Below are 113,031 nucleotides of genomic sequence, written 5' to 3'. Positions count from 1 at the left end.
ACGCCGCACGCGACCGAGCTGATCACGCGCAGGCAGCCCTTGGGATCGCCGCAGTCGCTGGTCTGCATCGCCAGCGCGCCGCGCAGCAGCCGCTCGGCGACGGCGCGCGCTGTCGGCGCCTGGATCGCCTCGCGCATATAGGCGAGCTTCTCGCTCTCGTAGAGGTCCAGCGCCTTGCGGAACAGCGCCTCCTTGTTGCCGAAGGCGGCATAGAGGCTGGGGCGGGTAATGCCCATCGCATCGGTGAGGTCGCTCAGCGACGCGCCCTCATAGCCCTTGGTCCAGAAGACGCGCAGCGCAGCCGCCAACGCCTCGTCGACGTCGAACTCGCGCGGGCGGCCCTTGGCGGCCGGGCAGCAGATGTTTTTCATAATGATCGGTACATAAGCTTAAACCGCAGAAAATCCAATTGCATTGTGCCGTTCGGACCTAGGTACTTCCCCTAGCGCCTCCCGGCCATGGTGCAATCACGGAACGCACATAGGCCGCGCTTCGTTGACGCCCGGTTGCGGAGAGGCCCGCCACCTGTTAGTTCGTTCGAACGAACAGGAGGTTCATGGTTTCGCAGACTCTCCTCGAGACAGCGGTCGACCAGTTCGGGCGGCTTGGGTTCGAAGGCGCGAGCACGCGCGAGATCGCGCGCGCCTCGGGCACCGCCATGTCGTCGATCACTTATCATTTCGGCGGGAAGCAGGGCCTGTATCTGGCCGCTGCGGAGCATATCGCGGAATCGATCCGGTCGCTGCAGGGCGATTCGGTCGCGCGGGCGCTCGAGGCCGGCCGCGCGTCCCCCGAAGCTGCGGCCGCCTCGCTCGCCGCGATCCTCGACGGCCTCGCCCAGATGATGCTGCGCCCGGAGACCGAAAGCTGGTCGCGCTTCATCATCCGCGAGCAGCAGACGCCCACCGAGGCTTTCGATCGCCTGTTCGAGATCGCGATGCAGCCGATCCTCGATGCCTTCCTCGAGCTGATCCCGCTCGTGCGCCCCGGCACCGATCGCCGCGAGGCGACCGCGATGGGCGTGCTGCTCTTCGGCCAGGCGATGGTGCTGCGCGCCGGCCGCGCCGCGGTCTGCCGGGCGCTGCAGATCGACCGGATCGACGACGACACCGCCACGCTGCTGCGCGCCCGCCTGCGCGCCAATGTGCTCTGCATCCTTTCGGAGAAGCCGAGATGAACCGACGCCGCCTCGTTGTGCTTGCCATCATCGCCGTGCTGCTCATCGCGGCGATCGCGACCGGCGGCTTCGGCCTGCTCCGCTCGGCGCGCAGTACCGAGCTCGCGCTCTACGGCAATGTCGACATCCGCGAAGTCGACCTCGGCTTCCGCGTCAACGGCCGCATCGCCGCGATCGGCGTCGACGAGGGCGACAAGGTGACGCAGGGCCAGCTCCTCGCCACGCTCGAGACCCGCACTATCGACAGCCGCATCGCCGAGGCCGACGCCCGCGTCGCCCAGGCGCAGGCGCAGCTCGCCAAGCTGCGCAACGGGAATCGCCCGCAGGACGTCGGCCAGGCGCGCGCGCGAGTCGACGCGGCGCAAGCGGCGCTGCGCGAGGCCGAGCGCGACTATACCCGCCGCCAGCCCTTGGTCGCTCCCGGCGCGATCAGCCGCGCCGTCTGGGAGCAGACCGTCGCGCAGCGCGACCGCGCCCAGGCGCAGGTCCGCGAGGCGCAGCAGGCGCTCTCGCTGCTCGTCGCCGGCAGCCGCTCGGAGGACATCGCGGGCGCCGAGGCCGAACTGCGCTCCGCCCAGGCCGCACGCCAGGGGGCGGGCACCGACCTCTCCGACACGCGACTGGTCGCGTCCGCCGCGGGCACCGTGGTGACGCGCGCCCGCGAGCCCGGCGCGATCGTTCAGCCCGGTGAGACCGTGCTCACCCTCGCGATCGACCGCCCGATGCGCGTGCGCGCCTATGTCGCCGAAACCGACCTCAGCCGGATCAGTCCGGGGATGAAGGTTCAGGTCACCGCCGACGGCAATCCCAAGACCTACACCGGCACGATCGGCTATATCTCGCCCCGCGCCGAGTTCACGCCCAAGACCGTGGAGACGGCGAACCTGCGCACTGACCTGGTCTACCAGCTCCGCATCATCGTTACCGACCCGGACGACGCACTCCGGCAAGGCCAGCCGGTAACGGTCCGCATCCCCGCCGCCCGCCCCGCGCGGAAGGATTGAGCGGCGATGGCCGGGCCGCTCGCCCGCACCGAGGGGCTGGTCAAGCGCTTCGACGGGGCCGACGCCCCCGCGCTCGACGGCGTCTCGATGGGTGTCGAGCCCGGCAGGATCACCGGGCTCGTCGGCCCTGATGGCGCCGGCAAGACCACGCTGATCCGCATTCTCGCCGGCTTGATGGCGCCCAGCAAAGGCAAGGTCGATCTGCTCGGCGGTTCGCCCGGCGAACGGCTCGACGACCTCGGCTACATGCCCCAGCGCTTCGGCCTGTACGAGGATCTCTCGGTCATCGAGAATCTGCGCCTCTATGCCGACGTCCGCGGCCTTCCCGCCGAAGAGCGCGCCGATAGCTTCGGCCGGCTGCTCGAATTCACCGATCTCGCGCGCTTCCAGGATCGGCTCGCGGGCAAGCTGTCGGGCGGCATGAAGCAGAAGCTCGGGCTCGCCTGCGCGCTGGTGAAGACGCCCAAGGTGCTGCTGCTCGACGAGCCCGGCGTCGGCGTCGATCCGATCTCGCGGCGCGAGCTCTGGGCGATGGTCGGCGAATTGACCGACCAGGGGATCGCCGTGCTCTGGTCCACTGCCTATCTCGACGAGGCGGAGAAGTGCGACACCGTCTATCTCCTCAACGAAGGCAAGCTGTTGTTCGACGGCCCGCCCGCCGATCTCACCGGAGCCGTGGCCGATCGCGTGATCCGCGTGACCGGCTTCGCGGACCGGCGCCGCCGCTTCCTCACCCATGCGCTCGACCGCAAGGACGTGATCGACGGCACGATCCAGGGCCGCTCGGTTCGGCTGCTGCTCGCCGAAGGGGCGCCGGCGCCCGATGCCGCGGCGCTGGAAGGCGGGCCCGACACGCAGGTGGCTCCCGCCCAGCCGCGCTTCGAGGACGGGTTCATCGAGCGGCTCGGCGGCGGTCCTCCCGGCACCAGTGCGCTTGCCGAGCGCTACCGCACGATTCCGCCCAGCGACGCCTGCGCAATCGAGGCCAAGGGGCTCACCAAGGTCTTCGGCGATTTCACTGCCGCCAAGGACATGAACTTCGCCATTCCGCGCGGCGAGATCTTCGGACTGCTCGGTCCGAACGGCGCGGGCAAATCGACCACCTTCAAGATGCTCTGCGGGCTGCTGACGCCGACCAGCGGCACGGGCTCGGTCGCGGGCAAGTCGCTGCGTCATTCGCGCGCCGACGCGCGCTCGCAGCTTGGTTACATGGCGCAGAAATTCTCGCTCTACGGCGATCTCAGCGTCCGCCAGAACCTCGATTTCTTCGCCGGCGCCTATGACCTCCCGCGCGACCGCGCTGCCCAGGCGATCGCGGCGATGGTCGACATCTTCGAGCTCAAGGCCAAGCTCGACGTCAATGCGGGCACGCTGCCGCTCGGCTTCAAGCAGCGGCTCGCGCTCGCCTGCGCGGTGATGCACGAGCCGCCGGTGCTCTTCCTCGACGAGCCCACATCGGGCGTCGATCCGGTCACCCGTCGCGAATTCTGGACCCACATCAACGGCTTGGTCGAGAAGGGGGTGACCGTGCTCGTCACCACGCACTTCATGGACGAAGCCGAATATTGCGACCGCGCGACGCTGATCTACCGCGCCGAGCAGATCGCAACGGGCACCCCCGACGAGCTCAAGAAGCGCGCCGCCGACCTCACCGGCACTGACGACCCGACAATGGAGGACGCCTTCATCGCGCTGATCGAGGCGTTCGACCGCGAGCGTGGGCAGCAGAAGGAGGCGGCGTGATGCGCTTCTCCTTCCGCCGCCTCGCTGCGCTGGTGCGCAAGGAGGGCGCGCAGATCCTGCGCGATCCTTCCACCTTCCTGATCGCCTTCGTGCTGCCGATGATCCTGCTGTTCCTGTTCGGCTATGCGGTATCGCTCGACACCAGCCGCACGCGCATCGCCGTGGTGCTCCAGGATTCGAGCGCGCCCGCTCTGCGTCTCGCCCAGGCCTATCAGCGCTCGACCTATTTCGACGTGACGATGGCGCGCAGCGTCGCGGCGGTGCGTGACGGCATGGTCGACGGCAGGCTGCGCGCGATCATCGTGATCCCGCAGGATTTCGGAGACGGAGTGAAGCGCGGCCGCACGCCCCCGGTCCAGATCATTACCGACGGTTCGCAGCCCAACACCGCCAATTTCGCCGCGGCCTATGGCGAGGGCGTCCGCGCACAATGGGCCGCCGCCGAGGGGCTGGAGAGCGGCGCGGATGCCGAGCCGCCGGTCTCGGTGTCGGCACGCTACTGGTACAACCCCGAGCTGATGAGCCGCTATTTCCTCGTCCCCGGCTCGATCGCCAACGTGATGACGATGATCGGCACACTGCTCACCGCGCTCGTCGTCGCGCGCGAGTGGGAGCGGGGGACGATGGAGGCGATGATGGCCACGCCGATCAGCATGGCCGAGTTCATCGCCAGCAAGGTCATCCCCTATTTCTTCCTAGCCCAGGCATCGATGGCGTTGTGCGCGGCTATCGGCGTGTGGATCTTCGGCGTGCCGTTCCGTGGATCGGTGTTCACGCTGTTCGCGATCTCCTCGGCCTTTCTGATGCCCGCGCTGGGCCTCGGCCTGTTCATCTCGGCGGCGACCAAGAACCAGTTCGTCGCCAGCCAGATCGCCTTGCTCTCGGCCTTCCTGCCCACCTTCCTGCTCTCGGGCTTCATCTACGAGATCGGATCGATGCCCTGGCCGATCCAGGCGCTCACCTACATCGTGCCCGCGCGCTACCTGATCCCCGCGCTCGAATCGGTCTTCCTCGCCGGCGACCAATGGGGGCTGATCCTCCCCAACATCGGCATCATGCTCGGCTTCGGCGCGCTCTTCTTCCTGCTCTCCTTCCGCGTAACGCGCCGGAGCCTGGACTGATGCGGGCGCTCTTCGAACGCTCCGGTCTGCGCCGGCTCTGGGCGATGATCGTCAAGGAGCTATGGGCGGTGCTGCGCGATCCCAAGTCGCGGATCGTGCTGTTCGTGCCGCCGCTGATGCAGCTCTTCATCTTCACCTTCGCGACCACGCTCGACGTCAAGAATGTCGACGTCGGCCTGCTCGATCGCAGCAGCGGCGCGCATTCGACCGAGCTGGTCCAGCGCATCTCGGGGAGCCCGAATTTCCGCCAAGTCGTGCGCCTGCGCAGCTTCGACGAGTTGCAGGAGGCGATCGACAACCAGCGCGTGATCGCCGCGATCGTGATCGACCAGGATTTCGACCGCGATCTCGCCCGCCACCAGCCCACCACGATCGGGGTGGTTCTCGACGGCCGCCGCTCCAACGCCGCGCAGATCGTCGCAGGCTATCTCACGCGCATCGCCGGGCAGATGGGCGCCGATACGCTCCCGCGCGCCGCGGCGGACGGGCAGGGGGGCAGCGAGGTCATCAACTGGTACAACCCCGCGCTCGACTATATCTGGTTCACGCTGCCTTCGCTGGTGGCGATCATCACCTCGGTCGCGGGGCTCGCGATCACCTCGCAGAGCGTCGCGCGCGAACGCGAACTGGGCACGTTCGACCAGCTCATGGTCTCGCCGCTGCGCATCCACGAAATACTCATCGGCAAGATGGTCCCGCCCTTCATCATCGGGATGATCAACGGCAGCGTCTATCTGGTGGTGGCGCCGCTGATCTTCGGCGTGCCCTTCACCGGCTCGCTGCTGCTCTTCTTCCTCAGCCTCGCCACCTATCTGCTCGCGCTGATCGGGCTAGGCATGCTCGTCTCGGCGGCGTCGCAGACGCAGCAGCAGGCCTTCCTCGGCGTCTTCCTCGTCACCACGCCGCTGATCCTGCTCTCGGGCTATGCCGCGCCGATCGACAACATGCCCGGCTGGCTGCAGGTGGTGACCTTCCTCGATCCCGCCCGCTACTTCCTCGTCATCGTCCAGGGCCTGTTCCTCAAGGCGATGCCGGCGGGTGCCGTCTTCCACCAGCTATGGCCGCTCGTGCTGATCGCGATAGCGACGCTCTCGGCGTCGGCCTGGCTCTTCCGTGCGCGCATGGAGTGATTGCGATGCCCCGTATCCTGCCTCTGCTGGCGCTGGCCGCGCTCGCCGGCTGCACCGTCGGCCCGAACTACCACGCGCCGGAGACTCGCGCCGGGTCCGATTGGATCGAGCCAGGCACGCCCGGCCCGGTCGACGCCGTCTGGTGGGAACGGTTTGGCGATCCCCAGCTCACCGCCTTGGTCCAGCGCGCTCTCGCGAGCAGCCCCGATCTCCGCGAAGCCGAGGCGCGCATCGCCGAAGCGCGCGCCAATCGTGACGCCGCCGCAGGCGGGCGCTTCCCGACGATCGAAGCCAAGGGCTCCGCCACCCAGAATGTACTGAGCGAAAACGGCCAGCTACCGGTCGCCAACATCCCGGGCTTCGACCGCAGCTTCCCGCTCTACGACCTCGGCTTCGATGCCAGCTGGGAGATCGACCTCTGGGGCCGGCAGCGCCGCCAGGTCGAGGCCGCGGGCGCGCGGCTGCAGGCCGCCACCTACGCCAGGGGCGACGTGATGCTCACGTTGATCGGCGAGCTGGTCCGCAACTATGTCGACCTGCGCGCCGCCCAGTCCGATGTCGTGAACGCCGAGGCGCTCGCCGCCTCCGACGCCGAGCTCGCGCGGCTGACTCGGCTGCGCTTCACTGCCGGCGAATCCTCCAGGCTGGAGCTTGAGCAGGCCGAAGCCGCGGCCCGCACGCGCGCGGCGGCCGTGCCCGACGCCCGTGCGCGCGCATCGGCCGCCGCCTATCGCATCGCCGCGCTGGTCGGGGTCCCGCCCGAGCAGCTCGTGCCCGAGCTGCAGGCGCCCAGGCCCTTGCCCGCGGCGCCCGACACGATCCTGGTGGGCGTCCGCTCGGAGCTGCTCCAGCGCCGCCCCGACGTGCGCCGCGCCGAGCGCGAGCTTGCCGCCGCCACCGCCGACATCGGCGTCGCCACCGCCGATCTCTTCCCGCGCTTCTCGCTGTTCGGCAGCCTGGGGCAGCAGGCGCGCGATCCCGCCGACCTGTTCTCGGGCGACAGCACGCGGTTGCAGATCGGACCCAGCTTCTCCTGGCCGATCTTCTCCTTCGGCCGCATCCGCGCGCAGATCCGCGCGAGCGACGCGCGGGCGGAGGGTGCCGCGGCCCGCTACGAGAAGGCCGTGGTCGGCGCGCTGTCCGACAGCGAGGCGGCGATCAACCGCTTCCTCAATGCCCGCACCGCGCTGGTCGATGCCGAGGCCGCCCTGGCGCGCGAGCAGGCCGGCTTCGCGCTCGCCGAACGCCGCGCCAACCGCGGCGAGGACGACCGCCTCACGCTCGAACGCGTCCGTCAGTCGCTGCTCGCAGCCCAGCGTGGGCGCGACCAGGCGCGCGCCGCCAAGGCGCAGGCGGCCGCAGCGCTCTACAAGTCGCTCGGCGGCGGCTGGAGCTAGGGTTTCAGATCGTCAGCCGGTGTGAGCGCTCGAGCAGCGCCACCACTTCGTCGTCCTCGGTCTGGCTGAAGTCGGCGTAGTGCGCGCCGACGGCATAGAAGGCTTCGGGCATCCGAAGGCACACCAGCTCGTCGCACTCCTTGCGCAATTCCGCGATCAAGTCCCCGGGTGCGACCGGAACCGCCAGCACCAGATGCGTCGGCCCGGCCTTGCGCACGCCGCGTAGCGCCGCCTTCACCGTGCCGCCGGTGGCGATCCCATCGTCGACCACGACCACGGTACGCCCGGGGATCGGAATTGGGTCGCGCTCGCCCATATAGGCCTGCCGCCGGCGGTCGATCTCGCCCAGCTGGCGACGCAGTTCCTGCTTCACATAGTCGGGGCCGGCGCCCGACTGGCGCGCGATGTCCTCGTTGAGCACCAGCTGCGGATCCGCGCCGTCGACTACCGCGCCGATGCCCAGCTCCTCATGGCCGGGCGCCCCCAGCTTGCGGACGAAGAGCAGGTCGAGCTCGGCGTCGAGCGCGCGGGCGACTTCATAGGCGACGGGCACACCCCCGCGCGGCAGCGCCAGCACCAGCGGATGCCGGGCGTGCAGATGCCCCAGCGCATCGGCGAGGCGGCGTCCCGCATCGGCGCGGTCGCGGAAGGAAGGGCCGTCGAACATCGCTTCGACTGAACGATCGAGCGGCGCGAACGATGCGCCGGGCTCAGTCCGGCCGGTTCTTTCGAACGATCGCCACCAGGATGAGCACGAAGGCGGCGAGCCGCACCAGATAGACCCAGCTGCGATACTCGCTGGGGATGCCGCCCAGCGCCAGGATGGTCTGCGCGGTGCCGAGCAGCAGGAAGGCGATGCTGAACGACAGGAACAGCTCGTCGCGCGTCTCGCGCCAGAAGCGCAGGAAGAAGAGCGCCGCCGCTGCGAAGCCCAGCGTGATCGCGCCGGAGAGGAAGGCGATAATCGTCAAGCGCGTTCCTCCATGTCCCAGATGAAGCCGAACAGCAGCACGCCGACCGCGGCGAGCGACAGCCCCAGCCGCACCAGCGCGAAGTCGATCGAATCGATCAGCAGCAGGTCGATGATCACGAACAGATTATTCAGCGCCAACAACGCAAAACACACCGTGCTCCAGAGCAGCAGCCGCACGCGGTTGCGGCGATAGCTGCGGCCCAGCAGCAGCGCGCAGGCCGTGCTGGTCGCGAAGCAGAGCAGATAGACTGCGGCAGGAAAATAATCGGCCATGCTCAATCCTTCCGCAGCTTGAACGCATCGGCGAAACCGACCACGCCGGGAGTCGGGGTCGGGACCACGATGATCCGCCGGACCGCATCGGGCCGTCGCGCGTAGAGCTCCTCCGCAGCGCCGGCGAGCGCGTCCACCTGTTCGGAAACCGGCTGGTAGCGCACCGCGCCATTCCCTTCGACCACGATCAACCCGGCCGCGACGAGCGATTCGACGCTGTGGCTCACCACCAGGCTGCTCCCCCGAAGCGCGCGTACGAGATCATCCTGCGTCCAGAGCTGGTCACGATTCCTGCGTAGGAAACAGAGCAATTCGAGCGACCAAACCGAACGGAAGGTCGACTGTATGAAGCTGGAAAGCTCTTGCTTGGCCGGCATCCCTGTAGCCGTCTCCCATCCGCGATCTTCCCCCGAGTCCCCGGGGTCTTCCTAACGGCTGGTGCACATGGCGCAACCGTCCCGCAGGGGTAACCTAGATCACAATTTTTTCGGTGTTTTTTCGGCAACTTCTTGGGTATGCACGAGGAATAGACCGGGGGGTCGTGCAGCTTGTCTCAACTGGGGAGGGGAGACGCCAGGAGTTTCCAGGTGAACGCGGAATCCGTCCACGACGTCCTTGATCGTCGCCAGCTCGTTGCTGCCCTTCGCAGTTTCCGTCGCGGCGACTTCTCCGTCCGCCTGCCCGAGGACCTGCCGGGCCTCGATGGCGAGATCGCATCGCTCTTCAACGAGGTCGTCGGCCTCGAAGAGGAGATGAGCAACGAATTCGTCCGCTTGTCGCGCGTGGTCGGCAAAGAGGGCAAGATCACCCAGCGCGGCCACGTCCGCGGCGCCACCGGCGGCTGGGAAATCAAGCTACGCGCGCTCAACGAGCTGATCGAGGACATGGTGCAGCCGACCGCCGAGGTCGCGCGCGTCATCGGCGCAGTGGCGAAGGGCGACCTGTCGCAGACCATGACGGTCGAGATCGACGGCCGCCCGCTGCGCGGCGAGTTCCTGCGCATCGGCAAGGTGGTGAACACCATGGTCGAGCAGCTCGCCTCGTTCGCTTCGGAAGTGACGCGCGTGGCGCGCGAAGTGGGTACCGAAGGCAAGCTCGGCGGCCAGGCGACCGTGAAGGGCGTCGCCGGCACGTGGAAGGACCTCACCGACAACGTCAACGCGATGGCGACCAACCTGACGGGGCAGGTGCGCAACATCGCCGAAGTGACGACCGCGGTGGCGCTGGGCGACTTGTCCAAGAAGATCACCGTCGACGTGAAGGGCGAGATTCTGGAGCTGAAGAACACCATCAACACGATGGTGGACCAGCTCAACTCGTTCGCTTCGGAAGTGACGCGCGTGGCGCGCGAAGTGGGTACCGAGGGCAAGCTGGGCGGCCAGGCGCGCGTGGAAGGCGTCGCGGGTACGTGGAAGGATCTCACGGACAACGTGAACCTGATGGCCGACAACCTCACCGGCCAGGTCCGCAACATCGCCGAAGTGACGACCGCGGTGGCCTCGGGCGACTTGTCCAAGAAGATCACCGTCGACGTGAAGGGCGAGATCCTCGAGCTGAAGAACACCATCAACACGATGGTGGACCAGCTCAACGGCTTCGCGTCGGAAGTGACGCGCGTGGCGCGCGAAGTGGGTACCGAGGGCAAGCTTGGTGGCCAGGCGCAGGTGCCAGGCGTCGCGGGTACCTGGAAGGACCTCACCGACAACGTGAACCTGATGGCCGACAATCTGACCGGCCAGGTCCGCAATATCGCCGACGTGACGACCGCGGTGGCCTCGGGCGATCTTTCCAAGAAGATTACCGTGGACGTGAAGGGCGAGATCCTCGAGCTCAAGAACACCATCAACACGATGGTGGACCAGCTCAACGGCTTCGCGTCGGAAGTGACGCGCGTGGCGCGCGAAGTGGGTACCGAAGGGCGCCTCGGCGGCCAGGCGCAGGTGCCGGGTGTCGGCGGGACGTGGAAGGACCTCACGGACAACGTGAACCTGATGGCCGACAACCTCACCGGCCAGGTGCGCAACATCGCCGAAGTGACCACCGCGGTGGCCAAGGGCGACTTGTCGAAGAAGATCACCGTCGACGTGCGCGGCGAGATTCTCGAGCTCAAGAACACCATCAACACGATGGTGGACCAGCTCAACGGCTTCGCCTCGGAAGTGACGCGCGTGGCGCGTGAAGTGGGTTCGGAAGGCAAGCTGGGCGGTCAGGCGCAGGTGGAAGGCGTCGCGGGTACCTGGAAGGACCTCACCGACAATGTGAACCTGATGGCCGCGAACCTCACCGGCCAGGTGCGCAACATCGCCGACGTGACGACCGCCGTCGCCAAGGGCGACCTGTCGAAGAAGATTACGGTGGACGTGAAGGGCGAGATTCTCGAGCTCAAGAACACCATCAACACGATGGTGGACCAGCTTAACGGCTTCGCCTCGGAAGTGACGCGCGTGGCGCGCGAAGTGGGTTCGGAAGGCAAGCTGGGCGGTCAGGCGCAGGTGGAAGGCGTCGCCGGCACCTGGAAGGACCTTACCGACAACGTGAACCTGATGGCCGGCAACCTGACCGGCCAGGTTCGCAACATCGCCGAAGTGACGACCGCGGTGGCGCTCGGCGACTTGTCGAAGAAGATCACTGTCGACGTGAAGGGGGAAATCCTCGAGCTCAAGAACACCATCAACACGATGGTGGACCAGCTCAACTCCTTCGCTTCCGAGGTTACGCGCGTGGCGCGCGAAGTGGGTACCGAGGGCAAGCTGGGCGGCCAGGCGCAGGTGCGCGGCGTCGCCGGCACCTGGGCCGACCTTACCGACAATGTGAACCTGATGGCCGCGAACCTGACCGGCCAGGTCCGCAACATCGCCGACGTGACCACCGCCGTGGCGCGCGGCGACTTGTCGAAGAAGATCACCGTGGAGGTGAAGGGCGAGATCCTCGAGCTGAAGAACACCATCAACGTCATGGTGGACCAGCTCAACGGCTTCGCCTCGGAAGTGACGCGCGTGGCGCGCGAAGTGGGTACCGAGGGCAAGCTGGGTGGTCAGGCCCAGGTGCCGGGTGTGGGCGGTACCTGGAAGGACCTCACCGACAACGTCAACCTGATGGCCACCAACCTGACCAACCAGGTGCGCGGTATCGCGGACGTGGTGACCGCGGTGGCGCAGGGCAATCTGAAGCGCAAGCTGACCGTGGACGCCAAGGGCGAGATCGCCGCGCTGGCCGAGACGATCAACTTCATGATCGACACGCTCTCGACCTTCGGCGACCAGGTGACCAACATGGCCCGCGAAGTGGGCATCGAGGGGCGTCTGGGCGGCCAGGCGCGCGTGCCGGGCGCCGCGGGCCTGTGGCGCGACCTTACCGACAACGTGAACCAGCTCGCCGCCAACCTGACCAACCAGGTGCGCTCGATCGCCGACGTGGCGACCGCAGTGACCAAGGGCGACCTTACCCGCTCGATCGCCGTGGAAGCGTCGGGCGAGATGGCCGCGCTCAAGGACAACATCAACGAGATGATCCGCAACCTCAAGGACCAGACCTTGAAGAATGCGGAGCAGGACTGGCTCAAGACCAACCTCGCGCGCTTCAGCCGCATGCTGCAGGGCGAGCGCGATCTCACCACTGTCTCGAACCTGATCATGTCCGAGCTCGCACCGCTGGTGAACGCGCAATACGGCGTGTTCTACGTCACTTCGCGCGAGGGCGACGACACCGTGCTCGAGCTCGCCGCCAGCTATGGAGCGGAGAACCGCGAGGCGCTCAAGAACAAGTTCGAGCTGCGCGAGGGGCTGGTCGGCCAGGCCGCAGCGGACAAAAGGCCGATCGTGCTCGAGAACGTCCCCGGCGACTTCCTGCGCATCGGATCGGGGCTCGGCCATTCGACTCCGGCCAATGTCGCGATCCTCCCCGCGCTGTTCGAGGACGACGTCAAGGCAGTCATCGAGCTCGCCTCGTTCGGCGAGTTCAACGAGACCCACCAGAGCTTCCTCGACCAGCTGATGGAATCGGTCGGCATCGTGCTCAACACGATCGCTGCGACGATGCGTACCGAGGGCCTGCTCAAGCAGTCGCAGCTGCTGACGCAGGAGCTCCAGGCCCGCCAGACCGAGCTGACCACCAAGCAGGAAGAGCTGCACAACACCAACGAGGAGCTGCAGGAGAAGGCGCAGCTGCTCGAGAACGAGAAGCGCCAGGTCGAGGCCAAGAACCTCGAGATCGAAATGGCCCGCCGCGCGCTCGAGGAAAAGGCCGAGCAGCTCGCGCTCACCTCGAAGTACAAGTCCGAGTTCCTGGCGAACATGTCGCACGAGCTGCGCACGCCGCTCAACTCGCTGCTGATCCTGTCGAAGCTGCTGTCGGACAACCCGCAGGGCAACCTCAACGACAAGCAGGTCGAGTTCGCCCGTACGATCAACTCGGCCGGCTCGGACCTGCTCAACCTGATCAACGACATCCTCGACCTTTCGAAGATCGAATCGGGCACCGTGTCGATCGAGGTCGGCGAGATGCCGATGGCCAGCCTCAAGCAGCACATGGAGCGGACCTTCCGCCAGCTCGCGGCCGACAAGAACCTCGACTTCAACGTCGAGTTCGATCCCGCGCTGCCGGCCACGATCCGCACCGACGAGAAGCGCCTCCAGCAGATCGTGCTCAACCTGCTGTCCAACGCCTTCAAGTTCACGGCCGACGGCTCGGTCACGCTCGCGGTGCGCACCGCGCATCGCGGCTGGAGCCCCAGCCACCCCGTACTGCGCAACCTCGACACCGCGGTCGAGATCGCGGTTACCGACACCGGCATCGGCATTCCCGAGGACAAGCAGAAGCTCATCTTCGAGGCGTTCCAGCAGGCCGACGGCACCACCAGCCGCAAATATGGCGGCACCGGCCTGGGCCTGTCGATCAGCCGCGAGATCGCGCGCCTGCTCGGCGGCGAGCTGCAGGTGCGCTCGAAGCCGGGCGAGGGCTCGACCTTCACGCTGTTCGTGCCGCCCAATGCCGTGGCGCCGATCCAGAGCCTGCCTGGCACCACTGCGCGCTACGACAATTCGGGCGCGACGGTGCCCAATGCGTTGCCCAACAACTACGACATCGGTGACGATCGCGACGAGCTGAACGGCGATGCCTTCGTGCTGATCGTCGAGGACGATCCCGCCTTCGCCAAGATCCTTCTCGATCTGGCGCATGAGGCCGGACTGAAGGGCGTGGTCTCGGCCGCCGGTGCGGGCACGCTGGCGATGGTGCGCAAGCTCCAGCCCCAGGCGATCACGCTCGATCTCGGCCTGTCGGATATCGATGGCTTCGTGCTGCTCGACCTGCTCAAGCACGATCCGCAGACGCGCCATGTGCCGATCCATGTCATCTCCGGCGCGGACTCGGTGAAGAAGGCGCTCGACCTCGGCGCCTTCGGCGTCACCGAGAAGCCGGCCAGCCACGACGAGCTGCTGGGGGTGTTTGGCGAGCTCGCCCGGCACGTCGAGGGCAAGCAGCCGCTCGTCGCGCTCGAGCCCGCCGACCTCGTCCATGCCTCGCGCGTGGCCGCCGAGCTCGAAGGCGCAAAAATTCTCATCGTCGATGACGACATCCGAAACATCTACTCGCTCACGAGCGTTCTGGAGAATTACGGCGTTGAAGTGGTGCACGCCGAAAGGGGCAAGGACGGCATTTTGATCCTCGAGCAGACTCCCGGCATCGATATCGCGCTGATCGATATCATGATGCCGGAGATGGACGGGTACGAGACGATGCAGCAGATCCGGCAGCGTCCTGCGCTGGCGGAGCTGCCGCTGATCGCGGTTACTGCAAAGGCAATGAAGGGCGACAGGCAGAAGTGCCTCGATGCGGGCGCCTCGGACTATATCGCCAAGCCCGTCGACATCGACCTGCTGCTCGCGCTGCTGCGCGTCTGGATCGCCCGTTCTCGTGACGCGACGCTTCCGGGCTTGCTGCTGACCGAGCGGAACTGAGGGGGATGAGTTCGAAGATGCCCTCGCGCCGATCTGCCGCGATCGCCGAAGCGCAACTGGTGCGCGCGGCGGACGACCCGCCGCCCGAGCGGGCGCGCGTGCTGGTGGTGGACGACGACGAGCACAACCTCATCGCCATCACCAGCGTGCTCGAGGAAGTGGCGGAAGTGGTCGTCGCCAATTCGGGCGAGGAGGCGCTGCGCCAGCTCCTCAAGACCGACTTCGCGGTGATCCTGCTCGACGTCTTCATGCCCGGCATGGACGGCTACGAGACCGCGCAGATCATCCGCTCGCGCGAGCAGACCAAGCGCGTTCCGATCGTCTTCCTCTCGGCGGTGAACAAGGAAAGCCAGCACCTGCTGCGCGGCTATTCGATGGGCGCGGTCGACTATGTGTTCAAGCCGGTCGAGCCGACCGTGCTGCGCTCGAAGGTCGCGGTGTTCGTCGATCTCTACACGATGCGGCGCGAGATCCAGCGCAAGGCCCTCCAGGAACAGGCGCTGCTCGACGCCAACCTGCGCGCCAATGCCGAGCGGCTGCGTGCCGAGCAGGAGCTGCGCCTGGCCGAGCAGCGCCAGGCCGCGATCATCGAATCGCTGCCGATCATCCTCTATCTCGAGGAGATCAACGCAAACCCGCGCGTGCCCAAGTTCGTGAGCGGCAATTTCACTGCGCTAACCGGCTTCGCGTTCGAGGACCTCCAGCGCGCGCCCACGCTGTGGATCGAGCGGCTGCACCCGGAGGACCGCGCGCGCGTGGCCGAGGCGATGGCCGGGCGCCCCTCGGGTCGCTCGCTGTCGGTCGAGTATCGCTGGCAGTGCGCGGACGGCGAGTACAAGCATTTCCTCGATCAGGCGGTGCTGCTCCGCGACGCGGCCGGCAATCCGGTCGAATATGCCGGCACGCTGCTTGACGTGACCGAGCGCAAGGAGCTGGAGAGCCAGCTCACCCAGGCGCGCAAGATGGACGCGATCGGCCAGCTCACCGGCGGCATCGCGCACGACTTCAACAACCTGCTCGCCGCGGTGCTCGGCGGGCTCGGCATGATCGAGCGGCGCGTTCCCCTCGACGACGAGCAGCGCAAGATCGTCGGCATGACCCGGCACGCCGCCGAGCAGGGCGCGGAGCTGGTCAAGCATCTGCTCGCCTTCGCGCGGCGCCAGAAGCTCGAGCCCGCGGCGATCGAGATTTCGCGCCTCGCCGCGTCGGTCACCGACCTGCTCGCGCACACGCTGGGCGGGCTGGTCGAGCTCAAATGGGAATTGGGCGAGGCGCTCGCGCCGGTCTATGCCGATTCCGCGCAGCTCGAGCTCGCGCTCATGAACCTGATCATCAACGCGCGCGACGCGATGCCGGAGGGCGGCGTCGTCACCGTCACCGCCAGCAACCGCGAAGTGGCCGAAGGGTCGGGGAGCAAGGATCTCGCGCCCGGCCAATATGTCGTGCTGGCGGTGGGCGACACCGGCTGCGGCATCGCGCCCGAGCTGCTCGAGCAGGTGCTCGAGCCCTTCTTCACCACCAAGTCGGTGGGCAAGGGCACCGGGCTCGGCCTCTCGATGGTCTATGGTTTCGCCAAACAATCGGGCGGCGTGGTGCGCGTCGACAGCTCGGTCGGCGTCGGCACGTGCGTCGAGATATGGCTGCCGCGTGCGCGCGTCGCGCCCGCGTCGAGCGAGGCCGAACTGGTGATCTCCAGCCCGCTCGCCGCCAGCGCCACCTTCCGCATCCTGCTGGTCGACGACCATGCCGGCGTACGCGCCACCACTGCGGCGCTGCTCGAGGATCTGGGCCATGGCGTCGTCCATGCCATGGACGGCTCGCAGGCGCTCGAGCTGTTCCAGAAGGACCCCGGCGCGTTCGACGTGCTGATCACCGACTATGCGATGCCGCGCATCTCGGGTGCCGAGCTGGTCCGCCAGCTGCGTTCCGAGCGGCCAGACATGCCCGCGCTGATCATCACCGGCTATGCCGAGCCCCATGCCGCCGCGCCCGATGCCGGCGACGTGCTGGTGCTCTCCAAGCCGTTCACCCCCGAGCAGCTCCATGCGGCGCTGCACGGCGCGGTCGAGCGCGGGACCGACGCCAAGCGCAAGCGCCGGCGGGCCTAGGCTCTTGCCGCTTCCCGTCCGGCTTCCCCTCCCTTGCAGGGAGGGGATTTGCCTTCACCGCCCCTTGTGTTGCTCCGCGATGCGCAGCAGCCGCAGCACGTTGCCGCTCCACATCTTCTCGATGTCGGCGGGCGAATAGCCGGCGGCGCGCAGCCGCTCCGTGACCTTGGGCAGCGCGTCGATGTCCTCGAAGCCGCGCACGCCGCCGCCGCCGTCCCAGTCGGCGCCGAAGCATACATGATCGACGCCGGCGACCTGGATCAGGTGGAGCACCGCGCGCATATAGGTCTCGAAATCGGCGTCGTTGGCGGGCTCGGCCTGCTCGGCGGCGCGAAGGCGGCGCGTCAGGTCGGCCTGCTCGGCCGGCGACATCTCGGCCATATGCTCGGTCTGGTCCGAAAGCGCGCTGCGCGTCGCCGAGGGCCTGGTCTTGGCGAGATAGGCGCTGTTGACGCAGATCGCCCCGCCCGAGGCGGCGAGCTTGCGCACGCGCGCGTCGTCCAGGTTGCGCGGATGGTCGTAGATCGCCTTGGTCCCGGAGTGCGAGAGGAGCACCGGCGTCTTGGACAATTCGATCATCTGGTCGAGCACGGCGTCGGACGCATGGCTGGCGTCGAGCACCATCCCCAGCCGGTTCATCTCGGCCACCCATTGCCGGCCGAGCGGGCTCAGGCCGTTCCACTTGGGCTTGTCGGTTGCCGAATCCGCGAACTGGTTGACGCGGAAGTGAACGGGCGAGGCGAGGCGCACGCCCTGCCGGTAGAATTCGCCGAGCAGCGACAGGTCCTCGCCCAGCGGATAGCTGTTCTCGATGCTGATATAGGCGAAGCGCTTGCCCGCGCGGTCGATCCGGGCGGCATCATCGGCGCGCGTCGCCAGCGCGATCCGGTCGGGAAATTTGGCGAGCATCGCGTGGATCTCGCCCAGGCGTTTGAAGGCGAAGGCCTTGGCCGCGGCGAAGCCTTCGGGCGTCACCGGGCCTTGCTCGGTGTAGATCGCGAAGAAGCCGCCATCGAGGTCGCCCGAATCCATCCGGCCGAGGTCGACCTGGGCGATGTCGGTCGCGAGCGAGTGACGCTCGCCGAAGTTCCAGCCGGGCCGCGCGAAATGGACTGGCGTGTCGAGATGGGTGTCGAGCGTCAGCGTGCGCTGGTGCAGCGTCGTGTCGCCCTGCGGCGTGCTCGCATGGGTGGCGGCGCAGGCGGTAGTGGCGAGCAGGATCGGCAGGACGGCATGTTTCATCGGGCACCTCGGACTTGGGGCGGCTGGAAGCCACGGCTCGATAGAGGTGTAACGAGCGCCGGGCGATCGGGCGAGAGCAGGATCGCGGCTGGCCCATGCGGCGAGGCTATGGGCTGCGGCCGGATGCGAATGAATAGCAATAGCGTAGTTGTTGCAACGGCTTAGCATTGCGGGGCTCAGCCCGCCGCGACCTGCCGTCCGCGTTCGGAAAGGCTGCGGAATGTGATCGACCAGCGGGGTTCTTCCATCGGCGCGATGCTGTGCTCCCAGTCATGCCGCGCCTCGCCGGAGAGGTGATAGGCCGAGCGCGGCGCGAGCGGCGCCGAGAAGCGGTCGAACCCGCCCTCCGCTCGCCGTCGGCGGAAGCGCATCGTAGTGGGATTGCCGAGCGATATGCCGATGACGTGCTCGAACACCGGCCGGTCGCGATGCCAGCCGATGCCCGCGCCGGGATCGTAGCGCGTCAGCAGCACATGGACGAGCGCCTCCGGTGTCAGCCCAGCCAGCGATGCCGCCTTTTCACGCGCCGGGTGCAGCCATTCGGGGATCGGCTCGGTCTCGCGGAAGCTCGCATCGTCGAAGTCGTAGCGCCAGCCGAAGCTGGCGGTCAGCCGCTTGCCCAACCAGCCCTGGAAGCGGAACGGTGCCAGTCCCGACGCGTCGATGCCGGCGATCAGCCCGGCTTCTTCCTCGGGCGTGACCAGCGCGGCAGAATAGGTGAAGCCCGATAGCGGGGATTCCCCGAACAGATCGACCATGGATGACGTCATGACGGAGCCTTGGTTGCTGCGCGCGTTGCAGTCTGTTGCTGGTGTGTTTCCGGCGCTCGAAATCTTCATGTTCTCTAAGCTATTCGCCTGATTTATTACCCGTTTTCCAGTTGATACCGGTTGCAACTATCAACGTCTGGGCATAGCGGTTTGCCCCGTGAAGGAAGAAATGATTGCCACGGTCGACCGCGCTTCGGCTTTCCTGAAAGCGCTCTCGGGCCGAAGCCGCTTGCTGCTGTTGTGCCATCTCCTCGATGGCGAGAAGTCGGTGGGCGAGCTCGCCCGGCTGACGGGTGCGCGCGACACCGCCGTGTCGCAGCAGCTCGCGCTGCTCCGCCGCGAGAAGATGGTCGCCTCGCGCCGCGCCGGGCAGATGATCTTCTATTCGCTCGCCAGCGAAGAGGCGCTCCACATGCTCAAGGCGCTTCACGGCCTGTTCTGCGCCGCACCCGAGGCCGAGCCTGCGCCCGCGCGTCAGCCTGTCGAAGCCGTCGCGTAGAGCCGCTCGACGTCTTCCCGGCGGACCAGTTCGGCCGGGGGCGTCATCAGCGCCGCCGCACCTGCCGCCACACCGAAGCGCAGCGCGTCGGCCAGCGCATAGCCGCGCGCCGTGGCGAGGGTGAGCGCCGCCACCATCGCGTCGCCGGCACCGACCGTGCCTCCGCCGGGCGGGACTGGCAAGGCAGCCATGCGGATCGTCTCGTCCGCGCTGGCGAGCAGCGCCCCGCGGCCGCCGAGCGAGACCACCACCACTTCGGCGAAATCGCGCGCCACCAGCTCCTGCGCGGCCGCGGCTTCGTCGGCCTCTCCCCCGAGCTTGCGGCCGATCAGCTCCTCCAGCTCGCGCAGGCTCGGCTTGATCAGATAGGCCCGCGCGCCTTCGCAGCCGGCGAGCGCCGGCCCCGAGGTGTCGATCACCAGCTTCTCGTTGGCGCCACGGCAGAATTCGGCCAGCCGCGCCAGCACCGAGGGGTCGCAGCCCGGGGGCAGGCTGCCGCTCAGCACCAGGCAAGTAGGCGGCGCGGGCAAGTCGCGAAGCGCCTGGAAGAGATGCTCCAGATCGTCGGGGAACAGCGCCGGCCCCGGCAGCACGAAGCGGAATTGCGCTCCCGTGCTGGTCTCCTCCACCGCGATGCTCTCGCGCGTGGTGCCAGCGATCGGCACAGGCACGATCGGCACGCCGACGTCGCGCAGCAGCTTCTCGATCGTCGCGCCCGGCGCCCCGCCGCTCGGGAAGATCGCGGTCACTTCGGCGCCCAGCGCATGGAGCACGCGCGCCACGTTGATCCCGCCGCCGCCGGGTTCGAGCTCGGGCGCGGTGCAGCGCAGCTTGTTCGTCGGGCGCACCTTCTCGGTGGTGGTGTTCACGTCCAGCGCAGGGTTGAGCGTGACGGTCGCGATCCTCTCCATGTCAGCGTCGCTCCAAAGCGCCGCGGGCCGCGGCGACGATCGTTTCCAGCGGGCGATTGACGCGCATACGGTGCCAGCCGAACAGATCGCCCACGGACCGTTTCGACTGTTCTCGCACTACTCTTTCATCCGCATCCGACGCGTCGTGCAAGCGCTCGCGCACCCGCGCCACGCGTTCCTGCTCGGGCGCTTCGAGCCATATGCCCGTGAACGGCACGCGCGCCCGCGCCGCCAGCGCCTGCGCCACTTCGCGCTCGCTGCGGCTCATGAACACCGCGTCGAGGATCACCGGCGTGCCGCATTCCAGATGATCCTGGGCCGATTCGAACATGGCCTCATAGGTCTCCATGTCGGTCTGCCGGGTATAATGCCTGGGGGGCAGCCGCTTCTCCGGCGGCAGCCCCTGGAGCCGCTTGCAGAACACGTCCCAGCGCAGCACGCGGGCGCCGGGCGCGCGGCCCAACCGGTGGCCGAGCAGGCGCGACAGCGTCGACTTGCCCGTCCCCGAAAGCCCGCCGATCGCGACCAGCCGGGGCGGGCAGGGCTTGAGCACGGCCTCGGCCAGCGCCGGGTCGCCTGCGGCAGAGGCGCGCAGCGAAAGGAACAGCGGCAGCAGCGACCAGCCGGTGGCGCCCTGCGGAGTCACGTCGAGATAGCGGTTGGCAAGGATGTTGGCGTCGGCGGGCTGGTCGTGGCGGACCAGCTCCATCAGCGGCCGCGCGAGATCGAACAGCAGGTCCGACGGGCCCTCCGGCAGCGCCCGCACGCGGCCGATCTGCGCGCGCCGCACCACAACGGCCTGGCGCCGCTCCAGCTCGGCGCGCTGTTCGGGGCTGGTCGCGAGCGCGGCGAGCCGACGGCGGAAGGCGGTGCCGTCTGCGGGCGCAGCGGCGATGTGCGCGGCGCCGATCCGGTCGGCCAGCCGATGCACGGCCGACGGGTCGAGCCCGCCGCGGCCGAGCAGGGCCTCGAATGTCGCCATCTCCGTCGCGGCGCTCGCCGCCATCGCATTCCCCCTCGTTATCGCCTGGTCACAGGCGCACGAGACTAGCAGTGCCTACCTGAACGGCAGCTATAGCCCCGGCACGCCCGCTGAGGCCAATCTTGTATCCGCAGCCGGCCGCTTCAACCGTTGCCGCGCGCCGGCGCCGCGGCGAAGCTCCGCGCGATCGCGGCATGCAGCGGCTTGGGGCGGAACCCCGCGTCATAGGGGCTCGGCCGCAGCGGCGCGCCGTCCGCGCGTTTGCTGAAGCCCTGCAGCCAATTGTACTTGTCGCTCATTCCCCAGACCAGCACGTCGCGGAGCTGCGGATAGGCGAACATGATGTCGAGATAGGCCCCGGCATAGTCCGCCACCGCCCGGTCGCGCGTGGACAGGTCGCCGGTCAGCGCCTTGTCGTTCACGTCCAGCTCGGTGATCACGAGCTTGTAGCCCATGCCGGTCACCGCATCGAGAAAGGCGCGCCACGGCTTCTCCTGCCGCGCCACGGTCTGGGCCACGCTGCCGTCGCCGTACAGCCCGATGTGCGACTGCACGCCCAGCGCATCCACCGGCACGCCGCGCTTGCGAAAGCCCTCGAGCAGCCGGAGCACGCCTGCGCGGTGGGTCTCGTTGCCCGGCTCCCAGCTCATGTAATCGTTGTAGACCAGCTGGGCCTTGGGCGCCCCGGCGCGCGCCGCGTGAAAGGCGTGATCGACCATCGCATCGGCGCTGCCGAACGCCCGCGAAAGCGCGCTCTCGCGCTGCGCGCCGGTCTTCTCGTCGATCGTCTCGTTGACCACGTCCAAGCTGGCGATCCGGTCGCCGTAGAGCCGGCAGAGCGTGGCGATATGGTCGCCCAGCAGCTTCTCCGCGCTCGCCCGCGGGCTCGACCCGAAGTCATGGCTATTCAGCCACTTCGGGAAATATTGCGTCTTGTGCCACAACAAGGTGTGGCCGCGCATCGCCATGCCCTTGGCTTCGGCATAGTCGAGCAGGTCGGCGAAGCGCGCGACATCGAAGTGTTTGGCGTCGGGCCGCAGCGCCTGCCACTTGAACTCGTTCTCGGGCACCAGAATGCCGCAGTCGCGCTCCAGCAGCGCGGCGTAGGCGGGATTGGCGAAGGACCCGCGGTCGGCGCCCGCCGGGCTCCACGCCACGCACGAGCCGAACCGCATTCCCTTGGCCCGGGCGAGGGCATTGATCGACGGCGGCGCCCCTTGGGCGAACGCCGCGGGTGCGGCCGCCAGCGCCGCAGCGGAGGCCAGCATCTCGCGGCGTGTCAGTCCCGCCATCGCCCGTTTCCTTCACCAGTTGAACAGCGTCCCGTCTTCCAGCCGCGCGACCGGCAGATAGGCACGCTTATATTCGTGCTTCGCCGCGAGCACTTCGTCGATCTCGACGCCCAGGCCCGGTTTGTCGCCCGGGTGCATCATGCCATCGGCATAGCGATAGGCGTGCGGGAAGACCGCGTCGGTCAGCTCGGTGTGCGGCATCAGCTCCTGCACCCCGAAATTGGGCACCGAGATGCCGAAGTGCAGAGCCGCCGCCATCGTCACCGGCGAAAGGTCGGTCGCGCCGTGGCAGCCGGTGCGCACTTGATATAGGTCGGCGAGCGCGGCGATGCGGCGCACGTGCGTGAGCCCGCCCGCATGGACGATCGTCGCGCGGACATAGTCGATCAGCTGCTCCTCGATGAGCTGCTTGGCGTCCCAGATCGAATTGAAGATCTCTCCGACGGCGATCGGCGTCGTGGTGTGCTGGCGGATCAGGCGGAAGCCCGCCTGGTTCTCGGCCGGCGTCGGATCCTCCATCCAGAACAGGCGATAGGGCTCCAGCTCCTTGCCCAGTCGCCCCGCCTCGATCGGCGTCAGCCGGTGGTGGACGTCGTGGAGCAGGTGCACGTCCCAGCCCAGCACCTCGCGTGCCTTCTCGAACAAAGGCGCCACCGAGCGGAGATATTTCTCGGTCGACCACAGGCTCTCGGTCGGCAGCGCAGCGTCGGCGGGCTCGTAGCGCTGGCCCGGCTTGGCGACGCCGTACGTCGCCTTGAGCCCCGGCACGCCGGCCTGAAGGCGGATCGCCTTGAAGCCCTGCTCGCGGTGCTCGATCGCGCGCTCGATCGTCTCCTCGATCGTCGCGCCATTGGCATGGCCATAGACCATGCAGCCCTCTCGGCTCGCACCGCCGAGGAGCTGGTACACCGGCAGCCCGGCGACCTTGCCCTTGATGTCCCACAGCGCCATGTCGACCGCGGCGATTGCGCTCATCGTGACCGGGCCGCGGCGCCAGTATGCGCCCTTGTAGAGATACTGCCAGATATCCTCGATCCGGTGCGCGTCGCGGCCGATCAAGCAGGGGATGACATGGTCGTTGAGATAGGCGGCAACCGCCAGCTCGCGGCCATTGAGCGTGCCGTCGCCCAGGCCATAAACTCCGTCGCTGGTCTCGATGCGGAGCGTGACGAAATTACGCCCGGGACAGGTGACGATCACGCGTGCCGATTTGATCTCAGCCATTCACGGCAACTCCGCCGCGGTGGCGCATGGCGCTGGTGACGCGCATCTACCTCTCCTGTTGCGCGCATTCCCGGTCTGCGCCTTGGTAGCGCTACCATTGCGAAGCTGCTATCGGCTTGTCAACGGCGGGAAACGTTCCGGGTCCACAGAGGATGATGATGCGGCAGATATTTGCTTTGGTTGCGCTTCTTTTCGTAGCGCTCGGAATGACCCCCCACGCCCGCGCCGAGACCGGCTACGACCTCTGGCTGCGCTATCAGCCGGTCGAGCCCGTGTGGAAGGCGCGCTACGCCGCGCAGATGACGCACTTCACGGTCTCGAATCGCCCCACGCTCCTCGCCGCTGCCGACGAGCTGAGCCGCGGGGTCGAGGGCATGCTGGGCTATGAGCTGGTCCGGCGCGAGACCGTGATGGGCGACGGCGCCATCGTCCTCGGAACCGGGGCTTCGCCGTTGATTGCGCCGCTCAACCTGCCGCTCGCCGGCCTTGGGCCCGAGGGCTATCTGATCCGCAGCGCGACGATTGCCGGCAAGCGCGTCACCGTGATCGCCGCCAATCAGGACGTGGGCGTGCTCTACGGCGTCTTCCGCTTCCTCAAGCTGATGCAGACGCGTCAGCCGCTCGACAATCTCGACATCACCGACGCGCCGAAGCTCAAGATTCGTGTCCTCAACCATTGGGACAATCTCAACCGCCATGTCGAGCGCGGCTATGCCGGCCAGTCGATCTGGGACTGGCAGAAGCTGCCCCGCTACAAGGACCCGCGCTACACCGATTACGCCCGCGCCAATGCCTCGATCGGCATCAACGGCACCGTGCTGACCAACGTCAACGCCAATGCCGACGTGCTCCGGCCCGAATGGCTGGAGAAGGTGAAGGCGCTGGCCGAGGTGTTCCGCCCCTATGGCATCAAGGTCTATCTGACCGCACGCTTCTCCGCGCCGATCGAGCTCGGCGGCCTCAAGACCGCCGACCCGCTCGATCCGCAGGTCGCCGCCTGGTGGAAGGCAAAGGCCGACGAGATCTATCGCACCATCCCCGATTTCGGCGGCTTCCTGGTCAAGGCCAATTCGGAAGGCCAGCCCGGCCCCTCGGATTACAAGCGCACGCATGCGGAGGGCGCCAACATGCTCGCGGACGCGCTCGCCCCGCATGGCGGCGTCGTGATCTGGCGTGCCTTCGTCTATGCCGCCGAGAACCCCGACGATCGCCACAAGCAGGCGTTCACCGAGTTCGAGCCGCTCGACGGCAAGTTCCGCGACAATGTCCTTCTCCAGGTCAAGAACGGCGCGATCGATTTCCAGCCGCGCGAGCCCTTCCATCCGCTGTTCGGCGCGATGCCCCGGACGCCGCTGATGATGGAATTCCAGATCACCAAGGAATATCTCGGCTTCGCGACGCACCTCGCCTATCTCGGGACGATGTGGGAGGAGGTGCTCCAGTCGGACACCTTCCGTCCGGCTAAGGGCCGCACCGTCGCCAAGGTGCTCGAGCAGCCGGTCGACGCCGGCGCCGCCACCGGCATGGCCGGGGTCGCCAACATCGGCAGCGACATCAACTGGTCGGGCTCGCAGTTCGATCAGGCGAACTGGTACGCCTTTGGCCGCTTCGCCTGGAATCCCGAGGCCAGGGCCGAGCCGATCGCGCGCGAATGGGCGCAGATGACCTGGGGCAATGATCCCGCCCTCGTCGATCCGATCGTCTCGATGATGATGGGCTCGCGGGAGGCGGTGGTCGACTACATGACGCCTCTGGGGCTCACCCATGTGATGGCGACCGGTCATCATTATGGTCCGGGCCCCTGGGTCTCGGACCTCGCACGGCCCGACTGGAACCCCGTCTACTACCACAAGGCCGACGCCCACGGCATCGGCTTCGACCGTACCGCCAGCGGCAGCAACGCCGTCGCCCAATATGCACCACAGGTCGCCGCGGTGTTCGGCAACGTCAAGCGCGTGCCCGACGAGCTGCTCCTCTGGTTCCACCACGTCCCCTGGGAGCATCGCACCCGCTCGGGCCGCAGCGTCTGGGACGAGATGGTCTATCGCTACGATCGCGGCGTGGGCACCGTCGCGGTGATGCAGACGCAGTGGGACGCGCTTCGGGACAAGGTCGACCAGCGCCGCTGGGAAGAAGTCCGCGACTATCTGGCGATCCAGCGTGACGAGGCCCAGTGGTGGCGCGATGCCTCGATCGCCTATTTCCAGTCGGTCTCGAAGCGCCCGCTCCCCGCCAGCCACGCCGCCCCGGCGCACGACCTCGAATGGTACAAGGCGATCAAGACGCCGTACGCCCCTGGGCAGGGGCAGTGATCGATGGGTAAGCCCCCTCCCTTTCAGGGAGGGGCGTTTAGGGCCGCTGCAACCCGCGCATCAGATACGCCCGGATATAGTCCCGCAGCCGGGGCGTCGGTTCGCCCAGCACGCTGCGGTGCTCGGGCGGCAGGTGCGCCGCGGGCTCGCCGCGGCGCTTGAACACGAAGGTGTCGAACATCGCCGCCCAGGCCTCGCGGCGGGCAGGGGGCAGGTGGCTGACCGTCAGCACCGCGTGCACCATCGCGTCGATGCGCGCGGCGGCGTCGGGTGAATCCTCCCACCAGTAGTTGACCAGGACGTTGAAGGTCCCCGACGCCTCGACCTGGTGCCACCAGAGCGCCGGGATGAAGATCGCGTCGCCCGGCTCCAGCTCGGCCCTCTGCGCCGCCGCCAGCGCTTCGCGGAAGCGGGGATAGCGGTCGAAGTCGGGATCGTTCAGCTCGACCATGCTCACCGGCTGGCCGGCCACGGTGCGGTCGAGCGGGCCGACATAGAGGTTGTGGACCTGGTCGGGCGGGAACAGCGTGAAGCGCCGGCGGCCGGCCGCCACGCAGGCGACATTGTCCGATGCGTCGAAATGGGTGCTGATCGTGCTCGCATTGCCCACCCAGATCCGCGGCGTCGCGTTCAGCCCGGCGAGCAGCGGCATCGGATTGGCCTCGGCAAAGCCGGGGAGGGTGGTGGGCGTCTCGACAGCACCGGCATAGACCGCGGGTGCATCCTCGCGCCCGATCAGCGAGCGCAGGTAGCGCAGCAGCTCGCCGAAGCCGCCGCGCCGGCGCTCGAAGTTGAAGCCGCGCAGGTCGTCCGAATAGAAGAAGCGCCCGCGGATCCCCGGCGGCCCGACAAAGGCCTCCGCCGGGGCTCCGCGGTCGAAGCCGGCCAGATGCGCGAAGAGCGCGTCGACCGACTCCCCGCCTGCTGCCACTGCCGGCCAGTCGCGCACCAGCCCGCGCATCACCACAGGCGTATAGCCGGACACGAGCTCTTCCCGGAAGCGCTCGGGCGTGACGCTCTCGATTTCACGGATCGCAGGCAGCGCGTGCATGGTTTCTCCTATGGCCCGGTCCCAAGGCCGGGCAAACAAAAAGCGCCGCCGGTGGATACCGACGGCGCTCCTTGCAGATGGCGCTTCGATCAGAAGGTGAAGCGCATGATGCCCGAGATGCGGCGGTCATTCATGTACCAGCCGCGCGGCACTTCGACGTTGTTGCCGTCCGGATCGCTGACGACAGCCGTAGTCTTCACCACTTCGTTGAGCAGGTTCGATCCCTGGAGACCGATCTTCACATTGTCCGACAGCGAGTAGAAGATCGACGCATCGAGCTGTCCGGTCGCCTTGTTGACGATCGGGTCGTTGGGCACGATCACGTCGCGGATGGTCAGCAGGAAGTCCGACCGCCACGAATAGGTCGCACGCAGCGAGAGCGGGCCCACGTCGAGGAACGGGGTGATGTTGAAGTTGTGCTTCGACAGGCCCTGCAGCGGCAGCGATTCGAGCTTCACCGTGGTCACGCGGCCGGCACCCACGTCGGGATCGGTCTCGGAGAGCGTGCTCTGGGGCACGCCGCTCGAGTCGATGTAGGTGTAGTTGGCCTGGACACCGAAGCCCTTGAGGAAGCCCGGCAGGAAGTCGAACGTCTGCTGATAGGCAACTTCGACGCCCTTGATCGTGCCGGTCTCCGTCGCATTGCCCGGATTGGTGATCAGCGCATCGAAGGTCTGGCCGTTGTTGGTGTAGGTGCTGCGATAGGTCTCGTTGGTCACCACGTTCTTGAGGCGCTTGTAAAAGCCCGAGACCGTGAGCTGGCCGACGTTCGAGAAATACCATTCCGCAGTGAGATCGAAGTTGTCGGCTTCGACCGGCTTGAGGAAGGGGTTGCCGCGGTTGACATCGGCCTGGAGGCGGAAGCTGCCCGGGATGAGCGTGCCGTCGGGATTGGTATTCTGCACCGCATTCACGCGCACGTCGCCATAATTGCGGATCAGGCCCGTGTTGGGAGGAGCGACGCCCTTGAAATAGGCCGCTCGGAACTGGAGTCCGCCGCCCACTTCGAGCTTCACGTTGGCGCTCGGCAGCCAATAGTCATAGTTGATCTTGCCGGGCGATTCGACGAGCGCGCCGTTCTGGAAATTGCGCACCGCGGTACGCGTGGCCAGCGGCATGGCGCAGAATCCCTGGACCACCGCTGTCGCGTCGGACGGCGGCGCGAGGCAGGTGGCCTCCGTCGGCAGGTAGACGCTGCCATAGGTGAATTGCTGCACGCCTTCCGAGTTGCGCTTGGTCGAGGTGTAGCGGACGCCCACGTTGCCGGAGAGGCGCATGCCATTGCCGAACTCGCTGTCGAACCGCGCCATGATGTACGCGGCCTTGTTGGTCTCCTTGATCGGATTGATCTCGCCCGGCAGGAACGGCGTGCCGGCCACGACGCCGCAGCGATTGGCGAGCGGATTCCAGCCGCCGTTGCGCACCACGGAGTCGTTCGGGCAGTTGGCGACCTGCGCCTCCCACTCGTTGTTCACCAGCGTCGCGTAGCGGACATAGGCGTCGTAGTTCTTGACCGTGTCGAGCGAGTAGAAGAGGCGGCCTTGGCCGGCAAGCGGGTTGCCCGCCTGCCCACGGAAGAAGTTGTCGAAATAATAGGCTTCGTTCGAACCGCCGAGTTGCGCCGTGCCACCGTTGCCCCCGGTGACGCCGTCGACATTGTCATCGAGCCACACCGGGCCATTGTTGCCCCACTGCTCGGACAGGCGACCCCAGTTGTACGTGGAGAAGCGTGCCGTCTGCTCGCGGTCGGCGTAGCGAACGCCGGCGCGGATCGACTTCAGGAAGCTGTTGTCTGGGAAGCTATATTCGAGGTCGATGCGGGCGGCATCCGAATTGCCGTCGCTGTCCTCGATATGATCCATCGCCGCACGCGGGAAGCTGTTGAACGGATCGGTGAAGCTGGTGTGGCCCGCACCGAAATAATTGGGCGCATATTGCTGGCCCGGCGTGGTGTCTGCAGTGGCGCGGCTGCCGAACCCGGCGCAGTCGAAGTCGCCGCCCGGCGGGTTCTGCGAATTGGCTGCGGGGCCATTGCAGACCTGCGGGGGCAGGAATTCGATGGTCGGGAAATCGCTGCCGTTGAGCGCGATCGACGCATTCTGGTAGGTCGAGTTCCACAGCGCATTGTCGATCAGATAGGTACTCGACTTGACGTGCTGATAGTCGAAGGTGAGACCCAGCCGGTCGCTCACGTCCCACTTGAAGTTGAAGCCGTAATCGTCGGTGACCAGGCGCTCGTCATGGTCGCGGCGCTGGACGTTCGACTGGAGGCCGAGCATAGGAACCCGGGCGAGGATGCCCTGGCCTTGCTGGTTCTGGTCGGCGCGCCAGCCGGTCGGGCCGGTGATGACGCCGCTGACGAACATGCCGTCATCGTCGAAGTCGAGCGTGGTGCCCGGCACGCGGCGCGAGTCGCCGTTGCTGGAGACGTTGTCGGTCGCGATCTCCATGGCGTGCTCGGTCCAGGCCTGCCGCGCATCCGAGCGCAGGAACTGGAACACGGCTTCCATCGAGCCGTCGTTGCTGCGCCACTGGGCTGCAGCCGAATAGCCGTAGCGGGTGCGGTCGAATTCCTGGTTTCCGATCACGGCGCCGCGCGGGAAGAGCACGCGGTCGGCCACGGTTGCGCCGCCGCCGTTGTCGACGACATCGCCGTCCGAATAGAGGTTGCGGACGCGGAAGCTCGAAACCTGGAGACGGTCGGCCCGGCTCTTCAGGTTCGAATATGAGGCGCTGGCGAGAAGCCCGATCTCGCCGATCCCGGTCTGCCAGCGGTTGCTGATCAGTGCGTTGAGATTGGCGCTTGGCTGCTCGGCGAAGTCGCCATAGTTGAGCTCGGCCGAGGCCGAGACGACCAGCCCCTTGGAATCGAACGGCTTGCGCGTGCGCAGGTTGACCACGCCGGCGATGCCCCCCTCGACGCGGTCGGCCGAGGGCGACTTGAACACGTCGACACCGCCCATCAGCTCGGACGGGACGTCGGCGAAGCTCAGCGCACGGCCGTTGTTGGCGCTGAACGCCTCGCGGCCGTTGAACTCGGAGCGGACATAGGTGAGGCCGCGCACGACTACGCCCGATCCCTCGACCGAGAAGTGGTCAGGGTCGACGCCGGCGGCGAAGCGGTTGATCGCGACGCCCGGGATGCGCTGCAGCGTCTCGGTGACCGAGCGGTCGGGAAGCGCGCCGATGTCCTCGGCGGTCACCGAGTCGACGATTACGTCCGAATTCTTCTTGATCTGCTGCGCGCTCTGCAGCGACTGGCGATAGCCGGTGACGACGATCGCGTCCTCGGTCTGCGCATCCTGCACGGCGGCTTCGTCGGCGGTCTGTGCGGCCGGCGGCGTGGTCTGGGTGGGCGAGGCCTCGGTCTGCGCCCAGGCCGGCGTGATCCCCAGGCAGAGCGCCGCGGCGGAAACGCCCGCGCAGAGCAGCCCGGTGCGAAGCCTGACGCTCCGATCGCTGGCGTGAATCATGGAATGCTTGCGCATCAAGCTGTGCCTCCCCTGTGTTAGCGCTACCAAAATCGCGCATATTATTATTTGCGACCCAACCTAGATTGGGCTCCTCGCAAAGATCAAGCCTTCAGTGTTACGGTTCTGAGACAGTTGCGGATTGTGGTTATTTTGCAACGCTTTCGCTGCGCTGCACAATGGTTCGAGGCGCGCGTTTTACTGATCTTGGGCCCGCCTTCGGGCGGTTGACCCGTAAAGAAAGTGAGCGCTAACATTCCGGAAGGAGAGGGGTAGCGGGGATGTCCAGGGAGCGCGGCCGCATGCACGGCACGCGAAAAAGGCCGCGCTGTTCGGGCGCGCAGCTCGGCGCTACGCTGGAGGCACGCATCTCCAGCCAGGCGGGGGCATTCGATCGATGAGCGCGCGCGACTCCATCAGCAGCATCGTCATCGTCGGTGGCGGGACTGCCGGCTGGATGGCCGCGGGCGCGCTGTCGCGGCTGACTCGCGCCGGCATCTCGGTCACGCTGGTCGAATCGGACGCGATCGGCATCGTCGGCGTAGGCGAGGCGACGATCCCGCCGATCCGAACCTTCAACGCGATGCTCGGCATCGATGAGAACGACTTTCTCGCGCGCACTCAGGGATCGATGAAGCTCGGCATCGAGTTCGTCGACTGGATGGGCCCGGGCTCGCGCTACATGCACCCCTTCGGCGAGTTCGGCTTCGACATCGAGGGCGTGCGCTTCCACCAGATCTGGCAGAAGCTCCACGCGCTGGGCATGGCCGGTGGGCTCGAGGAATACAGCCTCTGCGCCACCGCCGCCCATCGCAACCGTTATGCCGCGCCTTCGAGCGACCCGGCCTCGCCGCTCTCCAGCGTCGTCCAGGCCTATCATTTCGACGCCTCGCTCTATGCCGCTTATCTGCGCGCCTATTCGGAGCGCCGCGGCGTGGTGCGGCGCGAAGGGCGGATCACCGACGTCGAGCTCCGCGGCACCGACGGCTTCATCGAAGCGGTGAAGCTCGAGAGCGGCGAGCGGATCGAAGGCGAGTTGTTCCTCGATTGCTCGGGCTTCCGTGGCCTGCTGATCGAGGAGGCGCTCCACACCGGCTATGAGGAATGGAGCCACTGGCTGCCGTGCGACCGCGCCGTCGCCGTGCCGTCGGCCAATGTCGGCGAGCCGACGCCCTATACCCGCGCCACTGCGCGTGAGGCCGGCTGGCAGTGGCGCATCCCGCTCCAGCACCGCACCGGCAACGGCTATGTCTATTCGAGCGCGCACCTCTCGGACGACGAGGCGGCCGCGACCTTGCTCGCCAATCTGGACGGCCCCGCGCTCGCCGATCCGCGGCACCTGCGCTTCACCACCGGGCGCCGCAAGCTCTCGTGGAACCGCAACTGCGTCGCGCTCGGCCTGTCCTCGGGCTTCCTCGAGCCGCTCGAATCGACCAGCATCCACTTGATCCAGGCCGGGATAACGCGCCTGCTCGCGCTGCTCCCCGATCGCGGCTGGGGCGATGCCGAGCGCGACACCTACAATGATCTGATGCGGCGCCAGTACGAGCAGGTCCGCGATTTCGTCATCCTCCATTACAAGGCGAACGCGCGGCCCGGCGAGCTCTGGCGCCACGTCCGCGAGATGGAGGTGCCCGAAAGCCTCACCCGCCGCATGGCGCTGTTCCGCAACCGCGGCCGCATCTTCCGCCACGATGACGAGCTGTTCGCCGAGGCGAGCTGGATCGCGGTGTTGCGCGGGCAGGGGGTGACGCCGCAGGGCTGGGACCCGCTGGTCGACGCGCTCGACCTCGACCAGCTCCGCGCCATGGCAGAGCGCATCCGCACCGTGTTCGCGCGCACGACCGAGGCCATGCCGCGCCATTCCGACTATCTCGCCCGCCATTGTCCCGCCGCACCGCCCGCGCCCGCGGTGGTCGCGGCCGCCCGTTGAGGACTCGAATGACCGAAGACAATCGCATCCGCAGCATCGTCATCGTCGGCGGCGGCACCGCTGGCTGGATGACCGCGGCGACCTTCTCGCGCATCCTCGGCTCGCAATATGCGAACATCACGCTGATCGAATCCGACGAGATCGGCATCATCGGCGTGGGCGAGGCGACCATCCCGCAGATGGCGACCTTCAACCGCATGCTCGGGCTCGACGAGAACCAGTTCGTCCGCGAGACCAAGGGCAGCTTCAAGCTCGGCATCCAGTTCGTCGACTGGGGCAGGGTGGGGCACACCTATTTCCACCCCTTCGGCAAGTACGGCCTCGACATGCAGGGCGTGTCCTTCCACGCCTATTTCCTGCGGCTGCACGAGCTGGGCGAGGCGCCCGACATCGACGCCTTCTCGCTCCAGGCGCAGGCGGCGCGGGGGAACAAGTTCATGCGCGCGATCGACGCGGGCAATTCGCCGCTCTCCGACATCGCCTATGCCTTCCACTTCGATGCGGGGCTCTACGCCAAGTTCCTGCGCCGCTATGCCGAGGAGCGCGGCGTGGTGCGGCGCGAGGGCAGGGTCGTCGACGTCAAGCTGCGTGGGCACGACGGTTTCGTCCAATCGGTGGTGATGCAGGACGGCACCGAGGTCGAGGCCGACTTGTTCGTCGACTGCTCGGGCTTCCGCGGCCTCATCATCGAGCAGGCGCTCAAGGCCGGCTATACCGACTGGTCGCACTATCTCCCCTGCGACCGCGCGATCGCGGTGCCCTGCGCCAGCGTCGACGAATGGACGCCCTATACCCGCTGCACCGCGCGCAAGGCCGGCTGGCAGTGGCGTATCCCGCTCCAGCACCGCATCGGCAACGGCCATGTCTTCAGCTCGAAGTACATGAGCGACGATGAGGCGACCGCGATCCTGCTCGCCAACCTCGACGGCGAGCCGCTCGCCGATCCGCGCACGGTGCCGTTCCGCACCGGCCATCGCAACAAGCTCTGGGTCAAGAACTGCGTCGCCATGGGGCTCGCCGGCGGCTTCCTCGAGCCGCTCGAATCGACGGCGATCTGGCTGATCCAGAGCGGCCTCTCGCGCTTCCTCACCATGTTCCCCGATCGCGGCTTCAATCAGGCCGATATCGACCGGTTCAACCGGATCATGACGACCGATTACGAGGAGATCCGCGACTTCCTCATCCTCCATTACCATGCGACCGAGCGCAGCGATTCGCCCTTCTGGGACTATTGCCGCACGATGGAGATTCCCGAACGGCTCGCCGAGAAGATGCGCGTCTTCCGCAGCCACGGTCGCTGCTTCCGCGAGAACGAGGAGCTGTTCAACGACACGAGCTGGTTCGCAGTGATGCACGGCCAGCTGATGAAGGCGCAGTCGCACGATCCGGTCGCCGATGTGATGAGCCTCGGCGAGACACGCTCGCGCCTGGCCCACATCCGCGAGGCTATCGCCAACTCCGCCGATTACATGCCTAGGCACCGCGACTTCATCCGACAGAACTGCGCGGCATGATCGGTGAAGACAATTTCCCCATACGAACCAATTTGGTTATGAGGCTGAACATGGACTCGAAGCGGACCATCAACCTTCTCTCGCGTGCGTACGCGTATGTGCGCACGTGCGTACCCGCGCATGCGCCCGCGTTGGGGCGTCTACTTTGTCAACTTCCGGCGGCGGCGCTCGTGCTCGCCACGCCCGCCGCGGCGCAGCAGGCGCGGTTCGACTGGTTCGAATATCGCGGCGCCGACCCGGTCGACAGCCTCTACAAGGCCGGGCCCGGCGAGTATCGCAACCCGATCCTCCAGGGCTTCCACCCCGATCCCAGCGTCACGCGGGTGGGGGAGGATTATTATCTCGTCACCTCCACCTTCGGCTATTTCCCGGGCATCCCGGTCTTCCGCAGCCGTGACCTGGTCAACTGGACCCAGATCGGCAATGCGATCGATCGGCCGGGCCAGCTCGATTTCAAGAATCTCGGCCTCTCGCGCGGCGTGTTCGCGCCGACGATCCAGGCGAAGAACGGCACCTTCTACATTCTCAACACCTGCGTCGATTGCGGCGGCAATTTCGTGGTCACCGCGAAGAACCCGGCGGGCCCGTGGTCCGATCCGGTGTGGCTGCCCGAGCTCGACGGTGGGATCGATCCATCGCTGTTCTTCGACGACGACGGCCGCACCTGGATCCTCAACAACGGCCCGCCCGAAGGCACGCCGCAATATGAGGGGCACCGCGCGATCTGGGTGCAGGAGTTCGACCTCGCCAACCTCAAGACGATCGGGCCCCGGAAAGTGCTGGTCAACGGCGGCGTCGACTTCTCGAAGAAGCCGATCTGGATCGAGGGGCCGCACATCTTCAAGAAGGATGGCTGGTATTATCTGAGCTGCGCCGAAGGCGGCACCGCCGAGGGACACAGCCAGGTGATCCTGCGCTCGAAGAGCGTCACCGGGCCTTACACGCCCAACCCGGCCAACCCGATCCTCACCCAGCGCGACTTGCCGCGTGACCGCGCCAATCCGATCACTTCGGCGGGCCATGCCGAGCTGGTCCAGACGCAGAAGGGCGACTGGTGGGCGACCTTCCTCGCGGTGCGCCCTTATACCGGCGACTATTACAACACCGGTCGCGAGACCTTCCTGATGCCGGTGACCTGGGAGAATGGCTGGCCGCGCATCACGCGCCCGGGCCAGGCGATCCCCTTCGTCCACGCTCGTCCAGCGCTCCCCGCCCAGCCGAAGCCCAAGCTGCCGACCAGCGGCGCGTTCACCGTGCGTGACGAGTTCGACGGCACGGCGTTGCCGCTCCGCTGGCTGATGCTCCGCAACCCGCGCGAGCGCTGGTACGCGTTCGACAAGGGCGCGCTGGTCCTCGACGCGCGGACGGCGGGGCTGGGCGACAATGCCAATCCCTCGTTCCTCGCGCGCCGCCAGCAGCACATGAATGCCAGCGCCGAGACGGTGGTGCGCTTCACGCCCCAGCGCGACGGCGACAAGGCCGGGCTGGCGGCGTTCCAGAACGATCAATATTGGGCCTCGATCGCCGTCACGCGGCGCGGGGGCAAGCCGGTGGTGGCGCTCGAATGGCGGGCAGGGGAGAAGCAGCCCGCGGGTGGCGCCACCCTTGGCGCGGTACCGCTCGACGTGAAGCCCGGTGCGCCGGTGCACCTCCGCGTCACGGCGGCAGGCGACAAATACAGCTTCGCCTATGCGACGAAGCCCGGCCGCTGGACCGAGATCGGCACGATCGACGGCACCATCCTCAGCACCAAGACCGCCGGCGGCTTCGTCGGCGCAGTGTTCGGGGTGTTCGCGGAGAAGGGGGAATAGGGGGCAAGCGAATGGGGGACGAGCCTTTCCAAAAACCCGTCACCCCGGCCGAAGTGCCGGAGCCCACGGTGCCGCACGTCATGGACAAGAGGCTCTTGCTCCTCGGCAAGCCTCGCGGTGGGCTCCGGAACTTCGGCCGGGGTGACGGAAAGGCGAGGCGTTTCGGCTATGCTCTGGCGCTCGCCCTTGCCGCCGGCGCCCTCGATGCCCCCGCCGCGGCCAACCCGCCGCCGCTTCCGATCTACCTCAACCAGCTCGGCTTCGAGCCCGACAGCCCCAAGCTCGCGATCGTTCAGGGCGGTAGCGCGCCGCTGACGTGGAAGCTTGTCGACAAGCAGGGCCGCACGCTGCTCGAGGGCAAGGCGCAACTCTACGGCCCCGACCCCGCATCGGGGGTCAACGACGTCCAGCGCGTCGACTTCAGCGCCTTTCGTACGCCTGGCGAGGGCTATCGCCTGATCGTCGGCGGCTCCGAGAGCGATCCCTTCGCGATCCGCGACGGCCTCTACGCCCCGCTCGCACGCGACGCGCTCGCCTTCTTCTACCACCAGCGCGCCGGCACTCCGATCGAGGCGCGCATCGTCGGCGCGCAATGGGCGCGCCCCGCCGGCCACCCACACGAAGTCGCCAAATGCTTCGCCGGCAAGGACGAGCGCGGCCTGGAATGGCCGGGCTGCAGCTATGCGCTCGACGTCACCGGCGGCTGGTACGACGCGGGCGACCACGGCAAGTACGTCGTCAACGGCGGCATCGCGCTCTGGACGCTTCTCAATGCCTTCGAGCGGGGCAGCGACCAGCGCGGGCTGCTCGACGAAGCGCGCTACGAGATGGAATTCCTGCTCCGCATGCAGATCGCCGACGGCGTCCGCACGCGCGTGCCGGTCGGACCGCCCAGGCCCGCCGCGCCGGGCCGCCCGGCCTGGGAGACCCAGCCTACCGACTTCGCCGAGATCGACGCGGGCGGCATGGCGCACCAGAAGGTCGCCGACCGCAACTGGACTCCGCTGCCGATGCCGCCGCAGGACGACCCCGAGGAGCGGCTGCTCTATCCGCCCACCACCGGTGCCACGCTCAACCTCGCCGCCACCGCCGCGCAATGCGCGCGCATCTGGCGCGGCGTGGACGGTGCTTTCGCTGCCCGCTGCCTCGCCGCTGCCGAACGCGCCTGGAAGGCCGCGGCGCGCAACCCGCAGATCTATGCCACCAACAGCTTCACCGGCAGCGGTGGCTATGGCGACAACGACCTCTCCGACGAATTCTACTGGGCCGCGGCTGAGCTCTACGCGACCACGGGGAAGGCGCCCTATCTCGAGGCGGTGCGCCGCTCGCCGCACTTCGCGCGCATTGCAGGCGAGCCCGGCTGGCCGCGCGTCGCGCCGCTCGGCACAATCACCCTCGCCACCGTCCGCACCGGCCTTTCATCCGACGAGACGCAGCGGCTCCAGCGCGCGATCGTCGGTGCGGCCGACACCTTCCTTGGCGACGAGAAGACCAACGGCTTCCGCATCCCCTATGGCGCGGCCAACTATCCCTGGGGTTCGAATTCGAACCTGCTCAATCGCGCGATGCTGCTCGCGCTCGCCTATGATTTCACCGGCGACGCCAAGTACCGCGCCGGTGTGGTGGACGCAGTCGACTATGTCCTCGGCCGCAACCCGACCGGGCACAGCTATGTCAGCGGCTATGGGGGGCGGCCGATGATGAACCCGCACCACCGCTTCTGGGCGCATTCGCTCGATCCCAGGCTACCCGGGCCGCCGCCCGGAGTGCTCTCGGGCGGCGCCAATTCGACTGCGATGAGCGACGATGTCGCGAAGCAGCTGAAGGGCAAATGCGCCCCCCAGGCCTGCTGGGCCGACGACGCGCGCGCCTATGCGCTCAACGAAGTCGCGATCAACTGGAACGCTCCCCTGGTCTGGGTCGCGGACTGGCTCGCGGAATAGCAAGCAAACTCCCCTCCCTTGCAGGGAGGGGAGAGAAGATCACTTCACCGTCAGCGTGGTGCTCTTGAGGTCCACCGAGTTCGGCCCCGCCGAGATGGTGAACGTCCCCGGCTCGACCACGCGCTTCATGTCGACGTTCCACAGCGACAGGTCGCGCGGCTTGAGCTCGAAGGTCACGGTCTTCTTCTCGCCCGGCGCCAGCGTCACGCGCTCGAAGGCCTTGAGCTCCTTCACCGGACGCGTGACACTCGCCAGGTCGTCGCGGACATAGAGCTGCACCACCTCGTCGCCCGCGCGGGCGCCGGTGTTGGCCACCTCGACGCGCACCTTGACGCTCTCGTCGCGGCCGATCGTGGTTCGCTCCAGCACCGGCGCCGCGATCGCGAAGCTGGTGTAGGAAAGCCCATAGCCGAACGGATAGAGCGGGCTCGTCTCGGCGAAGAGATAGCCGCGCCGCGCGCTCGGCTTGTGGTTGTAGAACATCGGCAACTGGCCGACGTCGCGCGCGATGCTCACCGGCAGCTTGCCGCCCGGATTGGCGCGGCCGAAGACCACATCGGCGACGGCATTGCCGGTCTCCTGGCCCAGATACCAGCCTTCGAGCAGGGCGGGGGCCTTCTCTGAGAGATACTTCACCGACAGCGGCCGCCCGTTGAGCAGCAGCACCACCACCGGCTTGCCGAGCGCGAAGATCTCCGCGGCCAGCTTGTTCTGCGGGCCGATCAGCTCGAGGCTGTTGCGGTCGCCCAGGTGATTGTCGGCCCAGGCCTCGCGGCTGAGCTGCTCGTTGTCGCCGAGCACCAGCACGATCGTGTCGGCCTTCTTGGCCGTCTCGATAGCCTGCGCGCGAAGCTGGTCGTTGGTCGCATCGTCGACCAACTCGACCTCGTCCGCCGCCCAGGCGTGGCTCTTGGTCAGCCGCACGCCCTCGGCATAATCGACTTCGAACTTGCCCTTGCCCTCGGCCTTCATGCCCTCGAGCACGCTCACCACATGCCGCGGCACGTCGCTGTAGCCGCCGATCGGCGTGTCGTTGGCGTGGGTGCCGATCACTGCCAGCCGCTTGATCTTGCCGGCATCGAGCGGAAGCAGCTGCTGGTCGTTCTTGAGCAGCACGACCGCCTCTCGCGCGGCCTCGCGGGCGAGCGCGATCGCGTCCTTGGTCTCGGTCTTCCGCGCCGCCGCCTTCACGTCGACATAGGGGTTCTCGAACAGCCCGGCCTCGAACTTGAGCCTCAGGATGCGGCGCACCGCGTCATCGATCTGCGCCTCGCTCACCCGGCCCTCGCGGACCAGCTTGGGGAGGAGTGCATAGGCCTCGCCGTCCGGAGTCTCGAAGTCGACGGTCGCGTCGACCGCGCGCACCGCGGCGTCGCCGAGATTGTCGAACAGCTTGTGTCGCGTCATCAGCTCACGGATCGCGAAATAGTCGCTCAGCACTGCGCCCTTGAAGCCCCATTCCTGGCGCAGCACGTCGTTGAGCAGCCAACGATTGGCGTGGCTCGGTATGCCGTCGATCTCGTTGTACGAGGGCATCACCGCGCCCACCGGCAGTTCGGTCACCGCGCGTTCGAAGGGCGGGAAGAACACTTCGCGCAGCGTGCGCTCGGAGACCACCGCCGGTCCGATGTTGGTGCCGCTCTCCGGCTGACCGTGCCCGGTCATGTGCTTGAGCGTGACCCACACCTTGTCCTTGCCGAGCGGCAGTGTGGTGCCCTGGAAGCCGCGGATCGCCGCGAGGCCCATCTCGCCGACCAGATGCGGGTCCTCGCCATAGGTCTCCTCGATTCGGCCCCAGCGCGGATCGCGCGCGACGTCGACCACCGGCGCCAGCGCCAGGTTCGCGCCGACCGCGCGCATCTCGCGCGCCGCCACCGAGAAGACCCGCTCGACCAGCTTGGGGTCCCAGGTCGAAGCCAGGCCGATCGCCTGGGGGAAGCTGGTGCGGCCCGGCGCAACATAGCCGTGCAGCGCCTCTTCGTGCATGATCATAGGAATGCCCAGGCGGGTCTTCTCGACTGCCCATTTCTGCGCGGCGTTGACGTAGCGCGCAGTGTCCTCGGGGCTGCGGTTGATCGTGCCCGCGGCGGCGCCGGCGGCGGGCCCCTGGGTGATCGCGCGCCGATCATAGGGCCGCGAGATCTGGCCCAGGCCGTTGGGGAAGTTCTTCGATGCCGCGACCGGATCGAAATCGCCCTCGGGAGTCTGGATCTGGTCCTTGTGCAGCCAGATGGCGACCATCTGCTGGACCTTCTCCTCCAGCGTCATGCGCTTGAGCAGATCCTCGACGCGCGCCTCGACCGGCTGGGAGGCGTCCTTGTACAGCGGCTTGTCGGCGCGGCTGGTTTGCGCCTGGGCGACGGCGACGAGCGCGGGCGAAAGCGCCGCAGCGGCGACGGCCGCAAGAGCAGCGATACGGATATGGCGGGTCGAGCCCGGGCGGCGCGAAGCAGGCACGTTTCTCTCCTAACGGGGGCGCCCCTCGCGCCGTTTTTCTGGTAGCGCTATCAGCTAAAGCGGGCGCCGCGTCGGGTCAACCGAAGCGGACTCGCGACAGGGCGTTGATTGCTTTGTCGATTCGTTGCACCTATGCCACGGGGGCAAGATGAGCAAACCGAGCCGCAGGAGCCGTGGTACCGTTACCGTGCAGGATGTTGCGCGGGAAGCGGGCGTGTCGGCAATGACCGTGTCGCGCGTGGTGAACGGCGGCACCAATGTCCGTGAGAGCACGCGCGCTGCGGTGCTCGAGGCGATCGAGAAGCTCAACTATTCGCCGAACAGCGCCGCGCGCAGCCTGGCTGCAGGCGAGGCGACGCAGATCGGGCTGCTCTATTCCAACCCGTCGGCCGCCTATCTCTCGCAGTTCCTGATCGGCGCACTGGCCGCCGCGCGCCGCGCTGGCTGCCACCTGGTGCTCGAGGCCTGCGAGAGCGAAGGCGCCGAGGAGCAGGCCGAGGCGACCCGCAGCTTCGTCGCGACCAGCGTCGAGGGTGTGATCCTGCCGCCGCCGCTCTCCGAATCCGCGCCGGTCCGCGCCGAGCTTGATGCCGCGGGCATTCCCTGGGTGTCGGTCGCGATGGGCCGCCCGCCTGCGCGCAGCCTCAACGTCCGCATCGACGACTATGCGGCCGCCGCTGCGATCACGCGCCACCTGATCGATCTCGGCCACCGCAACATCGGCTTCATCCGCGGCAATCCCAACCAGACCTCCTCCGCCGAGCGCTATCGCGGCTTCGTCGCGGCGATCGAAGAGGCCGGGCTCGATGTGAAGGCTATGCCGGTCGAGCAGGGCTATTTCACTTTCCGCTCGGGCATCGTCGCCACCGAGCGCCTGCTCGACCGCGCCGATCCGCCCACTGCTATCTTCGCGAGCAACGACGACATGGCCGCCGCCGCGGTCGGCGTCGCGCATCGCTGCGGGCTGCACGTGCCGCAGGATCTCAGCATCGTCGGCTTCGACGACACGTCGCTCGCCACCACCATCTGGCCCGAGCTCACCACGATCCGCCAGCCGATCTCGGCGATGGCGGAATCGGCGCTCAACCTGCTGCTCGCGCGCATCCGCTCGCACCGCGGCGGCCCGTCAGACAAGCTCGAGGAGCAGGTGCTCGATCACGAGCTGATCGTGCGCGAATCCTCCGCCGCGCCGCGCGCTGTCGGGGAACGACGCCGCCGCGAAGGAAGCGTCGGCGCGCGCGTCGGGGAGCATCGCTGACGGCGAGAAGAGCATTGCTTTTCTCGCAGGATCGCGCCACCGTTACCGCTAACACGCCCGCCATTCGGCCGGGGGGTAGGGAGAGGATTTGGGGATGAATAAGACGGCGGAGAGGGCCAATATCGGCCTGATCAGCGCCATCGTGGCGGTGGCCACGATCGGCGGCTTGCTTTTCGGTTATGACAGCGGCGCAGTGAACGGCACCCAGCCGGGCCTCAAGGCTGCGTTCGCGCTCGACGATGCCGGGCTCGGCTTCACGGTCGGCTCGCTGCTGATCGGCTGCGTCATCGGCGCCTTCTTCGCCGGCACGCTCGCCGACAAGATGGGCCGCCGCAACGTGATGCGGATCGCCGCGTTCCTCTTCCTCGTCGGTGCGCTGGTCCAGGGACTTGCGCACGATCACAATATCTTCGTCATCGCCCGTATCCTCGGCGGCATGGCGGTGGGCGCCGCATCGGTGCTGTCGCCCGCCTATATCTCCGAAGTCGCGCCCGCGAACATTCGCGGCCGGATGACGACGGTCCAGCAGATCATGATCATCTCGGGCCTCACCGCCGCCTTCGTGGTCAACTACTACCTCGCCGCTGCGGCAGGCGCGTCGACCAACATCTTCTGGGGCGGCATCGAGGCGTGGCGCTGGATGTACCTGATGCAGGCGATCCCGGCGGCAGTGTTCCTCGTCGCGCTGTTCTTCATTCCGGAGAGCCCGCGCTACCTGGTTTCCAAGGGCCGCAACGACGAAGCCAATCACGTGCTCACCAGCCTGTTCGGTCCGGCGGAAGCTTCGACCAAGCTCGCCGAGATCCAGGCGAGCTTCTCGGCCGATCACCGCCCGCGCCTCAGCGACGTGCTGACGCCGGCCGGCGGCCGCGGCTTCCTCGGCATCCGGGCGATCGTCTGGGCCGGTCTGCTGCTCGCGGTGTTCCAGCAGCTCGTCGGCATCAACGTGATCTTCTACTATGGCTCGACGCTGTGGCAGGCCGCGGGCTTCACCGAGAATGACTCGCTGCTGATCAACATCGTCTCGGGCTTCGTCTCGATCGCCGCCTGCTTCGTCACCATCGCCGTGATCGACAAGATCGGTCGCAAGCCGCTGCTGCTCATCGGTTCGGCGGGCATGGCGGTCACGCTGTTCGTGATGGTCTATGCCTTCGCGCAGGGCTCGCTGGCCGACGGCGCGCTGGTCCTGCCGGGGCACAGCGGCATGATTGCGGTCGTCGCGGCCAACCTCTACGTGATCTTCTTCAACGTCTCCTGGGGCCCCGTGATGTGGGTGATGCTCGGCGAGATGTTCCCGAACCAGATCCGTGGCTCGGCGCTCGCTGTCTGCGGCTTCGCCCAGTGGTTCGCCAACTACCTGATCGCCCAGAGCTTCCCGGTGATGCTCACCAAGTGGGGCCTCGCCGCCAGCTACAGCTTCTACGCTGTCTGCGCGGTGATCAGCTTCTTCCTCGTCCAGCGTTTCATCCACGAGACGAAGGGCAAGGAACTGGAGGCGATGGAAGGCTGATCCTGGCCTTCAGTCGTTAAGTAATATGGGGAGGGGCGCGGGCCGCGAGGCCTGCGCCCCTCTGCACGAAAAGAGGAGCTTATGACCCGCACCCCCGCCCGCCCGTTCCGTTCGCGCGAATGGTTCGACGCCCCCGGCCGCGCCGACATGGCCGCGCTCTATCTCGAGCGCTTCATGAACTACGGCATCACTCCCGATGAGCTTCGTTCGGGCAAGCCGATCGTCGGCATCGCGCAATCGGGCAGCGACATCGCGCCGTGCAACCGCATCCACCTCGAGACGGTGAAGCGCGCACGCGAGGGCATATTGGCGGCGGGCGGCGTCCCGATGGAATTCCCGCTCCATCCGATCTTCGAGAATTGCCGCCGCCCGACCGCGGCGCTGGACCGCAACCTCGCCTATCTCGGGCTGGTCGAGATCCTCAACGGCTATCCGATCGATGCGGTGATCCTCACCACTGGCTGCGACAAGACCACACCCAGCTCGCTGATGGCGGCCTCGACGGTGGACATCCCCGCGATCGTCCTCTCCGGCGGCCCGATGCTCGACGGCTGGCACGAGGGCGAGCTGGTGGGCTCGGGCACGGTGATCTGGCGCAGCCGCCGCAAGATGGCCGCGGGCGAGATCGATGAGGCCGAGTTCCTCAAGCGCGCGATGGAGAGCGCACCGTCGTCGGGCCATTGCAACACCATGGGCACTGCCTCGACGATGAACTCGATCGCGGAAGGCCTGGGCATGTCGCTCCCCGGCTGCGCGATGATCCCCGCGCCCTACCGCGAACGCGGCCAGATGGCGTACGAGACCGGCAAGCGCATCGTCGAAATGGCCTATGAGGACCTGCGCCCGTCGAAGATCCTCAGCAAGGCGAGCTTCCTCAACGCGATCAAGCTGCTAACCGCGATCGGCGGCTCGACCAACGCCCAGCCGCACCTGAACGCCATGGCTGCGCACGCCGGTATCGAGATCACGCCCGACGACTGGCGCCAGGGTTATGACCTGCCGCTCGTCGTCAACATGCAGCCCGCGGGCGAGTACCTCTCGGAGCGCTTCCACCGCGCCGGCGGCATCCCCGCGGTGCTCACCGAGATGCTCGCCAACGGCGCGCTCGACGGTAGCGTGATGACCTGCACCGGCAAGACGCTCGCCGAGAACGTCGCCGGCCGCCAGGTCACCGACCGCGACGTGGTGCTGCCCTGGGACGCGCCGCTCAAGCAGAAGGCGGGCTTCCTCGTCCTCTCGGGCAATCTCTTCGACATGGCGATCATGAAGACGAGCGTGATCGGCGAGGATTTCCGTGCCCGCTATCTCTCGCGCCCGGGCTCCGAAGGGGTGTTCGAGGGCCGCGCGATCATCTTCGACGGCTCGGACGACTATCACCACCGCATCAACGATCCGGCGCTGAACATCGACGAGAACTGCATCCTCGTCATCCGCGGCGCGGGCGTCCTCGGCTGGCCAGGCTCGGCAGAGGTGGTCAACATGCAGCCGCCCGATCACCTGATCCAGAAGGGCATCATGAGCCTGCCGACGCTCGGCGACGGCCGCCAGTCGGGCACGTCGGACAGCCCGTCGATCCTCAACGCCTCGCCCGAGAGCGCGGCGGGCGGGGGCCTTTCGTGGCTGCGCACCGGCGACGTCATCCGCATCGACCTCAACACCGGCCGCTGCGACGCGCTGGTCGACGAAGCCGAGATCGCCCGCCGCAAGGGCGAGCCTGCGCCGCCGATCCCGGAGAGCAACACGCCGTGGGAAGAGCTGTACCGCGAGAAGGTCGGCCAGCTCGGCGAGGGCGGGACGCTCGACTTCGCGCTCAAGTACCGCCGCACCAGCGAGAAGGTGCCGCGGCACAACCACTGATATCCCTCCGTCACCCCGGCCTTGTGCCGGGGTCCCCGGGAGGCGAGCGTGGAGCGGGAAGCTGAAGGTCGGCCGGTGAGGCGGCGTGGGCCCGGCACAAGGCCGGGTGACAAAAATGGGGGAGGAGAACGTCCGCCTTCTCCCGTCGCGCGAGAAGCGTAAGATGCCGTCCATGGCGCACCCGCTCGACAACCCGGCCTGGACCGCCCTGCGCACCGTCCAATCGCATCTCGCGCGCGGCGAGGGCAGGGCGCTTCGCTACGACGGCGATTACGCAATCTTCGCCGCCGCCGAGGATCACTCGAGCCAATCGCTCGAAGCGCTCGGCAGCCTCGTCGGCGGCACCGGCCCGGCTATCGTGCTCGCGCGCGAAGCCTTGCCGCCCGTGCCCGGCACATGCGTCGAGAAGACGCGCCTCGGCGTGCAGATGATCGCCGAGGCGCTCGCGCGGCCGCGGACGGTCAGCGATTTCGCCGCGTTCACCGATGCCGATGCGCCCGACATGCTCGCGCTTGCCACGCTCACCGAGCCCGGCCCCTTCTTCAGCCGCACACATCGTCTCGGCGACTTCATCGGCGTCAAGATCGATGGCCGCCTCGTCGCCATGGCCGGCGAGCGGATGAAGCCGGCGGGCTTCACCGAAGTCAGCGGCGTCTGCACCCATCCCGATTTCCGCGGCCATGGCTATGCCGGCGCGCTGATGCATGTGGTGGCGGAGCGCATCGTCGCCCGCGGCGAGACACCCTTCCTCCACGCCTATGCCGACAATGACGGCGCCATCGCGCTCTACGAGGCGCTCGGCTTCCGCCAGCGCTGCGGGATGGTCGTGACCGTGCTCGCCCCGGCTGCGTCAGCCTCCGCCTAGGGGGATCAGCTGCGTCCCCAGCACCGCGGGCACGCAGAAGGACTTGCGGTTCGACGCGATACCGCGCGGGATCACGGCCTCCCGAACGACGCCGCCGATCCGCGTGCAATCCGGCCCGGGCTCGACGGCGTAATGGATGATCCGCGTCGTGTAACTGGGGCAAACGTCCGAGCAGGGATAGTCCACCAGCACGCGCGTGCCGTGGTGCACGCCCAGCTCCCGCAGGCGGGCGCCGCGATCCTGCTTGTCCCAGGGCGCCGCGGCGAAGGCGAGGATCCGGGCGTCGGTGACGGTGTCGGCCGGCGCCGGCGCGGCCTGGGCGATCAGCAGTACGGCGAATGCGGCGATCATCGGCAATCCCCAATCTCCACCGAATGATCCGATCGCCGCGTTGTACCGGCGATGAACTTGACAGCGCCGCCGCTAGCGCCGCCGCCGCACCACCGGCTCCTCGTTGATCACCCAGGTATGGTATTCGAGGATGAGCGCCGGCACCGGGCGCCCTTGCGCGTCGAGCGAGGGCCAGTAGCGGAATCGCTGCATGATCAGCCGGCAGGTCGTCTCATCGAGCACGCGGTTGCCGCTCGACTGCGCGATCTCGCAGTCGCGTACCGTCCCGTCGGTCCAGACGAGATAGCGCACACCTACCGTTCCCGAGGCGCCGACCTCGAACGCCGCGCGCGGATAGTCAGCGTCGCTCAGATGGCCGCTGCGACGCCGTGGCGGGCTCCCGTCGCCCCCGCCGCCGGTGCCTTCACCGGCGCCGCCGCTGCCGCGCCCGGTGCCCACGCCGCCGGCGCCGGTGCCGGGCCCGACGATGTCGGCGCTCCCTGCCGTGGGCGCGCTGCCCGTCCCCGCGATCGGCGCGGCGGGGACGGGGGGCGGCACGGGCAGCGGGATCACCGGCTTGGGCGCGACCACCTCGGTCGGCTCGGAGCGCAGATTGGGCGGCGCGGCGCGCCCCTCGGGCCTGCGGCTCTTCTCTTCGGGCGCCTTGGTCTCCTCCTTGGGCGGGGGAGGTGGCTCGGGCGGGACCTGGAAGAGCTTCAGGCTTTCGCCCGGCTTGTACGAGATGTGGAGCGTCAGCCCGGCGATGAAAGCATAGCCGGCCACGGCCATGATCGCTGCGGCGATCGCGGCAGCACGGGTCCGATCGGCGCGCGTGGAACGGACGTACATCGCCCGTTCCGAACGCGCTCGGCGGCTTCCTGCTCCCTATCCCCGGACAGGAAGACCGGCGTCAGACGCCTTCGCGGATCAGCATGCCCTTCTGGCCGGGGACGCTCACTTCGAAGCGGAACAGGTCGCCGGCATGCGGCTCCTTCGCCAGGTCGCCGGGGGCGATGTGCTTGTTGGCGGTGGTCGCATAGACCGTCTTGAGGTTCGGCCCGCCGAAGGCGATCTTGGTGATCGCGCTCACCGGGAACTTGACTTCCTCGAGCAGCTCGCCCGCGGGCGAATAGCGGCGCACGCCCCAGCCCATGTAGAGGCCGACCCAGACGCAGCCTTCGCTGTCGACCGTGGGGCCGTCCGGATAGCCTTCGCCGAAGGGGATGCGCGTGAATTCGCGGCGGTTCACCAGCATGCCCGCATCGTCGATGTCGCAGGCGTAGATGATGCCGCCCAGCGTATCGACATGGTAGAGCGTCTTGCCGTCCGGACTCACTGCGGGCCCGTTGGTGATCGAGCAGAGCGGGCTGGCGGAGACGCAATTCCCCTCGGCCGAAAGGCGGTAGATCGCGCCGGTGGTCGCCTCTTCGCTGTCGTCCATGCTGCCGAACCAGAGGCGGCCGAGCGAATCGACGGTGGCGTCGTTGAGGCGGTTGCCGGGCTTGTCCGGCTCGGGCGAGCAGATCGGCGTAAAGCTGCCGTCACGCTCGTCGAAACGGGCGAGGCCGGTCTGCAGGCCGGCGACGAAGCCGCCGCTCTGGATCGGAAGGATGAAGCCCACCTGGCCCGGCGCATCCCAGCTGCGGGTGCCGCCGGTGGCGGGGTCGTAGCGGTGGATCTTGTGGCTCTTGATGTCGACGAACCACAGCGCCTGGTCGCGCTCTACCCACACCGGGCCTTCGCCCAGCGGTGCTCCGAGCTGCCAGACGCTGACGGGCTCGGAAACCGCTACTTTGCTCATCTCAGCGCCACCCTGCATCCACGAAGAATTCGTGGCCGGTTACCAGCCGGGCGTCGTCCGATGCAAGGAACAAAGCCATGGCGGCGATGTCGTCGGGGACGAGACGGCCCTTGAGGCACTGCGCGTTGACGATCTCGGCCTCGCCCTCGGGCGTGTACCACTTCATCTGGCGCGGCGTCTTGACGTTGCCGGGTACGATGCAGACCGAGCGGATGTTGTCGGGGCCGAGCTCGCGCGCGAAGCTGCGGGTCAGGCCCTCGATCGCCGCCTTGGCGGTCTGGTAGAGCGTCAGCTCCTCGAGCGCGAGGTGCCACGAGATCGAGCCCAGGTTGACGATCACGCCGCCGCCCTTGGCCTTCATGCCCGGGATCACCGACTGAGCGGCGAAGAACAGGTGCTTCAGGTTTACGCTGATGCGGTTGTCCCAATATTCCTCGGTCACCTGCTCGATCGTGTGGCGATCGTCGTTGGCGGCGTTGTTGATCAGCACGTCGAACGCGCCGTTCTCGTCGATCAGGCCCTGGATCGTGCCCTGCACCGCCTTGATGTCGGTCAGGTCGACGCGCTTGAAGACCGGCGCCTTCTCGGCGTCTTTCAGGCTGTCGAGCAGCTCTTGCGAGTCCGCTTCGGCGATGTCGAAGAAGGTGACGTCGGCTCCTTGGCGGACGAAACCTTCGACGATACCGGCGCCGATACCGGAGCCGCCCCCGGTGATCAGGACGCGCTTGCCCTTCAGACTGGGGTAGACGGCCCGCTGATCGCGCGCGAGCGGCAAGTGCTTGGGATCAGCTTCCGACACCAGGGTTTCGCTTTCGTACATTGGGTTCCGATTTCTTGTGAGGGCGGAGCGCGCCGAAGGAGGGAAGGGGGCGGCGCGCCGGCCGGTTCATGCGTTGGACTTCGGCGCCAGCAGGCCACGCTCGGCCAGGTTGCGCATCAGGTCGCGGATGCCGAATTCCCAGGGCGCGGCGGCCTTGGAGGTCGTCACGCGATTGACCAGCGTGCCGAGCTTCGGCGTGGCGATGCGGACCACGTCGCCCACCTTGTGCGTGAAGCCGCGGCCGACATGGTCGCGGTCCTGCACCGGCGCGAATAGCGTGCCGAGGAACAGTGCAAAGCCGTCCGGATACTGGTGCTCGCTCAGCGCCTGGCGGACCAGGTCGGTCGGATCGCGGCTGATCTCGCTCATCTTGTTGGTGCCCGAGAGGCGATAGCCTTCGGGGCCGTCGATAGTGAGGTCGACCACGGCCGAGCGGACGTCGTCCATCGTGAAGCTGTCGTCGAACAGCCGGATGAAAGGGCCGATCGAAGTCGAGGCGTTGTTGTCCTTCGCCTTGCCGAGCAGCAGCGCGCTGCGGCCCTCGAAGTCGCGCAGGTTGACGTCGTTGCCCAGCGTGGCGCCGCGCGGGGTGCCGTTGCGGTCGACGACGAGCACGATCTCGGGCTCGGGGTTGTTCCAGTCGCTGTCCGAACGGATGCCGATGTCATCGCCCCAGCCCACCGAGGAGAGCACGGGCGCCTTGGTGAACACCTCGGCATCGGGGCCGATCGCGACTTCGAGATACTGCGACCACATGCCGGCGTCGATCAGTGCGGCCTTGAGGTTCGCCGCCTCGGCGCTGCCCGGGACGACCGAGCGGATGCCGCCGCCCACCTTGGCTTCCAGGTCGCCGCGGATCGTCGCCGCCTTGTCGGCGTCGCCGCGCGCACGCTCTTCGATCACGCGCTCGATCGCCGAGACCGCGAAGGTGACGCCGCAGGCCTTGACGCACTGAAGGTCGATGGGGGCGAGCAGGCGCGGGCCCGATTCGGTGCCGATCGCCTCGATCGCGCAGATCGCCACGCCCTCGGCCGCACCGGGGTTTTCGCGCTCGAGCAGATCGGCGACGGTCGGGGCGGTCGCCGAGACGTCGTACACCGTGCCGCCGCGGACCACGACGGGCGTAGGCCCCTGCGGCAGCAGAACGCGACCGACCAGGATTGCCTGCGCATGATCCGCAGGGAGCAAAGCAGTAGAAGACGCTTCCAAGACCTCTCGCCCAAACTGTGTTTTGATAGCGCTACCATGCGGCGCTTGCGGCAGCCGTGTCAAGCCGTGGGAGCGCCGAGTCGAGGCTCCCATCGCTTTTTACAGGTACGTGACGATTTCGCTTACGATCTGCTCCGGCGCGCGCATCGCTTTTCCGTCGCTCGCATGCACTACTTTCCAAGGGCCGAGCAGGTCTGCTGCCACCATCGCCTCGTAATTGGCGCGGACACGCTGCTGGAGTGCGACATCGGCTTCATATTCGTCGAAGCTCTTGTCGGTGTAGCTGCGTTGCGCCTTCTGGAGGATCAGCGTGCGCGCCAGTTCCCAGGGCGTATCGAGATAGATCGAGAGCGTGGGGCGGGGCAGGGCGAACTGCCCGGTTTCGAGCGCCAGGATCCAGTCCATCATCGCACGCGCCTCGGCGGCATCGCCGGTCCGCGCGGCCTGATAGGCCATGTTCGAGGCGATGTAGCGATCGAAGATCACGACATCGTGCGCCGCCTGCGCCTCCAGCAGCGCGTCGCGCCATTCGAGCCGGTCGAGCCCGTAGAGCACCGCCGCGGCGCGCGGGCTGACCGGCACGCCCATCTCGCCGGCCAGGAAGCGGCCGATGGTCACTCCGCCGACGGTCTCGCCATAGCGCGGGAAGCCGATCACCGTCGCGCTGCGCCCGCTGGCGGTCAGCGCGTCGCAAAGCCCCCTGCACGCAGTGTTCTTGCCGACGCCGTCGGCCCCCTCGATCGCGATCAACATGCCCATGGCGCCGCCTTAGCATGGCGGCGGACGATGTCACGGCGCGTTCAGGTGCCGTAGCGCGGTTGCTTGGCCGCGGGGGCAGAGGCGGGGCGTCGGCGCTCGGTCGTGCGCGGCGCGGCATAGCGCACGCCGCGGGCGATCTCGAGCGCGCGAGCGGAATCGACGGGCGGGCTGAACAGATAGCCCTGGCCATAGTCGCAGCCGAGACCCGCGAGCATCTCCGCGCTTTCCGCCGATTCGAGGCCCTCCGCCGTCACCGGCAGCCCCAGCCCCTCGCTCAGGCTCAGGATCGCGCGGATGATCTGCGCGCTTTCGGGAGCGCGGACATTCTCGGTGAAGCTCCGGTCGATCTTGATCCGGTTGAACGCCAGCTCGCGCAGATGCTTGAGGCTGGCATAGCCCGTGCCGAAATCATCGAGCGCGATCTGGACGCCTGCGCTCTTGAGCGAGAGCATCACCGCGCGCGCCGCGGCAATGTCACTCACCAGCCGGCTCTCGGTGATCTCGACCACCAGCCGTCCGGCCGGAAAGCCGGTGGCGCACAGCACCTGCAGGATGCGCTGGGCCAGCCAGGGGTCGTTGAGCTGGAGCGGCGAGATGTTGATCGAGAGCGTCAGGTGCGGTGGCCAGCCGCGTGCCTCGCAGCAGGCGCGGCGCAGCATCGCGAAGCCCAGTTCCTGGATGATGCCGGCATCCTCGGCGATCGGGATGAATACGTCCGGCCCGACCATGCCGTTGTGCGGGTGCCGCCAGCGCGCCAGCGCCTCGAAGCCCACGACTTCGCCGGTGGCGAGCGCCACGATCGGCTGGAAGAAGGGCGTGAACTCGCCGCGGTGGAGCCCGGCGCGGATGTCGAGCTCCAGCGCCGCGCGTCGGCGCATTTCGTCGGCCATTTCGGGCACGAAGATCGCGCAGTTGGAGCGGCCCGCCTTCTTCGCGCGGTACATCGCGAAATCGGCGGCACGCAGCATGTCGTCGGTCGATTCGCAATCCTCGCTCGCCGTGACGATCCCCACCGATGCGCTGACCTCGGCCAGGCCGCCGGTCAGTTGGAGCGGCTTGGCGAAGGCCTGGAGGATCGCCTGCGCCATGTCGTGGGGGGCGCCGCTGCCTTCGGGGTGGCGGATCAGGCAGGCGAACTCGTCGCCGCCCATGCGCGCGGCGAGCCCGCGGCCGGCAGCAAGCTCCTCGAGCCGCGCCGCGACGATACGCAGCGCCGCGTCGCCACCCTCATGGCCATAGGTGTCGTTGATCGGCTTGAACCGGTCGAGGTCGATCATCAGCACGCTGAAGCTCGCCCCCGGTGAATCGCGCCGCGCAGCGTCGATCGCTGCAGCCATCGCGCGCCGGTTGGGCAGGCTGGTGAGGGGATCGCGCAGTGCGAGCGCCTGCGCCTCGTTCTCGGCGCGCTGGCGCAGCTGCAGCTGGCGGCACAGGCGGTAGTTGGACCAGACCAGCAGCACGAGCGAGATCAGCCCGCTGCAAGCTGCGGCAAAAGCCAGTTCGTCGAGCTGCCAGGCTTCGTGCGCGGCGGCGAATCGCTCGAATCGCTCCGCGGCATTGAAGGCGATCGCGAAAGCCGCTGTACCAAGCAGCGGGAGAACGGCCATCGCGAGGCCGCGACATGCGCCCATCCCTCGCCATTGGCCCGCGTTCATCGAAAAACCTTCCCCCTGCGGCGCCTGCCGCGCATTCAGTTACTTATAGGAAGGTTAAGACCAAGTAGCAGATATGGTTGCGGAAATATTCGTCAGACGTAAAGCGCCGCGACTATTCGCGCGAGCTGCGAAGGATCCTGCTCGTCGAGCACCAGCGCGCGCTCGGGGGTGATGCTGTAGCCGATCATCCGCCCGTCGCGGTCCGAGCCGACGGAGACCAGCCGCCATCCCGCTTCCTCGCGCACCGCGGCCAGTCCTCCGGGGCTGGGATACTGGTCCGGGTCGACGATCACGATCGCCTGGGCGGGCAGCCCTGCGCCCAGCGTCGCGCGACCGGTGCGCAGCGCGAAGGCACGCGGCCCCGCCGCGCGCGGCGCCTCGACGGTCCGCCCGGTAGGAGTCTCGGCGATCAGACCGTCCGGCAGCGCCGCGCCGAACACCGGCACCAGGTGCAGCGGAGCGTCGGCGACCGGCGGGGGAGCAGGGGAGGGCGGCGCAGCTTGTGCGAGCGCGACGGCGAGCTCGGCGATCCGCGCGCGCATCCGCTCGCGACGCAGCTCGGGGTCGGCGATGGCCTTGATGAACGAATCGAGCGCGCCCGAGCGCTGCTGCGCCTCGACATGCGCGCGCAGCTTCGCTTCGTCGCGGACGCCGAACAGCGCGAACAGCGCGCTCCGGGTCGCCGCGTTCCAGCGCGCGAAGGTCTTCTGCGCATTCTCCAGCCGCGAGAGATTGACCGGCGGGATTCCGAAATCCTGCTCGATCACGGCGATGGTCAGCGCCGGGTCGCTCGTGCGCCGTGCACGCAGCGCCGCGCCGAGATAGACTGCGAAACGTTCCTCCGCCTCGTCGATTCCGCCTTCCTCGAAGGGTTCGGCCCATGCCGCCAGGTCGAAGCCCGGCGCGTCGACGTCGAGCAGCAGCTCGGCAGGGGCGATGCCCAGCGCCTGGCCGACGCGGCGGAGCTCGTCGGGGCGGGGCACGACTTCGCCGCGCTCGATCTTCGACAGGCGGATATAGGGTATTTCGGGAAGGCTGGCCGAAAGTCGCAGCAGCTTGGGAAAGCCGAACGCGCGCCGGAGCTCGCGCATGCGGTTGGGGAAGACGATCGTGCGGCGCAGGTCGATCGGCGCTTCACCGCGCGCCGACGGGACACCGCCAAAGCGGCTCCTGTCCTCGGCCTTGATCATTATCCCCATCCCCCCGGGCGGTCCAACCGGCCGCGCATTGGGACTATAAAGAATTAATTCGAGGATAATGCAAGATTAACTACAAAATCATATTAATGGATGACTTGCCGGCGTCCAGTTCCCGAAAGCAGTGCGCACGGACCATTGGGATCGAGCGGCAATATCGCCAGCAGCGCCGACGCGCTGCTTGCCTGGCGCAACAGCCATCCCTCGGCGGAAGGCGCCGGATGATTTGGCGCGAAAGCAACGCCGACACCGTCGGTGATCACGCCATAGTCGGCAGGCGGCGTAGGCCAGCGGCCCGCAAGATAATCGAGCAGTGCTGCAGCGGCTTCCTGGAGCGCGCCTTCGTCGCTGTCCTCGGGGCAGAAGCCCTCGGGCGTCGCCGTGATTTGCGCGATCAGCTTGAAATCGTCGCGGCGCCACCAGAGCAGGCGGATCGCGCCTTCGGCATCGGTTTCCAGCCCCAGGAAAAGCCCGGCGTTTTCCGGAAGCAGCGCCTGCGCACAGCGGGCGGCTTCGGCGGCGAGCGCGCTCAGCCGACGGTTGGGCCGCGGCAACATCGTCCAGCCCGCCGTTTCCACCACGCCATTGCTCTCAATCGACATCACGATCCCCCGCTACGATGATTGATTTATAGGATGCGCGTTCGGCCCGAGGACCGAAGCGTTCAAATCAATGCAGCGCAGCGCTCGGCGAGACGGCCGGTCCGGCAAGGTGGATCGCCTCGACGGCCTCGGTGGTCGCGCCCTTGGCGGCAGCGACGGTGGCGAGCGCCGCCGGAGCAACGGCCTCGACACGGGCGAGGCGGTTGTGCGGAAGCTGCGGGTCCGGCAGGATCGCGGCGGCAGGCGCAGCGGCCGGCTGGCGGCGCTTGGTCGCGCCCGGCTCGCCATATTCGGCCATCACCGCGAAGCGCGGATCGGCGGCGGCGATCTCGGCGATCGTCTTGGCGGCACGCTTGGTGATCTGGCGCACGCGCTCCTTGGTCACGCCGGTGTCGAGCGACAGGTCGTCGAGCGTCGAGGCCTGGAACACGCGGCGGGCGACGATCTCGCGATCGCGGGCCAGCTTGTCCTCGAGCTTCTGCAGCTCGGCCGGATCGATGCCATAGGTCGCGACGCGGAGGCGCGGACCCTCGCGGCGCAGCGCGGCTTCCTCGCGCTTCGGGCGCGGGCGGCGGCGGAGCTGCTCGATGCCCACCTTGCGGAGGTGATCGACATAGGCGTCGATCAGCGAGGCGATCGCGCCATCGGCGAGATAGTCCGAGGCGGCGGCTTCGGTGCGGGCGAGGGCGTCTTCGTCCTCGATCATCGCCTCGGGCGACATTTCCTCGCCGTCGGGCGAGACCGACAGGGCGCTCAGCGAAACCGTGGTCGCCTCGACCTTCTTCGCCGACGGGCGCTGGTCGGTCATCAGGCGGAAGCGCAGGCTCTGCAGCTCGCCGCGGATCTGCCAGTTCACGAAGGTGGTGAACTGCGCCTTCTCGGGCTCATAGGCCTGGATGGCGCGGTGCACGGCGATCGCGCAGCACTGCTCGGCGTCGTCCCAATGGGCGGTGAGGCCGTACTGGCGGATGAAGTGGCGGATGCGCGGGGCGATCAGCTTGAGGATTCGGGCGAAGGCGCGATCGACTTCGGCGCGCTGGCGCGCGGTCTGCTTCGCGTCCTTGGGCGTGTTCTCGATGACGATGGCAACTGCAGCTTCGAGCGCGACCGTGGTCTTCGACATTTCAGGTGTCCCCCTGGTTGGACCGGACCGCAGGCCCCCCCGCCGTCCATGGACACGCTTTTGCCGCCGCTATTCCTAACAGAATCTAACCAATCCAATATGGAAAGGTACATAGTCCTAAAAATGTGCCCGAAACTCGCGGATTTTTGCGGGTTTCCAGGGTTAACATTTTTTTCGCCCTGGGCGCGCGGCGGGGGGCTTCCCGCGCTGGGTAGGGGTTCATCCGTAGTAGTATTATAGGAAGAAGCGCATCGAGCGGCTCATCGACGCGCAAAAATCATGCGCCGAATTGCTGCGGCCGAATCCGACGCTCGATGAAGCCGAGCAGCCATTGGCGATGCGCATGGGTCGCATCTCCCGCGCTGGCGATCCGCTGCTCGGCGGCCGACGAGCCGATCTGCGCGGCGAGGAGCATGCGTGCGCGTCCGGGCTCGATGCCGCAGGACAGGAATTTCTGGGCATCGCCCAGGCCAAGGTGGTGGCTGAGGTACGCCGCCTTGGCGAGCGTCTCCGCGTCGGTGCGCACGCGCACGCCGGCCTTTTCCAGCCGATCGAGGTTGAGCTTGGCGAAATCGGCGACGCTCACGATCGATGCCTGCGGATCGTAGCGCAGCGCGAGCAGCTCGGCGCGGTGGCCGGTGCTCAGCTTGCCGCGCCCGTCGAGCCAGCCGCGCTCGGCGGCGACGGTGTTGAGCCAGGTGCCGGGCCTTTGCGCCAGGTCGGTCCAGGTGCTGCTCAGGAATTGGCCCAGGCCCGCGGCACTCGATCGCGGATTGCGCGAATGCGGGTTCCAGCTGCCGTCGCCGGTCTTTGCCGCCTCGGCATCGACGATTGCGGCGATCATCGTCGCGGGCAGGCCGGTGCGGGCTTCGGCTGCGGTAAAGGCGGGCGCGTAGCGGGCATTGGGCCCCAGCGCGAGCGGCCCGCCGGCACCGTCGGCCGGGCCCGCGACACGCTCGATCGAATCATTGGGAAGCGTGCCCGATCCGCCACGGCGGCTTTCCCGTTCATAGTCGGGCGTCGCATCGTCGCCCTCGACGCGGGCAGCATGACAGTTGCAGCCGCATTGGCAGGCGCAGCCGTGCGCGCCCGCGACGCCGTCCGGGAACTGGCCGCCGAGCAATTCGAGCAGCGAATCCATCTTCATGTTGTTGCCGGAGAGCGGCGAGGTGTCGCGGTCCTTGCTGCTGTCGGCTTCGCCCAGCGCGGCGCGCCACAGCCGCGACGAGAGCTGCGACTGCGCTTCGGCATAGATCACCTGCGCGCGCTTGGCGGGGGTGAGGGCGGCGAGCTGTTCGGCGCGCTGGATCACGAGATGCGATCCTTGTCCTTGCGGCGCGCCTGCAGGAAGCGCGCTGCGGCGAGGTCGTCGATCGCACCCTGCTCGGCGAGCGCGGCGGTGCGTTCGGCCTCGGCCTGGTAGCGCTCGGCGGCGCCTTCGATCGCGCGCATCGTGCCATAGGCTTCCACTGCCTGGGCGCGCAGCTGTCCCAGCCGCGTCTCCGCGACGTGCGCGGCTTCGCGCAGCCGGGCGCGATCGGCCTTCATCCGCGCCGTCCAGGCATCGGACGAGAAGGGAAGGGCATAGGCGAGCGCGCGCTCCTCCTGCATCCGCGCATCGTGCGCGCGCGCTATGGTGTCGATCGTCGCAATGCGCTCGACCTCGACGCCGATCGACACCTTCACGGCATCGACTTCGCGGCGGTGGATGCGCAGCGCGGTGTCGAACGGAGTCACGCGGCGGCCTCCTCGATCTCGGGCTCGGCGGCGGCGCCGACGATCGCGGCGAGCGCGGCGAACGCCGCATCGGCATTGCCCTGGTCGTTCTTGCCCTGGTTGATCAGCGCCTCGATCTGCGGCGCGAGCGCGACGGCGCGATCGACTTCCTCGGACGATCCGGCCTTGTACGCGCCGAGCCGCACCATCTCTTCCATGTCGGCATAGGTTGATAGCAGCTTGCGCGCGGCGAGGCGCGTCTCGTTCTGCTCGTCGTTCATGCAATGCGGCAGTGTCCGCGAGACCGACTTGAGCACGTCGATCGCCGGATAGCGGCCGCGCTCGGCGATCGCGCGGCGCATCACGACGTGGCCGTCGAGGATGCCGCGCACCGCGTCGGCGACCGGCTCGTTATGGTCGTCGCCGTCGACGAGCACAGTGAACAGGCCGGTGATCATGCCCTTGCCGGGCGCACCCGGGCCGGCGCGCTCGAGCAGTCGCGGCAGCTCGGCGAAGACGGTGGGGGTATAGCCCTTGGTCGCCGGCGGCTCGCCTGAGGCGAGGCCGATCTCGCGCTGCGCCATCGCGAAGCGGGTGACCGAGTCCATCAGGCACAGCACGTTGAGGCCTTGGTCGCGGAAATGCTCGGCGACCGCGAGCGTGGTCCAGGCGGCCTGGCGGCGCATCAGCGCGGGCTCGTCGGAGGTGGCGACGACGACGACCGAGCGAGCCATGCCCTCGGGGCCGAGGTCGTCCTCGATGAATTCCTGCACTTCGCGGCCGCGCTCGCCGATCAGGCCGATCACGGCGACGTCGCACTGGGTCCAGCGCGCAAGCATCGAGAGCAGCACCGATTTGCCGACGCCCGAGCCCGCGAACAGGCCGAGCCGCTGGCCGCGGCATAAGGGCACGAAAAGGTCGAGCGTGCGCACCCCAGTCTCGATCCGCTCGGCGACACGCGCGCGATTGGCGGCGGCGGGCGGGGGCGCCTTGATCGGCTGGGGCTCGCCGCCCGGCGGCAGCGGGCCGAGTCCGTCGACCGGCCGGCCGAGGCCGTCGATCATCCGTCCGAGCCAGCCGGCGGAGGGGCGCACGGTGAACTGGCCCGCGCCCAGGTCGGCGCGCGCGCCCAGGCCCACGCCCTGCGGATCGGTGAAGGGCAGGCACAGCGCCACGTCGCGGTCGAGCGCGGTCACTTCGGCCTGCACGGGGCCGTTGGGTGAGGCGATCTCGACGCGGCTGCCGATCTGCGCCACGCCCGCCAGTCCCTCGACTTCGATCAGCGCGCCGCGCACCGCGACCACCCGGCCGAAGCGGCGGTCGGGCAGCATCTCGCGGATCGCGCGGGCAGCACTCGCCAGCGTCTGCATGGAAAGCGCCTCAGGCGGCCTGTGCGGAAGCCGCGGCGGCTTCGGTCTCGAACGCGATGATCTCGCGCGCCGAGGAAAGCGCCTTGTAATAGTCGCCCATCGCCATGTCGTGGGCGAAGCGGATGCACGCCGCGCGGGCCTCGGGGGCGGGCAGGGCGGCGACCAGCGCGCCGACCAGCGCGACGACGCTGTCCTGGTGCTCGGCGCGGTTGGCCGGATCGATATAGGCGAGCATCGCGGCGAAATAGAGCTGGCGGGCCGGAGTGGTGGCCTCTTCCGGCTGCATGACCTCGCGGCCGCGCAGGATCGAAACCTGGTTCTCGACGGCGATCTGCGTGCGGCCGACCGCGCGCAGCACCGCGCCGTTTACGATCGCCTTCTCGCCGTCGCGAAGCGTGATGCGGAGCATGGAACGTGCCTTTCGTGAAGCTTTGCCTCCATTATAGGAAGGAGTTTCCCAGGGGCGGCGCGGCACCCGGCAAATTTTGCCCAGCATCAATTTTCACTGCGCATTTGGCCCGGCGGCGCGAAGCCCGTCCTACAATGGAGCCGTGGCCTGTCCGATCGATTGGCGGGCGTCTTGGGAGTCCTGGTCTTGAGCCTCTATTCCGCTCTTTATGCCGGCGTGTCCGGCCTCAGCGCGCAGTCGGCCGCGATGGCGACCGTTGCCGACAACATCACCAACATCAACACCGTCGGCTACAAGGGCGTCGAAGCCCAGTTCCGCACGCTGGTGACCGACGGCCGCGCCAAGAGCAACTATTCGGCAGGCGGCGTCGCCGCTGCGCCGATCGCGATGGTGTCGAAGCAGGGCCTGCTTCAGGCCTCGGGCAGCACCACCGACATCGCGATCGACGGCGGCGGCTTCTTCGTCACGCGCGCGACCGCAGACGACAGCAGCGATGTGGCCTTCACCCGCGCCGGCAACTTCCGCCCGGACGAGGAAGGCTTCCTGCGCAACGCCGCGGGCCTCTATCTCTACGGCTGGCGCCTCGATCCGTCGGGCAACTTCACCAACACGGGCAACCTCAACTCGCTCGAGGCCGTGCGCGTGAGCGACCTGACCGGCACCGCTTCGCCGACCTCGCGCATCCAGGCGCGCATGAACCTGCAGTCGAGCACCGCCAACTACACCGGCGCCTATACGACCGGAGACATGGCTTCGGGCACCGTGACGCCGCAGTTCACCCGCTCGTTCGACGTCTATGACTCGCAGGGCGGCTCGCACCGGATCACGATGGGCTTCATCAAGACCGGCGCGAACACCTGGCAGGCCGAGACCTATTCGGATCCCGCCAGCGACGTCACTGCGGCCGGCGGCCTGCTCGCCAGCGGCACGGTCAAGTTCAATCCGGACGGCAGCCTCGACATGTCGGGTTCGACCGGCAACTTCTTCGACCCGCTGACGCCGACCTGGACCAACAACGCCGCCTCGGTTCCGATCCAGCTCTCGCTGGGCAGCGATGACGGCATCAACGGCATCACCCAGTTCGGCACCGAGAGCTCGCTGATCTCGTCGAACGTCGACGGCGGCATGCTGGGCAACCTCTCGTCGGTCGAGATCACCAAGGATGGCACCGTCAACGCGATCTTCGACGACGGCACCACCCGCTCGGTGTTCCAGCTGCCGATCGCGACCTTCCAGAACCCGGACGGTCTCACCCGCATGTCGGGCAATGCCTACACGCCCAGCCGCGCCTCGGGCGGCTTCACCCTGAACACGCCGGGCGCGCTCGGCGCGGGCGCGATCGCAGCCAATTCGCTCGAGGCCTCGACCGTCGACCTCGCCGGCGAGTTCACCAACATGATCCGCTTCCAGCGGGCCTATAGCGCTTCGTCCAAGATCATCACGACCGTGGACGACATGCTGCGCGAAGTCAGCGACCTGAAGCGCTGATCGGCTAGCGGTCAGGGGATCAGGGGATGGCGCTCAACGACATATTGGGTTCCGCGGTATCGGGCCTGTCTGCCGCGCAGGCAGGCCTCCGCGCGGTCTCGAACAACATCGCCAACGTCGGCGTGGCGGGGTATGCGCGCGAGCGCGTCAACCTCACGACCGGCGTCACTTCGGGCAAGGTCAGCGGCGTGGTGGTGGGCGAGCCCACGCGCGTCGCGGACCGTTTCCTGGAGTCGACCGTCTATCGCCGCTCGGGCGATTACGGCCGGGCGGAAGTGAGCGCCAACTACCTCGATCGCCTCCAGTCGCTGCTCGGCGAGCCGGGCGCGGACTCGGGCCTGCCCGCACGCCTCGACGCCATCTCGGCCTCGGCCGTCGCGATGACCGGCTCGCAATCGTCCGAGCAGACCGTGGCGACCTTCACGGCCAATGTGCAGGACGCGATCACGTCGATGCAGCAGCTCGACAGCGACGTCGCGGGCCTGCGCGGCGACGTCGAATCCGAAGTCGGCTACACGGTCGACAAGATCAACAGCCTGCTGGTCCGGATCAACGACCTCAACAGCACGGTCGCGCAGAACACCGGGCTGGGGCGCAGCGTCAGCGGCGCCGCCGACCAGCGCATGAAGGCGATCGAGGAGCTCAGCAGCCTCATCTCCATCAACGTGCGCGACCAGCCGGACGGCCGCGTCTCGATCGAGACCGCCTCGGGCGGCGTGCTGCTCGACCGGCGGCTGCGCCAGCTCTCCTATCCGATCTCGGGCCAGGGCGTGTCGATGCCCAGCTATCCGAGCATCGAGGTCCGCTTCGCCGAACCCGACGGCTCGATGGGCGCCGCGACCGGCGAGTCGCTCGATTCGGCCGCGGTCGGCGGCAAGCTCGGCGGCCTGCTCGACCTGCGCGATCGCGCGCTGCCGGCGTTCTCCGAAAAGCTGGGCGTGCTGTTCGGCGGGCTGACCGAAGCGCTCAACAGCGTGAGCAACGCCAGCACCACCGTGCCCGCACCCGCTTCGCTCAACGGCCGCTCGACGGGGCTCGACGGTGCCGACCGGCTCGGCTTCACCGGCGCCGCGACCTTTGCGGTGACCAAGAACGACGGCACCCTCGTCGCCAAGACCACGATCGATTTCGACGCCTTGGGCCCGGGTGCCACCGTCGACGACATGGTCGCGGCGATCAATACGGGCCTTGGCGGCAATGCCACGGCGAGCTTCGTCGACGGCAAGCTCACCATTTCCGCCAGCGCCACGGGCAACGGTGTCGCCATCGCCCAGGATGCGACCAACCCCAGCGCGCGCGCCGGAGTGGGCGTCTCGCAATATTTCGGCCTCAACGACATCGTCCGCAGCGACACGAGCACGCTCGTGCCTTCGGGCTTCACTGCCAGCGATCCCCATGGGTTCGGGGCAGGGGAGACCGCCGAGATCGTGCTGCGCGACACCTCGGGCCGCGCGCTCACCAGCTACACGTTGACGCCCACCCCCGGCGGCACGTTCGGCGACATCGTCAACGATCTGAACGCGAGCCCGCTCTCCAATTTCGGCAGCTTCTCGCTCGACGACCGCGGCCGGCTGCGCTTCGATCCGGCGCCGTCGGTATCGGGAGCCGCGCTGTCGATCCCGTCGGATTCGACCGACCGCCTCGGCACCGGTCGCAACTTCACCCAGCTCATGAGCCTCACCGGCGTGTCGAGCGGGCTGAACGGCAGCGAAGTGCGGCCCGAGGTGCTGACGAACCCGTCGAAGATGCCGCTGGCGATGCTCCAGGCGGATGCCGCGGTCGGCACCAAGGCGCTGGGTGCGGGCGACACGCGCGGCGCGACCGCGCTCGTCGACCGGCTCGCCGCGCCGATCGACCTCGGCAAGGACGGGACCGTCACGATCGAGCGCTTCTCCAGCCTGCTGCTCGGCCGCGCCGGGCTCGAGGCGAGCCAGGCGCAGGGCTATCTCAGCGACGCCTCCGCGCGCCGCGACGACGCCGTGACCCGCCGTGACAGCTTCTCGGGCGTCAACATCGACGAGGAACTCTCGCAGATGGTGGTGCTCCAGAACAGCTATTCGGCCGCGGCCCGGGTGATCACCACCGCCACCGAAATGTACGACACGCTGCTCCAGATGGTCCGCTGAGGAAGAAGAACATGAACCGCGTAGCCACCATTCCGCTTCAGCGCACCCTCTCGGATGCGATCCAGCGCTCGCAAGAGAAGCTGGCGATCACCCAGCAGCGCCTCGCGACGGGCAAGAAGGCGGCGAACTTCGCCGATCTGGGCACCGAGACGGTGCGCAACCTCTCGGCGCACACCTTGCTGGCGCGGCAGGATGCGCAGTCGACCGTGTCCAAGCGCGTCGGGACCACGCTTTCGCTCTATCAGGGACACCTCGAAGGTATCGAGACCTCGACGATGGACCTGCGCCAGCAGATTATGACCGCGGTCGGCACCGGCGACGCCGCAGGCCTGCAGGAAGCGATCGAGACTGCCTTCGCGCAGTTCCGCACGTCGCTCAATTCGGACGAAGGCGGCACGCCGCTGTTCGGCGGCTCGCAGACGGGACAGAACCCGTTCGTCCCGGCGACGCTGCAGGACACCGCCACCATCGACGCCGACTCCGCGTTCCGCGACGACAGCGTCCGCTCCACCGCGCGCGTCGCCGACGGCGTCGACGTGACCTATGGCATCACCGCCAGCGCGGTGGGCAAGGACCTCTACGAAGCATTCCGCTCGCTCGCCCAGGCAGGCCCTATCGGCGACAAGCTCGACGACACCCAGACCGCCGCGCTCAAGCAGGCGCTCGATCAGCTCGACACCGGCCTCGGCAGCCTCCGCTCGGTCAATGCCGAGAACGGCCGCAAGCAGGCGCAGGTCGAGACGCTCTCGAAGCGCGGCGACGAGCGCTCGCTGCTGCTCAAGGGCGTGATCGAGAGCAACGAGGACGCCGATCTGGGCCAGGTCGCCATCGACCTCGCGGCGCAGAAGGCGATGCTCGAGGCGAGCTATTCGGTCTTCTCGCAGCTCTCGAGCCTGAGCCTGGTCAACTATCTCGGCTGAGCCGGCACTCGCCGGCAACGCCCCGTTCGCGTACCACGGCCGCTCCGCACCACGCGGGGCGGCCGTTTTTGTTTGCAGGATGATCTTCCCCTCCTGCTCGCAGGGAGCGGTCGGGGTGGGTTCGCGCGTCTGCGCGCCGCCTTTCAGGGAAGGGGGCCAAGGCTAAGGCGCCGCGTCGAGCAGGTCGCCGATGGCGCCGATCGGGCTCGCCTGGGGGATGGCGGCCATGGCGGCGCCCAGCTTGGCGGAGTCGATGGTGCCGGGCGCGGCAGTGAGCGCGTCGAACGCCTGGCTGCTCGGCAGGCCCTGGAAAGCGGCGGCATAGCGCGCGCGCAGTGCCTGGAGCCGGTCCTCGCGGCCCAGCATGGCGAGCGCCACCGCCTGGCGGAGCACCGCCGCCTGCGCCGGTTCGCCCAGGCTCTTCGGCTGGGGCAGGTGGCCTTCGTTCTCGATCGCGAAAGCATTCCAGTCCTTGGCGCGCCAATGCATCTCGGCGCGGATCGCGTCGGCATCGGGCAGCCCGTCGAGCGCCGCGTTCGCCGCAGCGTCCTTGCCCAGCTTGTGAAGCGCGACGGCTTCCATCCGCTTGCGATCGTGCCGCATCGTGTCCGAATAGCCGGGCTGCTCGGTGTCGCGCAGCACCTGGAGCGCGCGATCGGGCCGGCCTGCCAGTATGTGAAGCGACGCGACCTTCACCGACATCGGCCCCTGGGCGACGTCCTGCATCCGCTGCATCAGCTGGTACTGGAGCAGCTCGGCCGCGCGGGCATAGAGGCCGGATGCCTCCAGCCGGTTGGCGAGCCGCAGCACCAGCGCGTCGCCCTCTGCGCCCGCCGGCGACAGCTCGCGATAATCCCAGTAAAGCCCCGCCGCCTCGGGCAGCGGCACCGGGCTGTCGGGCGCGAGCACCGCGGCGAGCGTGCCCTGGAGCGAGGCGAGCATGGGCGCGGCTTCCTTGCCCAGCTTGAAGTACCGGAACAGCGTCGCGCCGGCGCGCAGCTGGCTGCGCGGATCCTTCGCTTCAGTGGCGAGGCGCAGCTCGAGCTGGAGCGCGCGCTGCTCGACCGGCCCGCCGCGCCAGGTATAGCGCAGCGTGTCGAGCCGCTTGATTCCCTCGGCCGGGGCGATGGTGTGCGCGGCGAGATCGGCCTCGATGATGCCGAGCCGGGCGTCGGCCTGGAGCTGCGGCGTGCCGCTGATCCGCGCGCGGTCGAGCCGCAGCCGGCCCGCCTGCTGGTCGCCCGAGGCGATCAGCGCGCGGCCGCGCAGCAGGTTGGCGGCGGGGTTCTGGTCGCCGAACAGCTTGAGCCAGCCGAGCGCCGGTTCGGGTCTGCCGATGTCGATCGCGGCGGTTGCGGCGGCGAGCACGAAGGGCGAGCGGTCGACCGCCGGCCGCGCGTTGATCGCGGGCAGCGCGCAATTGACCTGAGTCAGCGCCTCTTCCTGGCTGCCGGCGAGCACCAGCGCGCGGATGCGCCAGGCGCAGGCCTCGGCATTGCCCGAAAGATCCTCGGCGGCGAGCGCGACCACGGCGTCGTCACCGCGTCCCAGCTGCACCAGCGCGGCGCCGCGCGCGAGGCGGAAGGGAGCGATCAGGTCCAGGTCGGCATCGGCGAGGCGCATCGTCTCGAGCACGCCCAGCGCATCGGCGCCCTTGCCGTCGGCGATCAGCCCCAGCGCGAAGCGCCAGCGCGCCAGCTGGCGCCCCTCGGGCTTGGCGGTGGCGAGGGCGGCCCAGGCGGCGCTGCCCGTCTCGCCCTGCCAGCCCTGCGGGCCGGTGATCATCGGCATCTGCGCCAGCTCGGCGGCGAAGGGCGGCAGCGCCGAGGCGGCGGCGAGCGGCGCCGTGATCGGCGCGTTGGTGGGAAGGGGCGGGGCTTGCGGCGCGGGCGCGGCGGTTGCGGCGCCGGCGAGCAGGGCGATGGCTGCGGTACGCATCAGGCGACTCCGAACAGCGCGACGGCCACGCCGCCGCCGACGCAGGCGAGCAGGAACAGCAGCGCCGGGACGATCGGCAGGCCCGAAGACCGGGCCTCGGCTGCGGCCTCCGCGGCAGCGTTTGCTACGGCATCCGCGCCCTCGGCGGCGGCGCGGTCTCCGCGGCGGCGCTTGGGCGCTTCCGCCGCATCCTTGACGACGCGTATTCTCGCGGGGCGCTGATCGTAGCTCAACTCGACACCTTCTGGCTGATTTCCCTCTATTATAGAGGAGAGGCCGCCCGTGGGGCGGCTCCGTGCACGGGAGATTCGAGTTGCGTAGGGGAAGCTTCGCGGCGCTGGCGCTGACGACGGCGCTGGTGCCCTTTCCGATCGGCGGCGCACAGGCGTCCGGCGGTGGCGGAGCCGTGGGCGGCGAAGGCCTGCATCTCGTGCCGATGGACGAAGTGAGCGTGCCGATCGTCGACGCCGATCGCGTCGCCGGCGCGCTGCGCTTCAAGCTGGTGCTCGACGCCAGGGACGATGCGACCGCCGCGCGCATGACTGCGCAACTCCCCGCGCTGCGCGCCACCACCGTCGCCGCCGCGCTCGAATTCGCCCGGCTCAACGCGTCGGGCCTGCGCGCGGTCGACGCCCAGCAGCTCGACCACGACCTGACCGCAGCGCTCCAGTCCGGCGAGCCGGGCCTCGCCCGCGTGCTGATCGTCGAGGTCGCGGCGAGCCGCAGCTAGGCTCGGTTCACCGGCCGAAGTTCAATGAAATCCAGGGGGTGGAGGGGGCTTGCGCCCCCTCTCAGCGCTTGGCGCGCGCGCCCGCGCCCGGAACCGGGGCAGGGGCCGCAGCCGCGACGGCGGGCGCCGGCCCGCGCGCGCTCTTGCGGGCGAGGGCCATGCTGAGCGCGGCGGCGCCCTTCGGCGTCATGGCGGCAAGGATCAGCGCGGTCGAGCGTTCGCGCATGCGCTGCGCGACTTTCATCTGCACTTCCATGTCGAGCTGCTCGAAGACCACTGCGGCGGCCTTGGGCTTCATCGCCTGGTAGATGCGGGCGAGCTCGTCATATTGCGCCTCGGGCGGCTCGGCCGGGCCGGCGCCGGGCGCCGCCGGCGTCGCTGCGGCGGCCTGCTGCTGGCGCGCCTGCATGTCGGCCTGGAGGCGTTGCTCGGCAGCCTTGGCCGCCTGCTCGCGCAGGTCGAGCGCGCGTTGGCGGCGCGCCGCCGCGGCGTCGCGGGCGTTGAGATCCTGCTCGATCGAATTGCCCAGCCGGGTCTTGGGCGCCTGCGCCTGGCCGCCGGGGGCGGCGATGCTGGCGGCGTTGGCGACGACCGCGAGCGCGGAGGCGGCTGCGGTCATCAGCAGGAGCGAGGGACGCTTCATCACGCCGCCTCGGCCTGGGGTTCGAGCGCTTCGTCCTCGGCGACTTCGGCCTCGGCGCTGCGGATCGCGTTGGCGATGCTCACCGCGCCGACGATGCGTTCGCATGCCGCGTCGGCGATCCCGGTCATCACTTCCAGCTCGTCGCGAAGCTCGCGCGCCTGCTCGACGAGGCGGGCGTGCTGGGCGCAATCGGTGCCGAGCGTGGCCTTCATCTCCGAAAGGACCGAGCGCGCGCCCGTGGTCGCCTTTTCCAGCGCCGTCACCACTTCGGTGAGCGCACCGTCCTTGACGGTCCTCAGGCTGCGCATCATCCGCACGCTCTGGACGAGCACGGCCATGCAGAAGATCATGGTCAGCGCATTGGCGGCAATCGCGAGGCTCATTTCTTCTTTCCCTTGGAAACGTCGGTGAGGAGACGCACGGCGATCTTGCCGCGGCGCTGGCCGATCTGGCCCTGGGCGAGCGTCACGCCGCCGCAGGCGATGTCGAGCGGGTCGTCGGGACCCTTGTGGAGCGGGATGGTCTGGCCGACCTCGAGCGACTGGAGCGTGGCGAGCGCCATCGGCTTCTCGCCCAGCAGCACGTCGACCATCACGTTGGTCTTGCGGATCTCGGAGGCCATGTGCGCCTCCCAGATGCTGTCGCGGCCGCTCTTCTCGCCCATGAAGCGCTGGAGCAGCTTGTCGCGGACGGGCTCGAGCGTCGCATAGGGGAAGACCATGGTGAACTGGCCGCCGCGGCCGTCCATGTCGACGCGGAAGGTCGCGATCGCGCAGATGTTCGACGTGCCGGCGATCGCCGCGAAGCGCGGGTTGCTCTCGATGCGCTCGAGGTCGATGTGGATCGGCTCGATCGGCTCGAACGCCGCGGCGAAATCGTCGAGCGCGAGCGTGAGCATGCGCGAGATCAGCCCGGTCTCGATCGTGGTGAAGGCGCGCCCGTCGATCAGCACCGGCGAGCCGCCGCCGCGCCCGCCGAGCAGCGCGTCGACCACGGCATAGATCAGCCCGGATTCGACCGTGACGAGGCCGTAGCTCTCCCACTCCTGCACCTTGAACACGCCGACCATCGCGGGGAGGGCGACGCGGTTCATGAACTCGCCGAAGCGCGTGGAGGTGACTTCCTCCAGGCTCACGTCGATCGCGTCCGAAGTGAGGTTGCGCATCGAGCTGGCGAAGGCGCGGACCACCCGGTCGCACACCACTTCGAGCATCGGCAGACGCTCGTGGCTGATGACCTTCGATTCCAGGACCGCGCGCAGGCCCTTCTTCTTCTCGACCGGGCCGCCGAAGTCGCCGAACAGCGCGTCGATGTCGGCCTGGTCGAACTTGACGTCGCCGCCGCCGCCCATCGGCGCGACGGGCGGCTCGGGAAGGTCGAATTCCTCGAAGTCGATCATTGCTGGACCAGATCCTGGATGAGCACTTCCTTGACCATGCCGCTCCCGGCGACCTGGGTCGCGCGGACGAGCAGCTCTTCCTTGATGCGGAACACCGCGGCCGATCCCGCCAGATCCTCCGGGCGCAGCTCGCGCAAGAAGGGCTGGTAGCTGTCGAGGATCGCGGGCAGCTTGGCCTTGATCGCCTCGTCGGTGACGCCGTTGCCGCGCACCAGCATCAGATGCACCTTGAGGAAGCGCGCCTGGCCGTCGGGCGAGCGCAGGTTCACCACCAGCGCGGGCACGTCATAATAGGAGTCCGCCCCCGCCTCGCCGCCCTCGGCCGGAGCCTCGGCTTCCGCCGTCTCGGCATGCGCCTTGCCGCCGCCCGAGAGGAAGAAGAACGCACCGCCGCCGCCGCCGAGCAGCAGCACGGCCGCGGCCGCGCCTGCGACGATCAGCTTCTTCTTCGACTTCGGCTTGGCGTCGGACGCTGCGGCGTCCGGCCCCACTTCGACGATTTCGGCCGACATTCCCCTGGCACCTTTCGATTTCATCGCGTCCGGCACCCCGCCGGCTGATTTCCTCCTATTATAGAGGGGTCACCCGGCAATTTCTGCCTAGCGACAAATTTCTGAAGGGACCGTCCGGTGGACATCTCGTCTTATGTATTGCTGAGCCAGGAACAGGCGCTGCGCCGTCGGCTCGACGTGGCGGCGAACAACCTCGCCAACATGAACACGGTGGGGTTCAAGCGCGAGAAGCCGGTGTTCCGCGAATATGTGGAGCAGGGCGAGACGGCGATCGAGCCGGCCAAGAAGACGTCGTACGTGCTCGATTACGGCGCGGTGCACGACGCTTCGATGGGCGCGTTCCAGCCGACCGAGAACCCGCTCGACGTGATGATCGAGGGGCAGGGCTATCTGAGCGTCGAGGCGCCGGGCGGCGGCACCGCCTATACGCGCGCGGGCTATATCAAGGTGCTCGAGAGCGGCGAGCTGGCGACCGCGGGCGGGCAGCGCCTGCTCGGCGAGGGCGGCCGCCCGATCAAGGTCCCGCCCGAGAGCGCGGGCCGGCTCAGCATCACCGCCGACGGCAGCGTGGTGGGCCCGGACGGCCCGCTCGGCCGTCTCACCGTCACTGTGTTCGACGAAGCCAATGTCGATCCGCGCGGCGACGGGCTGATGAATGCGTCCAACGGCCGTGAGCTCACCGCGGCCGAGACCAAGCTGCGCAGCGGCGGCGTCGAGGGATCGAACGTCAACGCGATCGTCGAGACCACCGACATGGTCGAGATCCTGCGCGCCTATCAGACCAGCCAGCATCTCACCGAAGGGCTCAACGACCTTCGCCAGAAGGCCATCGACCGGCTCGGCCGCGTCGGCTGAATTCCAGAAAAGGACTGACCTATGCGTTCGCTTTCCATCGCCTCGACCGGCATGCTCGCGCAGCAGACCAACGTCGACGTCATCTCGAACAACATCGCCAACATGAACACCACGGGCTTCAAGCGCCAGCGCGCGGAGTTCCAGGACCTGCTCTACGAGCAGATCGAGCGTCCGGGCGGCGCGACCGGCCCCGACACCAAGTCGCCCTCGGGCATCCAGATCGGCGCCGGCGTCAAGACCGGCGGCGTCTATCGCATCCAGCAGCAAGGCGCGCTGCAGCAGACCGACAATCGCTACGACGTGGCGATCACCGGTCGCGGCTATTTCCAGATCCTGCTGCCCTCGGGCGACACCGCCTATACCCGCGACGGCTCGTTCGGCGTCTCGGACCAGGGCGAGCTGGTGACGCAGGACGGCTATCCGGTGCAGCCGGGCATCACCATCCCCCAGGGCGCGCTCGACGTGACCATCTCCAAGACCGGCGAGGTCCAGGTGGTGACCGCGAACGATCCCCAGCCGCAGACCGTCGGCCAGCTCGAGCTCGCGACCTTCATGAACGACGCCGGCCTCGAGGCGAAGGGCGAGAACCTGTTCCTCGAAACCGCGGCTTCGGGCCAGCCGACCGTCGCCAATCCGGGCGAGCCGGGCTTCGGCACGCTGAGCCAGGGCTTCATCGAAGGCTCGAACGTCAATGCGGTCGCCGAAATCACGGCGCTGATCACGGCGCAGCGCGCCTATGAGATGAACAGCCGCGTCGTGAAGACCGCAGACGAGATGCTGGCGACGACCAGCCAGCTGCGCTGATGACCGTGCTGCTCGCCCTGGCCTTGCTCGGCGCCGGACCCGCGGAGGACGTGCCCGTGGCCGTGCTCGCGCATCCGGTCGAGAAGGGCACGCGGCTCGAGCCCGGCGACTTCGCGACCGAGCCGCGCAGCGCCGCGGCGGCGCGCGGGGCGCTCGCGGCCGAGGACGCCGCCGGCATGGAGGCCGCGCGCCGGCTCTCCGCCGGTACGGTGGTCCGCCGCACGGACCTCATGCAGCCGCAGCTTGTGCGGCGCGGCGAGCCGGTGACGATCCGCGTCGTCAGCGGCCCGCTGGTGATCACTACCGCCGGCCGCGCGCTCGGCGGCGGCGGGCAGGGCGAGACGGTGCGCGTGGTGACCAACACCACCAGCCGCACGCTCGACGGAATCGTGGAAGGCTCCGGCACTGTCCGGGTCGCAGCCCCTTAAGGAAAGACCATGCGCAAGATCATTCTTCTCGCGGCGCTCGGCGCCACGCTGTCGGGCTGCGGCTCGGTCGGGCGGCTCCAGCAGGTCGGCAAGGCGCCGAAGCTCTCGGAGATCACGCCGATCGACACGCCCGAGCTCGAGGCTTCGCTCTCGGCCCCGGCCGATCGCGCCGGCCGTCCCCGTTCGGCCCAGCCGCAGCAGCCGGCGCAGAGCGCCTCGCTGTTCCGCACCGGCGCAGGTGCCTTCTTCCGCGACCAGCGCGCGAACAAGCAGGGCGACATCCTGACGATCAAGATCAACATCCAGGACAAGGCCGATCTCGGCAACAACACCTCGCGCACGCGCGGCGGTTCGGAGAGCGGCGGCGTCGGCAACCTGCTGGGCATCGCCCCGGTCGCCAAGCTGCTCGGCCAGGACGCGGCCAAGGTGCTCGATACCAATTCGGGCTCCAAATACACCGGCGGCGGCAGCACCGCGCGGTCCGAGACGATCAACATGACGATGGCCGCGATCGTCACCCAGGTGCTTCCCAACGGCAATCTGATGATCCGCGGGCGCCAGGAAGTGCGCGTCAACTTCGAGATGCGCGAGCTGATCGTCACCGGCATCATCCGCCCCGAGGACATCGCCCGCGACAATTCGATCCAGCACAGCCAGATCGCCGAGGCGCGCGTGATCTACGGCGGCAAGGGCCAGCTCACCGAAGCGCAGCAGGCGCGCTGGGGCCAGCAGATCTACGACGCGCTCTTCCCGTTCTGACGGGGCGCGGTTCGATCCGAGAAAGGCCGGAACCTCCCAGCGAGGTTCCGGCCTTTTTCGTTCGGTGTGCCGATGGCAGCCAACCAAAATAAGCCCCTCCCCTTCAGGGGAGGGGTTGGGGTGGGGCAGGGTCTCACCGAGACCGACGCATCCATGGATGGCCCCACTCCAACCCCTCACCTGAAGGCTAGGGGGCTCGACCCCCCCTCCCAGGCGGTTAACCTTCCGCTAACCATCAAAATTCGCACGACAATTTTGGTACTCCTATAATTCTTCCCATGATGGATTGCGGGGCATCGACATGCCTCGTCGGGGGCCGGCGTTTCCGGCCCGGGTCGCAGAAGCGGCTCTATCCAAGAAGGAATAGATCATGGGTTTCTCGGTTAACACCAACGTCGGCGCGATGGCGGCTCTCCAGAGCCTCAACGAGACGAACAAGGGCCTGGCGACCACGCAGAGCCGCATCAACACCGGCCTCGCGGTTTCCTCGACCAAGGACGACTCGGCCTCGTACACGATCGCCCAGACCCTCCGTGGTGAGATGGGCGGCCTGAAGTCGGTCAGCTCGTCGCTCAGCCGCGCCAAGAGCACGGTCGACGTCGCGGTTGCGGGCGCGGAGCAGATCTCCGACGTCCTGAACCAGATGAAGGAGAAGGCCACGGTCGCTTCGGACCAGGGTCTCGACGAAGAGAGCCGCAAGGCGGTTGCGAAGGACTTCACTGCCCTTCGTGATCAGATCAAGACGATCATCGATTCGTCGGAGTTCAACGGCACCAACCTGCTCAAGGCTTCGGGTGGTGACGTCAAGGCGCTGCAGTCGACCGACACGGCCGCTGCCACGCTCGACGTGACCAACATCGACATGAGCACCAACGTGCTGGACGAGCTCGACGGCCTCGACGCCGACGATTCGTCGCTGGTGTTCAAGGACGACGGCGACGTCTCCAACGGCATGGAGGGCGCTACGCTCGCCAAGACGATGGTGACCAAGCTCGAGTCGCTGCAGAAGACCGTCAACGGCAACCTGAGCACGCTCGGCGCCGCTTCGCGCAAGATCGACGGCCAGTCGACCTTCGTAAGCAAGCTGTCGGACGTGATCGAGGCAGGCATCGGCAACCTCGTCGACGCCGACCTCGCCAAGGAGTCGGCCAAGCTGCAGGCTCTGCAGGTCAAGCAGCAGCTGGGTGTCCAGGCTCTGTCGATCGCCAACCAGGCGCCGCAGACCATCACCTCGCTGTTCCGCTAAGATCGTCAAACGCCACACTTTTCCCTGGAAGTATGGCGCTGACAGAAGAGGCCGGGATGGAAACATCCCGGCCTTTTTTTGTCCTCGGCCCTGCCGAATGGTTGATCCTTCTATAATGACCGAAGGACAGGAGGACTTGTTTGTTTCCGCGTATCAGAGAGATCACCGATGCTTTCGGGGCACGGCTGCGAGTGAGCGTGGAGGAGCATCCTTCGGGCGCGCTGGTGGTGCTCGAGCGTCCCGATCTGGGCGCACAGCCGCGCATCCTGCTCGACGGCTACGGCGTCGACGTGCTGTCCGGATACATCATGTCGGCCCGGCTCTCGGTGCCGCATCCGCTGCCCGACGAGCATGTCGACGGCATGTTCACCACGCGCTTCGAGCTGGGGCTGGAGCCCGCGGCGACGCTGCTGCTCGCCCAGTCGGAAAACGCGGTGCTCGATATTCCCGCGCCCTTCTGGGACCGGCTCTATGCCGAGCTGTGCCTGGTCGCGGCGCACGCGCGCGAGCTCGGCCGGCGCGCCGAGGCGCGGGTGCACTGATGGGTAAACCCCGCGTAAGGGCAAACCCTGAATTCGTTCCGACACATTGCGCGGGCAATGAGCCACGCGGTCGCTGACCATAAAATGAGGGGTCGTTTGATGGGTTCTCGGGACCAGGCTTCGGCGGACACGCCGGCGAGCTTCACGGTTACGCTGACGCTGAAGGTCGAGGATGCGGGCCAGTTGTGGGCCGCCGCGGCCGAGCGCGCGCTCGCCGCTCCGGGCATGACGCTGGCCGACGTGCTCGACACGCTCGGGCCGCGCGAGGATCCCTCGATCGCGGATTGCATCGCGATGCTGACCGCGCCCGCCGCGGTTCCGGGCTGCACGCTCGAGGGCTATGCCGTCCGTGAGGCCCCGACACCGGTGTCCGGGCCCGCACAGGTGGTCCAGATGCCCGAGCCGGCGATCCCGCTGCGCCCGGTGGCCAACGGCTGAGGCTTTCTCATTCCGATTGAAGCAAGGCTCGCGCCCCACGGCGCGGGCCTTTTTCGTGTGCGTGTAGAGGAGCCGCTCACACTCAAAGCCCCTCCCCTTCAGGGGAGGGGCTAAAGGACGAAAGGCGCGCGTCATCGCCTCCCAACCGCCACTTGCAATGTAGGATTTCGCCTGCTTGGCTGGCTGTCCGCCGGCACGGTCCGGGGCGCTCTTTGAACCCGTCGAGCTGGAAGCCGAGTCCGCGGAAACTACGGGGGGTGGGTGCAATCTTGGTAATCTTCCGCCGGTGTCAGCCCGCCGTGAAGAGGCCGCCGCATGAAATTACCTTACGCGTGGGCGCAACGTTATTGCCGAAAACGCGGGAAAAGTGGGAAGTTAGCCGCGTGAAGTCGCAGGCGGGGAGAGAGGCGGACGGCCGCGAGGGGATCGGATGCGTCCGCCCGCCTCTCTTGCCTTCATTATAGAAGGCCCGGCGGTGCCGCCGGGCCGGTCCGGGTTACTACCTAGGCGTCAGCCCGCGATGCGGACCAGCGACGTCGTGGGCACCTTGGTGCCGTTGACCGTCAGGTTGACGTTGCCGTTCTCGAACTGGACGTCGCCGACCACGCCAATCGCGTGCGCGGTCACCGGGACGTCGGTGCCCGACGCGTCCTTGGCGGTGACTTCGATCGTATAGTCGCCCGCGCCCATCTGGCGGCCGGTGCTGGTCAGCCCGTCCCACTGGAGCACCCCTGTCGCGGCGCCCGCCTCGACGGTGCGGGTGTCGACCACGCGGCCGTTGGAATCGGTGATCGTGGCGGTGAGCGTCGCGGCGCTGCGGTCCGCCTTCCAGCTCCACTGCGCCGGGACGTCGTCGGTGAGGCCCGCCGTCGAGGAATCGGTCTCGACGATCTTGCCGAGCAGCGACGAGGCCTGGGTGAGGCTCTGCGTGCCGAGGCTGCCGAGGATCGACTTGAGCGTGCTGGTCTGCTCGATCGACTGCTCGACCGCCGAATATTGGACGAGCTGCTGGGTATATTCCGACGTGTCCATCGGATCGAGCGGGTCCTGGTTCTGCATCTGCGTGGTGAGCAGCTTCAGGAACATGTCGAAGTCGGCGTTGAGCTTCGAGCTCGCGCCGGTGGCGGTCGCCGCGGCGGCGTTCTGGGTCGAGGAAACGGTGGTCATTGCTGGCTCCTAGGCGAGGAGATCGACCTGCCCGTCGCCGCGGACGGCGCGATAGGGCTGGTCGTCGGTTTCGAAGTCGCCCTGCTGGGCAGAGGCGTGATGCTGGTGGCCGCGCTGCTGCTGCTGCGACGAAGACTGGCTGCCGCCGCCGCTGCCGGTGCCGCTCTCGAAGCGGAAGCTCTGCGCGTCGGTGCGCACGCCGGCCTGGTCGAGCGTGCGGGCGAGGTCGGGGGCGTCCTGGCGGAGCAGGTCGAGCGCGTGCGCGCTCTCGGTGCGCATCGTCGCCTGCAGGCTGCCGCGGTCGTCGAAGCCGAGCGTGACTTCGACGCGGCCGAGCTCGGCGGGATTGAGGCGGACGCGCAGCGTCTCCTCGCCGGATTCGATCTTGCGCGCGATCTCGACGCCGAGCGCCTGGCCGAGATGGCCGGGCCGGGCATGGACCACCGGCTCGGCTACGGGCGTGGCGGGAGCGGGAGCCGAGGTCGCCGCCGCATGGCGCACGGGCTCGGCGGCGGAGGTCGGCTGGAAATGCGCCGCCGGCTGTGCGCCCGCCGCAGGCTTGGCAGCGGCTTCCTGGGCGAGCGGCTGCTGCTGCTGGCCGCCGTCCGATCCCTTCTGCCCATCACCGTCGCCCCGGCTCGCGACGGCGCGGGCGAAGCTGTCGCCTGCCGCAGGAGTCGGCTCGGCGGCTTGCTGCTGGACGGTAGCGGGGCCGGTGCGCACGGCGGCAGTCTTGCGCTGCGCCGGGACGGGTGCCGCGGCCGAGGGCTCCGCCGGCGCGGCCTGCGCCCGCACGAGCGGCGCGGCGGCGGCGACCGGAACCGTGGCAGGCAGCGGGAGCGCCTGCTCCGCGTCGGGCGCCGACGCTTGTGGCTCGGCCGGCTGCTCCGCGGCATCGGCCGGAAGCTTGGGCGATTTCTGCGGCTGCGCCTTCACCGGCTGGGCGGGCGCTTGCGCCTGGGGCACCTCGGCGGCCGCGACCGGCAGCTCGCCCGCGGGAACGGCGGCAGGCGCTTCAGCCTTGGGCAGCTGCGGCTGGGTAGGCGCGGCGGGCTTGACCTTCACGGGGGGCGCTTCCGCGCCCGGGGCGGTCGCCGGCGCCACTTCGGTGGGTACCGGAACTACATCCGCCTCTGCCGCGGTGGTGAGGAGCTGCGACATCGGCACCGCGGGCGGCAAGATCCCCGCCGCCACGTCGGGTGCCGCGGCGTTGTCGACCGTCGGAACCGCCGGCGTGAGGTCGAGCACCGGCATGCCGTCGATCTGCGCCGGCGGCCGGCCCATAACCGGCAGCCCGGTCGGCGTCCCCGTGCTGCCGCCCAGCGCTCCATCGAGCGCGACCGCGAAGCCCAACCCCGAAGGCGGGAGCTGCGGTGCAGTGGCAGCGCCGAGACCGGCGCCATTGCCGATGGGAAAACCGAACGGAAGGATGTTCATCCAGGCCCCTCTTGCCTGGTCCCGAGGGACCGCTTCAGTTCATTATAGGACGGAAACTAACGAGGCGGTTTTTCACCCGATCGTACCCAGCGCCCGGATGCGGGCGCGCGCGTGGATCTCATTCTGCGAGAGCACGACGGTCGCGGGCCGCACGCGCTCGATGATCGAGCGGACGAAGGGCCGGATCGCCGGGCTGGTGAGCAGGCAGGGAATCTCCCCGTCCTGCGCCTGGCGGTCATAGGTCTCGCGCACCGAGGCGATGAAGCGCTGCAGCGCGGAGGGCGCCATGGCGAGCTGGCGCTCGTCGCCCTGACCCAGGATCGATTCAGCAAACGCCTGGTCCCATTCGGCCGAGAGCGTCACCACCGGGATCGCGTCGCCGCGCACCTGCGATGCGCTGATCTGGCGGGCGAGCCGGGCACGGACGTGCTCGGTCATCTGGGTGAGGTTGGAGGTCAGCGGGGCCGCCTCGGCGATACCTTCGAGGATCGTCGGCACGTCGCGGATCGAGATGCCCTCCGAGAGGAGGTTCTGCAGGATGCGCTGCACGCCCGAGATCGAGATCTTCGACGGCACGATGTCCGAAACGAGCTTCTCGGCTTCCTTGTGGACTTCGGTCAGCAGCTTCTGCGTCTCGGTGTAGGAGAGCAGATCGGCGATATTGTCCTTCACTAGTTCGGTGAGGTGCGTCGCGATGATCGTGCCGCACTCGACCACGGTGAGCCCGCGGAAGCCGGCCTCGTCGCGCAACTCGCGGTCTATCCACAACGCCGGCAGGTTGAACACCGGCTCGCGCGTCGCTTCACCAGGCAGGCCGACCGGCGCGCCGCCGGGGTTGATCAGCAGCAGCTTGTCGAGCCGGATCTCGCCGCGCGCCGCCTCGGTCTCCTTGATCGTGATGACATATTCGTTGGGCTTGAGGCCCATATTGTCGATGATCCGCACCGAAGGCAGCACGAAGCCATAGTCGGTTGCCATCTGGCGGCGGAGCGCGCGGACCTGATCGTCGAGACGCGGCTCACGCGTGTCGTCGTTGATCATCGGCAGCAGCGCATAGCCGATCTCGATGCGCACCGCGTCGATCGCCAGCGTCTGGGAGATCGGCTGCTCGGCATAGACCTGCTGCGCCTCTTCCTGCGCGGCCACGGCCTGCTCCAGCGCAGCCTTGGCCTCGGCGCGCTTGGTCATTCTCCAGGCAGTGAAGCCGGCGATGCCCGAGAACATGGCGAAGGGCAGGAAAGGCAGCCCCGGCATGAGCGCGAGTGCGCCCATCAGGAACGAGACCATGCCGAACGCCTTGGGATAGCGGCCGAGCTGGTCGCCCAGGGTGGCGCCCGTCTTGCCCTTGATGCCGCCCTTGGAGACGAGCAGGCCCGCGGCGATCGAGATGATCAGCGCCGGGATCTGGCTGACCAGGCCCTCGCCCGCCGTCAGCACGGTATAGGTGTGGAATGCCTCGCCGATCGGCACGCCGTGTGAGACGACGCCGATGGTGAGGCCGACGACGATGTTGACCGCAGTGATAAGCAGCGCGGCGATCGCGTCGCCCTTCACGAACTTCGACGCACCGTCCATCGCGCCGTAGAAGCCGCTTTCCGCCTCCAGCTCGGAGCGCCGCTCGCGCGCCTGCTCCTCGCTGATCATGCCGGCGGAGAGATCGGCGTCGATCGCCATCTGCTTGCCGGGCATGGCATCGAGGCTGAAGCGCGCCGCGACTTCGGCGATGCGGCCCGCGCCCTTGGTGATCACCACGAAGTTGATGACGATTAGGATGATGAAGATGGTGAGGCCGATGATGACCTCGCCGCCCATCAGGAACTCGCCGAACGCCCCGATCACGCCGCCGGCGGCGTCGTGCCCCTCGTGTCCATGAGTGAGGATCAGTCGTGTCGAGGCGAGATTGAGGCCCAGGCGCAGCATCGTTGCGATCAGCAGGATCGTCGGGAAGGCGCTCAGCTCCAGCGGCTTCTCGATGAACAACGCGGTCATCAGGATCATCACCGAGATGGTGATCGAGAGCGTCAGGCCGAGGTCGAGCAGCCAGCCCGGCATCGGCAGGATCAGCATCGCGATGATCGCGACGACCGAGCCCGCGAGCGCGAGGTCGCGGTTGGCGCCGATGCGGTCGAGCAGCTTCTGTACGGCGGGAGGCATTGGCAGGGTCCGTTAGATCGCCGGCGAGACCGGGATGCCGGCCTCGATGAAGGTGCGGAGCTTGTTGCGCATCGTGCGCACCGAGATCCCCAGGATGTTCGAGGCCGAGGTGCGGTTGCCGTGACAGCGCTCGAGCGTCTGCAGGATCAGCTCGCGCTCGACTTCCTCGACCGTGCGGCCGACCAGTCCCTGGATCTGGAAGCGATCGGGTTCGGCGGCTTCGAGCTCGATCAGGCGCGTACCGTCCGAGCGGACGAGGTCACTCGCCTCGATCCGCGCGCCGCTGGCGAGCAGCACCGCGCGATGGATGCAGTCCTCGAGCTCGCGGATGTTGCCGGGCCAGCCGTAGCGGCCGAGCAGCGCGAGCGCCTCGTCGCTGAAGCCGCGGGGCTCGATGCCGTCCGCTTCGGCAAGCCGTTCGGCGAAATGGCAGGCCAGCTCGGCGATGTCGTCCCCGCGAGCGCGCAGCGAGGGGACCTCGACGCGGACCAGGCCAAGGCGGACGAGCAGGTCGGCGCGGAAGCTGCCGGCCTGTACCGCGGCTTCGAGGTCCATGCTGGTCGAGGCGATCAGCCGCGCCTGAAAGGGCACGAAGGTGTCGCCGCCGATGCGCGTGAAGCGCTGCTCGATGAGAACGGCAAGCAGCCGCGCCTGGGTGGCGGGGGCCAGCGCGCCCACTTCGCGCAGGAAGATGGTGCCGGTGCCGGCGCGCTCGAGTCCGCCGGTGCGCCGGGCGGCGGCGCCCGGAAACGCATTGGCTTCATGGCCGAACAGCTCGGATTCGAGCACGTCGGCGGCTACGCCCGCGCATTCGACGACAAGCATCGGATCGCCGCGGCCCGAAGCCTCGTGGATCGTGCGCGCCATCACGCCCTTGCCGCTGCCCTTCTCGCCGGTGACGAGCACCGGCGCGCCGCTGCTCGCAACTGCGGTGGCGAGCTGGAGCGCGCGGGCTAGGGCAGGGTGATTGCCGATACGGGCTACGACGCTGCGCTGGACTACCGAGGCAATCGCGGCGGCGATCATGTCGCGCTGCGGGGGAAGGGGAACATAGTCGCGCGCGCCGGCCCGGATTGCCGCCACCGCGCGCTCGGCCGGGGCGTCGATGCCACAGGCGAGCACGGGGATGGTGAAACGCTCGCCGCGCAGGCTGGCCATGAAGCCGGCGACATCGGTCTCGACGTCGATCATCACCATGTCGGCGCAGGCGCCGCGTAGCGCCTCGAGTGCATGCGCCGGCGTATCGGCCATGGCGACATCGGCGCCGGCCTGGCGCGCGAGCTCGGCGGCGAGGCGGAACTCGCTCCCCGGCGCGCCGATCAGCAGCAGGCGGATCGGGCCCGCCATCTCAGCGATCGCCCCGAACGATCTCGGTGAGGGTGACACCCAGCGCATTGTCGATCAGCACCACTTCGCCGCGCGCGATCAGGCGATCGTTGACGAAGATATCGACCGGCTCGCCGACGCGGCGGTCGAGCTCGACGACGGTGCCCGAGCCGAGGTGGAGCAGCTCGCCCACCGGCATGCGCGCCCGGCCGAGTACGGCCTGCACCTTGACCGGCACGTCGTGGACGGCCTCCAGGCCCTCGCTGCCCGCGGCGAGCGCGTCGCCCGTGGGACTGGTGTTGAAGTCCTCGAACACGGGGCCGCTCTGCTCGCCACCGTCGGCGGGGATGATGTCGTGGGGTTCGGTAGCCATCGTCATGTTCCTATGCGTTCATCCACTGACGGATCACCGAGGCGGCCTCGGGCGGGCTCGCCGAAATGGCGTCCCCGATCCGCTTCAGCGCGGAGAGCTTGATGCGGCCGTCGACCTGCGCGAGCGCGATTTCCTGATCGAGCGGCGGTTGATCCGAATTGAGCGCCTCGAGTTGCGCCTGGGCGTCCTCGTCGCCGTCGGCGGCGCGCTCGGCGAGAGCGAGCATGTCGGGGCCCTCGATCGCGAGTGCGGGCGCCTCGGCGGCGGGCGGCGGCAGGATCTTGGGCTTGAGCATGCGCAGCGCGATCAGGCCGGCGACGGCGATCACGATGATCTGGAGCAGACCGAACAGACGCTCGTTGGAAAGGAAGGAGAGGATCCCGCCGTCCTTGTCTGCCAGGCTGTCATCGGCGGTGAAGCGCATGCTTTCGACCACCACGCTATCCCCGCGCTCGGCGTCCATGCCCACCGCGTTCTCGACCAGCCGGGTGAGGCGCTGGATCTGCGCCTGGGGTAGCCCGGCCTCGCCGCCGTCGACCATCACCGCGACGGTGAGCCGCGTGACCTTGCCGGGCGCGCGCAGCGTGAGCGTCTTGGTCGAGCTGTTATCGTAGGTGGTGTCTTCCGAGGTCTGGTTGCTGGCCGACTGCTTCGAGCCGCCGCCGACGCCGGTCTGGCCCTGCGTTTCGGGAAGCTGGTTGGCGACCGAGGCAGTCTCGGGCGCGGCGTCCTGTTCGCGGCTCTGGTCGCCATTCTCGACGCTCACCTGGCGGGCGATTACCTGCTTGTCGGGATCGAAGACGTTCGATTCCTCGCGGGTCTGATCGCGGTCGATCTGCGCCGACACCTCGGCGCGGACCTTGCCCTGACCGACGATGGGTTCGAGCAGCGCCTCGACTTCCTGGCGCAGCTTGGCTTCGACCGCGGTCTGGCGCTCGTCGGCATCGGCTCCGCCGGCCGAGCCGGGATCGCCGGCGCGGGCGAGCAGCGCACCGGTCTGGTCGACGACCGAAACCGCATCGGGAGAAAGCTCGGGCACGGAGGAGGAGACGAGATAGCGGATCGACGCGATCGATTCGGAGGAGAGCCGCCCCTTAGTCTTGACGGTGACCGCGGCGGTAGCCTTGCGGCTCTCGTTCGCGAACATCGCCCGTTCGGGCATGACGATGTGCACGCGCGCGGCGCTGACGTCCTGGATCGTCTGGATCGACTTGGCGAGCTCGCCCTCGATGGCGCGCGTCTCGTTCATCTTGGCGCGGCTGGCGGAGACGCCGAAGGGCTGCTCTTCGTCGAGCACCTCATATCCGAGCTTCCCGCCCAGCTTCTCGCCGGCCATGCTCATGCGCAGCTCGGCGAGCTTGTCCTGCGGCGCCATGATCGATGAGCCGTCGGCCGAGAGCGTGTATTCCACGTTCTGCGCCTTGAGCTTCTCGGTGATCGCGGCGGCGGCCGAGGGATCGAGATCGGTGTAGAGGAAGCCCATCTCGGGCTTGGACCCGTGGAACGCCACGAAGGACAGAAGGGCAAGCAGTGCGAACGCCACGCCTCCCATCAGCATCAGCCGCTTCGGGCCGATCTGCCCGGTCAGTTTCTTGATCGCTTCCAAAGTCGCCCCGTCGGAATGGAGACCTGGGGCGGTTGCCCCTTGGTACACTTATAGGAGGGGCGAAGGCGGCAGATTGTGCCGGGTGGGAATTTTTTGCCGGGTGGAGGGCTGCATGGAGCGAAAGAGGCCGTCCGGCCCGTTCGAATAAGCGATTGTCCGCGCGCACTGGTAACGATACCATCCCGGCACAACAGGGGAGAGGTTCGATGCGCGTGATCGAATGTGCGGCTGTGGCTGCCGCGCTGATGCTGTCCGGTACGGCTTACGCCCAGGCGGGCGGCAGCCCCGCTCCGCCGCCGTCACCGGGAACGGCAATGTCTCCCAATCCGGACATGATGCGCGGCCCTGATGAACGATGGGCCGATTTCAACAAGCTGCGCGATGATGTCGCGGCTGGTCCGGTCAAATCGTCCCGTCCCGTCCCGGTAAAGCCCGAGGACGTCACCGTCGGCAAGGAAGTCCGGGATTCGAAGGGCGTCGTGCTGGGGGCGATCGACAGGGTCGGCATGGATTATGCCGTGATCGCCAGCCCGGGCGGCAAGATCGAAATCGAGTTCGCGTCGCTCGCCAAGAACAACAAGGGGCTGCTGATCAACATGCCCAAGGCCAAGTTCGACGCGATCGTGGCGGGTAACGCCAAGCCGAAGAAATAGCGCCGTCTCGCGCGCTCCTCCGCCGGAGGAGCGCGCGAGACCGGACCCGCGTCAGTTCAGCAGCGTCTCGAGCTCGGCGTGAACCGCTTCGCGCCGGGCGGCGGCGTCGACGGCGAGGCCGCCCTGGTCCCAGCCGATCATCGCGTCGCCCATCGCGATCGTTACGTCCGGCACGACGGTGAGGAAGAGGCGGCGGCGATCCCGGGACTGGCGCTCGGCGATCTTCGCCTCGATCGCTTCGGCGAGCTCGGGGTTCACGCGCACTTCCAGTTCGGTGCCGCGGGCGACCTGGCCCAGCACGCGACCGATGGCAGCGTCGACCGCGTCGGCGGGAGCAGCCTCGAGCGCCCGGCCGGCGATCATGTCGGCGGCGGCGAGCGCGATCTCGGCCGCCTCTCCGGTGACGCGTTGCGACACTTCGTCGAAGCGCTCGTCGATCGTCTCGAGCCCCGCCTGGAGCGCGTCGACGGCGCTCAGCAGCGCCGCGTCGCGTTCCGCCCGCGCCTGGGCAAGCCCGGCCTCGAAGCCCTGCGCCCGGGCGAGCGCGAGCTGTGCGCCATGCTCGGCCTGGAGCTGGGCGAGCTCGGAGCGAAGATTGGCGATCTCGGCGAGCAGGTCGGCCGAAGCGGGCGCGCTGCCGGGCGGGTGCGCGGTGAAGACGCGATCGAAGGCGAAGCGCTGGACGTTGTGGAAAGTCATTGCAGCTCCCTCAGATGATCATCGCGTCGTCGGACTTGGGGTCGACGAGCAGGATCTGGCCCTGGTCGGCCAGGCTCTTGGCGAGGCGGACGAGCGCGGTCTGCGCTTCCTCGCAATCGCGCGCGCGGACCGGACCCATCGCCGCCATGTCCTCGCGCATCAGCTTGGCCGCGCGCTCGGTCATCGCGCCGAAGAACATCTGCTTGAGCCTGTCCGGCGCGCCCTTGAGCGCCAGCGCCATCTGGCGCTTGTCGGCATTGCGTACGATCACTGCGATCGCCGACGGCAGCAGGTTCGAGAGGTCCTCGAAGGTGAACATCAGCGCACGGATCCGCTCGGCGCTGTCGGGCGCGCGTGCGTCGAGTGCGGTCAGCATCGATTCTTCGGTCGAACGGTCGAGGGCGTTGAACACCTCGGCCATCGCCTCGTGCGGATCGCGCTTCTGCGAGCGCGAGAGATTGGTCATGAACTCGCTCTTGAGCGTCTGCTCGACCTGCATGATGACCTCCTTCTGGACGGTCTCCATGCGCAGCATGCGCATGACCACGTCGACCGAGAAGTCGCGCGGCAGCTCGGCGAGCACCCGGGCAGCGTGATCCGGGCGCAGCTTGGAGAGGATCACCGCGACGGTCTGCGGGTATTCGTGCTTGAGCGCGCCGGCGAGCACGGTCTCGCTGACGTTGGAGAGCTTGTCCCACATCGTGCGGCCGGAAGGACCGCGGATGTCTTCCATGATCTCCTTGACCTTCTCGTCGGGCAGGATGCCCGCGAGCAGCCGCTCGGTGGTCTCGTAGCTGCCGTGGAGCGAGGCCATCGAGGCGACTTCGCCGGTGAACTGGATCAGCAGATGCTCGACGACCTGTGCGGGCACTCGGCCCAGGCTTGCGATCGTGGAGGAAAGCTCCTTGATCTCGTCGGTGGTCAGCTGATCCCAGATCGGTGCGCCATGCTCCTTGCCCAGCGCAAGCATCAGCGCCGCGGCGCGCTGCGGGCCGCTGTAGCGCTTGAGTTCGGGCGGCTCGGCAACCGGCGCCATAACGGTCATTCGGGATCCCTCGCGAATAAAATGCATCCGCGCGCACACGTGAAGGCGCACTTGCCTCTATTATAGGAGGGAAGGGGAGCCCCAGTCGCGATGACGGTTAATTTTTCCAATGGCCTCACCGGCCTGAGCCTGCTGACCGGAACCAACGCATTCACTGCCTTTCCGGAAGTAACGTTCGAGAGCAAGGCCGTGCGCGTGGCCAAGGCGCAGTTCACGCTGGAGCCCACCACGCCGCCGTGGAAGGAGGCGCAGCCGAGCACCACGCTCTCTGCGCAGGTCTCCGCGATCAAGGCGCTGCGCACGATCGTCGACAAGGCCGCGACCGGCCCCGACGCGCTCCCCGACGACGTCCAGACCGCCTTCACTACCTATAAGGCGCTCGAGCGACTGCGCGTGCTCGCGGAGAGCGCTTCGTCGACGACCAGCTCGGACGCGCAGCGCAAGTCGATGCAGGCGATCTTCGCCAAGGGCATCGCCGACCTGCAGTCCTATCTCGCCTCGGCGCCCTCGGACGTGGTCAACATCTCCTTTGGCCAGACCGCGCGATCGATAAAGACCGCCACGGTGAGCGCGCCGGACGCCTATGAGACCCAAGGCAAAGGCGTCGTAAAGGCGCGCACGGACGCGGTGCCGGGCCTGACCGGCACCGAGAAATTCTCGGTCAGCCTCAACCGCCCGGGCAGCTCGGACGTAGTGACGGTCGACCTTGCGGCCGGCCCGCAACCGCCGACGCTCGATTCCGTCGCCGCCGCGCTCAACGCCGCGATCACGGCGATCCCGGCCAGGAACGCCGACGGGACCACCCAGCTCGATTCCAGTGGCAACCCGCTGCCCAAATGGCATGCGAGCTTCGCCGTCGAGAAGAACGGCGACAAATGGGGCCTGTCGCTCAAGACTCCGATCGGCACCGAGCGCGTCTCGCTCGACCAGATCGGCGCGCCCGACGCGCTCGTCGTCGCGACCGGCCAGACTCCGCTCGACGCGCCCACCGCGACCAAGGTCTTCCGCCTCGACAATCCCGCCGGCACCGCCACCAGCACGGCGATGACCACCATCTCGGCACTCGATCGCCTCGCGACCGAGCGCGCCGAGCTGAGCGGGGATTCGACCAAGGTGACGACGGTGGTCACCGGCCCCGACGGCAAGGACAAGACCGAGACCACCGAGACCTACGACGTCCATGCGAACACCAGCGCCGCGGCGGTGGTGACCGATCCGCAGGGCAACAGCTATGTGGTGGGCACCACCGCCGGCGACATCGGCAACGCGCATTCGGACGGCGACGACAATCTGTTCCTCACCAAGCTCGACGGCGAGGGGCGGATCGTCTGGCAGCGCAGCCTGGGCGCAAGCGGCTCGTCGAGCGGCGCTGCGGTCAGCCTGGCGCCCGACGGCAGCATCGTCGTCGCCGGCACGGTCAACGGCAGCTTCAACGGCGCGACTTCGGACGGCGACATGCTTGTCGCCAAGTTCAACACCAGCGGTGACGAGCAATTCTCGACGCTGGTGCGCGCGGCGGGCAGCGACACCGCCAAGGCGGTCGCGGTCGGCGCGGACGGATCGATCTTCGTCGGTGGGCGCGCGGCGAGCGGGGGCGGGGACGCCTTCGTCGCCCGCATCGACGCCACTGGCCACCTGAGCGAGCGCCGCACCATCGCCGGCACCGGCAGCGAGAGCGTCAACGCGCTCGCGATCGGCAGCGACGGCAATCTGCTCGCGCTGGTCTCCAGCAACGGCGTCTCGACGCTGCGCAAGCTCGATGCGGACGCGCTGGCGACCGATCTCGGCAGCTTCGACATCGGCGCCGCCGACGCGCGCGCGATCGCCGTCGCCGCGGACGGCACGATCGCGGTGGGCGGCGCCACCAGCATGGCGCTCGGCGGCACGCATGTGAACAGCACTGCGGGCGGTCGCGAGGGCTTCGTCATGCAGCTCGACGCTTCGCTCTCGGGCGCGAAGGTGACCTATCTGGCGACCGACCAGGACGACCAGGTCGACAGCCTCGCCTTCATGAACGGCGAGCTCTATGCGGGCGGCCGGACCACCGGCAATCTGGGCGGCACCCGCTCGGGCCCGACGGACGGCTTCGTTGCCCGGCTCGCGATGGGCACGGGCACGGTGGCGAGTGTCAACCAGTTCGGCGGCGCGCTCCAGCGTACCGAGCCGGTGCGGATCGCCGGTGCCGCGGGCGGCGCGACCAGCCTGTCCGCGCTCGGCCTCGGCCGCGGTACGCTCAATTCCGAAGCCTCGCAGAAGCTCACCACCCAGACCGGGCTTCGCCCGGGCGACAGCTTCTATCTGCGGGTGAATGACGGCCCGCAGCGCAAGATCACGATCGGGGCGGACGACACGCTGCAGACGCTGGCGGACCGGATCCGGGTGATCACCGGTTCCAAGGCCAACATCACGACGCCGAAATCGGGCGACACGCGCTCGCTGCGGATCGATCCCAAGGAAGGCAATTCGATCGAGCTGCTCTCCGGCAGCGGCGATACCGACGCACTGGCGAAGCTCGGCGTCGAGCCGCAGCGCATCATGGTGCCGGCAAAGATCGACGCATCCGCCCCAAGCGTGCGCCCGGGCGGCACCTTCAGCCTCAAGCTCACCGACGCGCTCAACTTGTCGACCAAGGATAATGCCAAGCTCGCGCTCAAGCAGCTCGAGGACGCGATCTCGATGAGCCAGACGGCCTATCGCTCGCTCTATTGGGACGACGCCAAGGCCGCGATGGCCGACGGCCCCAAGGCCAGCGGCAAGAACGGCGGCTCGACGGCGCGCGAGCAGGCGATGCTCAAAAACTACCAGGCGGCGCTCACCCGGCTCTCGGCGGGCCCGTCCACCACCTACGGATTCTGACGCATGAACACGCCCCCGATCCTCGCCGGCATCAGCCAGCGCATGCACAATCTCGCCGACCGGCAGCGCGTAGTCGCGCAGAACATCGCGAACAGCGAGACGCCGGGCTACAAGGCGCGCGAGATCTCCGAGCCCGATTTCGCCGCGCTGGTGGGCGGCAGCGGGATGGTGGCCAAGCCGCGCGTCGAGCTGACCGATCGGATGAAGAACCTTGGCGCGGTCCAGCCGCTGGGCAGCGGGCTGATCTTCGACAAGGACATCACCGAGACCAAGCCCGATGGCAACAACGTTACGCTCGAAGACCAGCTGCTCAAGATGGGGCAGATTCAGGCGGATTTTGCGGCGATGACGAACCTCTATCACAAGCAAATGTCGCTGCTGAAGACGGCGATCGGCAGGAGCGGCGGCTGACGCGCTCGACCAAGCGCGAAAGGCCCGCCAGCATCGCCGCGACGTCCGCCGAAAGCCGGGCGTGGTGTTCGGCCCAGGCCGGGCTCGCGAAGTCTTCGATCATTGTCCGGTCACGGCGCGACGCGGCGCCAGACCGAATAGGCGACAATGCCGCTGCTCGATGCGCTGGCCGGGACGGCGTAGCTCAATAGCCCGTCCTTGAAGCTATAGTCGCGCACCTGCCGCTTGCCCTCCCAGTTCGGAAAGGACGCGGCTTTCACATCGAACACCAGCTGGTGACGGGCACGGTTGATCGTGACGGTGCCGAAGTGGGTGCTCGATCCAACCACCGCCTGGCGATACTCGTCCGGCGTCCCGCGTGCCTTGTCGCCGCTGGCGAATGCCGGCCGGCCGACCCTGAAGATCTGCATGTTGTACCGGTGCGCCGCATCGACGGTGAGAAGGCCGAGCGGATGCTCGCCGTAATTGGTCGTCCGCGTGCCATCGGCCCTGATCTCATAGGCAGAGGCCATTTCCCAGGTGCCCTCGAGCGAGACGAGGTCCTCCTCAGCGGGCGCAGGTGCGGCGCCGACGAGCAGCGAAGCAGCCGCGATGGATGCGAGCGAAGCCCAATGATTCACGAGAACCTCCATGTAACCCGATTGATCGGTTACGTGCTGTTGCGCCGCTTAATGAAACCTGTCAATAGGGTTACATGATCGACAATGGCCCGATGGCCCCCCTCGCCGAGGACAGGGATGGTTTTCGATTTCGCGGAGGGAATGCCGCGCTGGATCTGGCGGCGACGCTGCAGGCCCGGCTCACGCCCGCGCCGCGCGAATTGCTGGTCGCGCCGGGGGATCTCGATCGCTGGCTGGTGTCGGCGGGGCTGGTGAAAGCGTCCCCCGGGGCGACCGACGCGGACCTGACGGATGCGCGTGCTTTGCGCGAGGCCATTTTCATGCTCGCCGGTGGCCTGCACGGACGGGAACGCGACGCCGACGCGCGCAGCGTGCTCAATCGGATCGCGGCTGCGCCCGCTGCGGTCCCCGTGCTCGGTGCGGAGGGCGGGGTGGCGCTGGAGGGCTCTGTCGCGGGGCTGTTGTCGTTCCTGGCGAGAGAGGCAGTGCATCTGTTCGGCGGCGAGCAGGCCGCGCATATCCGGCAATGCCAGTCGCCGACCTGCACGATCTATTTCGTCGACACCTCCCGATCGGGGGACCGGCGCTGGTGCTCGATGTCGGCCTGCGGCAACAAGGCCAAGGTCGCCGAATTCCGGCGACGCAAGCGCGCGTCGCCGCCCGATGCGTGACGGCGGCGAGCGCTTCGCAGCTCCTCAGAGCCGCGCGTTGACCGAAATCGGCGCCGGTGCGTCCATTCCTGCCATGCCGCCGCATGCGCCATAGGTCGCGCTGCGCGCGCCGGTGAGGCGCTGGGCCTCGGCGGCGATCGCGGCCATCATGTCGGAGGAAAGCTCGATCTGGCGCGAGAGGATCTCGGCGTTGACCGTCGAGGCATCGCGCAAGTGGCGGCTCGCCTCGGTGAGCTGCTCGCGCGTCTCGGGGTCGAGCGCCTGCGCCCAATCCTCGCCGCCGCGCTTTAGGCGTGCCACTTCGGCCTCGATCCGGCCGGTGAGGCGCAGCTTGGCCGCGGCGATCTCGCCAAGCTCGGGGAGGTGCGGCGTGCGGGCGAGCTTTTCGGTCTCTTCCTCCATCAGCGAAGTGAGCGAAACCATGGCGTCGATGAGGTGCGCGGTCATTATTGTCCCTGCTGCATCTTGAGGATCTGGTCGAGCACGACGGGGGCCAGGCCCACGCCGCCGCGCCGGGCGATTTCGGTGCCGAGCTTCTCCGCGAGCACGCCGCGGAACATCTCCTCGCCGTGCCCGCCCGAGAATTCGCCGTCCTGCTCGACGCTCTCGAGCATCATCTGGGTCATCTGGCCGAGGAAGACCGCCTCGAAACTCTTGGCGGTGTCGGCCTGCTTGGGATTGACCTTGGGAAGCGGCTTCTCCGGCGTAACCGGGGGAAGGGGAGCAATATCGGGCATCACTGCACCTCGATTTCGGCCTGGAGCGCGCCGGCGCTCTTCACGGCCTGGAGAATGGTGATCAGGTCGCGCGGGGAGACCCCCAGCGTGTTGAGGCCGCTCACCAGCGACTGGAGCGAAGCGCCGCTGACCATCGCGAGGTGGGCGCCATTGCCGTCGTCGACCTGCACCTGGGTGCGCGGCACCACCGTGGTCTGGCCTTGGGAGAACGGCGCGGGCTGCGAAACCTGCGGGGCTTCGGAGACGGTGATGGTGAGGCCGCCCTGGGCGATGGCGACGGGCGTGATCCGCACGTCGCTGTTCATGACGACGGTGCCCGAGGCTTCGTTGATGACGACGCGCGCGGGCTGGTCGACCTTGACCTCCAGCTCGCCGATCTGCGTCACCAGATCGATCAGGCTGGCGGCGCCGGCGGCCGGGGAGACTTCGACCGTGGCGGGATCGAGCACCGTGGCCGCGCCGCTGAACCGGCCGTTGATCGCGCGGGCGATCCGGTCGGCAGTGGCGAAATCGGGATTCTTGAGCGCGAGCTTCAGGCTCGACGCTGAACGCAGCGCATAAGGCACTTCCCGCTCAACGATCGCCCCCCCGGCGATGCGCGCCGAGGTGGTGACGCCGCGGCTGACGCTCGCCGCCTGGCCTTGGCCCTTGAAGCCCGAGACCGCGACGGGGCCCTGCGCCACGGCATAGATCTCGCCGTCGAGCGCGCGCAGCGACGACGCGATCAGCGTGCCGCCCTGAAGGCTGGTCGCGTCGCCGAGCGCCGAGACCTGGACGTCGATCTTCGAGCCCGAGCGGGCGAAGGGCGGCATCGAGGCAGTGATCGAGACCGCGGCGACGTTCTGCGTGCGCATCTGCGCGCCGCGGACGTTGACGCCCATGCGCTCGAGCATCGCCTGCATCGTTTCTTCGGTGAAGGGCACGTTGCGGATGCGGTCGCCGGTGCCGGCGAGGCCGACCACCAGGCCATAGCCGACGAGCTGGTTCTCGCGGACGTTCTCGACGTCGACGATATCCTTGATGCGCGTCTGCGCCATGGCTTGCGGGGCGGCGAGCGTCGCAAAAAGGAGCAAGAACGGTGCAGCGAAGCGCAGCATTAAACCCTCGGGCTGAGTGGAAACGGCCGTGTTTCCTTTATAGAATGAAGAATGGCCGCCGCGGCCCGAGGAAGGTTAATTTCGTGCGTATCGAAGGCCTGTCACCGATGCTGGCACGCAGCCTGTTGGCGGCGCTGCCCAAGGCTGCGCCCGGCTTTCCGCTTGCCGAAAAAGACGCCGCGGCCGCGGCGCCCCAGCCGCCGGTCAATGGGCCGGGCGGCGTGGCGCCGCCTTCGGTGCAGATGCTGGTGGCGCTCGCCGCCGCCGATCCGCAGGTAGAGCGCCGCCGCCGGATGGCAGTGGAGGCCGAACGCGGAGTCGATGCTCTCGAGCGGCTGCACAAGGAACTGCTGGCGGGCGTCGTGCCCATCGAGCAGCTCCAGGAAATCGCCGAATGGTCGCAGAGCTTCGAAGTGCCGGACGATCCGGTGCTGGCGCAGATTCTCTCCGACATCGACCTGCGCGTGCGCGTCGAGCTGGCGAAGATCGACCTTCGCGCCTAGCTGCCTCCGCCGGCGGAGCAAAGCGCCGGCCCGGATGTTCGGACAAGCGGGCGTGCGGCCTTGCGCTGGGCTGTCACAAAAGCGTAACAGCCGGCCGCTCAGTCGAGCCAGGAGCCACCGGATTCGCCAGATTGCCGCCTTGCCGTACCGCACCGAGGGGAGTGCGATCGACGCGCCCGTGCGCGTGCTGCTCGTCACGTCGCGTGGCACCGGGCGCTGGGTGGTTCCCAAGGGCAATGTCTCCACCGGCCTGCCGCCGCACACCGCCGCGGCAATGGAAGCGGAGGAGGAAGCGGGCGTCCGCGGGCTGGTCTGCCCCACGCCGATCGGCTCCTATCGCTACCGCAAGCGGCAGCGCAGCGGCGCATCGCTGCTGATCGACGTCGATGTCTTCCCGTTGGCCGTGAACGACGAGCTTCCGGCCTGGAAGGAGCAATCGCAGCGCGAGCGGCGGTGGTTCGGCCTTGCGGAAGCGGCGGCGGCGGTCGACGAGCCCGATCTGCGCGACCTGATCCGCTCGTTCAGCCGCTCGGAATTCAAGGCTGCGGCCGTGCGCACCGGCATCCTCTCCACCGTCGCGCAGCAATCGAAAGTGAGTCACATGTTCGCATGGTTCCAGCGCCTCCTGCCCAAGACGGGCAATTTCTTCGACTTGTTCGAGGCGCATGCAATGACGCTGGTGGCGGGCGCCGACGCCGTCGCGCGGCTGCTGCAGGACGGCCGCAGCGATCATATCCGCGAGATCATGGAGCGCGAGCACGACGCCGACGAGATCCTGCGCCAGACGCTGCGCACCGTGCGCGAAACCTTCCTGACGCCCTTCGACCGCGGGACGATCACCAGCCTGATCGGATCGATGGACGATGCGATCGACGAGATGCAGGCCACCGCCCGGGCGATCGACCTCTATGAAGTGACCAGCTTCGAGCAGGAAATGAAGGACATGGCGGCGATCATCGTCGATGCCGCGCGCCTCACTGCCGAAGCGATGCCGCTGCTGCGTGACGTGAGCCGGAACGGCGGTCGCCTCCACGAGCTCACCGAGCGGCTGGTACGCATGGAAAGCCATGCCGACGACATCCATGCGGCGGGCGTGAAGCGCGCGTTCAAGGAACATGGCGGCGCCGACACGCTGGGCTTCATCGTCGCCGGCGAGATCTACAAGCATCTCGAGCGCATCGTCGACGCGTTCGAGGATGTAGCGAACGAGATCGATTCGATCGTGATCGACCACGCCTGATCCGATGCACGATCTTGCATTTCCGCTGCTCGTCGGCCTGATCTTCGTCGCGCTGACGTTCGACTTCCTCAACGGCCTCCATGATGCGGCGAACGCGATCGCGACGGTGGTCGCGACGCGGCTGCTCAAGCCGGTGCACGCAGTCGCCTTCGCCGCTGTGTTCAACTTCGCGGCCTATTTCCTGTCGATCGCCTTTCCCAGCCTGCACCGCGTCGCCGACACGATCGGGCAGGGCCTGATCGCCAAGGACCTGATCACGCCCGCCGTGGTGTTCGGCGCGCTGATCGGGGCGATGTTCTGGAACGTGGTGACCTGGCTCAAGGGCATCCCGTCGTCGAGCAGCCATGCGCTGGTCGGCGGGCTGATCGGCGCGGGCGTCGCGCATGCCGGGCTGACCGGCGTGCAATGGGGCGGGCTCAACAAGACGCTGATCGCGATCGTCCTTTCGCCGACCATCGGCATGATGCTGGCGATGTTCGTCATGCTGGTGACCAGCTGGGGCTTCCGCCGCGCGAGCGCCGGCGGCGCCGACCGGACCTTCCGCGTGCTGCACCTCATCTCCTCGGGCGCTTATTCGCTGAGCCACGGGCTCAACGATGCGCAGAAGACGATGGGGATCATCACCGTGCTGCTCTTTTCGACTGGGCATCTGCAGGGCGAGTTCCATGTACCGCACTGGGTGGCCATCTCCTGCTACATCGCAATTAGCCTGGGCACGCTGGCGGGCGGCTGGAAGATCATCGAGACGATGGGCTCGCGCATCACGAAGCTCTCGCAGCACCAGGGGTTCAGCGCCTCGCTGAGCGGCTCGATCGTGCTGTTCGGGGCGTCGTGGCTGGGGATCCCGGTTTCGACCACGCACACGATCACCGGCTCGGTGATCGGCGCGGGCACCGCCCGGCGCGCTTCGGCGGTACGCTGGGGCGTGGCGGGCAATGTCGTGGTGGCCTGGGTGATCACCATCCCCGCCTCGGCGACGGTGGGCGCGCTCTTCTATCTGCTGACGCGGCTGTTCTGACGCGAATACGTACCTGTACCTAAGCCTACAGCCGCATTCAGGCACGATTCCCGATCACCCTCCTATCCTCATGTTTCAAAGGGTAGATTTGAGGAGAGGATTTGCCATGAAGCTCATGCACATTCTTGCGGCCGCCGGCATTCTTGCAACCAGCGTGGCCGCGGCCGCGCCGGCGGAAGCCCAGCGCTACGACGGCTATCGCAACCAGGACCGCTACGAATATCGCGACCGTGACTATCGCGACCGCGATTATCGGGACCGCCGCTACGAGCGCCGCAGCTCCAGCTGGAACCGTGGCCGCCACAACGGCTGGCGCAACCACCAGCGCTGCTGGACCGAGCGACGCTGGGGCGAGCGCGTCCGCGTCTGCCGCCGCTAAGCCGGCATGAATCAGGAAAAGGCCCGGCAGTGCTGCCGGGCCTTTTTGCTTGGGCCGCTATCGGCGGCCCTTGGCGACCTTGAGCACGTAGCTGATCACTTCGGCGACCGCGGCATAATGCTCGACGGGGATCGGATGATCGATCTCGGCCGAGGCATAGAGCGCGCGGGCGAGGGGGCGGTTCTCGACCAGCGGGATGTTGTTGGCGGTGGCGACTTCGCGGATCTTGAGCGCGACGGCGTCGACGCCCTTGGCGACCACCACCGGCGCGGACATCACGCCGTGATCGTACTGGAGCGCGACGGCATAGTGCGTTGGGTTGGTGATGACGACGCTCGCCTTGGGGACGTTGGCCATCATCCGGCTGCGGGCGCGCTGCATCTGCATGCTGCGGATCTTGCCCTTGATCTTGGGATCGCCCTCGGACTGCTTGTGCTCGTCCTTGATCTCCTGGAGGCTCATCCGCATCCGCTTGAGGAAGGCGCGGCGCTGCCAGACGAAGTCGAACAGCGCGAGCGCGCCGACCAGCATCGCGATCGGCTGGAGCATCGCATGGACTATGCCGCTCGCAGCCGCGCCGGTCGACTGGAGGTCGGCGCCGACCAGCCGGTCGATGCCCGTCGCGTGCGGCCAGGCGACCGCGGCCCCGATCCCCACCACCAGGCAGAGTTTGGCGAGCGTCTTGGCGAACTCGACCATCGCCTGCTTGCCGAACATGCGGGGGAGGCCGCTTGCGGGATTGAGCTTGGACCATTTGGGCGCGACCCGGCTCCACGAGATCATCGGCCGGCCCTGGAGCAGGCCACCGAGGACCGCGAAGCTGAACAGCGCGGCCATGATCGGAGCCATGGCGGAGGCGACTGCGCCGAAGATGCCGGTGGCGAAATCCTGCGCGCCGTCGGGGGTGAGGCGGAAGTCCTCGGCGCCGCCCCATAGCCGCACGAAAATCGCGCCCATCGACTGGAGCGTCATCGCGCCGAGCCCGCCCATCACCACCAGCGCCGCAACGAACATCGCGGCGTGGCGCATCTCCGGCGCCATGGGTACGTCGCCCTGCTCGCGTGCGTCCTGGAGCTTCTTGTCTGTCGGGTCGTGTGTCTTGTCCTCGTCGCTCCCGCCGCCGGCCATCACCAGCCCCCCTGCATCGCGTCGCCCATGGCCTGGGCGAAGACGGTGAGCATGGTGCCGATCGTCACGGCGGCGAGGCTGAGGCCGAGCATCAGGTTGAGCGGCTGGGCGATGAAGAAGACCTGGATCGCGGGCGCGACGCGGGCGGCGAAGCCCAGCGCCACGTTGAACACGATGCCATAGACGAGGAAGGGCGCGGCGAGGCTGATCGCCAGCGTCATCGAGCGGCCGATCGCGGCCACCGCGAGCTGGGCGAAGTCGTGCGCGGGGGGCATGCCGCCTATGGGAAAGCTGTGGTAGCTGTTGATGATCGCGCCGATCCACAGATGGTGGACCTGCATCCCCATGCACACCAGAGCCGCGGCGATGCCGACGAACTTGGAGAGGAGCGGGGCCTGGCCGCTCTGTGCGGGATCGAAGATCACCGCCGAGGAGAAGCCGATCTGCATCGAGACGATCGAGCCGGCCATCGAAATCGAATAGAACAGGATCTTGACGATCATGCCCATCGCCAGCCCGGTAAGCAGCTCCATGACGAGCACCGCGGGCAGCACCGCGCCGTTCTGCAGCGCCGCGCGGGCGGGCTCGCCGAGCATGCCGTAGAGCGCCGCCGAGATGGCGAAGGCGATCATCAGCCGGATGCGGCCGGGGATGGTGTCCTCGCCGAACACCGGCAGCAGCATCAGCACCGCTCCAACGCGCGCGAACACGATGAAGAAGGCGCAGACCTGCAGCTCGAGATCGGCGGGGACGGTCATCCGGTGACGATCAGGTCGCTGATCTTGGCCATGAAGCCGCCCAGCGCCTGGCCGATGGTCGGCAGCATCAGCAGGAACACCAGCCCCATCGCGAGCATCTTGGGCACGAAGGTGAGAGTGGTTTCCTGGATCTGCGTCAGCGCCTGGAACAGGCCGATGACCGCACCCACGATCAGCGAGGTCAGCAGCAGCGGACCGGCGACCGTGAGCACGAGCATCAGCGCAGCCTCGGCGAGCCCGACGACGACACTGGGCGACATGGATCAGATCTGCATGCGCATGATGTCGGTGTAGGCGCCGACCACGCGATCGCGCACCGCCACCATCGTGTCGAGCGCGGTCTCCGCGGCGCCGATCGCAGTGACGACGTCGATCAGGTCGCCCTTGCCGGCGACCTGCATGGCCGAGGCCTTCTCGGCGGTGCGCATCTGGTCTGCGGTGCCGACGACGAGGTCCTCGACCATCGCGCCGAAGCCGCCGCCGGCGCCGTCGGTCCTGGCGGCGGGCTTGCCGCCGCCCAGGGCATTACCGATCCCTGCGACGCGGCCATAGGCGGACGTCGCATCAAGTGCTCCGATGGACATGGATGTATCCCTTATTTCAGCAGGTCGATCGTGCGCATCGTCAGGCTCTTGGCGGCCTCGATGGCATTGAGATTGGCTTCGTAGCTGCGCTGCGCTGCCTTCATGTCGGCAGTCTCGACGAGGCTGTTGACGTTGGGCTTGAGCACATAGCCTTCGGCGTCCGCCGCCGGATGGCCCGGCTGATAGACGCGCGTGAAATCCGACCTGTCGGTCTGGATGTTGTTGATCTTGACGCCGGTGGCGCCCGTCGCGCGGTCCACCTCGGCCGAGAAGCTGGCGACGCGGCGGCGATAGGGATTGCCGCCCGGGGTGGTCGCGACCGAATCCTGGTTCGCGAGGTTCTCGGCGATCACGCGCATGCGCAAGCTCTGGGCGCGCAGGCCCGAAGCCGAGACATTGAGTGAGGTCTTGAGGTCCATGAGGGCTCCCGGAAGGCCGAAAACCGGCCGACACGATCATTGTAGGCAATTTTTGCCGCATGCGGCGCCGGGGGCGGAAAAAAGGTTCCTATAAGTCTCCTGTGAAAGGGAGACGCATGTCCGTACTCGAAGGTATCACAATCGAGATGTCGATCGTCCTCGGCTCGGCCGAAGTGCCGATCCGGCAGATCCTGCAGATGAGCCGCGGCGCGATGATCCCGCTCGACTGCGGGCAGGACGATCCGAGCCTCGTCTATGTGAACGGCGAACTCGTCGCCAAGGGCCGCATCCTCGTCGATGGCGAAGTGATGTCGCTCGAAATCTCCGAACTCGTGAAGAAGCAGCGCCACTGATGGATATCCTCTCGATGCTGCGCACGCTCGGTGCGCTCGGCCTGGTCCTGGGCATGCTCGCGGGCGCGCTCTGGGTGGTGCGCCGCTATGACATCAAGCTGCCGGGCCGCGTTTCGGGGACGGGGCGCAAGCGAGTCGAGCTGGTCGAGCGGCTGTCGGTCGACGCAAAGCGCTCCGTCGCGCTGATCCGCCGCGACGGCTGCGAGCATCTCGTGCTGATCGGCCCCGACGGCCATGCCGTGCTCGAGACCGGCATCCAGGCGCCGGCCAAGCCGGCCGGAGCGCCTGCTGCGGAGCAGGCCACGCCGTTGGCATCGGTGGAAGCCGATCTGGCGGTGCTCAAATCGGCTTTCGGCAAACTAGTCGAGCTGCCGCGCACGCTCCAGGCGGCGCAGGCGAAGTTCGCCGCGGCCAAGGCGCAGTCGGAAGCGGAACCGGCGCCCGCTCTCGTTGCCGCGCCCGAGCCGCAAGCGGTGAAGCCGCTCGCCAAGCGGGTCATCAAGACTCCTGCGCCCGCGAACGACGAACTCCCCAAGGCCGCGCGGCGCAAGAGCACGCGCCGCCCGCGCGACACCGCCCGGTGGAACCGCGCCGCGGTGCGCGAGGCGCTCAATGGCTAAATTGAAGCTGGTGGCGGTGGCCGCCGCGCTGGTGCTGCTGCCGATCGCGGCGCACGCCCAGACGGCGACCGGCGGCACGACCATCAACCTCGGCACGCCGGGCGGCGGCGCGCTTTCGGGCCGCGCGATCCAGCTCGTGCTGATGCTGACCGTGCTCAGCCTCGCCCCGGGGCTGCTGATGACGGTCACCAGCTTCACGCGCATGGTGGTGGCGTTGTCGCTGCTGCGCACCGGCATCGGCGCGCCCGGCGTGCCGCCCAATCCGGTGATCATCAGCCTGGCGCTGTTCCTCTCCTTCTTCGTGATGGCGCCGACCTTCGAGAAGGCATGGAACGAGGGCGTCGACCCCTATTCCAAGGGCAAGATCACCGAACAGGTGGCGTTCGAGAAGACCGCCGAACCCTTCCGCCACTTCATGCTCGGCCAGGTTCGCGAGAGCGACCTCAAGATGTTCGCCGACCTGGCGGGCAAGCAGATCGAGAGCCGGGAGAAGACTCCGCTGGCGACGCTGGCGCCGGCCTTCATGATCTCCGAGCTCCGCCGCGCGTTCGAGATCGGCTTCCTGCTGCTGCTGCCTTTCCTGGTGATCGACCTCGCGGTGGCCGCGGTGCTGATGGCGATGGGCATGATGATGCTCCCGCCACCCACGATATCGCTGCCGATGAAGATCATCTTTTTCGTGCTGGTCGACGGCTGGGCGCTGGTCGCCGGCTCGCTGGTGAAGAGCTTCGCCACTTAGGGCGCCGGCCGTCAACCATCGGCCGCAGGCGAGCGTTAGGAAATATCTGCCACCGATGGTTCGCGATGGATCGGACCCGGCGTAACCTGCTGATCGGCGGCTCCATGCTCGGCACGCTGGCGCTGGCCGGGTTGCTTCCCGGCGCCTGTGCGGGGCGGCAGGGGAGGAAAGCAGCCGTGAGGGGATCCAGTCCGCCCAAACGGCCGCCGGGCGCGCCAAGGCCCATGCTGGAAGAAGACATCGCGCCGGTGCTCGCGCGGCTCGATGCCTGGTATGCGGCGCATCTTTCGAACCAGTACAAGTTCAATCCGCCGGCGACGGATGCCGCGCTCGACGCGTTCGAACGCCGCGTCGGCCTCAAGATGCCGCGCGCCTATCGCCAGCTCTACCGGTGGCATGATGGTGAAGAGAGCGACCGCTGGGGCCCCATCTACGGTCTTCCGCTCTTGCCGCTGCGCCATGTCGAACAGGAGTGGACGGCGTGGAACGAGGTGCTCGCTGGGTTCAACGGCAATCGCTACGAAATTCCGGGGAGCGGATGGCCGCGAGGCGCAGTCGACCCGGCGTACATCAATCCTCGCTGGATTGCGCTGACGCATGACGGGTCGGGCAATCACATCGGTCTGGATTTCGACCCCTGGCCGGCCGGGCGGCGCGGGCAGGTGATCCTCTACGGTCGTGACGAGGATGTGAAGGTGGTGCTCGCTCCCTCGCTGGGCCGTTTCCTCGAATGGATCGCCGGCCTGTTGGAAAGCGGAAATTTCAGGCTCGAAGTGGAGCCCGGGCGACAGGTGCTTCGCCCGTTCGGGCTGAAGGACCCGCCGACGGATCATTTCCACGACGGCGCGCGTATCCTCTGGGCGCGCCCGGGCCGTATGGCTGACCTCCGGGACCGCCGTCAGTCGCGTTCAAGCTGCCATTTGAAAGCCTGAACGCCGGCCCCCAAGGTCATCGCACTCTTGGAGTTTCGAAACATCACGCGATGCTACCGCAGGTGCTTCGGCAGTCCACGGCGAGAGCCTAGTTGCTCGTTCCCAGATGACCCAGCCAGGCAGCGAGGTCATTGTAGGGGATGATCTCGATGAACGAGAGTCCGGCGGTGTCATCGCGGTTCCAACGAACGGCCGCGCGACGGGCGCCCAGACCGGCAATCGAGACCACCACCTGGGTATCGAGCTCCAGGCCCTGGGGCACACGCACCTTGGCGCCGCTCTGCGAGAGATTCTCGACCACCACGTCGAGCGACTGGCCGAAGTTGATGACGCGCGCGGGGCACTGGACCTCGAAGCGCGGCGCGCGGGGCGTGCGGGCGGCGCGGACGACGCTGCGCATGCGCGCGCTCTGGTTGGCCTTGGCTTCGGCGAGGATGCGCTCGACCTCCACCGGCTCGGCGAACTCGACGCCGGCGCGGCCGCTGCTGCTCCAGACCACCGTGCCCTGAAGCCGCTCGCCGCTGCGCAGCTCGACCGTCACCCACGCGCCGTAGCTTGGCGGGCGCTCGGTTTCGACCGCCATGCCCTTGGTCGAGATGTTGCGGATCCGGCACAGCCGCTCGCCGGTGTGCACGCACAGAAGCTTGCCCACCAGCAACGTGGTGACAATTCGTTCGGGCCGGTCGAGCGGCAGGCCCTGGTCCGTGGTCGTCCCGGCTTCGGTCAAGCGCACGCGATCTACCCCCTTACGTATACTATCACCCCTGTTGCTACAGGAGCATGATTTCCAGGACGCGTCCGCTCAGTAATCGCCGCAGTCCCGATCAGGCGGGCGTCGCCTTGGTCACCGCGACCTTGCGCACCACGCCCGCGCCGAACGCCTCGGGCGCGGCGTCGAGCACCACCTTGCGGAATACCTCGAGGTTCGGGAGCAGCCCGTCGGGGCCCGCGGCCATCGGCGTGCGGAAGGTGCGCATGTTGATCGCGTGCAGCAGCAGCGGCATGCGCGCGGTCACATAGTCGGCCTTGTCGTCGGGCACCTGGAGCTGAATCTGGAACTCGACATAGCCCGAGAGCCGCCCGTCGGCGAAGACCAGCGGCGCGAGCACCTTGCCGCCGTCGACGAAGCTGGTCGCCGTATCGGCCGACGAGGATGCGGACGCGGTCGACCCTTTGGGGCCGAGCAACAGCACCGTGGCGAAGGCTGCGCCGCCGCCCAGGCCCAGGCCGGCGAGCACCACGAGGAGCAGGAAAAGAAGTTTCTTCATCGCCCGGCCCTCAGAACTTGAAACTGGCGTCGGTCGGAAGCGCCGAGGCTTCCGACTTGAGCACGATGGTGATGCGGCGGTTCTCGGGGCGGTCGGGCTGGTCGGGATAGACCGGCTTGGTGGCGCCCATCGCCACGATCTCGGCGAAGCGATCGGGGGTGAGGCCCGAGGCGATCATCGCGCTGCGTGCCGCGAGCGCGCGCTCGCCCGAGAGGTGCCAGTTGGCGTCGCTCTGGCCGCCGGTGCCGTCGGTATGCCCCTCGATCGCGATCTGCGCGCCCGACTTGACGAGCTTGCCCGCGACCTGGGCGAGCATCGCCCGGGCATAGGGGTTGAGCTGGGCGGTGTTGGCGCGGAACATCGACTGTTTGTCGGTGTCCATCAGCGTGATGCGCAGCCCGTCGCGTGAAGGCTGGACGTCGGTGTTGCGCTTCTCGGCGCGATCCTGCGGGATCGAATCGAGCGCGATCTGCAGCTCGGTCGCGATCACGCGCATCGAGGCGTCGGGGATGTCGGCAGTGCCGCCGCGCCGCGCGCCGACGGTCGCCGCCGCGCTGGTGGGGACGCCCTGGGCGCGCGTCGTATCGGTGGAGGAGTTGCGGCTGACGCCGCCGGCGCCTTCGGAGGAGCCCTGGACGGGCGTCGAGGGCGCGGTGTCGGCGACGGTCGGCGAGAAATATTGGGCGAGGCCGCGCAGCCGCTCCTTGTCCGGATTGGCGATCAGCCAGAGCAGCATGAAGAAGGCCATCATCGCCGTCACGAAGTCGGCATAGGCCACCTTCCACGCGCCGCCGTGGTGGCGGCCCGCGACCTTCTTGACGCGCTTGATGACGATCGGACGATCGTTGGTGCCGGGAGCCGCCATGTCAGTTCGCCTGCAATGCGGCGCGCAGCCGCTCCTGGACCGCGCCGAGGCGGACGTGGCCGATCGCGGTTAGCGAATCCTGCCCGCCCGCGACGCGATCGAGCAGGTTCACGCATTCGTCGGCATGCTGGATCAGATAGTCGAACGACTGGAGCTGCTCGAGATAGGCGGTGGCGAAATGCTCGTCGCCGACCAGCACCTCGGCCAGCTTCTCCAGCGTGTCGCGCATCTCGCGCAGCTCGCCCGCGATCACGCGGTGCAGCGCATCCGAATAGGGATCGTGGCCGCTGCTCGCGGCCAGGGAAACGCACGACATCAGAACAGCTCCAGCTCGCCGCCGTGGACCGGCTGCGGAAGAGGGACGGGGGGACGTTCGGGAACGCGATCGGCCACGCGGGTGCAGCGGCTGCGACCCTCGTGCGGCAGGAACTCCACCTTGCGGGCGGAGGTGCCGCCGAGATCGGTATGCGCGACCTCGATGCCTTCGGTCTGCATGAAGCGACGCGCGAAGGCGGCGTTGGAGGAACCGATCGAGCCCAGGCCGGAGACGATGTTGGCGCCGCCGTAGAGATGCGCGCGCAGACGCGTGCGCATCGCCCCGCGGGCCATCATCCCGTTGATCAGCAGCTCCATGGCGTGGACGCCGTAGCGCTGCATGTCGCCGGGCGAGACGCGGTGGTCCGCGCCCGGCTCGCCGAGGAGGAAATGGTTCATGCCGCCGACCCGCGCGACGGGATCGTAGAGGCATGCGGCAACGCAGCTCCCGAGCAGCGTCGAGATGATGACGTGCGGCTCGGCGACGATCGCGTTCTCACCCTGGACGATCGACACCCGGCGCATCAGGTCAACTCGCCGAACACGCGCTCGATCTTCTCCTTCAGCGCCGCGGGGGCGAAGGGCTTGACCACATAGTTGTTCACGCCGAGCGCCGCCGCCTTCTGGACGATCTCCTTGTCGGCGGAGCCGGTCAGCATGATGAACACGGTCTTGCCGATCACCGGATCGTTGCGGACTGCCTCGAGGAACTGGAGCCCGTCCATCTCGGGCATGTTGAAATCCGAAATCACCAGATGGACGCGATCGCTCTTGATCGCGGTGAGCGCCTCGGGTGCGCTCGCCTTGTCCCGCACGTCCTTGAAGCCCAGATCCTGCAATGCGCGGCGGATCATCGCGCGCATACTGGTCTGGTCGTCGACGACCATCACCTTGATTGCTGCAGCAGCAGGCATTCAGACGCTCCCAACCTTCTCGCGGCACGCGCGGAGGATCGCCTCCGGCATGCCAGACAAACCAACTTCCTTTTCGACCGCGCCCAGCCCCTGGGCCGCGCGCGGCATTCCCCAGACGACACAGGTCTCGCGGCTCTGGCCGAGCGTGCGGGCGCCTGCGCGGCGCATCGCCAGCAGGCCCTCCGCTCCGTCGGCACCCATTCCGGTGAGGATCGCGCCGACCGCCGCGCCGCCCAGCGGGGCGACCGAACGGAACAGCACGTCCACGGATGGGCGATGACCGCCGACCGGATCGCCGCGGCGCAGCTTGATGCGCCCGTCGACCCCGCCGGAGAGTTCCATGTGCGTCTCCCCCCCAGGAGCAATATAGACGGTTCCCGGCACGACCGGCATTCCGTCGGCAGCTTCTACGACACGAACGCTGCATTCCCTGTCGAGCCGCGCCGCGAAGCTGGTGGTGAACGCCGCTGGCATGTGCTGGACGATCAGCACCGGCGGGCAGTCCGCGGGCAGGGCCGGGAGGACCGAGAACAGCGCCTCGACGCCGCCGGTCGACGATCCGATCGCGATCAGCTTGCCGCGCGCGCCGCCCTGGACGCTCGGCTGCAGCGCGATCGGCTGCGACACCGGCCGCACCGCCGAGCGCGCGGCGGCCTTGACCTTCTGGCAGAGCAGATCCGCGTCGCGCTCGATGTCGTCGGGCGTGCCGCTGGGCTTGGTGACATAGTCGACCGCGCCGAGGCGCAGCGCCTCGATCGTGACTTCGGCACCGCGCGCCGTGAGCGTCGAGCACATCACCACGGGCATGGGCCTGAGGCGCATGATCCGCTCAAGGAACGAGAGCCCGTCCATCCCCGGCATTTCGACGTCGAGCGTCAGCACGTCGGGGTTGAGCGCCTTGATCATCTCGCGCGCGGTGTAGGGCTCGGGCGCCATGCCCACGACTTCGATCTCGGGATCGGCGGTGAGCATGCGCTTGAGCGTCGCTCGCATCGACGCGCTGTCGTCCACCACAAGGGTGCGTACCGGCTTCATGCACGGCCCTCCGGTTTCTGGTAGATCGTGTGGCCGCACGCGCGCATCCGCCCCGCAGCAGGGCCGATCAGTCGCTCCGAATGGCCGATGTAGAGGTGTGCGCCCGGCGCGAGCTGGTCGACGAAGCGCTGCTCCAGCTCTTCCTTCGCCGGATCGCCGAAATAGATCATGACGTTGCGGCAGAAGATCACGTCGTACGCGGCCTTGAGCGGCCAGGGCTCGAACAGGTTGAGCACGCGCGCGGTAACGAGCTGGCGCGCTTCCTCGGCCATGACGAAGCCGCCGGGCGCGGGACGCATCCAGGTGCTGCGGTACGGCTCGGGCACGCCCGCCGCGACATTCTCCGCATAGACGCCCCGGCGCACCGATTCCACGACATGCGGCGCGATGTCGGTCGCGAGCAGCTTGACGTCGGCGCTGCGCAGCCACGATGCCGAGCTGCGGTCGGGCCCGAGCAGGCACATCGCGATCGTATAGACTTCCTCGCCCGACGAGCAGCCGGCCGACCAGATGCGCACCGGCCCCTGCTTGCGCTTGAGCACCGGCAGCACCGTCTCGCGGAAATGGTCGAAATGGTGCGGCTCGCGGAAGAAATGCGTATGGTTGGTGGTCAGCGCCACCACCATCGCATGGCGTTCCTCGGCGTCGCTCTGGATCAGCGCGACATATTCCGAGAAGCGGCTGAGGCCGTGCTCGCGCAGCCGCCGCGCGAGGCGCGACTGGACGAGCGTGGTCTTGGCCTCGCTCAGCTCGATCCGAGCATCTGCGTGCATGATCGCGGCGATGGCGGCGAAGTCGCGGGGCGTGAGCTCCGCATTGTGCGCCGCCGTGAAACTGCCGCTGCCGCCGCCGGCGAGCGCCGCCGCGGCGCCCCCGGCCGGGCTCACGCCGCCTGGTCCAGGTGCCTGGTGAGGCTCAGCGCGTCGAGATCGAGCAGCAGCACCATCGTGCCGTTCTCGTCGCGCGTGCCGTCCTTGGCGCGGGTGGTGATGCGCACCAGCCCGGCGATCACGCTCGCCTCGAGCGTCTCGACTTCGGGAGCGGGCTGGATCTCGGCCTCGCCGATGCCGACGATGTCATTGACTTCGTCGACCAGGAAGCCGGCCTGCTTGCCCAGGATGTTGACGACCAGGATGCACGAGCGGGCATGGATCGCGCTCGGCTCCCAGCCCAGCCGCTCGGCCAGGCCGACCACCGGGATCACGTTGCCGCGCAGGTTGGTCACGCCCTTGATGAAGCTCGGCACGTTGGGAAGCGGGGTCGGCTCTTCCCATTCGCGGATTTCGATCAGCGCGCGCATGTCGATCCCGAAGGTCTGCTGCGCGAGCGAGAAAGTGACGATCTTGCGGTCGCTGTCGTTCGCCGCGGCGGTTTCGGTCGAGGTCATGCTGCCAGTCCTTTGGGAGTAAAGCGGGGAGAGGGGGAGGCGACGAGCGCCTCGATGTCGAGGATCAGCGCGATCGAGCCGTCGCCGAGGATGGTGGCGCCGCCCAGCCCGCGGATCGGGTGGAGGTTCTGGTCGAGGCTCTTGATGACCACCTCGCGGCGGTCGTCGATCGTGTCGACCACCAGGCCGATCTTGCCGTGCGCCTCGCTCTCCACGATCACGACCAGCGAATCCTCGACCGCACGATCGTCGTTGAGGCCGAAGATCTCGGTCGCGCGCTTCACGGGGACATATTCGCCGCGCATGTCGATCACTTCGCTGTCGGGCGAGGTGCGCTTGACCTGGCCCGGCTCGGGCTGGACGGTCTCGAGCACATGCGCGAGCGGCAGCACGAAGCGCTGGCCGGCGAGGCGGACGATCATGCCGTCGAGGATCGCCAGCGTGAGCGGCAGGATCATCGTGAAGGTCGTGCCTTCGCCGGGGACCGACTGGATCTCGACGCGGCCGCCCAGGGCCTCCACGTTAGAGCGCACCACGTCCATGCCGACGCCGCGGCCCGAGATGTTCGAGATCGTGTCCGCGGTCGAGAAGCCCGGGGCGCAGATGAGCTGGTCGATCTCTTCGTTGGTGAGCTGCGCGTCGGCGGGGATGATGCCCTTCTCGACGGCCTTGGCGCGGACCTTCTCGCGGTTGATGCCGCGGCCATTGTCCTGCACCCGCACGAAGATGCGCGCACCGCGCTGCTCGGCGGAGAGCTTGATCGTGCCCTCGGGCGACTTGCCCGCGGCGATGCGCTCCTCGGCGCTCTCCAGCCCATGGTCTGCGGCGTTGCGGATCATGTGGGTGAGCGGATCGCCGATCTTCTCGATGACGCCCTTGTCGACTTCGGTCGTCTCGCCATAGGTCTCGAGGTTGATCGTCTTGCCGGTCTCGACCGAGAGGTCGCGCAGCATGCGGGGCACGCGGCTGAACGCCTGCTTGATCGGCTGCGCGCGCAGCGACATGACATTGTCCTGGATCTGGCGCGTGAGGCGGGCCAGCTCGGGCAGCTCGACGCGCTGGCGATCGGCCGGCGAGAGCCGGTCGGCTAGGATCGAGTTGCGGATCACCAGTTCGCCGACCAGGTTGAGCAGCAGGTCGAGCTTGCCCAGGTCGACGCGGATCGTCTGCGCGGCTTCGCCGGCCGCCTTGGGCGCGATCGCCGGCGTCTCGGCAGGCGGAGGCGGCGACACGGCGGCAATGGCTTCGACCACCTGCTGCATATTGACCGCCAGGTCCTCGATCGTCGCGGTGACGGGCTCGAACGGGATCAGGTCGTCGAGGTCGGCCACGACCGCGGGCGCCTCGGTGGCGGCCGGAGCGGGGGCCTCCTCGCGGCTGATCTCGACAAGCGAGTCCGGCGCGATGAAGTCGAAGCAGTCGCTGACGTCGGCCTCGGCGACGTCGCCGGGGACGCGGATCGTCCAGGTGAAATAGCTGTCCTCGGGATCGAGGTCGCGCAGCGGCGGTACGTCGGACGTGTCGACCGACACGACCTCGCCGCCCAGGCTCTCGAGCTCGCGCAGGATCAGCACGGGCTCCCCGGCATTGGCGAGCGCGGCGCGCGACGGCTTGAAGCGTATCGTCCAGGCGCCCTCAGCAGGGGCGGGCACGGGCGCTTCGGCCGGCGCGTCGAAATCGTCGAGCGAGAAGGCAACCGGGGTGAAGCCGAACTCATCCTCGTCGGCCGTCGCGGCTACGGGAGCCGGAGCGGGGGACGCGGGGACGGGGGCCGCGTCGTCGTCGCTCGCGCCCTTGTTCGCCAGCACCTGCTCGAGCGCCTCGAGCGCTGCTCCATCGTTAGGGCGGCCGGCGAGGCCCTTGGCGGCCTCGACGTGATCCGAGAGCACGTCGAACGAACTCAGCATCACCTTCACCACGCCGGGGGTGGGGGCGATCTTGCCGCCGCGAACCTCGTCGAGGACATTCTCGAACTTGTGCGCGAAGGCAGTCAGGTCGGCATGGCCGAAGGCGCCGGCGCCGCCCTTGATCGAGTGGACCGCGCGGAACACGCCGGCAATCGTCTCGGCCGAGACGTCGCCCGCCTGCATAGCGGAGAGGCCGGCCTCGGCAGTGGCAAGGCCTTCGGCGCATTCTTCGAAGAAGATCGCCTGGATTTCGTCGAGTTCGTCGCTCACGGGCACACGCGGCGGATCGCCGCCCCCAGCTTGGTCGCCTCGAAGGGCTTGGTGATCCAGCCGGTGGCGCCGGCCTCGCGGGCGCGGGCCTTCTTCTCGTCCGAGAATTCGGTCGAGAGCACCAGGATCGGCGTGCCGCGGAACTCGTGCCGCGCGCGCACTGCCTCGATCAGCTCGAAGCCGTCCATCTTGGGCATGTTGATGTCGGTGATCAGCAGGTCGGGCTTGACCTCGTGCATCCGCTCGAGGCCGTGCTCGCCGTCGTTGGCGCTCTCGATGCGATAGCCCTGCGCGGTGAGCGACGTCTTGAGCAGCATGCGCATGCTCGCCGAATCGTCGACAGTCAGGATCAACTTGCTCACTGGGTAACTCCGGTCTCGAGGCCGATCACATCCGCCAGCTGGCAGCGCGTGACGCGATCGACGAAGGCAGGGCTGGGGTTGGTGATGCGGAAAGGCTGGCCATTGCCCGCCGCCTCGGCGCGCGCGGCGACGAGCAGCTGGAGCACGGCCTGGCCGACGCTTTCCACTTCGGACGCGTCGATCTCGAGCACGTCGTCGAAATCGGCGGCGAGAACGAGGCGGACGCGCAGGTCCTCGGCAGTGACCGTGGTGCCGTGCGCGGGGAGGCGCAGCGACCGGTCTTCGGCCAGTGCCTCAGGCTGCGGCTGGGGTGAGTGCATCTTTGGCCTCGTCGAGAGCGGTTTCGAGTTGCTGGAAGCTCGGCGCATAGGCCGAGGGAGTCATGCGGCGGGCGATCTCGATCGCGACCTGGACCGGCTGGTTCTGGGCATAGGCGACGATCGCCGTCTTCACGATGTTGTAGGGCTTGCAGTCGCCCTCGACCGTCTCGAGCAGCTTGGACGCGAGCGGGCCCACGACGCAGTAGCTGAGGAGCACGCCGAGGAAGGTCCCGACCAGCGCGCCACCGATCATCGCGCCGAGGATCTCGGTCGGCTGGTCGATCGAGCCCATGGTCTTGATGACGCCGAGCACTGCGGCGACGATGCCGATCGCGGGAAGGCCGTCGGCCATGATCTGCAGTGCGTGCTGGGGCGCCAGCTCCTCGTGGTGGTGCCGATCGATGTCGGCGTCCATCGCCGCTTCGATCTGGTGCGGATCCTCGAAGTTGACCGTCATCATGCGCAGATAGTCGCAGGTGAACTCCACGAGGTGATGGTCGGCCAGGATGCGCGGATAGGGCTTGAACAGCTCGCTTTCCTCGGGGTTGTCGAGGTGCGGCTCGATGCCCGTCGCGCCGCCCTTCTTGAAGGTGGCGAGCAGCCCGAAGAGGAGCGTGAGCAGGTCCTTATAGTCCTGCGCGGACCAGCGCGCGCCCTTGAACGCGCGCATGATGCCGGCGCCGGCCTTCTTCACGGTCGACATCGAGTTGCCGACGATGAACGCGCCGATCGCCGCGCCCGCGATCGCCATCATTTCGTGGGGAAGCGCGTGGAGGACGATCTCCATCTTGCCGCCCGAGATGATGAAGCTCCCGAAGACGCAGCCGAGGATGATGAGGAAACCAACGCCGTTCAGCATGGCCGTGCCGTGTTCTTTCTCTGGTGTTTCCCAGACTTATAGGAAGGAATTGGAGCGCCCGGTGGAGTGGGAGGCGCTATTTTCAGGCGGCCTCGCGGTCCTGCCAGTCGATGACGGCCAGATAATTGCGCAGCCGATTGAGCTCGAGCGAGGCGATCAGCGGATTGTCGTGATAGGGATGCACGAGCGCCGCGACGTCCGCCGCCCAGGGCGCGGAGGAATCGAACAATATGCCGAGGCCGAACACCGCGGGCACGGTGGCATAGGCGATCGGCCGCTCGTCGCTGCGCGTCTCGGCGAGGAAATCCTCGATCGCAGTCAGCACGCCGTTGCGCGGGCCGCCTTCGTGCAGCGCGACTGCGAACTGGCCATTGCCGCGGAAGCCGCGGTTCTCGCGCACGCCGGGATCGCCGATCGTGACGCCCGCCTCATAGCTGTATGCGTGGCGCCATTCGGCGGGGATCTGCTCGGGTGCGTAATAGAAGTCGCGGCGTGCGCAGGGCCAGCTGACGTCGTGCAGGATCGCGAGCAGCGGCTTGCCGTCGCGGCGAGCGAGCTCGTCGGCGATGCGCAGCTCGTTCGCGACGGTATAGTAGTTGTGATCGCCGTCGATGATCCAGGCGTCGACGTTCGAGAGCTTCGGCATCGCATCGAGGCTCAGAGCGGGGACGTGTGTGACCGACGGGCAGCTCGCGGCCCAGGCGACGAACTCCGGCTTCGGGGCGGGATCGATGCTGGTCAGGCGGCCGCCCATCACCCCTGCATAGGCGGCGAGTTGCTGCGACATGCCGCCGAACTCGGCGCCCACTTCGGCGATGTCTCGTGCCCCGGCCGCGTGCAGGCAGCCGAGGATGATGTCGGAGAATTCAGACATCGAATGGATCAGAAGGTTGGTCATGCGGCGGCTCCGGAAGCGAGAAGGGCGTTGGGGACGAGGGCGGGTTTCTGGCGCACGGCGATCGGGCGGAACACGACGGCGAGCATCATCGCGCGCTCGTCGCGCCGCTCGGGCGGGGGGACCATCATGAAGGCGAATTCGTCCTCGCAGCGGAAGAGCCAGGGTGCGGTCTGCTCCATACCTTCGAGCGAGGGCACGGCCGGCACTTCGATCGCAGTGGCGGCCTTGTCGCTGAGAAACGCCTCCACGGGCACGAACGTGGCGCTTTCTACCTGTACCCAGTCATAGAGCTGGCCGAACAGCAGCCCCACCGAATAGCGGCAATCGCCCACCGGGATCGCGGCGAGATAATAGCCGTCGTGGGTCGGCGTGGCAGTGATCGTCGTCGTGCTCGCCTGCGCCCCGTCGGCGGCGATCACCGGCAGCTCGATCGTGCGATCGACGAAGTCGTTGAACTTGAGCGTGAGGCCGAAACGCTTGTGGGCGAGCAGCGCGAGCTTGATCGCCAGTCCCTCGCCCTGCAGCTCGGCGGGCAGGTACATGCGGTGTGCGCCCTTCATGTAGAAGAGCCCCCGCTGGCGAAGCCCGCGCTGCGCTACGGCGGGATCGAACAGCGGTACCGTGTTGTCGACGCCCAGGTTCACGTCATGCTCGAACTGCGAGACGACGGCGAGCTCGTGCGCCTGCGGCAGGAACATCAGCCGCGCGAGCACGGCGGCCGCGCCGCGGCGCCACTGGGTGAGCGCGTCGGGACGCGTGGCGCGGATCGCCGCTTCGCCTTGCTCGCGGGCGAAGCGCAGGCATCCGGCCTGGATACGGTCGCGCACCACGCTCTGGCGGCCCTTGATGCTGGGATCGCGGCGGATCGGCGTGCCGTCGCGCTCATAGTCGACGACCGAGCCCTGCGCCGCGGTGCAGGTCTGTTCCAGCACGGCGACGTTAGACGCCAGCGCCTCGAGCAGGTCACCGTCGTAATGGCGATCGTCGAGGAAGCCGCGCTTGTCGAAGCCGGTGCGGAACTGCTCGCGCAGCAGCAGATAGCGGCCCGCGACCTCGACGCCGAGCAGGCGACGCAGCACCGGCTCGATTTCGTTCTGCACGGTGCCGTTGTAGCCGAGGTCGACCAGCATCAGCGTGTCGCCCGGATCGGGGTCTACGGCGCTGCGGACGTGCGCCGCGAGCCGCTCGGCAAAGGCCTGCGAATTCTTGACGATGCGCGCGGCGCGCGCGGGCGTGCGGATGGCCTTGGCGAAGGCGAGGATGCGATCCTTTGCCGGCAGATCCTTGAAGATCGCGGCGATCTCGGCAGGGGCTAGCAGGAGCTGCTTCGCCAGCACGCGAAGGTCGGTCTCGAATTCCAGGTCGAGGAAGCGGGCGATCGCCTCTTCGTCGTGGAACGACGCCGCGGTGGCGGTGAAGCGGCTGATCTCGATCGCATGCGCGGGGGCGGTGCTGCCCGCGGCCTCGTGGACGAGCCGCGGCAGATGTCCGTCGCGCATCAGGAAGAGCCAGTGGACACGGCCGCCGTTCCTCGCCTGCAGCGCTTCAGCTTCGGCCGCCAGCCAGCGATCGAAGCCGTGGAGGACCGGGCCCAGGGTGGAAAAGCCGAAGGCCTCTGCCGCGTCCTCGATCACCGGCTCGGTAGCGGCGAGCGTGGCGCGGTGCGGCTGGTGCGTCACCGCCGTCTCAGCCGCATTGGGATGGAGCATCGCGCTCACCGCCGCCTCGAGCCGCAGCCGCTGCTCGGCTGCCTCGCCGAACTGGCGAAGGTGGAGCGTCTGGACGCCGAAGGGCGCGACGCCGTAGACGTCGGCGGACTTGTTGTCGCCGATGTGCAGGATCTGCGCGGGTGCCACGTCGAGCGCGCGCAGCACATGGCCGTAGAGCCCCTTGGCCTTGGGGACGCCGTAAGCCGAGGAGCAGAAGATGCGGTCAATCAGTGCGGCCACTTCCTCGCCCGCAGCCGCGGCGATCAGCTGGCCGAGCTGGTCGGCGTCGAGATAGGTGTCGCTGACGATGAAGACCTGGAGCCCGCGGCGCTTCGCCTCGCGCATCAGCTCGACCGTGGGGCGAAACGCGAAGCAATGCGCCGCCTCGGCGTCGAGTTCGCGCTGCACCGCCGCGGTGCGTTCCGCCTCGCTGCCGTTGGGAAGCAGCTCGCGATAGATTTCGCCGATCGTCACTTCCAGCCGCTTGTGGCGCAGCGCCGCGGCGTTGCGCGCACGATCCTCGGCCCAGCCGCGTTGCGCCACGGTCATCCCGGGCAGCGCGCCGAACAGGTCGCGCGGCGCGTGCGTGTCGCGCCACAGCAGCGTGTCGAAGCAATCGAGCGAGAGCGCAGCGATCCCCTCGCGCCCGTCGAGCGCATGGGGAAGGGCGTGCGGAAGGATGAAGTCGGCCAATGCAGTGTCCCTGGAAATGCGCCCGCATCGGGTGGACGCACGATTCTTATAGGAGCGCTGCACCCCGGACCGGCGAAATCGTCCTAGAATAGAGGCGTCAGCAAAGGAGCCAGCATGACGCTTACTGCCTATCAAGCGGCCCGCAGCCGGGCCGAGACGCCTCGCGCGGCCGAATATCGGCTGATGAGCCAGATCACCGGCGAGATGATGGAGGCCGAGCGCACCGGCCTGAAGGGCGCGGCGCTGATGCCTGCGCTTCACCGCAACCGCGAGATGTGGTCGGCATTCAGCACCGATTGCGGCGCGAGCGGCAACGGCCTGCCCGACGCGCTGCGTGCGCAGATCATTTCGCTCAGCCTGTGGGTCCATCGCTTCACCAGCGACGTGGTCGCCGGCCGCGAGCCGATCGGCGAGCTGATCGCGCTCAACCGCACGATCATGGAAGGGCTGCACGGCGAGCGTCTCGCCGCCGCCTGATGCGTCCTCCGCTTGCGAACAGGGGCGCCCGGCAATGCCGCGGCGCCCCTTTTCGCGTCCGTGAGGGCATGGTCTCTTTTTTCCGTGTCCGCAGGGACACAGTGGTGGCGCGACAGGCGGGCATTTGCCCCCACCGCCGGCCGGTACCGGCCTATCCCTCTATAAGGAAGGGACAATCTTCCTTCAGGAGCAATTCGTGACCTTCAGTTTGGATCGTTCGCCGCGCACGGCGCTGTTTTCGCTTGCCGTGCTTTCTTCTCTCGCGGCCGCTCCCGCGCGCGCCGACGACGGCGACGGATCGCCCAAGCTGACGATCGACGGCTCGACCCGCGTCCGCTTCGAGGCGCTCGACGGCCAGTTCCGGCCGAACACCGCGGAAAAGGACGTCTTCGTGTCGTTCCGCACCACGGTCGCCGCGCAGCTCGATCTCGGTCCGGTCGCATTCGGCGGCGAAGTGGTCGACGCGCGCGGCTATGCCCAGGACGACCGCTCGTCGGTCCGCACCAGCGAAATCAACGCGCTCGAGCCGGTTCAGGCCTATGTCGCATTGAAGGGCCACGACATGATCGCCGCAGGCGACCATGGCACGCTCACCGCGGGCCGCTTCTCGCTCGACCTGGGCTCG

General features: G+C 68.0%; 109 protein-coding genes (2 of these 109 running past the window's edge). 43 read left to right on the top strand and 66 right to left on the bottom strand.

The window, feature by feature from the left end:
• Positions 1-371, bottom strand: the 5' portion of a protein-coding gene (locus J7500_RS13795) for a TetR/AcrR family transcriptional regulator (protein WP_294062381.1). 244 nt of this gene lie to the left of the window's left edge; the window shows 371 of its 615 coding nt (coding positions 1-371); its start codon is at positions 369-371; the stop codon falls past the left edge of the window.
• Positions 372-556: 185 nt separating this feature from the next.
• On the opposite strand from J7500_RS13795, the gene J7500_RS13790 reads away from it, so the two are divergent.
• The 6 genes from J7500_RS13790 to J7500_RS13765 are packed head-to-tail and all read left to right on the top strand — an operon-like array spanning position 557 to position 7,572.
• A complete protein-coding gene (locus J7500_RS13790; protein ID WP_294062380.1) occupies positions 557-1,177 on the top strand; it encodes a CerR family C-terminal domain-containing protein in 621 nt (206 codons plus the stop codon).
• Positions 1,174-2,181, top strand: coding sequence for a secretion protein HlyD (gene hlyD / locus J7500_RS13785; RefSeq protein ID WP_294062378.1), 1,008 nt, complete (start codon positions 1,174-1,176; stop codon positions 2,179-2,181). Before J7500_RS13790 ends, hlyD begins: the two co-directional genes overlap by 4 nt.
• A gap of 6 nt (positions 2,182-2,187) precedes the next feature.
• The gene (locus tag J7500_RS13780) at positions 2,188-3,924 is read left to right on the top strand and encodes an ATP-binding cassette domain-containing protein (RefSeq protein WP_294062377.1); all 1,737 of its coding nucleotides are present in this window, start codon (positions 2,188-2,190) and stop codon (positions 3,922-3,924) included.
• Positions 3,924-5,045 (top strand): ABC transporter permease, encoded by a 1,122-nt coding sequence (locus J7500_RS13775; RefSeq protein WP_294062376.1) that lies wholly within the window; start codon positions 3,924-3,926, stop codon positions 5,043-5,045. Before J7500_RS13780 ends, J7500_RS13775 begins: the two co-directional genes overlap by 1 nt.
• Positions 5,045-6,175 (top strand): ABC transporter permease, encoded by a 1,131-nt coding sequence (locus J7500_RS13770; protein ID WP_294062375.1) that lies wholly within the window; start codon positions 5,045-5,047, stop codon positions 6,173-6,175. The genes J7500_RS13775 and J7500_RS13770 overlap by 1 nt, the downstream gene beginning before the upstream one ends.
• Positions 6,176-6,180: 5 nt before the next feature.
• Positions 6,181-7,572 carry an efflux transporter outer membrane subunit gene (locus J7500_RS13765; RefSeq protein ID WP_294062374.1) on the top strand — a complete coding sequence of 464 codons (1,392 nt, stop codon included), beginning with the start codon at positions 6,181-6,183 and terminating at the stop codon, positions 7,570-7,572.
• A gap of 4 nt (positions 7,573-7,576) precedes the next feature.
• Here J7500_RS13765 and J7500_RS13760 read toward each other — a convergent pair whose 3' ends face one another.
• Genes J7500_RS13760 through J7500_RS13745 form a run of 4 tightly spaced genes read right to left on the bottom strand, consistent with a single transcriptional unit; the run spans position 7,577 to position 9,048 of the window.
• Entirely contained in the window at positions 7,577-8,239 is a 663-nt protein-coding gene (locus tag J7500_RS13760) for a phosphoribosyltransferase (RefSeq protein ID WP_294062373.1), read from the bottom strand.
• Positions 8,240-8,282: 43 nt separating this feature from the next.
• The gene (locus tag J7500_RS13755) at positions 8,283-8,543 is read right to left on the bottom strand and encodes a DUF5985 family protein (RefSeq protein ID WP_294062372.1); all 261 of its coding nucleotides are present in this window, start codon (positions 8,541-8,543) and stop codon (positions 8,283-8,285) included.
• The gene (locus J7500_RS13750) at positions 8,540-8,818 is read right to left on the bottom strand and encodes a DUF5985 family protein (protein WP_294062371.1); all 279 of its coding nucleotides are present in this window, start codon (positions 8,816-8,818) and stop codon (positions 8,540-8,542) included. Before J7500_RS13750 ends, J7500_RS13755 begins: the two co-directional genes overlap by 4 nt.
• A 2-nt stretch (positions 8,819-8,820) precedes the next feature.
• Positions 8,821-9,048: a hypothetical protein gene (locus J7500_RS13745; protein ID WP_294062370.1), complete on the bottom strand. Its 228-nt coding sequence runs from the start codon at positions 9,046-9,048 to the stop codon at positions 8,821-8,823.
• A 357-nt stretch (positions 9,049-9,405) separates the two neighbouring features.
• Here J7500_RS13745 and J7500_RS13740 point away from each other — a divergent pair, with 357 nt between their 5' ends.
• Together J7500_RS13740 and J7500_RS13735 are read left to right on the top strand one after the other, a co-directional pair.
• Entirely contained in the window at positions 9,406-14,775 is a 5,370-nt protein-coding gene (locus tag J7500_RS13740) for a HAMP domain-containing protein (RefSeq protein WP_294062369.1), read from the top strand.
• A 17-nt stretch (positions 14,776-14,792) separates the two neighbouring features.
• Entirely contained in the window at positions 14,793-16,883 is a 2,091-nt protein-coding gene (locus tag J7500_RS13735; RefSeq protein ID WP_294062368.1) for a response regulator, read from the top strand.
• A 54-nt stretch (positions 16,884-16,937) separates the two neighbouring features.
• Here J7500_RS13735 and J7500_RS13730 read toward each other — a convergent pair whose 3' ends face one another.
• A complete protein-coding gene (locus J7500_RS13730) occupies positions 16,938-18,125 on the bottom strand; it encodes a dipeptidase (protein WP_294062367.1) in 1,188 nt (395 codons plus the stop codon).
• Positions 18,126-18,301: 176 nt separating this feature from the next.
• Positions 18,302-18,883, bottom strand: coding sequence for an alpha-ketoglutarate-dependent dioxygenase AlkB (locus J7500_RS13725; protein ID WP_294062366.1), 582 nt, complete (start codon positions 18,881-18,883; stop codon positions 18,302-18,304).
• A gap of 181 nt (positions 18,884-19,064) precedes the next feature.
• Here J7500_RS13725 and J7500_RS13720 point away from each other — a divergent pair, with 181 nt between their 5' ends.
• Positions 19,065-19,394, top strand: coding sequence for a helix-turn-helix domain-containing protein (locus J7500_RS13720; protein WP_294062365.1), 330 nt, complete (start codon positions 19,065-19,067; stop codon positions 19,392-19,394).
• On the opposite strand, the gene J7500_RS13715 is transcribed toward J7500_RS13720, so the two are convergent.
• From J7500_RS13715 to manD, 4 genes are all read right to left on the bottom strand, one after another.
• The gene (locus J7500_RS13715; RefSeq protein ID WP_294062363.1) at positions 19,370-20,305 is read right to left on the bottom strand and encodes a 1-phosphofructokinase family hexose kinase; all 936 of its coding nucleotides are present in this window, start codon (positions 20,303-20,305) and stop codon (positions 19,370-19,372) included. The genes J7500_RS13720 and J7500_RS13715 overlap by 25 nt on opposite strands.
• A gap of 1 nt (position 20,306) precedes the next feature.
• Positions 20,307-21,311 (bottom strand): AAA family ATPase, encoded by a 1,005-nt coding sequence (locus J7500_RS13710; RefSeq protein WP_294062362.1) that lies wholly within the window; start codon positions 21,309-21,311, stop codon positions 20,307-20,309.
• A gap of 119 nt (positions 21,312-21,430) precedes the next feature.
• Positions 21,431-22,579: an endo-1,4-beta-xylanase gene (locus tag J7500_RS13705; protein WP_294062361.1), complete on the bottom strand. Its 1,149-nt coding sequence runs from the start codon at positions 22,577-22,579 to the stop codon at positions 21,431-21,433.
• A gap of 12 nt (positions 22,580-22,591) precedes the next feature.
• The gene (gene manD, locus J7500_RS13700) at positions 22,592-23,803 is read right to left on the bottom strand and encodes a D-mannonate dehydratase ManD (protein WP_294062360.1); all 1,212 of its coding nucleotides are present in this window, start codon (positions 23,801-23,803) and stop codon (positions 22,592-22,594) included.
• Positions 23,804-24,009: 206 nt separating this feature from the next.
• Between manD and J7500_RS13695 the strand changes: the two genes are divergently transcribed.
• Positions 24,010-26,115 (top strand): alpha-glucuronidase family glycosyl hydrolase, encoded by a 2,106-nt coding sequence (locus tag J7500_RS13695; protein ID WP_294062359.1) that lies wholly within the window; start codon positions 24,010-24,012, stop codon positions 26,113-26,115.
• Positions 26,116-26,152: 37 nt separating this feature from the next.
• On the opposite strand, the gene J7500_RS13690 is transcribed toward J7500_RS13695, so the two are convergent.
• Positions 26,153-27,166 carry a cupin-like domain-containing protein gene (locus J7500_RS13690; protein ID WP_294062358.1) on the bottom strand — a complete coding sequence of 338 codons (1,014 nt, stop codon included), beginning with the start codon at positions 27,164-27,166 and terminating at the stop codon, positions 26,153-26,155.
• An 89-nt stretch (positions 27,167-27,255) separates the two neighbouring features.
• Positions 27,256-30,654, bottom strand: a complete 3,399-nt coding sequence (locus J7500_RS13685; protein WP_294062357.1) for a TonB-dependent receptor — start codon at positions 30,652-30,654, stop codon at positions 27,256-27,258.
• A gap of 379 nt (positions 30,655-31,033) precedes the next feature.
• Here J7500_RS13685 and J7500_RS13680 point away from each other — a divergent pair, with 379 nt between their 5' ends.
• From J7500_RS13680 to J7500_RS13665, 4 genes are all read left to right on the top strand, one after another.
• A complete protein-coding gene (locus J7500_RS13680) occupies positions 31,034-32,569 on the top strand; it encodes a tryptophan halogenase family protein (RefSeq protein WP_294062356.1) in 1,536 nt (511 codons plus the stop codon).
• Between the two features lie 8 nt (positions 32,570-32,577).
• A complete protein-coding gene (locus J7500_RS13675) occupies positions 32,578-34,083 on the top strand; it encodes a tryptophan halogenase family protein (RefSeq protein ID WP_294062355.1) in 1,506 nt (501 codons plus the stop codon).
• A gap of 170 nt (positions 34,084-34,253) precedes the next feature.
• Positions 34,254-35,894, top strand: coding sequence for a glycoside hydrolase family 43 protein (locus J7500_RS13670; protein WP_294062354.1), 1,641 nt, complete (start codon positions 34,254-34,256; stop codon positions 35,892-35,894).
• Between the two features lie 11 nt (positions 35,895-35,905).
• On the top strand, positions 35,906-37,837 hold the full coding sequence (locus J7500_RS13665) for a glycoside hydrolase family 9 protein (protein ID WP_294062352.1): 1,932 nt from the start codon (positions 35,906-35,908) through the stop codon (positions 37,835-37,837).
• 39 nt (positions 37,838-37,876) lie between these two features.
• On the opposite strand, the gene J7500_RS13660 is transcribed toward J7500_RS13665, so the two are convergent.
• The gene (locus J7500_RS13660; RefSeq protein ID WP_294062351.1) at positions 37,877-40,294 is read right to left on the bottom strand and encodes a glycoside hydrolase family 3 N-terminal domain-containing protein; all 2,418 of its coding nucleotides are present in this window, start codon (positions 40,292-40,294) and stop codon (positions 37,877-37,879) included.
• Between the two features lie 148 nt (positions 40,295-40,442).
• On the opposite strand from J7500_RS13660, the gene J7500_RS13655 reads away from it, so the two are divergent.
• From J7500_RS13655 to J7500_RS13640, 4 genes are all read left to right on the top strand, one after another.
• A complete protein-coding gene (locus J7500_RS13655) occupies positions 40,443-41,552 on the top strand; it encodes a LacI family DNA-binding transcriptional regulator (RefSeq protein WP_294062350.1) in 1,110 nt (369 codons plus the stop codon).
• Between the two features lie 94 nt (positions 41,553-41,646).
• Positions 41,647-43,062: a sugar porter family MFS transporter gene (locus tag J7500_RS13650; RefSeq protein WP_294062349.1), complete on the top strand. Its 1,416-nt coding sequence runs from the start codon at positions 41,647-41,649 to the stop codon at positions 43,060-43,062.
• A gap of 81 nt (positions 43,063-43,143) precedes the next feature.
• Positions 43,144-44,919 (top strand): IlvD/Edd family dehydratase, encoded by a 1,776-nt coding sequence (locus tag J7500_RS13645; RefSeq protein ID WP_294062348.1) that lies wholly within the window; start codon positions 43,144-43,146, stop codon positions 44,917-44,919.
• A gap of 172 nt (positions 44,920-45,091) precedes the next feature.
• Complete coding sequence (locus tag J7500_RS13640; protein ID WP_294062347.1) at positions 45,092-45,784, top strand: GNAT family N-acetyltransferase; 693 nt, start codon at positions 45,092-45,094, stop codon at positions 45,782-45,784.
• Here J7500_RS13640 and J7500_RS13635 read toward each other — a convergent pair.
• The 14 genes from J7500_RS13635 to J7500_RS13570 form a co-directional block, all read right to left on the bottom strand.
• Positions 45,770-46,135: a hypothetical protein gene (locus J7500_RS13635; protein WP_294062345.1), complete on the bottom strand. Its 366-nt coding sequence runs from the start codon at positions 46,133-46,135 to the stop codon at positions 45,770-45,772. The two genes, J7500_RS13640 and J7500_RS13635, sit on opposite strands and share 15 nt — an antisense overlap.
• Positions 46,136-46,207: 72 nt before the next feature.
• Positions 46,208-46,963 (bottom strand): energy transducer TonB, encoded by a 756-nt coding sequence (locus J7500_RS13630; protein WP_294062344.1) that lies wholly within the window; start codon positions 46,961-46,963, stop codon positions 46,208-46,210.
• Positions 46,964-47,024: 61 nt separating this feature from the next.
• Complete coding sequence (locus tag J7500_RS13625; RefSeq protein WP_294062342.1) at positions 47,025-47,915, bottom strand: SMP-30/gluconolactonase/LRE family protein; 891 nt, start codon at positions 47,913-47,915, stop codon at positions 47,025-47,027.
• Position 47,916: 1 nt separating this feature from the next.
• Positions 47,917-48,735, bottom strand: coding sequence for an SDR family NAD(P)-dependent oxidoreductase (locus J7500_RS13620; protein WP_294062341.1), 819 nt, complete (start codon positions 48,733-48,735; stop codon positions 47,917-47,919).
• A gap of 66 nt (positions 48,736-48,801) precedes the next feature.
• Entirely contained in the window at positions 48,802-49,944 is a 1,143-nt protein-coding gene (locus tag J7500_RS13615; RefSeq protein ID WP_294062339.1) for a fumarylacetoacetate hydrolase family protein, read from the bottom strand.
• Between the two features lie 99 nt (positions 49,945-50,043).
• Positions 50,044-50,703 carry a dTMP kinase gene (locus tag J7500_RS13610; protein WP_294062338.1) on the bottom strand — a complete coding sequence of 220 codons (660 nt, stop codon included), beginning with the start codon at positions 50,701-50,703 and terminating at the stop codon, positions 50,044-50,046.
• A 41-nt stretch (positions 50,704-50,744) separates the two neighbouring features.
• Positions 50,745-52,310: an EAL domain-containing protein gene (locus tag J7500_RS13605; RefSeq protein WP_294062337.1), complete on the bottom strand. Its 1,566-nt coding sequence runs from the start codon at positions 52,308-52,310 to the stop codon at positions 50,745-50,747.
• A 140-nt stretch (positions 52,311-52,450) separates the two neighbouring features.
• Complete coding sequence (locus J7500_RS13600) at positions 52,451-53,548, bottom strand: helix-turn-helix transcriptional regulator (RefSeq protein ID WP_294062336.1); 1,098 nt, start codon at positions 53,546-53,548, stop codon at positions 52,451-52,453.
• A 92-nt stretch (positions 53,549-53,640) separates the two neighbouring features.
• On the bottom strand, positions 53,641-54,156 hold the full coding sequence (locus J7500_RS13595) for a hypothetical protein (RefSeq protein WP_294062335.1): 516 nt from the start codon (positions 54,154-54,156) through the stop codon (positions 53,641-53,643).
• 67 nt (positions 54,157-54,223) lie between these two features.
• On the bottom strand, positions 54,224-55,279 hold the full coding sequence (locus J7500_RS13590) for a sigma factor-like helix-turn-helix DNA-binding protein (protein WP_294062333.1): 1,056 nt from the start codon (positions 55,277-55,279) through the stop codon (positions 54,224-54,226).
• Between the two features lie 277 nt (positions 55,280-55,556).
• The gene (locus J7500_RS13585; protein WP_294062331.1) at positions 55,557-56,591 is read right to left on the bottom strand and encodes a peptidoglycan-binding protein; all 1,035 of its coding nucleotides are present in this window, start codon (positions 56,589-56,591) and stop codon (positions 55,557-55,559) included.
• A complete protein-coding gene (locus tag J7500_RS13580) occupies positions 56,588-57,016 on the bottom strand; it encodes a hypothetical protein (RefSeq protein ID WP_294062330.1) in 429 nt (142 codons plus the stop codon). Before J7500_RS13580 ends, J7500_RS13585 begins: the two co-directional genes overlap by 4 nt.
• On the bottom strand, positions 57,013-58,365 hold the full coding sequence (fliI, locus tag J7500_RS13575; RefSeq protein ID WP_294062329.1) for a flagellar protein export ATPase FliI: 1,353 nt from the start codon (positions 58,363-58,365) through the stop codon (positions 57,013-57,015). The genes J7500_RS13580 and fliI overlap by 4 nt, the downstream gene beginning before the upstream one ends.
• A gap of 10 nt (positions 58,366-58,375) precedes the next feature.
• Positions 58,376-58,774, bottom strand: a complete 399-nt coding sequence (locus tag J7500_RS13570) for a flagellar biosynthesis repressor FlbT (protein ID WP_294062328.1) — start codon at positions 58,772-58,774, stop codon at positions 58,376-58,378.
• A 186-nt stretch (positions 58,775-58,960) separates the two neighbouring features.
• Between J7500_RS13570 and J7500_RS13565 the strand changes: the two genes are divergently transcribed.
• The 3 genes from J7500_RS13565 to J7500_RS13555 are packed head-to-tail and all read left to right on the top strand — an operon-like array spanning position 58,961 to position 63,308.
• On the top strand, positions 58,961-60,262 hold the full coding sequence (locus J7500_RS13565; protein WP_294062327.1) for a flagellar hook protein FlgE: 1,302 nt from the start codon (positions 58,961-58,963) through the stop codon (positions 60,260-60,262).
• A gap of 26 nt (positions 60,263-60,288) precedes the next feature.
• On the top strand, positions 60,289-62,388 hold the full coding sequence (locus tag J7500_RS13560; protein ID WP_294062326.1) for a flagellar basal body rod C-terminal domain-containing protein: 2,100 nt from the start codon (positions 60,289-60,291) through the stop codon (positions 62,386-62,388).
• 11 nt (positions 62,389-62,399) lie between these two features.
• On the top strand, positions 62,400-63,308 hold the full coding sequence (locus J7500_RS13555; RefSeq protein WP_294062325.1) for a flagellin: 909 nt from the start codon (positions 62,400-62,402) through the stop codon (positions 63,306-63,308).
• A 162-nt stretch (positions 63,309-63,470) separates the two neighbouring features.
• On the opposite strand, the gene J7500_RS13550 is transcribed toward J7500_RS13555, so the two are convergent.
• Together J7500_RS13550 and J7500_RS13545 are read right to left on the bottom strand one after the other, a co-directional pair.
• On the bottom strand, positions 63,471-65,246 hold the full coding sequence (locus tag J7500_RS13550; RefSeq protein ID WP_294062324.1) for a hypothetical protein: 1,776 nt from the start codon (positions 65,244-65,246) through the stop codon (positions 63,471-63,473).
• Positions 65,246-65,479 carry a hypothetical protein gene (locus tag J7500_RS13545; protein WP_294062323.1) on the bottom strand — a complete coding sequence of 78 codons (234 nt, stop codon included), beginning with the start codon at positions 65,477-65,479 and terminating at the stop codon, positions 65,246-65,248. Before J7500_RS13545 ends, J7500_RS13550 begins: the two co-directional genes overlap by 1 nt.
• A gap of 80 nt (positions 65,480-65,559) precedes the next feature.
• Between J7500_RS13545 and J7500_RS13540 the strand changes: the two genes are divergently transcribed.
• Positions 65,560-65,976, top strand: coding sequence for a hypothetical protein (locus J7500_RS13540; protein WP_294062322.1), 417 nt, complete (start codon positions 65,560-65,562; stop codon positions 65,974-65,976).
• Between the two features lie 61 nt (positions 65,977-66,037).
• Here the strand turns inward: J7500_RS13540 and J7500_RS13535 are convergent, their stop codons facing one another.
• Genes J7500_RS13535 through J7500_RS13520 form a run of 4 tightly spaced genes read right to left on the bottom strand, consistent with a single transcriptional unit; the run spans position 66,038 to position 68,530 of the window.
• Positions 66,038-66,619, bottom strand: coding sequence for a hypothetical protein (locus J7500_RS13535; protein WP_294062321.1), 582 nt, complete (start codon positions 66,617-66,619; stop codon positions 66,038-66,040).
• Positions 66,619-67,002, bottom strand: coding sequence for a DUF6468 domain-containing protein (locus J7500_RS13530; RefSeq protein WP_294062320.1), 384 nt, complete (start codon positions 67,000-67,002; stop codon positions 66,619-66,621). Before J7500_RS13530 ends, J7500_RS13535 begins: the two co-directional genes overlap by 1 nt.
• A complete protein-coding gene (fliM, locus tag J7500_RS13525) occupies positions 66,999-68,018 on the bottom strand; it encodes a flagellar motor switch protein FliM (protein ID WP_294062319.1) in 1,020 nt (339 codons plus the stop codon). Before fliM ends, J7500_RS13530 begins: the two co-directional genes overlap by 4 nt.
• Positions 68,015-68,530 (bottom strand): flagellar basal body-associated FliL family protein, encoded by a 516-nt coding sequence (locus J7500_RS13520; RefSeq protein WP_294062318.1) that lies wholly within the window; start codon positions 68,528-68,530, stop codon positions 68,015-68,017. Before J7500_RS13520 ends, fliM begins: the two co-directional genes overlap by 4 nt.
• 117 nt (positions 68,531-68,647) lie before the next feature.
• On the opposite strand from J7500_RS13520, the gene J7500_RS13515 reads away from it, so the two are divergent.
• The 7 genes from J7500_RS13515 to J7500_RS13485 all read left to right on the top strand — a co-directional run bounded on the left by J7500_RS13515 (position 68,648) and on the right by J7500_RS13485 (position 73,602).
• Positions 68,648-69,385, top strand: a complete 738-nt coding sequence (locus J7500_RS13515; RefSeq protein ID WP_294062316.1) for a flagellar hook-basal body complex protein — start codon at positions 68,648-68,650, stop codon at positions 69,383-69,385.
• A 21-nt stretch (positions 69,386-69,406) separates the two neighbouring features.
• Positions 69,407-70,189 carry a flagellar basal-body rod protein FlgG gene (gene flgG, locus J7500_RS13510; protein WP_294062315.1) on the top strand — a complete coding sequence of 261 codons (783 nt, stop codon included), beginning with the start codon at positions 69,407-69,409 and terminating at the stop codon, positions 70,187-70,189.
• The gene (gene flgA, locus J7500_RS13505; RefSeq protein ID WP_294062314.1) at positions 70,189-70,617 is read left to right on the top strand and encodes a flagellar basal body P-ring formation chaperone FlgA; all 429 of its coding nucleotides are present in this window, start codon (positions 70,189-70,191) and stop codon (positions 70,615-70,617) included. The genes flgG and flgA overlap by 1 nt, the downstream gene beginning before the upstream one ends.
• Before the next feature lie 9 nt (positions 70,618-70,626).
• Positions 70,627-71,376: a flagellar basal body L-ring protein FlgH gene (gene flgH / locus J7500_RS13500; protein WP_294062313.1), complete on the top strand. Its 750-nt coding sequence runs from the start codon at positions 70,627-70,629 to the stop codon at positions 71,374-71,376.
• Between the two features lie 370 nt (positions 71,377-71,746).
• A complete protein-coding gene (locus tag J7500_RS13495; RefSeq protein ID WP_294062311.1) occupies positions 71,747-72,622 on the top strand; it encodes a flagellin in 876 nt (291 codons plus the stop codon).
• Positions 72,623-72,762: 140 nt separating this feature from the next.
• Positions 72,763-73,164 (top strand): hypothetical protein, encoded by a 402-nt coding sequence (locus J7500_RS13490; RefSeq protein WP_294062310.1) that lies wholly within the window; start codon positions 72,763-72,765, stop codon positions 73,162-73,164.
• Positions 73,165-73,263: 99 nt separating this feature from the next.
• Positions 73,264-73,602 (top strand): hypothetical protein, encoded by a 339-nt coding sequence (locus tag J7500_RS13485; RefSeq protein ID WP_294062308.1) that lies wholly within the window; start codon positions 73,264-73,266, stop codon positions 73,600-73,602.
• 510 nt (positions 73,603-74,112) lie between these two features.
• Here the strand turns inward: J7500_RS13485 and J7500_RS13480 are convergent.
• The 6 genes from J7500_RS13480 to fliF form a co-directional block, all read right to left on the bottom strand.
• On the bottom strand, positions 74,113-74,769 hold the full coding sequence (locus tag J7500_RS13480; protein ID WP_294062307.1) for a flagellar hook assembly protein FlgD: 657 nt from the start codon (positions 74,767-74,769) through the stop codon (positions 74,113-74,115).
• Between the two features lie 9 nt (positions 74,770-74,778).
• The gene (locus J7500_RS13475) at positions 74,779-76,206 is read right to left on the bottom strand and encodes a flagellar hook-length control protein FliK (protein WP_294062306.1); all 1,428 of its coding nucleotides are present in this window, start codon (positions 76,204-76,206) and stop codon (positions 74,779-74,781) included.
• Positions 76,207-76,278: 72 nt separating this feature from the next.
• The gene (flhA, locus tag J7500_RS13470) at positions 76,279-78,360 is read right to left on the bottom strand and encodes a flagellar biosynthesis protein FlhA (RefSeq protein WP_294062305.1); all 2,082 of its coding nucleotides are present in this window, start codon (positions 78,358-78,360) and stop codon (positions 76,279-76,281) included.
• 12 nt (positions 78,361-78,372) lie between these two features.
• On the bottom strand, positions 78,373-79,707 hold the full coding sequence (locus tag J7500_RS13465) for a sigma-54 dependent transcriptional regulator (protein ID WP_294062304.1): 1,335 nt from the start codon (positions 79,705-79,707) through the stop codon (positions 78,373-78,375).
• Position 79,708: 1 nt separating this feature from the next.
• A complete protein-coding gene (gene fliN, locus J7500_RS13460; protein WP_294062303.1) occupies positions 79,709-80,059 on the bottom strand; it encodes a flagellar motor switch protein FliN in 351 nt (116 codons plus the stop codon).
• A gap of 10 nt (positions 80,060-80,069) precedes the next feature.
• Entirely contained in the window at positions 80,070-81,665 is a 1,596-nt protein-coding gene (gene fliF / locus J7500_RS13455; RefSeq protein ID WP_294062302.1) for a flagellar basal-body MS-ring/collar protein FliF, read from the bottom strand.
• A gap of 206 nt (positions 81,666-81,871) precedes the next feature.
• On the opposite strand from fliF, the gene J7500_RS13450 reads away from it, so the two are divergent.
• Positions 81,872-82,318 carry a hypothetical protein gene (locus tag J7500_RS13450; RefSeq protein ID WP_294062301.1) on the top strand — a complete coding sequence of 149 codons (447 nt, stop codon included), beginning with the start codon at positions 81,872-81,874 and terminating at the stop codon, positions 82,316-82,318.
• A 51-nt stretch (positions 82,319-82,369) separates the two neighbouring features.
• Here the strand turns inward: J7500_RS13450 and J7500_RS13445 are convergent, their stop codons facing one another.
• Both J7500_RS13445 and J7500_RS13440 read right to left on the bottom strand, forming a co-directional pair.
• Positions 82,370-83,017, bottom strand: a complete 648-nt coding sequence (locus J7500_RS13445) for a FliH/SctL family protein (protein WP_294062299.1) — start codon at positions 83,015-83,017, stop codon at positions 82,370-82,372.
• Between the two features lie 10 nt (positions 83,018-83,027).
• Positions 83,028-84,062, bottom strand: coding sequence for a flagellar motor switch protein FliG (locus J7500_RS13440; RefSeq protein ID WP_294062298.1), 1,035 nt, complete (start codon positions 84,060-84,062; stop codon positions 83,028-83,030).
• 90 nt (positions 84,063-84,152) lie between these two features.
• Here J7500_RS13440 and J7500_RS13435 point away from each other — a divergent pair, with 90 nt between their 5' ends.
• Together J7500_RS13435 and J7500_RS13430 are read left to right on the top strand one after the other, a co-directional pair.
• The gene (locus J7500_RS13435; RefSeq protein ID WP_294062297.1) at positions 84,153-86,918 is read left to right on the top strand and encodes a hypothetical protein; all 2,766 of its coding nucleotides are present in this window, start codon (positions 84,153-84,155) and stop codon (positions 86,916-86,918) included.
• Between the two features lie 3 nt (positions 86,919-86,921).
• Positions 86,922-87,329 (top strand): flagellar basal body protein, encoded by a 408-nt coding sequence (locus tag J7500_RS13430; RefSeq protein WP_294062296.1) that lies wholly within the window; start codon positions 86,922-86,924, stop codon positions 87,327-87,329.
• 110 nt (positions 87,330-87,439) lie between these two features.
• On the opposite strand, the gene J7500_RS13425 is transcribed toward J7500_RS13430, so the two are convergent.
• Positions 87,440-87,949 carry a lipocalin-like domain-containing protein gene (locus tag J7500_RS13425; RefSeq protein ID WP_294062295.1) on the bottom strand — a complete coding sequence of 170 codons (510 nt, stop codon included), beginning with the start codon at positions 87,947-87,949 and terminating at the stop codon, positions 87,440-87,442.
• Between the two features lie 74 nt (positions 87,950-88,023).
• Here J7500_RS13425 and J7500_RS13420 point away from each other — a divergent pair, with 74 nt between their 5' ends.
• Positions 88,024-88,620, top strand: coding sequence for an ABATE domain-containing protein (locus tag J7500_RS13420; protein ID WP_294062294.1), 597 nt, complete (start codon positions 88,024-88,026; stop codon positions 88,618-88,620).
• A gap of 24 nt (positions 88,621-88,644) precedes the next feature.
• On the opposite strand, the gene J7500_RS13415 is transcribed toward J7500_RS13420, so the two are convergent.
• The 3 genes from J7500_RS13415 to J7500_RS13405 are packed head-to-tail and all read right to left on the bottom strand — an operon-like array spanning position 88,645 to position 90,454.
• Entirely contained in the window at positions 88,645-89,067 is a 423-nt protein-coding gene (locus tag J7500_RS13415) for a flagellar protein FlgN (protein ID WP_294062293.1), read from the bottom strand.
• Positions 89,067-89,357 (bottom strand): rod-binding protein, encoded by a 291-nt coding sequence (locus tag J7500_RS13410; protein WP_294062292.1) that lies wholly within the window; start codon positions 89,355-89,357, stop codon positions 89,067-89,069. Before J7500_RS13410 ends, J7500_RS13415 begins: the two co-directional genes overlap by 1 nt.
• A complete protein-coding gene (locus tag J7500_RS13405) occupies positions 89,357-90,454 on the bottom strand; it encodes a flagellar basal body P-ring protein FlgI (protein WP_294062290.1) in 1,098 nt (365 codons plus the stop codon). Before J7500_RS13405 ends, J7500_RS13410 begins: the two co-directional genes overlap by 1 nt.
• Before the next feature lie 83 nt (positions 90,455-90,537).
• Here J7500_RS13405 and J7500_RS13400 point away from each other — a divergent pair, with 83 nt between their 5' ends.
• The 4 genes from J7500_RS13400 (at position 90,538) to J7500_RS13385 (ending at position 93,594) form a co-directional block, all read left to right on the top strand.
• Positions 90,538-90,957: a flagellar assembly protein FliX gene (locus tag J7500_RS13400; protein WP_294062288.1), complete on the top strand. Its 420-nt coding sequence runs from the start codon at positions 90,538-90,540 to the stop codon at positions 90,955-90,957.
• A 139-nt stretch (positions 90,958-91,096) separates the two neighbouring features.
• On the top strand, positions 91,097-92,197 hold the full coding sequence (locus J7500_RS13395; protein ID WP_294062286.1) for a DUF47 family protein: 1,101 nt from the start codon (positions 91,097-91,099) through the stop codon (positions 92,195-92,197).
• A 4-nt stretch (positions 92,198-92,201) separates the two neighbouring features.
• Positions 92,202-93,215 (top strand): inorganic phosphate transporter, encoded by a 1,014-nt coding sequence (locus J7500_RS13390; RefSeq protein WP_294062285.1) that lies wholly within the window; start codon positions 92,202-92,204, stop codon positions 93,213-93,215.
• Between the two features lie 106 nt (positions 93,216-93,321).
• The gene (locus J7500_RS13385) at positions 93,322-93,594 is read left to right on the top strand and encodes a hypothetical protein (protein ID WP_294062284.1); all 273 of its coding nucleotides are present in this window, start codon (positions 93,322-93,324) and stop codon (positions 93,592-93,594) included.
• A 57-nt stretch (positions 93,595-93,651) separates the two neighbouring features.
• Here J7500_RS13385 and flhB read toward each other — a convergent pair whose 3' ends face one another.
• From flhB to flgC, 5 genes are read right to left on the bottom strand one after another with little or no spacing between them, the layout of a single operon-like run.
• Entirely contained in the window at positions 93,652-94,722 is a 1,071-nt protein-coding gene (gene flhB / locus J7500_RS13380; RefSeq protein ID WP_294062283.1) for a flagellar biosynthesis protein FlhB, read from the bottom strand.
• On the bottom strand, positions 94,722-95,480 hold the full coding sequence (fliR, locus tag J7500_RS13375; protein WP_294062281.1) for a flagellar biosynthetic protein FliR: 759 nt from the start codon (positions 95,478-95,480) through the stop codon (positions 94,722-94,724). Before fliR ends, flhB begins: the two co-directional genes overlap by 1 nt.
• The gene (locus J7500_RS13370; RefSeq protein WP_294062280.1) at positions 95,477-95,740 is read right to left on the bottom strand and encodes a flagellar biosynthetic protein FliQ; all 264 of its coding nucleotides are present in this window, start codon (positions 95,738-95,740) and stop codon (positions 95,477-95,479) included. Before J7500_RS13370 ends, fliR begins: the two co-directional genes overlap by 4 nt.
• 3 nt (positions 95,741-95,743) lie before the next feature.
• Complete coding sequence (locus J7500_RS13365) at positions 95,744-96,064, bottom strand: flagellar hook-basal body complex protein FliE (RefSeq protein WP_294062278.1); 321 nt, start codon at positions 96,062-96,064, stop codon at positions 95,744-95,746.
• An 11-nt stretch (positions 96,065-96,075) separates the two neighbouring features.
• On the bottom strand, positions 96,076-96,483 hold the full coding sequence (flgC, locus tag J7500_RS13360; RefSeq protein ID WP_294062277.1) for a flagellar basal body rod protein FlgC: 408 nt from the start codon (positions 96,481-96,483) through the stop codon (positions 96,076-96,078).
• A gap of 116 nt (positions 96,484-96,599) precedes the next feature.
• On the opposite strand from flgC, the gene J7500_RS13355 reads away from it, so the two are divergent.
• The 4 genes from J7500_RS13355 (at position 96,600) to J7500_RS13340 (ending at position 99,127) form a co-directional block, all read left to right on the top strand.
• Positions 96,600-96,836, top strand: a complete 237-nt coding sequence (locus J7500_RS13355) for a FliM/FliN family flagellar motor switch protein (RefSeq protein WP_294062276.1) — start codon at positions 96,600-96,602, stop codon at positions 96,834-96,836.
• Positions 96,836-97,456, top strand: coding sequence for a flagellar biosynthetic protein FliO (locus tag J7500_RS13350; protein ID WP_294062274.1), 621 nt, complete (start codon positions 96,836-96,838; stop codon positions 97,454-97,456). Before J7500_RS13355 ends, J7500_RS13350 begins: the two co-directional genes overlap by 1 nt.
• Entirely contained in the window at positions 97,449-98,195 is a 747-nt protein-coding gene (gene fliP / locus J7500_RS13345; protein ID WP_294062272.1) for a flagellar type III secretion system pore protein FliP, read from the top strand. The genes J7500_RS13350 and fliP overlap by 8 nt, the downstream gene beginning before the upstream one ends.
• Positions 98,196-98,260: 65 nt before the next feature.
• Complete coding sequence (locus tag J7500_RS13340; protein WP_294062270.1) at positions 98,261-99,127, top strand: SMI1/KNR4 family protein; 867 nt, start codon at positions 98,261-98,263, stop codon at positions 99,125-99,127.
• Between the two features lie 88 nt (positions 99,128-99,215).
• On the opposite strand, the gene J7500_RS13335 is transcribed toward J7500_RS13340, so the two are convergent.
• From J7500_RS13335 to J7500_RS13265, 15 genes are all read right to left on the bottom strand, one after another.
• Positions 99,216-99,860, bottom strand: coding sequence for a PilZ domain-containing protein (locus J7500_RS13335; protein ID WP_294062268.1), 645 nt, complete (start codon positions 99,858-99,860; stop codon positions 99,216-99,218).
• A gap of 91 nt (positions 99,861-99,951) precedes the next feature.
• Positions 99,952-100,395, bottom strand: coding sequence for a hypothetical protein (locus J7500_RS13330; protein WP_294062266.1), 444 nt, complete (start codon positions 100,393-100,395; stop codon positions 99,952-99,954).
• A gap of 10 nt (positions 100,396-100,405) precedes the next feature.
• On the bottom strand, positions 100,406-101,260 hold the full coding sequence (locus J7500_RS13325; RefSeq protein ID WP_294062265.1) for a flagellar motor protein MotB: 855 nt from the start codon (positions 101,258-101,260) through the stop codon (positions 100,406-100,408).
• Position 101,261: 1 nt separating this feature from the next.
• Complete coding sequence (locus tag J7500_RS13320; RefSeq protein WP_294062264.1) at positions 101,262-101,576, bottom strand: hypothetical protein; 315 nt, start codon at positions 101,574-101,576, stop codon at positions 101,262-101,264.
• Positions 101,576-102,100: a chemotaxis protein CheD gene (locus J7500_RS13315; protein ID WP_294062263.1), complete on the bottom strand. Its 525-nt coding sequence runs from the start codon at positions 102,098-102,100 to the stop codon at positions 101,576-101,578. Before J7500_RS13315 ends, J7500_RS13320 begins: the two co-directional genes overlap by 1 nt.
• Entirely contained in the window at positions 102,100-102,489 is a 390-nt protein-coding gene (locus J7500_RS13310) for a response regulator (protein ID WP_294062262.1), read from the bottom strand. Before J7500_RS13310 ends, J7500_RS13315 begins: the two co-directional genes overlap by 1 nt.
• The gene (locus tag J7500_RS13305) at positions 102,490-103,524 is read right to left on the bottom strand and encodes a chemotaxis response regulator protein-glutamate methylesterase (RefSeq protein WP_294062261.1); all 1,035 of its coding nucleotides are present in this window, start codon (positions 103,522-103,524) and stop codon (positions 102,490-102,492) included.
• Entirely contained in the window at positions 103,521-104,411 is an 891-nt protein-coding gene (locus J7500_RS13300) for a protein-glutamate O-methyltransferase CheR (RefSeq protein ID WP_294062259.1), read from the bottom strand. The genes J7500_RS13305 and J7500_RS13300 overlap by 4 nt, the downstream gene beginning before the upstream one ends.
• Positions 104,408-104,911 carry a chemotaxis protein CheW gene (locus tag J7500_RS13295; RefSeq protein ID WP_294062258.1) on the bottom strand — a complete coding sequence of 168 codons (504 nt, stop codon included), beginning with the start codon at positions 104,909-104,911 and terminating at the stop codon, positions 104,408-104,410. Before J7500_RS13295 ends, J7500_RS13300 begins: the two co-directional genes overlap by 4 nt.
• A complete protein-coding gene (locus tag J7500_RS13290) occupies positions 104,908-107,088 on the bottom strand; it encodes a chemotaxis protein CheA (RefSeq protein WP_294062257.1) in 2,181 nt (726 codons plus the stop codon). Before J7500_RS13290 ends, J7500_RS13295 begins: the two co-directional genes overlap by 4 nt.
• Complete coding sequence (locus tag J7500_RS13285) at positions 107,085-107,450, bottom strand: response regulator (protein WP_294062255.1); 366 nt, start codon at positions 107,448-107,450, stop codon at positions 107,085-107,087. Before J7500_RS13285 ends, J7500_RS13290 begins: the two co-directional genes overlap by 4 nt.
• Complete coding sequence (locus J7500_RS13280; protein WP_294062254.1) at positions 107,447-107,770, bottom strand: STAS domain-containing protein; 324 nt, start codon at positions 107,768-107,770, stop codon at positions 107,447-107,449. Before J7500_RS13280 ends, J7500_RS13285 begins: the two co-directional genes overlap by 4 nt.
• A complete protein-coding gene (gene motA / locus J7500_RS13275) occupies positions 107,745-108,629 on the bottom strand; it encodes a flagellar motor stator protein MotA (protein ID WP_294062253.1) in 885 nt (294 codons plus the stop codon). The genes J7500_RS13280 and motA overlap by 26 nt, the downstream gene beginning before the upstream one ends.
• 82 nt (positions 108,630-108,711) lie before the next feature.
• A complete protein-coding gene (locus tag J7500_RS13270; protein WP_294062252.1) occupies positions 108,712-109,527 on the bottom strand; it encodes a class I SAM-dependent methyltransferase in 816 nt (271 codons plus the stop codon).
• A complete protein-coding gene (locus J7500_RS13265; protein WP_294062251.1) occupies positions 109,524-111,929 on the bottom strand; it encodes an HAD family hydrolase in 2,406 nt (801 codons plus the stop codon). The genes J7500_RS13270 and J7500_RS13265 overlap by 4 nt, the downstream gene beginning before the upstream one ends.
• A gap of 114 nt (positions 111,930-112,043) precedes the next feature.
• Between J7500_RS13265 and flaF the strand changes: the two genes are divergently transcribed.
• Together flaF and J7500_RS13255 are read left to right on the top strand one after the other, a co-directional pair.
• Positions 112,044-112,406 carry a flagellar biosynthesis regulator FlaF gene (gene flaF, locus J7500_RS13260; RefSeq protein ID WP_294062249.1) on the top strand — a complete coding sequence of 121 codons (363 nt, stop codon included), beginning with the start codon at positions 112,044-112,046 and terminating at the stop codon, positions 112,404-112,406.
• A gap of 196 nt (positions 112,407-112,602) precedes the next feature.
• Positions 112,603-113,031: the beginning of an alginate export family protein gene (locus J7500_RS13255; protein WP_294062248.1), read on the top strand. 951 nt of this gene lie beyond the right edge of the window; 429 of the gene's 1,380 nt are visible here — the first part of the coding sequence; its start codon is at positions 112,603-112,605; its stop codon lies off the right edge, out of view.

Source organism: Sphingomonas sp. (assembly GCF_017744835.1).
Classification (GTDB): domain Bacteria; phylum Pseudomonadota; class Alphaproteobacteria; order Sphingomonadales; family Sphingomonadaceae; genus Sphingomonas.
Note: the sequence above shows the minus strand (reverse complement) of the source record. Positions and strands in the feature narration are given on the sequence as shown.

Coding starts and splice junctions, on each gene's coding strand:
- J7500_RS13790 (WP_294062380.1), top strand. CDS start 557: ATGGTTTCGCAGACTCTCCTCGAGACAGCGGTCGACCAGTTCGGGCGG.
- hlyD (WP_294062378.1), top strand. CDS start 1,174: ATGAACCGACGCCGCCTCGTTGTGCTTGCCATCATCGCCGTGCTGCTC.
- J7500_RS13780 (WP_294062377.1), top strand. CDS start 2,188: ATGGCCGGGCCGCTCGCCCGCACCGAGGGGCTGGTCAAGCGCTTCGAC.
- J7500_RS13775 (WP_294062376.1), top strand. CDS start 3,924: ATGCGCTTCTCCTTCCGCCGCCTCGCTGCGCTGGTGCGCAAGGAGGGC.
- J7500_RS13770 (WP_294062375.1), top strand. CDS start 5,045: ATGCGGGCGCTCTTCGAACGCTCCGGTCTGCGCCGGCTCTGGGCGATG.
- J7500_RS13765 (WP_294062374.1), top strand. CDS start 6,181: ATGCCCCGTATCCTGCCTCTGCTGGCGCTGGCCGCGCTCGCCGGCTGC.
- J7500_RS13760 (WP_294062373.1), bottom strand. CDS start 8,239: ATGTTCGACGGCCCTTCCTTCCGCGACCGCGCCGATGCGGGACGCCGC.
- J7500_RS13750 (WP_294062371.1), bottom strand. CDS start 8,818: ATGGCCGATTATTTTCCTGCCGCAGTCTATCTGCTCTGCTTCGCGACC.
- J7500_RS13735 (WP_294062368.1), top strand. CDS start 14,793: ATGCCCTCGCGCCGATCTGCCGCGATCGCCGAAGCGCAACTGGTGCGC.
- J7500_RS13730 (WP_294062367.1), bottom strand. CDS start 18,125: ATGAAACATGCCGTCCTGCCGATCCTGCTCGCCACTACCGCCTGCGCC.
- J7500_RS13725 (WP_294062366.1), bottom strand. CDS start 18,883: ATGGTCGATCTGTTCGGGGAATCCCCGCTATCGGGCTTCACCTATTCT.
- J7500_RS13720 (WP_294062365.1), top strand. CDS start 19,065: ATGATTGCCACGGTCGACCGCGCTTCGGCTTTCCTGAAAGCGCTCTCG.
- J7500_RS13715 (WP_294062363.1), bottom strand. CDS start 20,305: ATGGAGAGGATCGCGACCGTCACGCTCAACCCTGCGCTGGACGTGAAC.
- J7500_RS13710 (WP_294062362.1), bottom strand. CDS start 21,311: ATGGCGGCGAGCGCCGCGACGGAGATGGCGACATTCGAGGCCCTGCTC.
- J7500_RS13705 (WP_294062361.1), bottom strand. CDS start 22,579: ATGGCGGGACTGACACGCCGCGAGATGCTGGCCTCCGCTGCGGCGCTG.
- manD (WP_294062360.1), bottom strand. CDS start 23,803: ATGGCTGAGATCAAATCGGCACGCGTGATCGTCACCTGTCCCGGGCGT.
- J7500_RS13695 (WP_294062359.1), top strand. CDS start 24,010: ATGACCCCCCACGCCCGCGCCGAGACCGGCTACGACCTCTGGCTGCGC.
- J7500_RS13690 (WP_294062358.1), bottom strand. CDS start 27,166: ATGCACGCGCTGCCTGCGATCCGTGAAATCGAGAGCGTCACGCCCGAG.
- J7500_RS13685 (WP_294062357.1), bottom strand. CDS start 30,654: ATGCGCAAGCATTCCATGATTCACGCCAGCGATCGGAGCGTCAGGCTT.
- J7500_RS13680 (WP_294062356.1), top strand. CDS start 31,034: ATGAGCGCGCGCGACTCCATCAGCAGCATCGTCATCGTCGGTGGCGGG.
- J7500_RS13675 (WP_294062355.1), top strand. CDS start 32,578: ATGACCGAAGACAATCGCATCCGCAGCATCGTCATCGTCGGCGGCGGC.
- J7500_RS13665 (WP_294062352.1), top strand. CDS start 35,906: ATGGGGGACGAGCCTTTCCAAAAACCCGTCACCCCGGCCGAAGTGCCG.
- J7500_RS13655 (WP_294062350.1), top strand. CDS start 40,443: ATGAGCAAACCGAGCCGCAGGAGCCGTGGTACCGTTACCGTGCAGGAT.
- J7500_RS13650 (WP_294062349.1), top strand. CDS start 41,647: ATGAATAAGACGGCGGAGAGGGCCAATATCGGCCTGATCAGCGCCATC.
- J7500_RS13645 (WP_294062348.1), top strand. CDS start 43,144: ATGACCCGCACCCCCGCCCGCCCGTTCCGTTCGCGCGAATGGTTCGAC.
- J7500_RS13640 (WP_294062347.1), top strand. CDS start 45,092: ATGGCGCACCCGCTCGACAACCCGGCCTGGACCGCCCTGCGCACCGTC.
- J7500_RS13635 (WP_294062345.1), bottom strand. CDS start 46,135: ATGATCGCCGCATTCGCCGTACTGCTGATCGCCCAGGCCGCGCCGGCG.
- J7500_RS13630 (WP_294062344.1), bottom strand. CDS start 46,963: ATGTACGTCCGTTCCACGCGCGCCGATCGGACCCGTGCTGCCGCGATC.
- J7500_RS13625 (WP_294062342.1), bottom strand. CDS start 47,915: ATGAGCAAAGTAGCGGTTTCCGAGCCCGTCAGCGTCTGGCAGCTCGGA.
- J7500_RS13620 (WP_294062341.1), bottom strand. CDS start 48,735: ATGTACGAAAGCGAAACCCTGGTGTCGGAAGCTGATCCCAAGCACTTG.
- J7500_RS13610 (WP_294062338.1), bottom strand. CDS start 50,703: ATGGGCATGTTGATCGCGATCGAGGGGGCCGACGGCGTCGGCAAGAAC.
- J7500_RS13605 (WP_294062337.1), bottom strand. CDS start 52,310: ATGGCCGTTCTCCCGCTGCTTGGTACAGCGGCTTTCGCGATCGCCTTC.
- J7500_RS13600 (WP_294062336.1), bottom strand. CDS start 53,548: ATGATCAAGGCCGAGGACAGGAGCCGCTTTGGCGGTGTCCCGTCGGCG.
- J7500_RS13595 (WP_294062335.1), bottom strand. CDS start 54,156: ATGTCGATTGAGAGCAATGGCGTGGTGGAAACGGCGGGCTGGACGATG.
- J7500_RS13590 (WP_294062333.1), bottom strand. CDS start 55,279: ATGTCGAAGACCACGGTCGCGCTCGAAGCTGCAGTTGCCATCGTCATC.
- fliI (WP_294062329.1), bottom strand. CDS start 58,365: ATGCAGACGCTGGCGAGTGCTGCCCGCGCGATCCGCGAGATGCTGCCC.
- J7500_RS13570 (WP_294062328.1), bottom strand. CDS start 58,774: ATGCTCCGCATCACGCTTCGCGACGGCGAGAAGGCGATCGTAAACGGC.
- J7500_RS13560 (WP_294062326.1), top strand. CDS start 60,289: ATGGCGCTCAACGACATATTGGGTTCCGCGGTATCGGGCCTGTCTGCC.
- J7500_RS13555 (WP_294062325.1), top strand. CDS start 62,400: ATGAACCGCGTAGCCACCATTCCGCTTCAGCGCACCCTCTCGGATGCG.
- J7500_RS13550 (WP_294062324.1), bottom strand. CDS start 65,246: ATGCGTACCGCAGCCATCGCCCTGCTCGCCGGCGCCGCAACCGCCGCG.
- J7500_RS13535 (WP_294062321.1), bottom strand. CDS start 66,619: ATGAAGCGTCCCTCGCTCCTGCTGATGACCGCAGCCGCCTCCGCGCTC.
- J7500_RS13530 (WP_294062320.1), bottom strand. CDS start 67,002: ATGAGCCTCGCGATTGCCGCCAATGCGCTGACCATGATCTTCTGCATG.
- fliM (WP_294062319.1), bottom strand. CDS start 68,018: ATGATCGACTTCGAGGAATTCGACCTTCCCGAGCCGCCCGTCGCGCCG.
- J7500_RS13520 (WP_294062318.1), bottom strand. CDS start 68,530: ATGTCGGCCGAAATCGTCGAAGTGGGGCCGGACGCCGCAGCGTCCGAC.
- flgG (WP_294062315.1), top strand. CDS start 69,407: ATGCGTTCGCTTTCCATCGCCTCGACCGGCATGCTCGCGCAGCAGACC.
- flgA (WP_294062314.1), top strand. CDS start 70,189: ATGACCGTGCTGCTCGCCCTGGCCTTGCTCGGCGCCGGACCCGCGGAG.
- flgH (WP_294062313.1), top strand. CDS start 70,627: ATGCGCAAGATCATTCTTCTCGCGGCGCTCGGCGCCACGCTGTCGGGC.
- J7500_RS13495 (WP_294062311.1), top strand. CDS start 71,747: ATGGGTTTCTCGGTTAACACCAACGTCGGCGCGATGGCGGCTCTCCAG.
- J7500_RS13485 (WP_294062308.1), top strand. CDS start 73,264: ATGGGTTCTCGGGACCAGGCTTCGGCGGACACGCCGGCGAGCTTCACG.
- J7500_RS13480 (WP_294062307.1), bottom strand. CDS start 74,769: ATGACCACCGTTTCCTCGACCCAGAACGCCGCCGCGGCGACCGCCACC.
- J7500_RS13475 (WP_294062306.1), bottom strand. CDS start 76,206: ATGAACATCCTTCCGTTCGGTTTTCCCATCGGCAATGGCGCCGGTCTC.
- flhA (WP_294062305.1), bottom strand. CDS start 78,360: ATGCCTCCCGCCGTACAGAAGCTGCTCGACCGCATCGGCGCCAACCGC.
- J7500_RS13465 (WP_294062304.1), bottom strand. CDS start 79,707: ATGGCGGGCCCGATCCGCCTGCTGCTGATCGGCGCGCCGGGGAGCGAG.
- fliN (WP_294062303.1), bottom strand. CDS start 80,059: ATGGCTACCGAACCCCACGACATCATCCCCGCCGACGGTGGCGAGCAG.
- J7500_RS13450 (WP_294062301.1), top strand. CDS start 81,872: ATGCGCGTGATCGAATGTGCGGCTGTGGCTGCCGCGCTGATGCTGTCC.
- J7500_RS13445 (WP_294062299.1), bottom strand. CDS start 83,017: ATGACTTTCCACAACGTCCAGCGCTTCGCCTTCGATCGCGTCTTCACC.
- J7500_RS13440 (WP_294062298.1), bottom strand. CDS start 84,062: ATGACCGTTATGGCGCCGGTTGCCGAGCCGCCCGAACTCAAGCGCTAC.
- J7500_RS13435 (WP_294062297.1), top strand. CDS start 84,153: ATGACGGTTAATTTTTCCAATGGCCTCACCGGCCTGAGCCTGCTGACC.
- J7500_RS13430 (WP_294062296.1), top strand. CDS start 86,922: ATGAACACGCCCCCGATCCTCGCCGGCATCAGCCAGCGCATGCACAAT.
- J7500_RS13420 (WP_294062294.1), top strand. CDS start 88,024: ATGATCGACAATGGCCCGATGGCCCCCCTCGCCGAGGACAGGGATGGT.
- J7500_RS13415 (WP_294062293.1), bottom strand. CDS start 89,067: ATGACCGCGCACCTCATCGACGCCATGGTTTCGCTCACTTCGCTGATG.
- J7500_RS13410 (WP_294062292.1), bottom strand. CDS start 89,357: ATGCCCGATATTGCTCCCCTTCCCCCGGTTACGCCGGAGAAGCCGCTT.
- J7500_RS13405 (WP_294062290.1), bottom strand. CDS start 90,454: ATGCTGCGCTTCGCTGCACCGTTCTTGCTCCTTTTTGCGACGCTCGCC.
- J7500_RS13390 (WP_294062285.1), top strand. CDS start 92,202: ATGCACGATCTTGCATTTCCGCTGCTCGTCGGCCTGATCTTCGTCGCG.
- J7500_RS13385 (WP_294062284.1), top strand. CDS start 93,322: ATGAAGCTCATGCACATTCTTGCGGCCGCCGGCATTCTTGCAACCAGC.
- flhB (WP_294062283.1), bottom strand. CDS start 94,722: ATGGCCGGCGGCGGGAGCGACGAGGACAAGACACACGACCCGACAGAC.
- fliR (WP_294062281.1), bottom strand. CDS start 95,480: ATGACCGTCCCCGCCGATCTCGAGCTGCAGGTCTGCGCCTTCTTCATC.
- J7500_RS13370 (WP_294062280.1), bottom strand. CDS start 95,740: ATGTCGCCCAGTGTCGTCGTCGGGCTCGCCGAGGCTGCGCTGATGCTC.
- J7500_RS13365 (WP_294062278.1), bottom strand. CDS start 96,064: ATGTCCATCGGAGCACTTGATGCGACGTCCGCCTATGGCCGCGTCGCA.
- flgC (WP_294062277.1), bottom strand. CDS start 96,483: ATGGACCTCAAGACCTCACTCAATGTCTCGGCTTCGGGCCTGCGCGCC.
- J7500_RS13355 (WP_294062276.1), top strand. CDS start 96,600: ATGTCCGTACTCGAAGGTATCACAATCGAGATGTCGATCGTCCTCGGC.
- J7500_RS13350 (WP_294062274.1), top strand. CDS start 96,836: ATGGATATCCTCTCGATGCTGCGCACGCTCGGTGCGCTCGGCCTGGTC.
- fliP (WP_294062272.1), top strand. CDS start 97,449: ATGGCTAAATTGAAGCTGGTGGCGGTGGCCGCCGCGCTGGTGCTGCTG.
- J7500_RS13340 (WP_294062270.1), top strand. CDS start 98,261: ATGGATCGGACCCGGCGTAACCTGCTGATCGGCGGCTCCATGCTCGGC.
- J7500_RS13330 (WP_294062266.1), bottom strand. CDS start 100,395: ATGAAGAAACTTCTTTTCCTGCTCCTCGTGGTGCTCGCCGGCCTGGGC.
- J7500_RS13325 (WP_294062265.1), bottom strand. CDS start 101,260: ATGGCGGCTCCCGGCACCAACGATCGTCCGATCGTCATCAAGCGCGTC.
- J7500_RS13320 (WP_294062264.1), bottom strand. CDS start 101,576: ATGTCGTGCGTTTCCCTGGCCGCGAGCAGCGGCCACGATCCCTATTCG.
- J7500_RS13315 (WP_294062263.1), bottom strand. CDS start 102,100: ATGCGCCGGGTGTCGATCGTCCAGGGTGAGAACGCGATCGTCGCCGAG.
- J7500_RS13310 (WP_294062262.1), bottom strand. CDS start 102,489: ATGCCTGCTGCTGCAGCAATCAAGGTGATGGTCGTCGACGACCAGACC.
- J7500_RS13305 (WP_294062261.1), bottom strand. CDS start 103,524: ATGAAGCCGGTACGCACCCTTGTGGTGGACGACAGCGCGTCGATGCGA.
- J7500_RS13295 (WP_294062258.1), bottom strand. CDS start 104,911: ATGACCTCGACCGAAACCGCCGCGGCGAACGACAGCGACCGCAAGATC.
- J7500_RS13280 (WP_294062254.1), bottom strand. CDS start 107,770: ATGCACTCACCCCAGCCGCAGCCTGAGGCACTGGCCGAAGACCGGTCG.
- motA (WP_294062253.1), bottom strand. CDS start 108,629: ATGCTGAACGGCGTTGGTTTCCTCATCATCCTCGGCTGCGTCTTCGGG.
- J7500_RS13270 (WP_294062252.1), bottom strand. CDS start 109,527: ATGACCAACCTTCTGATCCATTCGATGTCTGAATTCTCCGACATCATC.
- flaF (WP_294062249.1), top strand. CDS start 112,044: ATGACGCTTACTGCCTATCAAGCGGCCCGCAGCCGGGCCGAGACGCCT.